The sequence below is a fragment of the Streptomyces sp. NBC_01275 genome, from assembly GCF_026340655.1.
Lineage (GTDB): Bacteria > Actinomycetota > Actinomycetes > Streptomycetales > Streptomycetaceae > Streptomyces.
Genome location: NZ_JAPEOZ010000001.1, coordinates 286,158 through 401,500, shown reverse-complemented (window position 1 = coordinate 401,500; position 115,343 = coordinate 286,158). Strand labels below are relative to the sequence as shown.

Annotated in this window: 96 protein-coding genes and 5 pseudogenes (2 of these 101 cut by a window edge); 46 read left to right on the top strand and 55 right to left on the bottom strand. The window is 68.9% G+C overall.

What is annotated here, in order from left to right; all coding sequences use genetic code 11:
* The 4 genes in view from OG562_RS01730 to OG562_RS01715 are tightly spaced (at most 44 nt apart) and all read right to left on the bottom strand, a layout consistent with a single transcriptional unit that may run on beyond the window.
* On the bottom strand, window positions 1-479 hold the beginning of the coding sequence (locus OG562_RS01730) for a beta-galactosidase (protein ID WP_266392747.1). The gene continues 1,537 nt to the left of window position 1, outside the view; 479 of the gene's 2,016 nt are visible here — the first part of the coding sequence; it begins with the start codon at window positions 477-479; the stop codon falls past the left edge of the window.
* 44 nt (window positions 480-523) lie between these two features.
* Window positions 524-1,411: a carbohydrate ABC transporter permease gene (locus tag OG562_RS01725; RefSeq protein WP_266392745.1), complete on the bottom strand. Its 888-nt coding sequence runs from the start codon at window positions 1,409-1,411 to the stop codon at window positions 524-526.
* Window positions 1,408-2,388, bottom strand: coding sequence for a carbohydrate ABC transporter permease (locus OG562_RS01720; RefSeq protein ID WP_266392742.1), 981 nt, complete (start codon window positions 2,386-2,388; stop codon window positions 1,408-1,410). Before OG562_RS01720 ends, OG562_RS01725 begins: the two co-directional genes overlap by 4 nt.
* Window positions 2,389-2,428: 40 nt before the next feature.
* Window positions 2,429-3,739 carry an ABC transporter substrate-binding protein gene (locus OG562_RS01715; protein WP_266392739.1) on the bottom strand — a complete coding sequence of 437 codons (1,311 nt, stop codon included), beginning with the start codon at window positions 3,737-3,739 and terminating at the stop codon, window positions 2,429-2,431.
* Between the two features lie 527 nt (window positions 3,740-4,266).
* Between OG562_RS01715 and OG562_RS01710 the strand changes: the two genes are divergently transcribed.
* The 9 genes from OG562_RS01710 (at window position 4,267) to OG562_RS01670 (ending at window position 12,395) form a co-directional block, all read left to right on the top strand.
* Window positions 4,267-5,304, top strand: a complete 1,038-nt coding sequence (locus tag OG562_RS01710; RefSeq protein ID WP_266392736.1) for a LacI family DNA-binding transcriptional regulator — start codon at window positions 4,267-4,269, stop codon at window positions 5,302-5,304.
* A gap of 220 nt (window positions 5,305-5,524) precedes the next feature.
* Complete coding sequence (locus OG562_RS01705) at window positions 5,525-7,579, top strand: RICIN domain-containing protein (protein WP_266392733.1); 2,055 nt, start codon at window positions 5,525-5,527, stop codon at window positions 7,577-7,579.
* Window positions 7,580-7,949: 370 nt separating this feature from the next.
* Entirely contained in the window at window positions 7,950-8,558 is a 609-nt protein-coding gene (locus tag OG562_RS01700; protein ID WP_266392730.1) for a DsbA family protein, read from the top strand.
* Between the two features lie 46 nt (window positions 8,559-8,604).
* Window positions 8,605-9,411 (top strand): MBL fold metallo-hydrolase, encoded by an 807-nt coding sequence (locus tag OG562_RS01695; protein ID WP_266392727.1) that lies wholly within the window; start codon window positions 8,605-8,607, stop codon window positions 9,409-9,411.
* The gene (locus OG562_RS01690) at window positions 9,402-9,824 is read left to right on the top strand and encodes a nuclear transport factor 2 family protein (protein ID WP_266392724.1); all 423 of its coding nucleotides are present in this window, start codon (window positions 9,402-9,404) and stop codon (window positions 9,822-9,824) included. Before OG562_RS01695 ends, OG562_RS01690 begins: the two co-directional genes overlap by 10 nt.
* A gap of 34 nt (window positions 9,825-9,858) precedes the next feature.
* Complete coding sequence (locus OG562_RS01685; protein WP_266392721.1) at window positions 9,859-10,239, top strand: nuclear transport factor 2 family protein; 381 nt, start codon at window positions 9,859-9,861, stop codon at window positions 10,237-10,239.
* Window positions 10,240-10,280: 41 nt separating this feature from the next.
* Window positions 10,281-10,934 (top strand): alpha/beta hydrolase, encoded by a 654-nt coding sequence (locus OG562_RS01680; RefSeq protein ID WP_266392718.1) that lies wholly within the window; start codon window positions 10,281-10,283, stop codon window positions 10,932-10,934.
* Window positions 10,935-11,279: 345 nt separating this feature from the next.
* Window positions 11,280-11,714 (top strand): hypothetical protein, encoded by a 435-nt coding sequence (locus tag OG562_RS01675; RefSeq protein ID WP_266392715.1) that lies wholly within the window; start codon window positions 11,280-11,282, stop codon window positions 11,712-11,714.
* Window positions 11,715-11,798: 84 nt separating this feature from the next.
* Window positions 11,799-12,395 carry a hypothetical protein gene (locus OG562_RS01670; RefSeq protein WP_266392708.1) on the top strand — a complete coding sequence of 199 codons (597 nt, stop codon included), beginning with the start codon at window positions 11,799-11,801 and terminating at the stop codon, window positions 12,393-12,395.
* 56 nt (window positions 12,396-12,451) lie between these two features.
* Here the strand turns inward: OG562_RS01670 and OG562_RS01665 are convergent, their stop codons facing one another.
* The 5 genes and pseudogenes from OG562_RS01665 to OG562_RS01645 all read right to left on the bottom strand — a co-directional run bounded on the left by OG562_RS01665 (window position 12,452) and on the right by OG562_RS01645 (window position 15,729).
* On the bottom strand, window positions 12,452-13,930 hold the full coding sequence (locus tag OG562_RS01665) for a UvrD-helicase domain-containing protein (protein ID WP_266392705.1): 1,479 nt from the start codon (window positions 13,928-13,930) through the stop codon (window positions 12,452-12,454).
* A 9-nt stretch (window positions 13,931-13,939) separates the two neighbouring features.
* Window positions 13,940-14,425 carry a hypothetical protein gene (locus OG562_RS01660; protein WP_266392702.1) on the bottom strand — a complete coding sequence of 162 codons (486 nt, stop codon included), beginning with the start codon at window positions 14,423-14,425 and terminating at the stop codon, window positions 13,940-13,942.
* The gene (locus OG562_RS01655) at window positions 14,422-14,646 is read right to left on the bottom strand and encodes a hypothetical protein (RefSeq protein WP_266409871.1); all 225 of its coding nucleotides are present in this window, start codon (window positions 14,644-14,646) and stop codon (window positions 14,422-14,424) included. The genes OG562_RS01660 and OG562_RS01655 overlap by 4 nt, the downstream gene beginning before the upstream one ends.
* A 276-nt stretch (window positions 14,647-14,922) precedes the next feature.
* A pseudogene (locus OG562_RS01650) lies at window positions 14,923-15,306 on the bottom strand (DUF6083 domain-containing protein); the annotation flags it as partial.
* Window positions 15,307-15,465: 159 nt separating this feature from the next.
* Window positions 15,466-15,729: a helix-turn-helix transcriptional regulator gene (locus OG562_RS01645; protein ID WP_266392699.1), complete on the bottom strand. Its 264-nt coding sequence runs from the start codon at window positions 15,727-15,729 to the stop codon at window positions 15,466-15,468.
* Window positions 15,730-17,151: 1,422 nt separating this feature from the next.
* Between OG562_RS01645 and OG562_RS01640 the strand changes: the two genes are divergently transcribed.
* Entirely contained in the window at window positions 17,152-17,658 is a 507-nt protein-coding gene (locus OG562_RS01640; RefSeq protein WP_266392696.1) for a hypothetical protein, read from the top strand.
* Between the two features lie 872 nt (window positions 17,659-18,530).
* Here OG562_RS01640 and OG562_RS01635 read toward each other — a convergent pair.
* From OG562_RS01635 to OG562_RS01585, 11 genes are all read right to left on the bottom strand, one after another.
* Window positions 18,531-19,433, bottom strand: a complete 903-nt coding sequence (locus OG562_RS01635; RefSeq protein ID WP_266392693.1) for a 3-hydroxybutyryl-CoA dehydrogenase — start codon at window positions 19,431-19,433, stop codon at window positions 18,531-18,533.
* Window positions 19,430-20,620 carry an acyl-CoA dehydrogenase family protein gene (locus OG562_RS01630; protein WP_266392690.1) on the bottom strand — a complete coding sequence of 397 codons (1,191 nt, stop codon included), beginning with the start codon at window positions 20,618-20,620 and terminating at the stop codon, window positions 19,430-19,432. The genes OG562_RS01635 and OG562_RS01630 overlap by 4 nt, the downstream gene beginning before the upstream one ends.
* Window positions 20,621-20,648: 28 nt before the next feature.
* Window positions 20,649-21,761, bottom strand: coding sequence for an alcohol dehydrogenase catalytic domain-containing protein (locus OG562_RS01625; RefSeq protein WP_266392687.1), 1,113 nt, complete (start codon window positions 21,759-21,761; stop codon window positions 20,649-20,651).
* Window positions 21,762-21,846: 85 nt separating this feature from the next.
* A complete protein-coding gene (locus OG562_RS01620; RefSeq protein WP_266392684.1) occupies window positions 21,847-23,304 on the bottom strand; it encodes a class I adenylate-forming enzyme family protein in 1,458 nt (485 codons plus the stop codon).
* A complete protein-coding gene (locus tag OG562_RS01615) occupies window positions 23,301-24,554 on the bottom strand; it encodes an NAD(P)/FAD-dependent oxidoreductase (protein WP_266392682.1) in 1,254 nt (417 codons plus the stop codon). Before OG562_RS01615 ends, OG562_RS01620 begins: the two co-directional genes overlap by 4 nt.
* On the bottom strand, window positions 24,551-24,874 hold the full coding sequence (locus OG562_RS01610; RefSeq protein ID WP_266392679.1) for a 2Fe-2S iron-sulfur cluster-binding protein: 324 nt from the start codon (window positions 24,872-24,874) through the stop codon (window positions 24,551-24,553). The genes OG562_RS01615 and OG562_RS01610 overlap by 4 nt, the downstream gene beginning before the upstream one ends.
* Window positions 24,875-24,897: 23 nt before the next feature.
* Window positions 24,898-26,130, bottom strand: a complete 1,233-nt coding sequence (locus OG562_RS01605; RefSeq protein WP_266392676.1) for a cytochrome P450 — start codon at window positions 26,128-26,130, stop codon at window positions 24,898-24,900.
* On the bottom strand, window positions 26,127-26,657 hold the full coding sequence (locus tag OG562_RS01600) for a cupin domain-containing protein (protein WP_266392673.1): 531 nt from the start codon (window positions 26,655-26,657) through the stop codon (window positions 26,127-26,129). The genes OG562_RS01605 and OG562_RS01600 overlap by 4 nt, the downstream gene beginning before the upstream one ends.
* Window positions 26,658-26,785: 128 nt before the next feature.
* Window positions 26,786-27,328: a MarR family winged helix-turn-helix transcriptional regulator gene (locus OG562_RS01595; RefSeq protein WP_266392671.1), complete on the bottom strand. Its 543-nt coding sequence runs from the start codon at window positions 27,326-27,328 to the stop codon at window positions 26,786-26,788.
* A gap of 34 nt (window positions 27,329-27,362) precedes the next feature.
* Entirely contained in the window at window positions 27,363-28,211 is an 849-nt protein-coding gene (locus OG562_RS01590; RefSeq protein ID WP_266392668.1) for a fumarylacetoacetate hydrolase family protein, read from the bottom strand.
* The gene (locus OG562_RS01585) at window positions 28,208-28,798 is read right to left on the bottom strand and encodes a carboxymuconolactone decarboxylase family protein (RefSeq protein ID WP_266392665.1); all 591 of its coding nucleotides are present in this window, start codon (window positions 28,796-28,798) and stop codon (window positions 28,208-28,210) included. The genes OG562_RS01590 and OG562_RS01585 overlap by 4 nt, the downstream gene beginning before the upstream one ends.
* A gap of 82 nt (window positions 28,799-28,880) precedes the next feature.
* Between OG562_RS01585 and OG562_RS01580 the strand changes: the two genes are divergently transcribed.
* The 3 genes from OG562_RS01580 to OG562_RS01570 all read left to right on the top strand — a co-directional run bounded on the left by OG562_RS01580 (window position 28,881) and on the right by OG562_RS01570 (window position 33,303).
* On the top strand, window positions 28,881-29,765 hold the full coding sequence (locus OG562_RS01580; RefSeq protein ID WP_266392661.1) for a VOC family protein: 885 nt from the start codon (window positions 28,881-28,883) through the stop codon (window positions 29,763-29,765).
* 49 nt (window positions 29,766-29,814) lie between these two features.
* A complete protein-coding gene (paaZ, locus tag OG562_RS01575; protein WP_266392655.1) occupies window positions 29,815-31,395 on the top strand; it encodes a phenylacetic acid degradation bifunctional protein PaaZ in 1,581 nt (526 codons plus the stop codon).
* Between the two features lie 309 nt (window positions 31,396-31,704).
* A complete protein-coding gene (locus OG562_RS01570) occupies window positions 31,705-33,303 on the top strand; it encodes a bifunctional 3-(3-hydroxy-phenyl)propionate/3-hydroxycinnamic acid hydroxylase (RefSeq protein WP_266392652.1) in 1,599 nt (532 codons plus the stop codon).
* A gap of 306 nt (window positions 33,304-33,609) precedes the next feature.
* Here OG562_RS01570 and OG562_RS01565 read toward each other — a convergent pair whose 3' ends face one another.
* Genes OG562_RS01565 through OG562_RS01535 form a run of 7 tightly spaced genes read right to left on the bottom strand, consistent with a single transcriptional unit; the run spans window position 33,610 to window position 42,870 of the window.
* Window positions 33,610-34,476, bottom strand: a complete 867-nt coding sequence (locus OG562_RS01565) for an HAD-IIA family hydrolase (protein ID WP_266392649.1) — start codon at window positions 34,474-34,476, stop codon at window positions 33,610-33,612.
* The gene (locus OG562_RS01560; RefSeq protein ID WP_266392645.1) at window positions 34,457-35,932 is read right to left on the bottom strand and encodes a biotin carboxyl carrier protein; all 1,476 of its coding nucleotides are present in this window, start codon (window positions 35,930-35,932) and stop codon (window positions 34,457-34,459) included. The genes OG562_RS01565 and OG562_RS01560 overlap by 20 nt, the downstream gene beginning before the upstream one ends.
* A complete protein-coding gene (locus tag OG562_RS01555) occupies window positions 35,925-37,325 on the bottom strand; it encodes an acetyl/propionyl/methylcrotonyl-CoA carboxylase subunit alpha (protein WP_266392642.1) in 1,401 nt (466 codons plus the stop codon). The genes OG562_RS01560 and OG562_RS01555 overlap by 8 nt, the downstream gene beginning before the upstream one ends.
* Window positions 37,322-37,825 (bottom strand): biotin/lipoyl-containing protein, encoded by a 504-nt coding sequence (locus OG562_RS01550; RefSeq protein WP_266392639.1) that lies wholly within the window; start codon window positions 37,823-37,825, stop codon window positions 37,322-37,324. The genes OG562_RS01555 and OG562_RS01550 overlap by 4 nt, the downstream gene beginning before the upstream one ends.
* Complete coding sequence (locus OG562_RS01545) at window positions 37,822-38,916, bottom strand: PEP/pyruvate-binding domain-containing protein (RefSeq protein ID WP_266392636.1); 1,095 nt, start codon at window positions 38,914-38,916, stop codon at window positions 37,822-37,824. The genes OG562_RS01550 and OG562_RS01545 overlap by 4 nt, the downstream gene beginning before the upstream one ends.
* A gap of 27 nt (window positions 38,917-38,943) precedes the next feature.
* Complete coding sequence (locus tag OG562_RS01540) at window positions 38,944-40,764, bottom strand: PEP-utilizing enzyme (RefSeq protein ID WP_266392633.1); 1,821 nt, start codon at window positions 40,762-40,764, stop codon at window positions 38,944-38,946.
* A 21-nt stretch (window positions 40,765-40,785) separates the two neighbouring features.
* Window positions 40,786-42,870, bottom strand: coding sequence for an acetoacetate--CoA ligase (locus OG562_RS01535; protein WP_266392630.1), 2,085 nt, complete (start codon window positions 42,868-42,870; stop codon window positions 40,786-40,788).
* A 154-nt stretch (window positions 42,871-43,024) separates the two neighbouring features.
* Between OG562_RS01535 and OG562_RS01530 the strand changes: the two genes are divergently transcribed.
* Window positions 43,025-43,804: an IclR family transcriptional regulator C-terminal domain-containing protein gene (locus tag OG562_RS01530; protein ID WP_266392628.1), complete on the top strand. Its 780-nt coding sequence runs from the start codon at window positions 43,025-43,027 to the stop codon at window positions 43,802-43,804.
* 28 nt (window positions 43,805-43,832) lie between these two features.
* On the opposite strand, the gene OG562_RS01525 is transcribed toward OG562_RS01530, so the two are convergent.
* Window positions 43,833-44,210: a MerR family transcriptional regulator gene (locus tag OG562_RS01525; protein ID WP_266392625.1), complete on the bottom strand. Its 378-nt coding sequence runs from the start codon at window positions 44,208-44,210 to the stop codon at window positions 43,833-43,835.
* Between the two features lie 120 nt (window positions 44,211-44,330).
* Here OG562_RS01525 and OG562_RS01520 point away from each other — a divergent pair, with 120 nt between their 5' ends.
* Window positions 44,331-45,254 (top strand): NADP-dependent oxidoreductase, encoded by a 924-nt coding sequence (locus OG562_RS01520; protein WP_266392623.1) that lies wholly within the window; start codon window positions 44,331-44,333, stop codon window positions 45,252-45,254.
* Between the two features lie 172 nt (window positions 45,255-45,426).
* Here OG562_RS01520 and OG562_RS01515 read toward each other — a convergent pair whose 3' ends face one another.
* Complete coding sequence (locus OG562_RS01515; RefSeq protein WP_266392620.1) at window positions 45,427-47,919, bottom strand: family 78 glycoside hydrolase catalytic domain; 2,493 nt, start codon at window positions 47,917-47,919, stop codon at window positions 45,427-45,429.
* Window positions 47,920-48,685: 766 nt separating this feature from the next.
* Here OG562_RS01515 and OG562_RS01510 point away from each other — a divergent pair.
* The 7 genes and pseudogenes from OG562_RS01510 (at window position 48,686) to OG562_RS01475 (ending at window position 56,431) form a co-directional block, all read left to right on the top strand.
* A complete protein-coding gene (locus tag OG562_RS01510; protein ID WP_266392613.1) occupies window positions 48,686-50,242 on the top strand; it encodes an ABC transporter substrate-binding protein in 1,557 nt (518 codons plus the stop codon).
* Window positions 50,243-50,290: 48 nt separating this feature from the next.
* Complete coding sequence (locus OG562_RS01505; protein WP_266392610.1) at window positions 50,291-51,232, top strand: ABC transporter permease; 942 nt, start codon at window positions 50,291-50,293, stop codon at window positions 51,230-51,232.
* Window positions 51,229-52,980, top strand: a complete 1,752-nt coding sequence (locus OG562_RS01500; RefSeq protein ID WP_266392607.1) for a dipeptide/oligopeptide/nickel ABC transporter permease/ATP-binding protein — start codon at window positions 51,229-51,231, stop codon at window positions 52,978-52,980. Before OG562_RS01505 ends, OG562_RS01500 begins: the two co-directional genes overlap by 4 nt.
* Before the next feature lie 41 nt (window positions 52,981-53,021).
* Window positions 53,022-53,858: an ATP-binding cassette domain-containing protein gene (locus OG562_RS01495; protein ID WP_266408937.1), complete on the top strand. Its 837-nt coding sequence runs from the start codon at window positions 53,022-53,024 to the stop codon at window positions 53,856-53,858.
* Between the two features lie 77 nt (window positions 53,859-53,935).
* Window positions 53,936-54,532: a TetR/AcrR family transcriptional regulator gene (locus tag OG562_RS01490; RefSeq protein WP_266392604.1), complete on the top strand. Its 597-nt coding sequence runs from the start codon at window positions 53,936-53,938 to the stop codon at window positions 54,530-54,532.
* 292 nt (window positions 54,533-54,824) lie between these two features.
* Window positions 54,825-55,492: pseudogene (locus OG562_RS45940) on the top strand (transposase domain-containing protein); the annotation flags it as partial.
* A 111-nt stretch (window positions 55,493-55,603) separates the two neighbouring features.
* Entirely contained in the window at window positions 55,604-56,431 is an 828-nt protein-coding gene (locus OG562_RS01475; RefSeq protein ID WP_266408935.1) for an NADP-dependent oxidoreductase, read from the top strand.
* Between the two features lie 330 nt (window positions 56,432-56,761).
* Here the strand turns inward: OG562_RS01475 and OG562_RS01470 are convergent, their stop codons facing one another.
* The 3 genes from OG562_RS01470 to OG562_RS01460 form a co-directional block, all read right to left on the bottom strand.
* Window positions 56,762-58,327, bottom strand: a complete 1,566-nt coding sequence (locus tag OG562_RS01470; RefSeq protein WP_266392601.1) for a LamG domain-containing protein — start codon at window positions 58,325-58,327, stop codon at window positions 56,762-56,764.
* A gap of 218 nt (window positions 58,328-58,545) precedes the next feature.
* Window positions 58,546-59,547, bottom strand: a complete 1,002-nt coding sequence (locus tag OG562_RS01465) for a ribosome-inactivating family protein (protein WP_266392598.1) — start codon at window positions 59,545-59,547, stop codon at window positions 58,546-58,548.
* A 244-nt stretch (window positions 59,548-59,791) separates the two neighbouring features.
* On the bottom strand, window positions 59,792-62,038 hold the full coding sequence (locus OG562_RS01460; RefSeq protein WP_323187641.1) for a LuxR C-terminal-related transcriptional regulator: 2,247 nt from the start codon (window positions 62,036-62,038) through the stop codon (window positions 59,792-59,794).
* 605 nt (window positions 62,039-62,643) lie between these two features.
* On the opposite strand from OG562_RS01460, the gene OG562_RS01455 reads away from it, so the two are divergent.
* From OG562_RS01455 to OG562_RS01400, 12 genes are all read left to right on the top strand, one after another.
* Window positions 62,644-63,291 carry a GntR family transcriptional regulator gene (locus OG562_RS01455; RefSeq protein WP_266392592.1) on the top strand — a complete coding sequence of 216 codons (648 nt, stop codon included), beginning with the start codon at window positions 62,644-62,646 and terminating at the stop codon, window positions 63,289-63,291.
* A gap of 108 nt (window positions 63,292-63,399) precedes the next feature.
* Window positions 63,400-64,641, top strand: coding sequence for a cytochrome P450 (locus tag OG562_RS01450; protein ID WP_266392589.1), 1,242 nt, complete (start codon window positions 63,400-63,402; stop codon window positions 64,639-64,641).
* Complete coding sequence (locus tag OG562_RS01445) at window positions 64,638-65,498, top strand: SDR family oxidoreductase (protein ID WP_266392585.1); 861 nt, start codon at window positions 64,638-64,640, stop codon at window positions 65,496-65,498. The genes OG562_RS01450 and OG562_RS01445 overlap by 4 nt, the downstream gene beginning before the upstream one ends.
* 169 nt (window positions 65,499-65,667) lie before the next feature.
* Entirely contained in the window at window positions 65,668-66,804 is a 1,137-nt protein-coding gene (locus OG562_RS01440) for a thiolase family protein (RefSeq protein ID WP_266392581.1), read from the top strand.
* A gap of 8 nt (window positions 66,805-66,812) precedes the next feature.
* Window positions 66,813-67,226 (top strand): Zn-ribbon domain-containing OB-fold protein, encoded by a 414-nt coding sequence (locus OG562_RS01435; RefSeq protein WP_266392575.1) that lies wholly within the window; start codon window positions 66,813-66,815, stop codon window positions 67,224-67,226.
* Complete coding sequence (locus tag OG562_RS01430) at window positions 67,223-68,029, top strand: enoyl-CoA hydratase/isomerase family protein (RefSeq protein WP_266392572.1); 807 nt, start codon at window positions 67,223-67,225, stop codon at window positions 68,027-68,029. Before OG562_RS01435 ends, OG562_RS01430 begins: the two co-directional genes overlap by 4 nt.
* Window positions 68,029-70,338, top strand: coding sequence for a CoA transferase (locus OG562_RS01425; protein ID WP_266392568.1), 2,310 nt, complete (start codon window positions 68,029-68,031; stop codon window positions 70,336-70,338). Before OG562_RS01430 ends, OG562_RS01425 begins: the two co-directional genes overlap by 1 nt.
* A gap of 47 nt (window positions 70,339-70,385) precedes the next feature.
* Complete coding sequence (locus OG562_RS01420) at window positions 70,386-70,709, top strand: 2Fe-2S iron-sulfur cluster-binding protein (RefSeq protein WP_266392565.1); 324 nt, start codon at window positions 70,386-70,388, stop codon at window positions 70,707-70,709.
* Window positions 70,710-70,727: 18 nt separating this feature from the next.
* Window positions 70,728-71,972 carry an NAD(P)/FAD-dependent oxidoreductase gene (locus OG562_RS01415; protein ID WP_266392562.1) on the top strand — a complete coding sequence of 415 codons (1,245 nt, stop codon included), beginning with the start codon at window positions 70,728-70,730 and terminating at the stop codon, window positions 71,970-71,972.
* 36 nt (window positions 71,973-72,008) lie between these two features.
* Complete coding sequence (locus OG562_RS01410) at window positions 72,009-73,544, top strand: aldehyde dehydrogenase (RefSeq protein WP_266392560.1); 1,536 nt, start codon at window positions 72,009-72,011, stop codon at window positions 73,542-73,544.
* Between the two features lie 34 nt (window positions 73,545-73,578).
* The gene (locus OG562_RS01405) at window positions 73,579-75,030 is read left to right on the top strand and encodes an aldehyde dehydrogenase family protein (RefSeq protein ID WP_266392558.1); all 1,452 of its coding nucleotides are present in this window, start codon (window positions 73,579-73,581) and stop codon (window positions 75,028-75,030) included.
* A complete protein-coding gene (locus OG562_RS01400; RefSeq protein WP_266392555.1) occupies window positions 75,027-76,493 on the top strand; it encodes a CoA transferase in 1,467 nt (488 codons plus the stop codon). Before OG562_RS01405 ends, OG562_RS01400 begins: the two co-directional genes overlap by 4 nt.
* A 111-nt stretch (window positions 76,494-76,604) precedes the next feature.
* Here OG562_RS01400 and OG562_RS01395 read toward each other — a convergent pair whose 3' ends face one another.
* Window positions 76,605-77,246 carry a TetR family transcriptional regulator gene (locus OG562_RS01395; protein WP_266392552.1) on the bottom strand — a complete coding sequence of 214 codons (642 nt, stop codon included), beginning with the start codon at window positions 77,244-77,246 and terminating at the stop codon, window positions 76,605-76,607.
* 119 nt (window positions 77,247-77,365) lie between these two features.
* On the opposite strand from OG562_RS01395, the gene OG562_RS01390 reads away from it, so the two are divergent.
* Window positions 77,366-78,358 (top strand): aldo/keto reductase, encoded by a 993-nt coding sequence (locus OG562_RS01390; RefSeq protein ID WP_266392549.1) that lies wholly within the window; start codon window positions 77,366-77,368, stop codon window positions 78,356-78,358.
* Between the two features lie 419 nt (window positions 78,359-78,777).
* Here OG562_RS01390 and OG562_RS01385 read toward each other — a convergent pair whose 3' ends face one another.
* From OG562_RS01385 to OG562_RS01360, 6 genes and pseudogenes are all read right to left on the bottom strand, one after another.
* Entirely contained in the window at window positions 78,778-79,533 is a 756-nt protein-coding gene (locus tag OG562_RS01385; RefSeq protein WP_266392547.1) for an SDR family NAD(P)-dependent oxidoreductase, read from the bottom strand.
* 149 nt (window positions 79,534-79,682) lie between these two features.
* Window positions 79,683-80,315, bottom strand: a complete 633-nt coding sequence (locus tag OG562_RS01380) for a TetR/AcrR family transcriptional regulator (RefSeq protein WP_266392545.1) — start codon at window positions 80,313-80,315, stop codon at window positions 79,683-79,685.
* Between the two features lie 78 nt (window positions 80,316-80,393).
* Window positions 80,394-80,669, bottom strand: a pseudogene (locus OG562_RS01375) (FAD-binding protein); the annotation flags it as partial.
* Between the two features lie 159 nt (window positions 80,670-80,828).
* On the bottom strand, window positions 80,829-81,578 hold the full coding sequence (locus OG562_RS01370) for a sulfite exporter TauE/SafE family protein (RefSeq protein WP_266392543.1): 750 nt from the start codon (window positions 81,576-81,578) through the stop codon (window positions 80,829-80,831).
* 142 nt (window positions 81,579-81,720) lie between these two features.
* Window positions 81,721-83,004, bottom strand: coding sequence for an amidohydrolase family protein (locus tag OG562_RS01365; RefSeq protein ID WP_266392541.1), 1,284 nt, complete (start codon window positions 83,002-83,004; stop codon window positions 81,721-81,723).
* Between the two features lie 36 nt (window positions 83,005-83,040).
* Entirely contained in the window at window positions 83,041-84,699 is a 1,659-nt protein-coding gene (locus OG562_RS01360) for an alpha/beta fold hydrolase (protein ID WP_266392538.1), read from the bottom strand.
* Window positions 84,700-84,849: 150 nt separating this feature from the next.
* Between OG562_RS01360 and OG562_RS01355 the strand changes: the two genes are divergently transcribed.
* Window positions 84,850-85,521 carry a FadR/GntR family transcriptional regulator gene (locus OG562_RS01355; RefSeq protein ID WP_266392535.1) on the top strand — a complete coding sequence of 224 codons (672 nt, stop codon included), beginning with the start codon at window positions 84,850-84,852 and terminating at the stop codon, window positions 85,519-85,521.
* Window positions 85,522-86,218: 697 nt separating this feature from the next.
* On the opposite strand, the gene OG562_RS01350 is transcribed toward OG562_RS01355, so the two are convergent.
* Both OG562_RS01350 and OG562_RS01345 read right to left on the bottom strand, forming a co-directional pair.
* Window positions 86,219-88,705: a SpoIIE family protein phosphatase gene (locus OG562_RS01350; protein ID WP_266392532.1), complete on the bottom strand. Its 2,487-nt coding sequence runs from the start codon at window positions 88,703-88,705 to the stop codon at window positions 86,219-86,221.
* Between the two features lie 309 nt (window positions 88,706-89,014).
* A complete protein-coding gene (locus tag OG562_RS01345; protein WP_266392526.1) occupies window positions 89,015-89,614 on the bottom strand; it encodes a TetR/AcrR family transcriptional regulator in 600 nt (199 codons plus the stop codon).
* 519 nt (window positions 89,615-90,133) lie between these two features.
* Between OG562_RS01345 and OG562_RS01340 the strand changes: the two genes are divergently transcribed.
* Together OG562_RS01340 and OG562_RS01335 are read left to right on the top strand one after the other, a co-directional pair.
* Complete coding sequence (locus OG562_RS01340; protein WP_266392522.1) at window positions 90,134-90,301, top strand: hypothetical protein; 168 nt, start codon at window positions 90,134-90,136, stop codon at window positions 90,299-90,301.
* Window positions 90,302-90,365: 64 nt separating this feature from the next.
* Complete coding sequence (locus OG562_RS01335) at window positions 90,366-91,118, top strand: NADPH-dependent F420 reductase (protein ID WP_266392519.1); 753 nt, start codon at window positions 90,366-90,368, stop codon at window positions 91,116-91,118.
* A 636-nt stretch (window positions 91,119-91,754) separates the two neighbouring features.
* Here the strand turns inward: OG562_RS01335 and OG562_RS01330 are convergent.
* The 5 genes from OG562_RS01330 to OG562_RS01310 all read right to left on the bottom strand — a co-directional run bounded on the left by OG562_RS01330 (window position 91,755) and on the right by OG562_RS01310 (window position 97,683).
* Window positions 91,755-92,966: a cytochrome P450 gene (locus OG562_RS01330; RefSeq protein WP_266392516.1), complete on the bottom strand. Its 1,212-nt coding sequence runs from the start codon at window positions 92,964-92,966 to the stop codon at window positions 91,755-91,757.
* Between the two features lie 38 nt (window positions 92,967-93,004).
* Entirely contained in the window at window positions 93,005-93,457 is a 453-nt protein-coding gene (locus OG562_RS01325) for a flavodoxin domain-containing protein (protein WP_266392512.1), read from the bottom strand.
* A complete protein-coding gene (locus OG562_RS01320; protein ID WP_266392509.1) occupies window positions 93,454-94,761 on the bottom strand; it encodes an FAD-dependent oxidoreductase in 1,308 nt (435 codons plus the stop codon). Before OG562_RS01320 ends, OG562_RS01325 begins: the two co-directional genes overlap by 4 nt.
* Before the next feature lie 278 nt (window positions 94,762-95,039).
* Window positions 95,040-96,467, bottom strand: a complete 1,428-nt coding sequence (locus tag OG562_RS01315) for an APC family permease (protein WP_266392506.1) — start codon at window positions 96,465-96,467, stop codon at window positions 95,040-95,042.
* Window positions 96,468-96,699: 232 nt separating this feature from the next.
* Window positions 96,700-97,683, bottom strand: a complete 984-nt coding sequence (locus tag OG562_RS01310) for a C-terminal binding protein (protein WP_266392502.1) — start codon at window positions 97,681-97,683, stop codon at window positions 96,700-96,702.
* 330 nt (window positions 97,684-98,013) lie between these two features.
* Between OG562_RS01310 and OG562_RS01305 the strand changes: the two genes are divergently transcribed.
* From OG562_RS01305 to OG562_RS01290, 4 genes are all read left to right on the top strand, one after another.
* Complete coding sequence (locus OG562_RS01305) at window positions 98,014-98,934, top strand: LysR substrate-binding domain-containing protein (protein ID WP_266392500.1); 921 nt, start codon at window positions 98,014-98,016, stop codon at window positions 98,932-98,934.
* Window positions 98,935-99,164: 230 nt separating this feature from the next.
* Window positions 99,165-100,787, top strand: a complete 1,623-nt coding sequence (locus OG562_RS01300; protein WP_266392497.1) for an NAD(P)/FAD-dependent oxidoreductase — start codon at window positions 99,165-99,167, stop codon at window positions 100,785-100,787.
* 38 nt (window positions 100,788-100,825) lie between these two features.
* Complete coding sequence (locus OG562_RS01295; protein WP_266392494.1) at window positions 100,826-102,196, top strand: NAD-dependent succinate-semialdehyde dehydrogenase; 1,371 nt, start codon at window positions 100,826-100,828, stop codon at window positions 102,194-102,196.
* A 101-nt stretch (window positions 102,197-102,297) separates the two neighbouring features.
* Window positions 102,298-103,182, top strand: a complete 885-nt coding sequence (locus OG562_RS01290; RefSeq protein WP_266392491.1) for a fumarylacetoacetate hydrolase family protein — start codon at window positions 102,298-102,300, stop codon at window positions 103,180-103,182.
* A gap of 110 nt (window positions 103,183-103,292) precedes the next feature.
* Here the strand turns inward: OG562_RS01290 and OG562_RS01285 are convergent, their stop codons facing one another.
* Window positions 103,293-106,010 (bottom strand): FAD-binding and (Fe-S)-binding domain-containing protein, encoded by a 2,718-nt coding sequence (locus tag OG562_RS01285; RefSeq protein WP_266392488.1) that lies wholly within the window; start codon window positions 106,008-106,010, stop codon window positions 103,293-103,295.
* A 285-nt stretch (window positions 106,011-106,295) separates the two neighbouring features.
* On the opposite strand from OG562_RS01285, the gene OG562_RS01280 reads away from it, so the two are divergent.
* Both OG562_RS01280 and OG562_RS01275 read left to right on the top strand, forming a co-directional pair.
* Window positions 106,296-106,946, top strand: a complete 651-nt coding sequence (locus OG562_RS01280; RefSeq protein ID WP_266392486.1) for a TetR/AcrR family transcriptional regulator — start codon at window positions 106,296-106,298, stop codon at window positions 106,944-106,946.
* Window positions 106,947-107,010: 64 nt separating this feature from the next.
* The gene (locus tag OG562_RS01275; protein ID WP_266392483.1) at window positions 107,011-107,409 is read left to right on the top strand and encodes a cupin domain-containing protein; all 399 of its coding nucleotides are present in this window, start codon (window positions 107,011-107,013) and stop codon (window positions 107,407-107,409) included.
* Between the two features lie 206 nt (window positions 107,410-107,615).
* On the opposite strand, the gene OG562_RS45935 is transcribed toward OG562_RS01275, so the two are convergent.
* The 3 genes and pseudogenes from OG562_RS45935 to OG562_RS01265 form a co-directional block, all read right to left on the bottom strand.
* Window positions 107,616-107,897, bottom strand: coding sequence for a hypothetical protein (locus tag OG562_RS45935; protein WP_323187640.1), 282 nt, complete (start codon window positions 107,895-107,897; stop codon window positions 107,616-107,618).
* Window positions 107,892-108,206: pseudogene (locus OG562_RS45930) on the bottom strand (TSUP family transporter); the annotation flags it as partial. The pseudogene OG562_RS45930 and the gene OG562_RS45935, both read right to left, overlap by 6 nt.
* 17 nt (window positions 108,207-108,223) lie before the next feature.
* Window positions 108,224-108,514, bottom strand: a complete 291-nt coding sequence (locus tag OG562_RS01265; RefSeq protein WP_266392480.1) for a hypothetical protein — start codon at window positions 108,512-108,514, stop codon at window positions 108,224-108,226.
* Between OG562_RS01265 and OG562_RS45925 the strand changes: the two are divergent.
* A pseudogene (locus OG562_RS45925) lies at window positions 108,485-108,613 on the top strand (LysR family transcriptional regulator); the annotation flags it as partial. The gene OG562_RS01265 and the pseudogene OG562_RS45925 overlap by 30 nt on opposite strands.
* Window positions 108,614-108,657: 44 nt before the next feature.
* Complete coding sequence (locus tag OG562_RS01255) at window positions 108,658-109,479, top strand: LysR substrate-binding domain-containing protein (protein ID WP_266392472.1); 822 nt, start codon at window positions 108,658-108,660, stop codon at window positions 109,477-109,479.
* On the opposite strand, the gene OG562_RS01250 is transcribed toward OG562_RS01255, so the two are convergent.
* The 5 genes from OG562_RS01250 to OG562_RS01230 all read right to left on the bottom strand — a co-directional run.
* Complete coding sequence (locus OG562_RS01250; protein ID WP_266392469.1) at window positions 109,422-111,068, bottom strand: tannase/feruloyl esterase family alpha/beta hydrolase; 1,647 nt, start codon at window positions 111,066-111,068, stop codon at window positions 109,422-109,424. The genes OG562_RS01255 and OG562_RS01250 overlap by 58 nt on opposite strands.
* Before the next feature lie 208 nt (window positions 111,069-111,276).
* Window positions 111,277-112,299, bottom strand: coding sequence for a PHB depolymerase family esterase (locus tag OG562_RS01245; protein WP_266392466.1), 1,023 nt, complete (start codon window positions 112,297-112,299; stop codon window positions 111,277-111,279).
* 149 nt (window positions 112,300-112,448) lie between these two features.
* Entirely contained in the window at window positions 112,449-113,600 is a 1,152-nt protein-coding gene (locus OG562_RS01240; RefSeq protein ID WP_266392463.1) for a serine hydrolase, read from the bottom strand.
* A gap of 251 nt (window positions 113,601-113,851) precedes the next feature.
* The gene (locus OG562_RS01235) at window positions 113,852-114,955 is read right to left on the bottom strand and encodes a Gfo/Idh/MocA family protein (RefSeq protein ID WP_266392460.1); all 1,104 of its coding nucleotides are present in this window, start codon (window positions 114,953-114,955) and stop codon (window positions 113,852-113,854) included.
* On the bottom strand, window positions 114,952-115,343 hold the 3' portion of the coding sequence (locus OG562_RS01230; protein ID WP_266392458.1) for a sugar phosphate isomerase/epimerase. 418 nt of this gene lie beyond the right edge of the window; 392 of the gene's 810 nt are visible here — the last part of the coding sequence; its start codon lies off the right edge, out of view; the stop codon is at window positions 114,952-114,954. The genes OG562_RS01235 and OG562_RS01230 overlap by 4 nt, the downstream gene beginning before the upstream one ends.

Below are 115,343 nucleotides of genomic sequence, written 5' to 3'. Positions count from 1 at the left end.
GCGGGGTTGTGGCATCCGTATTCGTTGTGGATGTGCCACATGGCGACGGCCGGGTGGTCGGCGTAGCGCTCGGCGAGGGCTCCGGCGATCCGCAGCGCCGCTCGGCGGTAGGCGGGGCTGGACGGGCAGAAGGTCTGGCGGCTGCCGTACGACAGGGTGCGGCCGTCCCGGTCGACGGGCAGTGCCTCCGGGTGCGCCTTGAAGAACCATGCTGGTGGGCAGGCGGTCGGTGTCGCCAGGTCGGCGGCGATGCCGTTCTCGTGGAGCAGGTCGAGGATCTTGTCCATGCGGGTGAAGTCGTAGACGCCCTCGGCCGGTTCGAGCAGGGCCCAGGAGAAGATGCCGACACTGACCATGGTCACCCCGGCCTCGCGCATCAGGCGCATGTCCTCGGCCCAGACCTCCTCGGGCCACTGCTCGGGGTTGTAGTCACCTCCGTAGGCGATTCCAGGTATGCGGAGACGGCGTGCGGTACTCACTGGTGGTGCTCCGGGAAGGTGTAGGGGAGGGGGAAGTGGGGGTGTCAGCCCTTGTTGGCGCCGAGGGTGAGGCCGCTGACGAACTGCCGCTGCAGCGCGAAGTACACGATGAGGGTGGGGATCGCGGTGAGCAGGGCGCCGGCGGCGACCAGGTTGGGGTCGGTGAAGTACTGGCCGGAGAGGTTGTTCAGGGCCGAGGTGATGGGCATGTCGTCGCCGGTGGAGATCAGGACCAGCGCCCAGAAGAAGTCGTTGTAGATCCAGATGGAGAGCAGGGTGGCCAGGGCGGCCATCGCGGGTTTGCACAGCGGCAGCACGATCTGCCAGTACAGGCGCCAGACGGAGGCGCCGTCGACGAGGGCGGCCTCGGTCAGTTCGTGGGGCAGGGAGCGCATGTAGTTGGCGAGCACGAAGGCGCAGAAGCCGGACTGGAAGGCGACGTGGATGAGGACCAGGCCGAGTGCGGAGTCGTAGAGCTTGCCGCTCGTCGTGATGCCGGGCAGGTCGATGAGCAGGTACATGCGGTACAGCGGGGTGATGATGACCTGCTGGGGCAGTAGGTTGCCGGCGGTGAAGACGAGCAGCAGGAAGAGGTTGAGCCGGAAGTCGAAGCGGCTGACGTAGAAGGCGACCATCGAGGACAGCAACAGGGTGACCAGCACGGCCGGGACCGCGATGAGCAGCGTGTTCCCGAAGTAGTGGAGCATGTCGGACTGCTCGAAGGCGTTGGTGAAGTTGTCGAGGCTCAGTTTGTCGGGCCAGGACACGTAGCCCTTCTCGCTGGTCTCGGAGTAGGGCCTCAGTGCTGAGAAGGCAGCCCACAGAAGAGGGGCCAGCCAGGCCAGGGCGGTGACGACGAGGAAGGTGTGCAGCAGGATCCGGGCGGGGCGCACGGGCGTGCGCTGCTTCAGGGACACGGTGGTGGTGCTCACGCGCTCCGCTCCTTCCGGAAGGTCGAGATCAGGTAGGGGATGATCACGGCGAGGGAGATCACCAGCAGGACGACGGCGATGGCGGAGCCGTATCCGATGCGGCTGGACTCGCCGATGATGTTGTTGGTGACCAGGATCGACAGCAGCTCGGTGCCCTGGGCGCCCTTGTTGAAGACGAAGACGAGGTCGAAGGCGCGCAGGGCCTCGATGATCGTGACGACGAGGACGACGGTGTTGGTGGGGCGCAGGGTGGGGAAGATGACGTTCTTGAACGTCTGCCACTCGTTCGCGCCGTCCAGCGAGGACGCCTCCCTCAGCGAGGGGTCGACGCCCTTGAGGCCGGCCAGGTAGAGGATCATCATGTAGCCGGTGTGCCGCCAGCAGGCAGCGACGAGGATGGCCCACAGGTTGAGGTGCGGGTCGCCGATCCAGTCGATGTAGTGGCCGGGCTTGTTGGCCCCGATCAGGCTGTTGATCAGGCCGGTGTCGGGGTTGTAGACCAGCTGCCAGACGAAGCCGGTGACCGCGAGCGAGACCACCACCGGCAGGAAGAGCGCGGTCTGGTAGACCCGGGAGAAACGGATCTTCTTGTCCAGCTGGACGGCCAGGAACAGGCCGAACGGCGTCGGGATCAGGATGAGCACGACGAACCAGATGACGTTGTGCTCGACGGCGGGCCAGAACTGCGGGTTGTCGCTGAACAGTTGCTTGAAGTTGTCCAGCCCGACCCACTTGATGGAGTCGAAGCCGATGCCGTCCCAGCTGGTGAAGGCGAGGGCGATCGAGGCCAGCGCGGTGACCCAGACCAGGGCCACGTGCAGGACCGTGGGCACGCCGGCCATGAGGCCGAGCGTGATGCGGTCACGGCGGGTCAGCAGGCGCCGGTGGCCCTGCGGGACGCGCTTGTTGACAGGTGCGGGGCCCGGAGACGGCACGGCGGCCGCCTCCGGGCTCTTGGTGGTCGTTTCGGAGCTCATGGTGTGGGTGTTCATCCGCTTCAGAGGGGGGGGGTCGGTCTCAGCCGGATGCGAAGATCGTCTTCTTCTGGCGCTCGATCGAGGACAGCAGGCTGTCGATCCCCTTGGGGTCGCGGATGAACTTCTGGAGCGCGGGCTGCATCACCGTCGAGGTGAAGTCCGGCCGGCTGTCGCGGTCCATGAACTGTGTGAGGTGCTTCGCGCCGCTGATCATCTCGTACGCCTTCTTCTGAAGGGCGCTGTAGGCGGAGGTGTCGGCCTTCGAGGAGGCGGCGATGAGGCTCGGGTCGGCCTTGAGGTAGGTCTCCTCGGCCTGGGGGGTGCCCAGGAATTCGAGCAGTTTGACGGAACCGGCGTGGTTCTTGGGCTTCTTGCTGAGCATGATGCCGTCGGTCGGCGCCTCGACGGTGTCCTGCCCGTACGCCGGGTCGATCTCGGGGAAGGCGAAGAAGTCGAGGTCGTCCAGGTCCGCCTGGTTGGTGAACTGCTGGGCCACGAACATGCCGAGCATATACATGCCGGCCTTCTTCGCCACCAGCGTCTGGGCGGCGTCCTGCCAGGTACGGCCCACCGCGCCCTCCTGGTGGTAGGGGAGGGTCTCGGCCCAGGTGTCGAAGACCTTGCGGACCTTCGCGTCGGTCCACGAAGCCTTGCCCGCCATCAACTCGACATGGAAGTCGTAGCCGTTGAGGCGGAAGTTGATCTGGTCGAAGGAGCCCATCGCCGGCCAGGCGTCCTTGTCGCCGTACGCGATCGGGACGAGGCCGTCCTTCTTCATCTGCCTGCACAGGGCGACGTACGCGTCCCATGTGGTGGGGACCTCGTAGCCGTACTTCTGGAAGACGCTCTTGCGGTAGAAGATCGCCCACGGCGACGTGGTCAGCGGCACCAGGTAGTACTTGCCGTCCTGACCCTTGCTCAGGTCGTGCATCGCGCTGGGGAAGTTGCCGCCGATCGTCTTCCACACGTCGTCGATGGGGGTGGCCAGTCCCTTGGACGCGAAGAACTGCATCCGGTAGCCGGCGAACCACTGGAACACGTCGTCCGGCGTGCCCTGCAGGTAGGAGTTGATCTGCTCCTGGAACGTGTTGTGGTCCTTGGTGTTGATGGCGACCTTGATCCCGGACTGCTTCGTGAAGGCCGCGTAGACGTCGCCGTACGCCTTCTTCGGGACGGCGTCGGACGCGTTGGAGCCGACGGTGACGGTCTTGGAGTCCGACGCGGCGGAACTGCTGGCGCAGGCACTCAGCAGCGGGATGCCGGCACCCAGTACCGCGGCTCCGCCGAGTCCGCGGAGCACGGTGCGGCGGCTGGTGGCAGGCATGGGCTGACCGAGGGAGGAACGGTGCATTTCGGCTCCTACGGGGCTGGTGGTGTCCAGGTGATGGCACGTCAGCCGGACGGGGGTGTGACGGAGAGTGGGTCGTCGAGGGACCGCTGAGGCCAGTCGAGAACCAGAATCCAACACGATCGAACAAAGGCGATCGTCGGACGCCAGGAAGCGTGAACGCTGTGTGGACTCGCTGTCAAGACTTTCCGTCCGGGAATCCATGACGGACCAGGTCCGGTCACGAGCCTCACGTGCCGGCAGTCGGACCGGACGGACGGGGCCGGGACGGCTGGCCGTCGAACCGTCCCGTGTCCACTAATGGCCGCTTGAGCTGCAGGGATACTTGCCGGCAGGCCTCCCTCGGAAGCTTCTGGCGCCTAGCTCCGCCAGGCCGCGAGCCTCGATGCCCGTCACGCCGGAGGCAAGTGGCGTTGCGGGAACTCTTGACGTGCGCTCGGCGGATGCGTACACATTGACCGCGCGGTCAGACCGCGCGGTCATGTAATTGACCTCGTTCGATGGGGAACACACGGCCATGGGGAGACTTCATGACAACAGGGCTGGAGCGCGGTGCGGGCTCCTCCGCGCCGCGTAGTGAGGACGTGGCCAGGCTGGCTGGTGTCTCACGCAAGACGGTCTCCCGGGTCCTCAACAACGAGCCGTACGTCTCCGACGAGTCCCGCCGACGCGTCCTGGCGGCCGCCGAGGAGCTCGGCTACCGGCTGAACCACGCGGCCAGGGCACTGGCCTCGGGCCGTAGCCGGTCCATCGGTGTGGTCGCTCTGGGAACAGCCGGGTATGGAACCGCCTCCCTGCTCGTGGGCATTGAACAGGCCGTACGGGACGCCGGTTACGCGCTTCGCGTGGTCAACACGCCGGACGGCGACCCGCAGGGCATCGCGGGCGCGCTGGAATCACTCCTGGAGCAGGGCGTGGACGGCATCGTCGTCTCCGAACCCATTGTCGAGGGTGAAGTCCCGCTCGGCGTCGACGTGCCGGTCCTCTTCCTCGGCGCCCCGCCCGCCTTCAGCGCGGCCCGGACGCTGACCGTCGGCGTGGGCGCCCATCAGCTGGCACGCGCGGCCACCGATCACCTCCTGGACCTGGGGCATTCGACCGTCCATCATCTCGCCGGGCCGCGGCGGTGGTACGCCACCAAGGACCGCATCGAGGGATGGCGGGCGGCGCTTGCGGCCAGGGACGCGCATGAACCGCCCGTGCTGAACGGTGACTGGTCGGCGGCCTCCGGGTACACCGCGGGTCGTGGGCTGGCCTCGGACCGCCTGGTGACCGCAGTGTTCGCCGCGGGCGACGAGATGGCCATCGGACTGATCCACGGTCTGCGGGAAAGCGGTCGTCGGGTGCCGGAGGACATCAGTGTCGTCGGTTTCGACGGAAACCCCGTCTTCGCCTACGTCTCCCCGCCTCTGACCACCGTCCGTCAGCCGTTCGACGCCGCGTCACGGGAAGGAATCCGGCTCCTCCTCCACGCCATGGAGAACCCTGACGCCGAACTGCCGCCGGCGAACGACCCACCCATCGAACTGATCGTCCGCGGGTCGACCGCGCCTCCGCCCTCCCTCTGACCCACCCCCTGGGGTCACCGCCCCGGCGCACCCACACGCCGGGGCACCCCACCTCCGTCGTTCCGCGTTTGTCGCACCGCGCCCCCGCGCTGGTGAGCCGCGCCCGGCAGCACCCGCCCGGCCGTCCCCCGGGCGCCGTGTCCCACGAACTCCGCCGCGTCACTCTGGGCCGTTCCAGGCACCGGCGGACCCCGAAACACCCCTTCCCCTGGGAGCCGCAATGTCCCCTGCGCAGACAGGCGCCAGACCCGGCGCCGCTCCGCGTTCCCGTCCCGTCTCCTTCTTGTCCCTGGCCTTCATCCTGCTCGTCTCGGTGATGACCACGGCCCTGCCTGCCGGCCGGGCGGACGCCCTGGCCCGTCCCTCACAGACGATGTACACCCCTCCGTCGGGTGCGCCCTCGCCCGGGTCGCTCTACCCGCGGGCGATGCGTATGCAGCACAACGGCTCTGCCAACGGCACCCTCCTCGCGACGTTCGAGCAGTACACCACCGGCACGCCGGTCCTCCCGATCTACCGCAGCACGGACAACGGCAACTCCTGGTCGAAGATCTCCGAGGTCGCCGACACGCAGAACGGCTGGGGAATGCGCTGGGAGCCCGAGCTGTTCGAACTGCCCACGGCGGTGGGCGCCTTCCCGGCCGGTACCATCCTGGCCGCCGGCGCTTCGGTCCCCGCCGACCGCTCGGCCATCAAGATCGATGTCTATGCCAGCACCGACCGCGGACAGAGCTGGACCTTCGTCAGCAACATCGCCACCGGCGGCCCGGCGTTCGACACGAACGGCAACACCCCCGTATGGGAGCCGTTCTTCCTCTACGCCAACGGCAAGCTGATCGTCTACTACTCCGACCAGCGCGACCCCGACCACGGCCAGAAGGTCGTGCACCAGGTCACCACCGACCTCCACACCTGGGGTCCGGTCGTGGACGACGTGGCGATGCCCACCTACAGCCAGCGCCCGGGCATGCCCACCGTCGCGAAACTGCCCAACGGCAACTACGTCATGACGTACGAGTACGGCGGTTCCCCCTCGGGCAACTTCGCCGTCTACTACAAGATCTCCGCCGACCCGGAGGCCTTCAACTCCGTCACGGGCATTCCCCTGCGGTCGACGGACGGAGTGGTCCCCACCAGCACCCCGTACATCACGTGGCTGCCCACCGGCGGTCCGAACGGCACGCTGGTCGTCGGCGCCTACAGCACCAGCGACCTGTTCCTGAACACCCAGAACGGCGCCGCGGACACCTGGACGCGCATCAGCTCCAACGTCGCCGGTGGCTACAGCCGCGGCATGGTGCCCCTGGCCGACGGCCACAGCCTGCTCGTGCTCAGTGGCGGCAACGGAGGCAGCAACCTTTCCAACCCGGTCACCTACGGCACCATCGACCTGGGCGGCGGCATCTCGGACGGCGCCACCTACACCGTGTCGAACGCGGGCAGCAACCTCATGCTGAGCATCGCGGGCGTCTCCACCGCCAACGGCACGAACGCCACCCAGCAGAACGCCGACAACGCCACCGACCAGCAGTGGCGCTTCGTGCAGCAGAGCTCCGGCTACTTCAAGATCCTCAACGTCGCCAGCGGCAAGGTCCTCGGCGTGGAGAACCAGTCCACCGCCGACGGAGCCAAGATCCTCCAGTGGGACGACAACGGCACCCTGGACCACGAGTGGGCCGTCGCCCCGAACCCGGCCGGCGGCTACACCCTCACCAACCGTGTCACCGGCAAGTACCTGGAGATCCCGAACGCCTCCACCACCACCGGTACCGCCGCCGGCCAGTGGAGCGGCACCAGTTGCGCCTGCCAGCGCTGGAACCTCACCCAGACCGCTCTGCCGGCGTTGGGCACCGGGCAGTACGTCCTCGTCAACAAGAACAGCGGGAAGTACCTGGACATCCCGCAGGGCTCGACCGCCACCAACACGGCAGCCCAGCAGTGGCAGAACTCGGCCTGTTTCTGCCAGCTGTTCACCTTCCAGTCCGCCGGCGGCGGAGCCTGGACCATCAGGAACGCCAACAGCAACCTGAACCTGGACATCCGTAACGGCTCCACCACCGCCGGAGCCGCCGTCGTCCAGAACACGCCGTCCACCGCGAACTCGCAGAAATGGACCCTCACCGACGCGGGCAACGGCTACTACGAACTCAAGAACGTGGGCAGCGGCTTCAACGCCGCCGTCGCCCAGTCCTCCACCGCCAACGGCGCGGCAGTCGTGCAGTGGAACGACCTGAACATCGACGACCAGTTCTGGAAGATCGTCCGCATCAACTGAACAGCTCGACGAAGGGCCTCCTGCCGGCTCGGCATCGCGATGGGAACCGAGCGGCAGGAGGCCACGTCCCGACGGCATGCCGCCGGGGAAGGGATGGGACTGCTGCCGTTCGACCGGGGTGGCCGATCTCGCTGCGCCGGCTGTCCCCTACGTGATCGGTACGGTGGTGCGCATCCTCAGCCACACAGCCCGGGACGTACTGCCTCGACTTCCCTGATCTGCGGACCGGCGGCGGCGCAGGCCTGATTGGCATGGGCCGCTTTCGCGTGTTCCAGATCACAGGGGTCAGGAAATATCTGACGAGTCAGCTACTGTTTGATCAGGTGAATCGCTCGCAGTCGGCGGGCGCCCCTCTCTGCCGAGGTCTTCGATGAAGCTCGTCTACGTCTTCGACGCCTATTGCGGCTGGTCGCACGGATTCACCGCGACCCTGCGCGAGATCACCTCGCGCCACCCCGACCTGTCGGTCGAGGTGGTCTCCGGCGGTCTGTTCACCGGCTCGCGCCGGGTGCCGATCCGCGAGTTCGGCTACGTCCAGGGTGCGAACGCCAAGATCGCCGAACTGACCGGTGCCACGTTCGGCCAGGCGTACGAGGAGCTGATCGCCGACGGTTCGTTCGTGATGGACTCCGAGGCCGCCGCCCGTGGCGTCGCAGCCGTGCGCCAGGTGGCCCCCGACCGCGTGGCGGAGCAGGCCGCGGCCTTGCAGCACGCCTTCTACGTCGACGGCCTGAGCCTGTCGGAGGCGGCGACGTACCGGACGGTCGCTCAGGCGGCCGGGCTCGACGCGGATGCCGTCGTCGCCGCCTTCGAAGCGCCCGAGGCGCAGACTGCAGCCCGCGCCGACTTCCGCCGGGCGGCCCAGTTCGGGGTCACCGGGTTCCCCACTCTGCTGGCCGTCGACGGCGACTCCGTCACCCCGCTCGCCTACGGCCACGCCACCGCCGACGAGGTCGACGAACGCCTCGTCGCTCACTGAGCTTCCCCCGCCCCGCCCCCATCCCTTGCGAAAAGGAGCGCCTCGCATGAGCACCCTCGACTTCAAGGTCCTCGACCTGGACTTCCCGGCCGGCAGCAAGAACAAGACCGCCACCCTCGTCACCGGCGAGAACGAGGCGCTGCTGGTCGACGCCGGCTTCACCCGCGCCGACGGCCACCGCCTGGCCGCCGAGATTCTCGACTCCGGCAAGAAGCTCACCACGGTCTTCGTCTCCCACGGCGACCCGGACTTCTACTTCGGCGCCGAGGTCATCGCCGACGCCTTCCCCGAGGCGAAGTTCGTCGCCACCCCGATCGTCATCGAGCACATCAAGCACTCCTACGAGGGCAAGCTGAAGGCCTGGGCGGCGCTCGGCCCGAACCTCCCCACCCGCCTCGTCGATCTGGGGCCGCTGACCGGCGACCTCACCCTGGAGGGCCACCGCTTCGAGCTCAAGGGCGGCTCCGAGGAGCTGTCCGACCGGCACTACCTCTGGCAGGCCGAGTCCCGCGCCGTGCTCGGCGGTGTCCTGATCTTCCAGCAGGAGCACGTCTGGGTCGCCGACACCGCCACCCCCGAGTCCCGCGCCGCCTGGATCAAGCTGCTGGACGAGATGGCCGCCCTCGACCCGGAGCTGGTCGTCCCCGGCCACCGTCTCCCCGGCGCCGCGGCCGACGTCTCCGCCATCACCGCCACCCGCGACTACCTCGTCGCGTTCGAGGAGGAGCTCGGCAAGGCGGCCGACGGTGCCGCGCTGACCGAGGGGCTCGTCCAGCGCTACCCCGACAACGGCATGTTGATCGCCGCGCAGATCGGTGCGAAGGTCGCCAAGGGCGAGATGAAGTGGGGCTGACCGTGAGCGAGTTCGCCACTTCTACGGCCCCCGCCGACGTCGTCCGCCGCCAGTACCTGGCCTCCTCCGCGGGCGACCTGGAGGCCCTGCGCGCCACTCTCGCGCCCGATGTGGAGTGGACGGAGATGGCCGGCTTCCCCCTCTCGGGCACCTACCGCACCCCCGACGGCGTCACGTCGAACGTGATGGAGAAGCTCGGCCAGGACTGGGAGGGCTGGACCGCCCATGACGACACCTACGTCGTCGACGGCGAGAACGTCGTCGTCCTGGCCCGCTACACCGCGGCCAACAAGGCCACCGGCAAGCCGGTCGACGTCCGCGTCGCCCACCACTTCGTCGTCCGCGGCGGACTCATCGTGCGCTTCGAACAGTTCGTCGACACGGCGCTGGTGCGCGAGGCCATGACCGACTGACGTGTTGCGTACCACTACAACGCAGGAGATCCGCATGTCGGCTGACGACAACAAGGCTCTGGTGATCGCCTTCTATGAGCAGGCGTTCAACGACTACCAGCCGGACCAGGCCGCCGAAGCCCACCTCGGCGACAGCTACACCCAGCACAACCCCGAGGCGCAGGACGGTCCGCAGGCGTTCGTCGGCTATGTCCACTGGCTGCGCGGGCAGTTCCCCGACCTGCGGCTGGACATCAAGAGGGCCGTCGCCGAAGGGGACCTGGTGGTCACCCACAGCAACCTGCACCTCAAGCCCGGCGACCGCGGCATGGCCGTCGCGGACTTCTGGCGCGTCGTCGACGGGAAGATCGTCGAGCACTGGGACGTGATCCAGGAGGTGCCGGAGAAGAGCGCCAACGACAACACCATGTTCTGAGGTCCGCGGTGGCATCCGCACCGGGACCGGGTGCGGATGCCATGCCGTGCGACGACCTGCCGTTCAACCGATCGGCCCCCACTCGAGGACCGGACAGCGCCGCGACGCGAGGGCTGACCGAGGACGTCGCGACCGTACGCGCCGAGATCGACTCCGTCGACGGGCGCGTCGTTCTGGCTGCCCACTCCTACGGCGGCGTTCCCGCGACGTGGGCCGCCGCTGATGCCGGCCAGGTCACCGAACTCGTCTACATCGCTGCCTTCGTGTTGGTCCCGGGCGTCTCCATGATGAAGTGGATGGGCGGAGACTTCCCGCCCACCTGGATTCACTCGTCCGACGGCCTTGCGGTCAAGGCCGGAGACGCGAGAGAGTCGATTTTCAGCGGCGTCGATCCCCAGCTGGCCGGCGAAGCCGTTGAACGACTCGACTGGCAGGGGATGGGCGCCTTTACCCAGACGCTCGGCGCCGCCCCCACGGGCCTCCCTCTCACCTACATCGTGGCCACCGAGGATCCGGCGCTGCCGCCGGCCGTTCAGGAGGAGTGGGCCGCCCAGGCTGCGCGCAGCGTCCGTATCCCTTCGGGGCACTCACCGCATCTGTCCCATATGGCGACTCAGCATCGCGAGGCACCTAAGGATCACAAAGGATCGACAAGAGGTAGTTGCGGATCCGCGGATCCTACAAAAGGAGTGTAGGGTGCGCGATTTCGTGCGCAACGCCGGAGCTGTGGCCTGCGGTTCCAGCAGACGTGCGCAACGGTTCCGGACCGGTTGTCCGAGGCAAATGCGCAACCAGTGAAGGGCACGCATTTTGGATCGTCACGCTGCGTGAGACCGGCAGTCTGCGGGTGCCAGGGCGGTCTGGCTGCAATCGCCCGCATCATGCGTTTTTTGGGAGAAGTAGTGGCTCGTGGCGGCAAGCCGCTGCTGGAGAGTCTGGGTAACTCACCGGTCTCGCCGTCCACGTCGTGAGGGAGATCCAGCCTGCGGCTCACTGCAGAGCGTCCTGGCCTGTTCGCCTCCGACCCGTCCGCAATCACTGTGGAAGCAGGCGCAATCCAGGTCGCGCTGACCCGGCGGGTGGTCGTGGATACGAGCGCGGTGGTGTCTCTCGCCCTGTTGGGGCCGGGCGCCGCCGAACGGCTCATCGGCTCCTGCCAGAGCATCGTGACAACCGACCAGATCGCCGGCGACGTTTTCCACGCCGTCGACTCTTTCGCCCTGCGGTCCGATGTCACGCTGGTCTGGAACGAGGACGAATCGCGGCCGACTCTTCACGTTGTTCCGGACGGGCAGGTGCGTGCCTTGCGTCGCACCCTTGAGCGTGCCGCCGACATCGTGCGCTCACTGCCCCGAGTGGCTCGACCAGAGCTGCGTGCACTGCCGGGGTTGCGTGCCGGCCGCGGCACGGAGGTATGGCTCACGGCCTTGGATCATGCCAAGGAGCACGGCCTGGTGTTGTGGTGCGACGACTGAGCTCTGCGCACGTTCGCCCGGTCGGCGGGTGTACCCGCATTCGGAACGCTCGCCCTGATCGACGCATGCCAACGCCAGCAGACCATGACACCGCAGGAGGCAATGGCCCTGAGAGCGGAACTCCTGCGGCATTTCTACATGGACATCCCCTTCTCTAGCGACCTGTACGGTTTCGCAGCGCAAGCCGACGGCTGGCACGCACGAGGGGTTGCTGCCGCGATCGCACGACCGACGGCCTGGAGCGATCCGCAGGGCGTGGTGCGGTTGGTCCTCGATGCAGTTGCACAGGTCATCGATTCTGAACCGGACCATGCTTCGGCCTGGCTGGCAGTTGCTTACGCGGGCCTCTGGCGGGCAACGCTGCCTTCCCACAGGTCTAGCAACCTGCAGAAACTCTCCGTCCAAGCCCTGACGCAGCCTTGGGTCTCCGACTCATCACTGCCCTTCCTACTGGCCGGCCTGCACAACGGAGCCGCGGAGGTTGATAGCGGTGACGGTCCACAGATGGCCGCCCTGGCTCGCTACTACGAGGTGCTATTTCAGCAAATGGGTCATCCTTGGGCAGGAACGGCGCTCATGAACCTGTTCAGCCATGCTGCCGGGGTGGACAAGTCCGCAGCTGCACGCATCGTGCTCACTCACCGCGACGAGGAGCACAGGGCGAGCGGAAGGGGCGTCTGATCCTGTGTCGACCAGTCCAGCAAGGGGCTGTTAAGAGTGAGGGCCGTATTCGATCGCTATACCTCGCTGGCAATCAGTTGTCGAGCTCGATGGTCGTCGATCCATGACAGACCGCCGAGGTCAAGCCTGCGGCGCGCACGCGTAACCGCAACGTATGCGAGGCGGGCGTCGGTGTCGTTGACAGCTTCCGGGATTGGGCGGCCCTCGGCGTCACTTTGATCGGTGTCCTTGGGAGGTGGGAAGTCGTCCCCGATCCGGACGGTCGACCATTCACGCCCCTTGGCCTTGTGAGCCGTGGACACGGTCACGTCGGCGTGCTCCTCGTCGGTGAGCTCGTCGACTGCGGCCAGGATGGCGTCGGGACCGTGCGTGTCGACGAGGTCGACGAACGGCTGGAGGTCGCCGCCGGCCGGGTCGTAGACCGCGTAGTCCTGTACGTCGCCCCAGGAGGCGAAGAGAACGAGTTCGGGGTGGGTTGTGCGGCGGCCTTCTTTGAGGTCGCGAGCTGCCAGCGCCAGGGAGGCGAGCGTGTGTCCGCCGCGAGCAAGGGCGACGCGGCGTCCTTCGGAGAGAAGTTGCATGACTTCGGCCATGGCACCGATGTTGGTGCGGCACAGCACGGCGTCCGGGTGCGCGACGTCTCCGATCTCGGTGGGGATCATGTCGCTTCCGGTCAGGCGAATGGGCGACTCGGCGAGTTCGAGCCAGCGGTTGGCCTCTTCGGCGAGGAGAGGGCCGAAGCGGAAGGAACGGGTCAGGGTGAGCGCGTCGGCGTCGAAGTCGGTCATCACGTCGCAGGCGCCGCGCCAGCCGTAAATGGCTTGGGCCGAGTCGCCGACCATGACGAGTTGGGCGTGGTCGCGTTGGGCGGTGAAGACCTGTTCCAGGACGGGGTTGGTGTCCTGGGCTTCGTCGAGGAAGAGGAAGTCCGTTTCGATCTTGGGTTGGGTCAGGGCCCACATCTTCAAGTAGTGGTCGTGTTCGAAGCGGACCATGCCCTGGTCTGGGTTCTGCAGGTCGGCCCAGGCCTTGGCCGCGAACGGCAGGACCACTTCAGCGAGTTGCGCGTGTTCGGCGGGTGTTGCCAGGCGGCGAAGATGCGGCACATGCTGGCGGGCCAGAGTGCGATCGGCGGAGTAGCAGAAGCGCGTCACGGCGCGTAGCACCGTGTGCGAGAGGGTCTTGTGGCTGATCTCGTGATCGCCGATGCGGATGGGCCGGGTGACACCGAGGGCCTGGCCCGTCTTCCAGGCAGGCTGGCGAGGGCCGTTGAGTCGGCCGGCATAACGGTGGCCCAGTGCTGCGTACGCGGTCGCATGGGCCGTCTTGCAGATCACGGTGCGAGGAAAACGATTGGCGGCATCGCGAGCGATGTCCTTGTTGAAGGCCAGGTAACGACCGCGTTTTTTGTTGCTGGCAGCGAGCATCGCGAGGGTGGTGGTCTTGCCGGTACCGGCTCCCGCTTGCAGGACGAGGTGGCGCCCTGATCGAAAGGTGTCGGAGGCTTGGATCTGCTCGTCGGTGGGTGCGGGCACGAAGGCTCCTCAGGAGGGGGCGGAGGAGGGCTTGCCTCCTGGCCGGCGGTTGTGATGGCTGAGGAGAGAGTCGGCTGCGCAGAGCATTAGCTCTTCCGGGGTGTGCTGAGTCAGCAGCTCTTCCATCTGTGTCGTCAATCGGCGGGCGCGATCCTCCTTGTGCCGGGCAACGGCATCGAAGTCCCGAGGCCGTTGACCACAGGCTGCCGCAGCCTGGCGGATGGTAGTTCGGGCGGCGTGGCTGAGAGCGAAGTTCAGCCGGACACAGCCCTGTCGGTCCGGATAATGGGTGGTCAGGACATCGATGGGCAGTAGGCCGTCGAGTCGGCGCCGAAGTGTTTGCAGCGCACGCCCCGGAGTCTTTGCGCGCTGCACAGTCAGCAGTCGGGTGCGGTCGGTGCTGCTGGCCAGAGCCGCAACACGACGCGCACGATGCAGCTCAGAATTGGTGGCAGGCCGGGTCAGGGTGATCTTAATCGCGTGGTGTGCGGTCACGGTTGCGTCGGCTTCCTGCTCGGGCCGACCGGCCCTTGGCGTCGGGTGAGTGTCGGGAGCCGGGTGTGGATGTGCTCGTGGTGGACGAGAGGGTCGAAGGGCTCCCACTCGGCCACCGCCACGTCGGCGACGGCGGGAATGGCGGCATGCTCGGGACAGCGCTGGGCCCTCCAGCGCAGTTGCTCGGCATAGGGCAGACCGGTGAGCGCGTAGATAGCCATGACCGCGCCAGACAAAGGAAGCTGGCCGTGCCTCGCGACGGTGGGCACGAGAGTCCAGACGCCTGCCTGAGTCGCAGACGTGAGCAGCGGACTTGTGCAGCGGTGACGGCGTCGGGTCTGGGCGACGCACTGGATCTCGTTCACCGGACGGTTGGCGAGGTAACGGACGTACAGGAGCTGTACGACAGGACGGGCCGGACGGCAGGTAGTTGTCGTCAAGGGTTCCGTCTGCGACGTGGCAGAAGGGGGAACGAATGCGCCGCTGTCGATCAGGCGGCGGGTGTTGAACGCCAGAGCACGGCGCAGTCCTGCCAACTGGGGCACTGCCGGAAGGCCGTCGCGGGCAGGACACAGCATGGCGTGCGGCAGGCGGCACCAGTCACTGCCGTCGCCCGCCGGATGAGCGACACCTGAACTGACGTGCCAATGGCAAGTGGCAGGCACCTTCGCCGCAGGCAGCTCGTGAGGATGCAGGCGGACGGGCCGCTCGTTGGTGCGGTGGTACCACTCGATGCGGTTGCCGCAATCACGGCAGCGGTCACTCTGACCGCATCGCAACAGACGACTGGCGCTGTCGCCGCTTACGCGTAGGGAACGCCTCACGCGGACATGGGCGAGACTGCCATCCCAACGACGTGGAGAAGGGGGTGTGGAGCGCATGCGGGCGAACCTGCCAGCCAACGCGCCGTTGCAGTGGCGTCGCTACCGCAGGTGTCCCCCGGACTGGCGCATACGGTGAGACTGACTTTCGAGAATGCGATCGCGCGTTCGTGTTGGGTCACCGGATCGGGCGGTTGGCGATTGCCCTCCCGGGAGCTGTCAGCCGTCGGTCTTTTCGGGGTGCTCGTGCCCGTTGCACAAGGCTGCGAAGAGCTCGTCGAGCGGGGTGCTCAGGGCGTGTGCGAGAGCGTGCCAGGTTTTCACCGTCCCGATCGTGCGGCCCTGCTCAATCTCGATGAGAGTCCGTCTGGCGAGGCCACTACGGGCGGCGAGCTCGTCATAGCTCCACCCTCGGGCCGCCCGCAGGCGCGCGAGCTCCAGGCGGAGTGCCTCGAAGTCCGGGTCGGGCGGAAAGATCGTCACCTGACCATCCGAAGGTGCAGACCCCTGCCCTGTCAGTGCAGACCTCTGCCCTATTTCCCCAGGCGGTGGCGCGGGCAAGGGGGCAGAGGTCTGCACTACCGTGTGCGGCCGTCGCTCTCTCCTGAGCGGACAACGGTGCGGGATGGGATGGGGAGGAGCGCGCGCCTTATGAGGCTCCGCACAACATGCCCAACAGTGCGGCGGGCCTGGACTGTGGAGCTGCAGCCCGGCTCTGGCGGACCGCAGCTCGTGTGTCAGCAGTGCGACCATCGGGGCGTGCTGCTCGCTGCCGTATCCGCGCGCACCGCGGCGCTCGAGCATCTGGCCGGACATGCCCGGCGCGACGTTCTGCCGTCGTATATGCGCACCTGTCAGTGTCATGAGCGAGGCTGTCGCTGGCACCCTCGCCACCGCGGCTGTGCTGGTCCTATTCGTCTGCTTCTCGCTCGAGAGCGGGGCGGACGACTCTGGCGACTTGCCGATGCCTGCGCGGCTTGTGCATCGGTGACGGCGCAGGCCGCCGTGGTTCCGGAAACCTTCCTGCGTGCGGTCGTGACACCGTCGGGCAGCGCCTCGCGGCGTCGCAGGCGACGACCCAAAGGGCCGGGCGACCAGGTTCGGGTGCGGGAGATGCTCAGCTACCTGGCCTCAGCCCTGCCGGACTACACCGGGGCTGCAGCCCGGCTGCTCGCCGTGCAGTGTGCACTGCGTATGGACTCCCGAGGGGAGGTCCGGGTGCCGACTGGGGTTCTGCGCAGTCTTCGCCTCGGGCGCGATTCGCGCCCGTGGCGTGAGCTGGAGCAGGCGCGGTGGCTCTGCCGAACGCCGGCTGCCTCGGGCCTTGCCGACAGGGTGGTGGTCGCCCAGATCCTCGACGGCGGGTTGTTTGCTCAGAGTCCCGCACGTCCAGACCGCAGGAGCGCTGCTGACTGGGCGCTGCGTGCGACGAGGGGTGATTGTGCGGGCGCTGGTGACCACGCTCTGCGGCTGGCAGTCCTCTGCCTTGAGGCGCATACGGACCTTTCGTCCGGTCGCGGGTGTGCTGAGACGGACCGAATCGTGCGTGAGTGTGGACTCGTTCCTGCGGCTTTGTTCCCAGTGCTCGACCGGTTGGCGGCATCTCTCGTCTCCTGGAGCGTGGTCCTTGCCTCAGGCGATCTGTGCTGGGAGCTGCACCGAAAGGCGATCGGTGTCAGCGGGCGGTCGATCGATTTGACGCTGACGTGAAACCCGAGAGCTGAGCGACCGACCTGAGACTCGACCCGTTACGGAACGCGTCGTTCGTACTGCAAGCCGTTGCCGTTCACCGTGAGTCGCTGAATGCGTGGGGCGGGAAGCGTCATGGTTGTATTTTCCCCCAACTGCTCCCTGATTGGGGAGGTGGCAGGGGGCCGTCTGTTTCGGCGGCGCTCACTTCGCCCCTTGCAGCGGCTCATCAAGCGCGGCTGTTGGTCGAGCGTGCGGCCACGATCCCCGTCCGGTCGTCTCCGCGGAACCGGCGGCAGCGCATATCTGATTGCCGACGTCGTGCTGGAGCGGGACTGCTTCGACCCGGCACAGCATCATCGTGCAGTTCTGGAACTTGCCGACCAGATCGGCGAGCGCCTGCGCGGCGAAAGCCAGATCGCGAGCCGACTCTCCCTCACAGTGCGGTACGCCGACCGCAGCTCCACCACGCGTACCAGCACCCTGCTGGAGCCCACGAACCACTCGCCCGCCCTCGCCACGGCTGCGCTGAGCCCGCGAGCCGGTCTCGGATTGCGGCGAGGTACGCGCCTTCATGATCCGCGCAGACCCTGCTGCCAACTGGCGGGGCCTATCGCCAGCTCCTCTCTGGACCCCGGCGATGCCCGCGCCCGCGCGGCTGAGCCGCCGCAGACCGTGCCCGTCGGCGCTTCGGGCCGGAGGCTATACGTCCAGCCGCTCTGACGAACTGACCGCTTGTGCCAAGAACCACTGGTTCCTGGCACAAGCGGTGATGTGCGGCATGGCAGTTCCCGTCCCTGTCGGCGGGGCGTCGTCGCTCCGCGTGCCGTGGTTGGAATCAGGGTCGTGAGACTTGTGTCGGCTCGGCAAGGCTGCTTCCTTCAGGCGGAAGGACTTCTGTAAAGAGGCTGGTCAGAGCTCTGTTCTGTCAGCCCCTAGTCGCCAGAGTGGAGTGCCGCGTGGTGCGGCCATTCGGTTCGCGCTCGGGGGAGCCGGAGAGGGCGACGGCGAGTGCGACTACTCACTGCGTGGCGTTAATCGCCCAAAAATGTCCACTTAGTTTCAATTGCGGGACTCCTCTGCCGGCGGATGCTCGGTACAGCGGCAAGAATCAGCATCACTGCAGGTCAACTACGGTTCGTTTTGGATTCTGGGGCCCTCGGGTCGAATCCGGGTCGAATCCGTACCCTTTCAGGCTGTTGAGCGTGTTGCCGCTGGTCCGGATGGTGTGAAGTCACGCGCTGGATCGCATCGCGGATGAGGGCGGCGCGGCTAGCAGTCAGACCGACGAGCCGCTGAACAGATGCTGAGTGGCTGTAGTCGGCTGCCGAAGGGAGGCAACTCACCAGCAGATTCTTCGCTGCTGGTGGTGCACGCCTTTCGCGATCATGTTCTGCGGAAACAACTTCAGGCGGGGCGGTTGATGCGCGACGGCCCGGGGCTGGCGGTTCCTGGCCGAGGCCGACCTGCCGGGCGTCAGGGGCCATCCAGGAGATGCGCGGAAGGCGGGCTACGGGGGCGAGGCCCCACCGCCTCGCACGGCAGCCGGCGCTCTCCTAACATCCTGTACACCTCGAACTTCCTGTGCCATGAGGTCAGTTGCCCTTCATGGAAGAGTCGTTCTCGAAGTAGTCGTGGAAGCCGCGCCCGGACTTCCGGCCCAGCAGTCCGGCCTCCACCATCCGCAGCAACAGGGGCGGCGGGGCATGCAACGGGTCCTTGAAGTCCGCGTACATCGCCTCGGCGATGGCGGTGAGGGTGTCCAGGCCGATCAGGTCGGCCAGGCTCAGCGGCCCCATCGGGTGGGCGCAGCCGAGGACCATGCCGGTGTCGATGTCCTCCGCGCAGGCGTGGCCGGACTCCAGCATCCGGATCGCGGAGAGCAGGTAGGGCACGAGCAGGGCGTTGACCACGAAGCCGGCCCGGTCCTGGGCACGGATCACCTTCTTGGCCAGGACCTGGGTGACGAACTCCTCCGCCCGGACCTGTGTCTGAGGTGCCGTCAGCAACGACGGCACGATCTCCACGAGCTCCAGCACCGGCACCGGGTTGAAGAAGTGCACGCCGATCACCTGGTGCGGGCGGGCGGTGGCCATGCCCAGTTTCATGATGGGCAGGGAGGAGGTGTTCGACGCCAGCAGCGCGTCCTCCCGGACGACGATCCGGTCGAGCTCGGCGAACAGCGCCGCCTTCACCTTCTCGTCCTCCGTCGCCGCCTCCACCACCAGGTCCCGGTCGGCCAGGTCCGTCAGGTCGGTCGAGACCCGCACCCGGCCGAGCGCGGCGTCACGGTCCGCCCCGGAGAGCTTGCCGCGCCGTACGCCGCGGTCGAGCGAGGCGGTGATCCGGGCCCGGCCGGCCTCGGCGGCACCCGGGTTCACCTCGTGGACGACGACGTCCAGGCCGGCCCGGGCGCAGACCTCGGCGATGCCCGCGCCCATCAGCCCGCAGCCGACGACCCCGACCCTGCGGATGTCCGCGCCCGGCCCGGCGCTCACCGGAACGCCGCCTGGCCCGTCAGCGCCTGGCCGATCATCAGGGTGTGCATCTCGACCGTGCCCTCGTAGGTGAGGATCGACTCCAGGTTGTTGGCGTGCCGGATGACCGGGTACTCCAGCGAGATGCCGTTGGCGCCGAGCACCGTGCGCGCGGTGCGGCAGATCTCCAGTGCCGTCCGGGTGTTGTTGAGCTTGCCGTAGCTGACCTGTTCGGGCCGCAGCCCGCGGTCGTCCTTGATCCGGCCGAGGTGCAGGGCCAGCAGAAAGCCCTTGTTCAGCTCCAGGGACATGTCGGTCAACTTGGCCTGGGTCAGCTGGAATCCGCTGATCGGGCGGCCGAACTGGACGCGGTCGCCGGCATAGTTCAGCGCCGCCCGGAAGGCGGAGCGTGCGGCGCCCATCGCACCCCAGGCGATGCCGTACCGGGCCTCGCTCAGGCAGGACAGCGGACCGCGCAGCCCTCGCACCTCCGGCAGGACGGCCGATGCCGGGAGCCGTACGGAGTCCAGGACCAGCTCGCTGGTCACCGACGCCCGCAGGGACATCTTGTGCTTGATCGCCGGAGCCGAGAAGCCGGGGGTGTCGGTGGGGACGACGAAGCCGCGGATGCCGTCCTCCGTGCGGGCCCAGACCACGGCGACGTCGGCGACCGAACCGTTCGTGATCCACATCTTGCGGCCGTCGAGGACCCAGTCGGCGCCGTCCCGGCGGGCGGCGGTGCGCATGCTGCCCGGGTCGGAGCCGGAGTCGGGCTCGGTGAGCCCGAAGCAGCCGATGGCCGTGCCCGCCGCCATCCGCGGCAGCCACCCCTCCTTCTGCTCCTCGGAACCGAAGGCGTGGATCGCGTACATGGCCAGCGAGCCCTGCACCGAGACCAGGGAACGCAGTCCGGAGTCGCTCGCCTCCAGTTCCAGGCAGGCGAGGCCGTAGTCGACGGCGCTCATCCCCGCGCAGCCGTAGCCCTCCAGGTGCATGCCCAGCAGGCCGAGTTCGCCGAGTTCCTTGGTGAGGCCGCGGATGTCCTCGATCTCGCCCTGCTCGAACCACTCGGCGATGAACGGGTCGACGCGCCGGTCGCAGAACGTGCGCACCGCGTCGCGTACGGCGCGCTCGTCCGGGGTGAGCAGGCTGTCGAGTTCCAGGAGGTCGAGGGGGTCGGCCGGGCGCCCGGCGTGCGGTGCGTGCATCGTCAGTCTCCTTGAGTCTTCGCCGGCGTCAGGCCGTCGGGCTGATGATGAAGTTGCTGAAGCCGCCGTTGCGCACGGCGATGCCGCTGATGGCGTCGTTGACCTGCTCCAGCGGGAACACCTGGTGCTCCAGCGGGCTCAGGTCCAGCAGGCCGGCCCCCGCCATGTCGGCCATGGCCTGCCCCTCGCCGGAGGTGAACCAGGCCGAGCCGATCAGCCGCAGCTGCTGGTCCATCATCCGGTGGATGTCGATCGGCAGATCACCGGCGACGGCGCCGATGTTGACGGCGATGCCGCCGCGTGCCATCGCCCGCATGCCGGCCCGGAAGGTCTCGTGCGGGGCGCCCGGGCCGAGGGCGTCGATGTAGATGTCGGCGCCGTAGCCGTCGGTCTGCTCGTGGATCCACTCGTCGACCGGGCCGTCGTCGAGGGAGTGCAGGTTCAGACGGCCGCCCGCCAGCTTGCCGACCTGGTCCAGGAGGCCCTTGTCCCGGCCGGTGCCGTACACGTGGGTGAGGCCCATGGCCGGCGCGAGGAGCGCGGCGGCGATGCCCAGGGTGCCGCTGATGCCGTTGATGAGGATCGTCTTGCCCGGACCGGCCTCGGCCTTGCGCAGCGCCGAGTACATGGTGCCGATGTAGCCGAAGCGGGCGGCGGCCTCGAAGGACAGCGAGTCCGGCAGCTTCACCAGGCTGTACGCCGGGGCCACCATGTACTCGGCGAGGCCGCCCTGGTAGCGGTCGAGGAGGTTCAGGGCGGTCGGGGAGAAGCCGAAGTACCCGGCGAAGGCGTAGCTGGCGCAGTTGATCGAGTCGCCGCTCCGGCACGAGCGACAGGAGCCGCAGGAGCGGCCCGGGTTGACGTACACCCGGTCGCCCGGCTTGAAGGCCTGGACGCCTTCGCCGACGGCCTCGACCACGCCTGCCGGGTCCAGGCCGAAGATCGCCGGGAGGGTCGGCAGGGGGCTGTGCGGGAACCAGGTCGTCCACATGTTCAGGATGTTGGCGAGGTTCGGAACGATGTTGACGGCGTGGACGGCCACGCGGACGTCACCGGGGCCGGGCTCGGGAACGGGGAGTTCCTCGATCCTCATCGGCTCGCCGACGGCGTGCATCCGCGCGGCTCGCATGGTCGCACTCATGGCGTCTCCTCGGGTTCGGCTTCGGGTACGGCTGGGGGAGACGGCACCAACTGCGGTGCGGTCTCTGGGAGTTGTGGAGGATGGGTCAGTTGTCCAGCAGCGTCGTCAGCCGCGCGCGCTGCAGCTTTCCGGTGGCCCCGCGGGGCAGTGCGGGCACGACGCACAGGCGCCGGGGCCATTTGTGCCGGGCGAGCCGGCCGTCGAGATGACCGCGGACGTCCTCCAGGGCCGGCGTGCCGGAGTCCGTGACGAGGAAGGCGGTCACGACCTCGCCCCAGACCGGGTCAGGCGCCCCGGACACCGCGACCTCGACGACGCCGGGGAAGTCGGCGAGGGCGTTCTCGACCTCGGCGGGGTCGACGTTCTCCCCGCCGGTGATGATGGTCTCCTTGAGCCGGCCGACGACCGTGAGGCGGCCCTCGGCGTCGAACAGCCCGCGGTCCCCGGAGTGGAACCAGCCCTCGCGATCGGCCACGGGCACCGATCCGGTGGCGGTCCAGTACGCGTCCGCCACCGACGGCCCGCGCACCCAGATCTCGCCGGGTGTGCCGACCGGCGCGGGAGCCCCAGTCGCGTCCACCACCGTCAACTCCGCCTCCGGGACGGGGGAGCCCGTGGAGGTCGCCGGCTCCTCGGGCGCGGAGTACGTGACGCCCGCGCTGGTCTCGGTCAGACCGTAGGAGTTGACCACGCCGATCCCGCGGGCCCGGAACTGCTCGCGGGTGGCGGTCTGGGCCGGTGAGCCACCCGACAGGATCCACCGCAGGGTGTCCAGCTCGCCGCCGGTGAAGCGGGGGTGGCGGGCCAGCAGGGCGGACATGGCGGGGACGGCGAAGGCGCAGGTGACCCGGTGGTCGCGGACCAGGTCGACGAACAGGTCCGGGTCGAAGCGGGGCGCCAGGACGACCGTCCCGCGCCGCGCCCAGGTGCACTGCGGCAGCCCGCCGAGGACGGCGACATGCGCCAGCGGGGTGGAGACCAGCGCGGTGTCGTCCTCGCCGAAGGGCAGCCGCGCCAGCGCGCCCGCCATGCTCCGGTACAGGTTGTCGTGGGTGAGTGCGACGCCCTTGGGGCGGCCGGAGGTCCCGGACGTGAACGCGATCACCGCGACGTCCGAGCCGGCCGGGGGATCGCAGACCGGCGCCTCGGGACCCTCGTCCTCGGGATGCAGGTCCTCCCACGTCAGCCGCAGGCCCGGGCCCGCCGGGAAGCGCTCGCCAGCGACCACGGCCGTCGGGGCGGTCTCCTCGCACACGACCGCGAGCTCGCCGCCCGTCACCTGCGGGTGCAGCGGGACGAGGACGGCGCCCATCCGCGTCACCGCGAACAGCGTGATCAGCGCCTCGGGCCGGGCCGCGCCCTGCATCACCACCCGGTCGCCCCCGCGCACCCCGTGCTTGTCGAGCCGGGCGACCGTGCGCCGGACCGCCCGGTCCAGCTCGGCGTAGGTCCAGGAGCGGTCCTGGAAGACGAGGGCGGGCCGGGAGCCGGCCTCGGCCGCACTGGTCACGAGGTGGGCGCCGAACCAGGAGCTCGTGGTCATGCCCGCACCTCCGCGGCCCGTCTCGCGCGGGCGAGCCCGCCCAGCGTCGTGCCCGTCAGCTCGTCGGCCAGGACCGGCGTCCGCCGCTCGAGCAGCCGACGGGCGGCCAGGTGCTCGGCGGGCCAGTCCAGTGTCTCGACGGCCACCAGCCGGCCGTCGCGGAAGGCGTACGCGGCCAGTCGTCCAGGGGTGTCGCCCGGCACCAGCCGGACCTCGTCCGAGGGCGCCCGCAGGCCGGCGATCTGCAGCTTGACTGCACCCTGGTCGCTCCAGAACCACGGCAGGTTCTCGTACCGGGCGGGCTGTCCCGCGAGGCGGCGGCCGACGAGCGCGCCCTGGTCGGTGGCGTTCTGCACGGACTCCAGCCGGACCGGGCCCACCGCGTGCGGGTGGGGGTGGCGGGCGCAGTCGCCGACGGCGGAGACCCGCGGGTCGGTGACCGAGCGGAGCTGCTCGTCGACGAGCACACCGTCGTCCACGGCCAGGCCGGCGTCCCGCGCCAGCTCGTCCCGGGGGACGGCTCCGATGCCGTACACGACGAGGTCGGCGGGGAGGATCCCGGCCGACGTCACGACCTGCCGGACCCGGTCCGTGCCCTCGATCCGCTGCACGGCCGTCCCGGTGAGGACGCGGACGCCGGACTCCTCGTGCCGCTGCCGCAGGTGTTCCTGGAGCTGCGGGGAGACGGCCCGGCTCAGCAGCCGGTCGGCCAGCTCGACGACGGTCACCCGCGCGCCGCGGGCCCGGGCCACCTGGGCGAGTTCGAGCCCGATGAAGCCGCCGCCGACGACGACCACGTCACGGGCCGTCGCCAGAGCCCGGCCGACGGCCAGCGCGTCGTCGAGCGAGCGCAGGGCGTGCACGCCGGCCAGGTCGGCTCCGGGGACCGGCAGGGGCCGGTTGCGCGCACCGGTCGCCAGCACCAGGTGGGCGTAGGGGACGCGTCTGCCGGCGCGGGTGCGGACCGTGCGGGCCGCCGGGTCGAGGGCGACCACGTCGTCACCGAGCCGCAGCTCGATGTCCCGCTCGGCGTAGAAGGACTCCGGGACCAGCGAGACCCGCAGCTCGTCCGGCTCGGTGTGGGCCTTCTTGGACAACGGCGGCCGCTGGTACGGCAGATGGGGCTCGGCGGCGAACACGGTGACCGGACCGTCGTAGCCACAGGCGCGCAGGGTCGAGGCGACGCTGAACCCGGCCTGCCCGCCGCCGACCACGACCACACCCGCGGTGCGCGTCGTACCTGTGCTCATACCTGCTCCTCGGGCACGTGGACCACCAGGCCGTCGAGGGCGTCGGAGAGCTCGACCTGACAGCTGAGCCGGCTGGTCGGCCGGCGTTCGGCGGCGGTGAAGTCCAGCATCTCGTCCTCGACGTCGTTCGGGCCTCCCACCAGCTCGGACCGGTCGGCGTCCACGTAGACGTGGCAGGTGGCGCAGGAGGCGTTGCCCCCGCACTCGGCGACGATGCCCTGGACGCCGTTCGAGACGGCCGCCTGCATGAGCACGGTCCCCGACGCGGCGGTGACCTTGCGTTCGGTCCCGTCGGGCAACTGGAAGATGACGGTGGGCATGAAGTCCTCCCGATGGGGACGGCTCAGGCGGCTTGCGCTGCGTGCCAGGTGACGTTCAGCGAGGTCGGCCCGCGGAACACCCAGCCGTCCATGCGGCCCGCGGCGGAGTCGCTGTCGGATGCTGTCGCGCCGTCGGCGAGGCGGAGTCCCTTGAGGCGGTCGAAGATCAGGGGCCAGGCGATCGCGCTGACCTCGTGGCGCGCGACCCACGCGCCCATGCAGAAGTGCGGTCCGCCGCCGAAGGCGAGATGCGGACGGTGCGGCCGGTCCAGGTCGAACTCGTCGGCCCGCTCGAACACCGACTCGTCCCGGTTGCCCGAGGCGATGACGAGGGCCACGCGGCTGCCGGCGGGGAGGGTCAGCCCGGCGATCTCGTAGTCCTGCGTGAGCTGGCGCGGGTACATGCCGATCGGCGAGACCCAGCGGGCCGTCTCCTCGAAGACCCGCTTCCAGGAGGAGGGCTCGGCGAGCACCCGGTCCAGCACCTCGGGGCGGTTGAGCAGCGCCCAGGCGCCGACGCCGAAGACGTCACGCGGCTCGTTGACGCCTCCGCCGATGATGACCTTGACGTTGTTCTGGATCTCGGTGAGCTCCACCGGCTCGGCCGCGTGGACCATGGAGGAGATCACCGAGCCGTCGGGCTCGCGCCGGGCGGCCTCGGCGGCCCGGGCCACCGCGTCCTCGATGGCGCCGGTGGCCTGTTCGGCGCGCAGCCAGATGTCGGGATCGTCGGCGTAGTTGCTGTTGCCGGCCATCATCGCCCGCGACCAGCCGGCGATGTCCTCGGCGCTCGCGTCACGCAGGCCCAGCACCAGGGCCAGGTTGGCGGCGACGAGCGGTTCGGCGAAGTCGGCTATCAGGTCGGCCTCGCCGCGGTCGGCGATTTTGTCGAGCAGCTCGTGCGCGGTGCGCTCGAAGGCGCCTGCCCACAGGTCGCGGACCTGGCGCGGACGGGTCGGCGGCTCGGCCGCGGACCGCAGGCGCCGGTGGTCTGGGTCGTCCTCGCGGAGCATGTTCCGGCCGACCGTACGCAGCAGCAGCGAGCCCTCCTCGCGCGAGCTGAACACCTCGGGGAGCTTCTCCGCGTGGACGATGTCCTCGTACCGGGTGAGCAGGTGCCGGCCGACCGAGGGGACCCAGGCGAGCGGGGCGGTGCGGCGCAGCTCGGCGTAGGCGGGGTAGGGGTCGCGGCGCAGGTCGGCGAGGTCGAGGTCGACGACCGGAGCGCCGGGCGCCGCCGTCGTCAGGGGGCTCATGAGGTGCCGCCCGCGCCGATCAGGACGAAGAACGCCGTGGCGGGCTCGGTGCCGTTGTTGCGCCAGGCGTGGCGTGTGGCGTTCTGCACGATGATGTCGCCGGGCCCCAGGACCGCGGTCTCGCCGCCGTCGAGGTCGAGGACCAGCTCGCCGGTGAGGACGACGCCGTAGTCGACGGTGGGCGTGGTGTGCATGCCCGGGTTGTCGGGCTCGAAGAGCTCGGCGAGACCGGGGCTGAACTCCAGCTGCTCCGCCGCCGCGGCGGCGGGGTCCCAGCTGGGGTCGGCGTAGACACTGGCCGGCGCGAAGGTGACGGTCAGCGCGACCGTCTCGCCCGGCCCGGGCACGAAGGACTTCAGGGACGCCGTCGGGTCGGCCGACGGGACGGCGGGAGCCGCCGTGTTCCACACAAGGGAGCGGGCGAAGCCGGGGGTGTGCACGGACTGATTGGTGCGCGGCGGCTCGCCGTCACTGACGATCACGGGCTTCCCGCTCGGGCTGACACCGGTGACGACACGACGGACCATGATTCTCTCCCTTGAGAAACCAACCTACTGTTAGATGCTTGACGGTAAAGGTTCTAACTGTTTTTCGACGGTCGTGCCGCGGCGGCTCCGAGCACGACTCCTGTGGTGGGCCGGTTCCCCGGGCCCGCTCACTCCGCGGGCGGGGTCTCCTGGTTCACCAGCGTACGCAGCAGATGCACCAGTTCACTGAGCTGGTCGTCCCGCAGGACGCCCGTCCAGGCCCGCTCGCGTTTCGTCTGGGCCTCGATGGCCAGCCGCAGCGTCTCGCGGCCCTCCGCGGTGAGCTCGACGACCAGCTGACGGCGGTCGGTCTCGACCCGCTCGCGGGTGACGAGGCCGCGGCTCTCCAGGGTCGCGAGGGCGCTGGAGATGCTGGCCCGGGTGGATCCGGAGACTCGGCCGATGTCCTGCTGGCCGAGCGGTCCGTAGACCCACAGGGCGTTCAGGATCCGGAAGCCCGCCCAGGTCAGGCCCAGCGGCCGGTGGACGTGCTTCTCGAAGTCCTTGGTCAGCCGGGCTTCGAGGCGGGTGAGGTCGGTGACCATCTCGATCGCGTCGAGGTCGCGGGGATCGGTCGTGCCCAGCTCGCGATGCTGGTGGCGCAGCAGCTCCGAGAACTCCCGGGTCCGGCTCGTCCCTGAGGTCTCCGGTTCGCGCGCGGTGTCCGTCACGTCTCCCACCCTTCCTTCTCCGGCCTCGCCGGTGTCAGCCGCCGACGACCGGATTGACCATAGTGCCCACACCCGTGACCTCGGTCCGCAGGACCTTGCCCTCGGTGAGGTACAGCCGCGGGGTGCGGCGGACGCCGCAGCCGGCCGGGGTGCCGGTGAAGATCAGGTCGCCGGGTTCGAACGTCACCCGCTTCGACAGCCAGGCGATCAGCTCGGGCACGCTGAAGATCAGGTCGGAGGTGCGGCCCCGCTGGACTTCCAGGTCGTCGACCCAGCCGGCCACCTCGATGTCGTCGGGGTCGGCGAACTCGTCGAGCGTCACCAGGTACGGGCCGATCGGGCTGAAGGTGTCGTACGACTTCGGCAGCGTGAACTGGTTGATCGGCTTGCGCCACTGTTCCTTGCGGTCGCTGATGTCCTGACCCGCGGTGACGCCGGCCACGTGGGACCAGGCGTCGGCCTCGGAGATGTTCTTGCCCTCCTTGCCCATGACGACCACGAGCTCCGCCTCGAAGTCGACCTTGTCGTAGCGCGCCTCCACCACGATCGCGTCGTACGGGCCGACCACCGACGAGGCGAACTTGGCGAACACCGAGGGTTCGTCCGGCACCGGAAGGTTGGACTCCTCGGCGTGCGCGCGGTAGTTCAGGGCGACGCCGATGGCCTTGTACGGCTTGGCGACACGGCCCAGGTCACCCGGCGCGAACGGCTTCCAGTGCGCGTCGGCGGCCCGCTCGGCGAGCGCGCGCAGCTCGTCGTGGAGGGCGAGGTCGGACAGCACCTCCAGGCGCGGCTCGATCGCTCCCTTGCTGGCGTCCGCGATGTCGAGGGCGCGGTCGTCGCGGACGACGACGGGGCGCCCGGCGAGGTTGGCGAGCTTCATGCGGCTTCTTCCTTCTGCTCGTGAACAGGCAGGGGCAGGGCGAGCTCGCCCTCCACCCGGACGCCGAGTGTGTTGATGACGGTGGCGATGGTGAGGTACTGGCCGACGGTGTAGAGGACATCGATGACCTGCTCGACGCTCAGGTGGTCGGTCAGCCGGCCCCACAGCTTGTCGTCCACGCCCTGGCGGTCCAGGAGGGAGTCGGTGGCGGTGAGCAGCACCTGGTCGAGGTCGTCGAGTCCGTCCCAGGTGCCGGTCGCGGCGGCCAGGATCGTGTCGTCGGTGAGCCCGGCGCGGCGGGCGATGCGGACGTGCTGGTCCCACTCGTAGGCGGCCTGCGCCCGGGCCGCGATCCGGAGGATCATCAGCTCGCGGGACGGCAGCGGCAGGGTGTTCTTCCCCAGTACGTGGTTGCCGAAGACGATGAAGCGGCGCAGGGCGTCCTCGTGGTGCGCGAGGGTCGCCCAGATCGTGTAGATCCGGCCGTCCTGGTCGCGGTACGACGCCAGCGACGCCAGTGTCTTCTCGTGCAGCTCGCTCTCGTCGACGGGCTGCAGGCGGGCCTTCTCGGGCACTACTCCCGACATCGTCGGACCTCCTCGGCTCGATGGCGTCAACGTATTCGTATGGCCCTTGACCGTCAAGGGTCTAACAAATACGGTCTTGGACATGACGATCCAGAGCCTTGGTTACGTAGGGATCGGCGCGCCCGACCCGACAGCATGGGCGGAGTACGCCCGCACAGTGATAGGCCTCGCGGTCGAGCCAGAGGCCGCATCCGACAGCGGCTCTGCCGCGGGCGAGGGGCCCGTGCACTACCGCCTGCGGATGGACCAGCATCCGTTCCGCATGTGGCTGACGGAGGCGGAGGCCGGTGGTGTGACGGTCATCGGCTGGGAGGTCCGTGACGGGGCGGCGATCGACGCGATGACGGTGCGGCTCAAGGAGGCCGGCGTCGACGTCACGGCGGGCACCGAGGAGGAGTGCCTGGACCGCCAGGTGACGCGCATGGTGCACTTCGGCGGCCCGCTCGGCATCCGCACCGAGCTGTTCTGCGGCCGACGCCTGGCCCCCAGCCAGTTCGTGTCGCCGCTCGGCGTCGACTTCGTGACCGGCGAGCAGGGGCTCGGGCACGTCGTGATGAAGACGCCGCACGTCCAGGAGGCGGTCGACTTCTACTGCGACGTCCTGGGCTTCCGGCTCAGCGACACAGCTGACTACCCCTGGGGCACGTTCTACTTCCTCGGCTGCAACCCGAGGCACCACAGCGTCGCCTTCATCCGTTCGTACAAGAACGAGGGCACCCACCACATCCTGTGCGAGGTGACCACCCCGGAGGAGGTCGGCCGGGCCCTCGACCGCACGCGCGAGCACGACGTCGAGCTCATGGCCACGCTCGGCAAGCACGCCAACGACGGAATGTTCTCGTTCTACATGACCTCGCCCGCCGGCTTCGGCATCGAGATCGGCGCGGGCGGCGTACAGGTCGACGAGAGCACCTGGGTCAGCCGTACGTACACGGCCGACGTCTGGGGTCATCACCCGGTCCCGTAGTCCGACTTCGCGTTCCTCGACCCCTCCGAAAGAAAGCGGGCCGTATCCCATGCTTCTCGAGAGCTATCTGCAGGACATCTGGGTCGCGCCATCCGCCGCCGGTTCGAATGCGGTTGACGTGCACGACGCCGTCACCGGCGGGACAGTCTGCCGCGTCTCCTCCCAAGGCCTCGACCTCGCGGGCGCGTTCGACCACGCGCGCCGCGCAGGCGGCCCCACGCTGCGCGCGCTGAGCTTCCACCGACGGGCCGACCTCCTGGACGCGCTCGCCACGGCCGTCCGCGCCCGCCGCGACGAGCTGTACGCCCTCTCCGCCCGCGCGGGAGCCACTCTCAACGACGCCCGCTACGACGTCGACGGCGGCATCCGCGTCCTGCGCGACTACGCGGCCCGCGCCCGCACCGAACTGCCGGACGCGCCCCACCTCGTGGAAGGCCCCGCCGAACGCCTCGCCCGGGGCGACGACTTCCTGGGTGTCCACCTCGTCAGCCCCTCCCCCGGCCTGATGCTTCAGGTGAACGCCTTCAACTTCCCGGTGTGGGCGCCACTGGAGAAGCTCGCCCAGGCGCTGCTGGCGGGCATGCCCAGCGTGGTGAAGCCGGCCACCCCGACCGCGTACCTCACCGAGCACCTGGTCCGGATCGTCACCGACGCCGGCGCCCTGCCGCCCGGAGCCCTGCAGATGGTCGCCGGCTCGGTGCGCCCGGCACTCGGCCTGCTCGGCGAGCAGGACGTCCTGTCCTTCACCGGCTCCGCCGCCACGGCTGCGACGCTGCGCACCCACCCCGACCTGGTGGCCCGTTCCGTCCGCTTCAACGCCGAGGCCGACTCCGTCAACGCCATCGTGCTGGCCCCGGACGTCACCCCGGGTTCCCCGCTGTTCGAGGCGTTCGTGCGCGAGGTGGTGACCGAGATGACCGTCAAGGCGGGCCAGAAGTGCACCGCGATCCGCCGCGTCCTCGTCCCCCGCGAGCACGAGGCAGCGGCGCTCGACGCGATCGCCTCCGAGCTCGCCGGCATCACCATAGGGGACCCCACCGCAGAAGGCGTGCGGATGGGGCCTGTCGTCAGCCTCGCCCAGCGCGACGACATACGACAGGCGGTGCGGAAGATCGCCCGGTCCGGACGCTTCGTGCACGGCGATCCCGAGAAGGTGCGCCTGATCGACGCCGACCCCGATCGGGGGGCGTTCCTCGACACCCTCCTCGTCTCCGCCGACCCGGACGCCGCCGCACCTCACGAGGTGGAGCCGTTCGGACCGGCCGCGACCGTGCTGGCGTACCGCGACACGGCCCACGCGACCGACCTGGTAGCGCGCGGCCGGGGCAGCCTCGCCGCCTCCGTCGTCGGCGACGACCTCTCCTGGACGACCGCCTTCCTCCAGGACGTGGCCCCCTGGCATGGACGGCTCCACCTGCTGGACTCGACGAACATGGCGCAGACCACCGGCCACGGATCACCGCTGCCCGCCCTGAGACACGGCGGACCCGGTCGCGCCGGCGCAGGATCGGAGATGGCAGGCACCCGCGGCGTCGTCGATCTGATGCAGCGAACGGCACTCCAGGCCTCGCCACGGCTGCTCGACACGCTGTACGCCGCGCCGCCCTCTCCGGCGGTCGAGTCCCTGTGATCGTCGCGATCGGCTCCCGCAGGCGTCGCTCTTCGAGAGCCTGCGGCGCTCTGCTCATTTTGCGCGACGCGCTACGCCTGACCGCAGCCGCCAGGGAATCGAGCTGGGCGAGGCTGGTTTGCGTGTATCTCGCACCGACGCTGCGGGCGCGCACACACGACGGCCCACGGGTGACTCCGACCGGCCAAACGCCGGTCCGCTTCGGGCCGTGCCATCGCGCAGGCTGGATGGGGGGAAGCGGCTCCCCGGCAGGCCGACACACAGTTCAACGCCCTGCCAGAGCTGGTTTCGATCCGGAAAGGTCTGCACGTGACCGACGTACTTGACGCTGACGTGGTGATCGTGGGCCTTGGCCCTGTCGGTGCCACGGCCGCGAACCTGGCTCACGACCTTGGTCTCCGGGTCGAGGCATTCGATCGAGCCGCACACATCGAAACCCGGCCCCGTGCCATTGGATTCGATCACGAAGCCATGCGTGTCTTCGCCGGCTTCGGACTGGCCGACGCGATAGCGGATCACATCATGCCCTACCGGCCGTCCGAGTATCACAACGGCAACGGGAAGGTCATCAAGCGCATCGGCACCGCACCACCACCTCACCCCCTCGGATGGGCACCCAACTACGTCTTCCTCCAGCCGCAACTGGAAGGCGCGCTGCGTCAGCGCCTCGATCGGTCGGACAACGTCAAGCTGCACCTCGGCACTGAGGTGACGGACGTGCAACTCGGCGACGACAGCGCCACCGTGGAGGTGGTCGACGCAACTGGGCGCCGGCGCACGCTGCGCGCGCGGTACGTGCTGGCCTGCGACGGCGGCAGCAGTCCATTGCGTAGGCGGTTCGGCCTGAGCATGGACGACCTGGAGTTCGACCAGCCGTGGCTGGTCGTGGACCTGTTGCTGCGCCCCGGCACGGGAGCACGGCTGCCACGGACGAACGTCCAGTACTGCGAGACAGCGCGTCCGAGCACGTTCATCGTGGGCCCGGGGAACCACCGCCGGTGGGAATTCATGATCAACCCTGATGAACGTCCCGAGGACGTGTCCCACCCGGACTTCATTCGCACTCTCCTGTCGCGATGGCTGGCTCCCGGGGACTATGACCTGTGGCGAGCGGCCACCTACCGCTTCCATGCCCTGGTCCTCGAACAGTGGCGCACGCAGGGCCTGTTCTTCCTGGGCGATGCCGCACACATGACACCACCGTTCCTGGCGCAGGGCATGTGCCAAGGGATCCGCGACGCGTCCAACCTGATGTGGAAGCTGGCCCTTCACTTGCGTGGCGACACCTCCGAACGTCTCTTGGACACGTATCAGCGTGAGCGCGCCCCGCACGTACGACACGTGACGCTCGTCGCCAAAAAGTTCGGCCATGTGATCTGCGAGCGCGACGAGGCCACCGCCGCCAAGCGCGACGCAGACCTGCTGGCAGAACTGAAGGCCACTCCGGAAGGAACCCTCCGCCAGTCCCTGATCCCCGGACTGCTGGCGGGCTTCCTCGCACCGGAACGTTTCCCCGCGCGCGGCGACATCCTCCCTCAACCGACGGTGACCGACAGCCGTGGCAGGACAGGGTTGCTCGACGAGTACACCGGGAGCACCTTCAGGCTGGTGATCCGGCACAGCACGGACGCGGCCGCAGCCGAGTCGGCCGTGTGCGCGCACCGGGCAGGGGGTGGATTTCCGATTCGCGTCGTCCGTCTGGTCGCCGAGACGCCGGCCGGCCAGGACGAATACCGCGAGGAAGGACACCTCCTGGACGCGTGGATGCGTCGACACGCGTGCGAAACGGTGCTCGCTCGTCCTGACCACTACGTATTCGGTGGCGTTCATTCAACGAGCGACACCGGCCTCCTGCTCGCAGCTGCTCGTGAGCAGCTGCACGGCACCGGTCGGTCACTGTTGTCCTGACATCGGTCGATTGCGCGGTTCGCCATCCGTGCCGGACCCACAGAGCGAGGTCGGCATCTTCCCTGACCGTGCTGCTGTGATCCGGCAGGTCGGCGCGATGCCGGCCGAGCAGAACGACGCATGGACCGAGGCGCGCCGCTGGATGGGACTGGCCCCGCCGGCCAAGGCCGAGTGGCCATCGGTACCCACCTCGGCGGACGTGAACGTGATCTCGATCAAGGCATACGGAACTGATACCCCCTGGCGCATATCCCACGGTCGGTTCTTGAGGCGACTCCAGGACGGTTCCGGGCTGGCGATCGGATGTCAGGTAGACAGAGGCAGGAGGCCAAGGAGCTTGCCCAGCCCGTCAATGGTGAGATGCGGGCTCTGCTCCGGCGGCAGCGAGGTGTAGCGGTCCGCCGGGTGGATGCCGGTGGTCACCGCGATGGCGAGGGCGTCGGCGTCACGGGCCATCGCCATCTCCAGTTCCGGGTCGTCTCCGACGACGGCGAGTTCCTGCGGGGCGGCGCCCAGCCGTTGTGCGGCGCAGTGCAGCCCGATCAGCGACGGTTTACCCACGACCCGTTCGGTGACGCCCGTGATGCTGCTGAGCATGGCGCAGATGGCCCGGGAGGTGCCCAGAGCCCTGCCGTCGGCAGTGGCGAAGAACACCGACTGTGAGCAGCTGTACAGGGTGGCGCCGCCGAAGACGGCATGGCAGGCCGCTTCAAGGTCGTCCATGGTGAACTCGCGATACCAGCCGGCCAGTACGGCGTCGGCTTCCGGCTTCCCCTTTGGCTCGACGATCTCTATGCCGGCCTGGCGCAGCGGCTCCTTGAGGCCTTCGCCGCCCAGTACCAGGACGCTTCGGTGGCCCTTGGCCAGGAAGTGGTCGACGGCGCTGGTGGCGGGGGTGAGCATGGCGTCGTCGGACAGGTCGAAGCCGATCCCGCGCAGTGTCTGCGCGTAGGCCTCGGGTGTGCGGGTGGTTCCGTTGGTGAAGGTGAGCCAGGGAAGGCCGCGTGCGGTGAGCGCGGCGGTGAGCTCCAGGGCTCCGGGGAGGGGCGTGAGCCCGTGGTTGCGCCGGTCGCCCAGCACGAGGGTGCCGTCGAGATCGAACACGATGCCGCGGACGCTTTGCAGACGATCGGTCAGGGAGACGGCGCCTTCGTCAGTCGGCTCGGCGGTCACGGTGCAGCTCCAGTCGGAAGTCGGGGCGTTCCAGGATCAGTTCGGGTGTCGCCGGGCGCGTCCGCATGCCGTTGAGCAGGTCGAGCACGGGCTTCAGCCGGGGGTTGTAGTGCTGCCGGGCGGGGCCGGCGGCCACCATGGCGTCCACCTGCTCGGCGGGCATCGTGGCCCGCAGGAGCAGTTCCTCGTCGCTGATGCCGCGGGGGAACCGGCCCCGTAGCTCGGCGACGGTGGGCGGTGGAGGTTCCTCGGCGAGTTCCCTGGCGCGCGGCCGGGCCAGGATGCGGTCGGTGACGTCCGGGTCTACGGGGCCGGTCGGCCTGCCGAAGTTGCCGAGTACGTATCGGATCACCGGGTCGGAGACGTTCTCGTAGCGTTCGGCGCCGATCACGTTGTACAGCGCCTGGGTGCAGACCATCTGCGGGAAGGGGGTGACCATGATGGGGTGGCCCAGTTCGGCGCGGACCCGGGTCACCTCCTCGATGACCGCGTCGAAGCGGTCGCTGAAGCCCAGTTCGTCGAGCTGGCGGCGCAGGGTGGTCATCACGCCACCCGCCACCTGGTGGCGCATGAACGCGGCGTCGAAGTCCCGGGGACCGCCCACGGGCAGCCCCTCAGCCGCGGCCATGTGGTGGAAGTAGTCCGCCGCCACGCCGAGCAGCCGGTCGTCGACGTCCACGGTGTGGCCGAGCTCGCGCAGGTTGGCTACCACCTGCTGGGCGTTGGGCAGAGAGGTGCCGCCCGCCAGGGCTCCGCAGGCCACCTGGAGCGCCTGCACCCCCAGGTCGGCGGCCTTGAGGTAGGTCAGGCCGGGCAGTCCGACGGTGCAGTGGGAGTGCAGCTCCAACGGTTTGCCGGCGAGGTTGTCGAGGACGACCGGGATCAGCGTGGTGGCGCGTTCTGTTGTCAGTAGTCCGCCGGGGTCCTTGATGTAGACGCGGTCGATGTCCGGGCAGGCCGCCATCTGGGAGGCCAGCGAGCCGTAGTGGGCGTCGTCGTGCACGTCGCTGACGGTGTAGGTCAACGCTCCGACGATCTCCGTGGCACCGGCCGCCCGGATCATCCGCGCGGACTCGCGCACGGCGTCCATGTCGTGCATGGGGTCGAGTACGACGTACCGGGTGACGCCGTTGGCCACCAGCCGGTCGTATACCAGCTGCATGAACTCGGGGTGGGCGACCTCCCAGGAGATGAAGCGCAGCCCGGTGCCGATGAACTGCAGGGGGGTGTTGGGCATGGCACGGTGCGTGAGCCGGATACGTTCCCAGGGGTCCTCACGTTGGGTCCGCACCGCCATGCCCATGTGGGTGCTGGAGGTGTAGTCGAGGGCCCGGAAGCCCACGCGGTCCAGAACGGGGGCGATCTGGAGGATCTTGCCCGTGTCCAGTCCGGTGGCGCTCCACAGACTCTGGTTGCCGTCGCGCAGCGACACGTCGACGAGCTGGATGTCAGCCACGGCTGCCTCCTCCGGCCGCCGATCCGGCGGTGTCGGTCGATGGGGTCGCCGGATGGTCGCGAAGGAACCGGGTGAACCAGGCGGTGTCCACACCGCCTTCGACGAAGTCGGCTTCCTCCAGCACCGCTTGGTGCAGGGCGGTGTTGGTGCTGACCCCGTCGATCGCGCAGCGCGCGAGGGCGCCGCGCAACCGGGCCAGTGCCTCATCCCGGTCCCGTCCGTGGACGATCAGCTTCGCCAGCAGGGAGTCGTAGTACGGCGGCACAGTGGCGCCTGCCTGGAGATGGGTGTCGATCCGGATGCCCTCACCGAGCGGCCAGACCGCCTCGGTGACCGTGCCGGGGCTCGGCTGGAAGTCACGGGCCCAGTCCTCGGCGTTGATCCGGCACTCGATGGCGTGGCCGGAGAAGGAGACGTCCGCCTGACCGAAGGAGAGTGATCGGCCTTCGGCGACGGCCAGTTGCTCGGCGACGAGGTCCAGCCCGGTGATGGCCTCGGTGACCGGGTGCTCGACCTGGATTCGTGCGTTCATCTCCAGGAAGTAGAAGGTGCCCCGGTCGACGTCGACGAGGAACTCGACCGTGCCCAGGCCCCGGTACTCCAGGTGCTTGCCGAGGGCCACCGCGGCGCGGTGCATCTCCTCGCGCAGGGCCGGGGCGATGACGGGCGCGGGTGCCTCCTCGATGAGTTTCTGGTAGCGGCGCTGCACGGAACAGTCCCGGGTGCCGAGGTGGACGACGTTCTCGCCGTCGGCGAGGAGCTGGACCTCGACGTGACGTCCGGTCGCGACGAAGCGTTCGAGGTAGACACGGGGGTCACCGAAGGCGGCGCCCGCCTCTGCCATGGCCAGGTCGATGGTGGCGGCCAGCGCGGCCGGGTCGTGCACCTGCTTCATGCCCCGGCCACCGCCACCGCCGACCGCCTTGATCAGGAGGGGAAAGCCGATCTCCGCGGCGAGTCGCGCGGCGTCCCCGGGGTTGTCGAGCGGTCCGCCGGGTACCACCGGGAGCCCTGCCGCGATGGCGTGCCGACGGGCTTCCAACTTGTCGCCGACGGCCGCGAGCTGCTCGACGGTGGGGCCGATGAACACGATGCCCGCCTCGGCGCATGCCTGGGCCAGCCGCTGGTTCTCGGAGAGGAAGCCGTAGCCGGGGTGGATGGCGTCGGCTCCCGCGGTCTTCGCCGCCGCGAGCACGGCGTCCACATCCAGATAACTGGCCGACGGCGGGGGAGGGCCGAGGCGGACCACCCGGTCGGCCAGCCGGGCGGGTACGGAGGCGAGATCGGCGTCGGAGGCGGCGAGCACCGTCTCGATGCCGAGCCGTCGGCAGGTACGCAGGATCCGCAGGGCGATCTCGCCCCGGTTGGCGATCAGGACACGTCGCAGGATCACGGCGTCGCCGCCCCTGCGGACGTCGTGTCGATGTGCATCAGCACGGCGCCCTGCTCGACGAAGTCACCGTCGGCGAGAGCGACTTCTGCCACCACGCCGGTCACCCCGGCGTACACGGAGTTCATCAACTTCATCGTCTCGACGATCCCGACCACCGTGGTCTCGGTGACCTCGTCCCCGATCCGGACGAAGGGCGGCGCCCCGGGCTTCGGCGCGCGGTAGAAGGCTCCCGGCAACGGCGTACGTACCTCGGTCAGGCCTTCGCGGGTGGACACCGCCTGCTTGGCCGGTGGGGTTCCGCCCCCGTCCGCCGGCTGCTCCCGCGCTTCACGATCGACCAGCACCGGCTCGGCAGTCGTACGGGCGGACTGTGTCCACTCGCCGTCGGTTGCACGGCGCAGCGACAGTTCGAACCGGCCGGTGCGCAGTTGGAGGCGATCGACGTCCATGTCGTCGATGATCCGCAGGATGTCCTGGACGTCCTCGCCGGTCAGGCTCACGGGGTGCCTCCGCCTTTGCCGGCTCCGCCCAGCAGTGACAGCACGTGGTCGAATGCCCTGGCCTTGGGGGCGGCTGTCGGCGCCTTCTCACGATTCGCCCATACCGTCTCGGGGCGGCTCTGGAGCAGGAAGATGTTGTGGCCGGGCACGAGGTTGCGGGAGATCGCCCACTCGATGTCCTGCGGGGTCCCGTAGTGGGATTCGACCTGTCGGCCGATCCGTACCAGTTCGTGGATCTCCGTGTCGGACAGACAGGGCTCGCTTCGCAGGTACTCCGGTACGTCCTCCTCGACGACTCCGGCCCCGCTGGGGTCCATCCGGTGCTGGCGCAGCTTCGCCGAGACCGTACGGGAGCAGATGTCCCCGGTGACCTTGCCGACCACGTACTTGTCGGGCGTCACATCGCCGCTGACGAGTGCCGATCCCAGGCCCCAGGACCCTTCGAGAGCCACGACGGATCGGTCTCCGGTGAGTGGGCTGCGGGTGAACATGACACCGGCGCAGCGCGGGTCGATCATGCGCTGGACGACGACGGCCATCGCGAGGTCCTGCTCCGGCAGGCCCAGCCGCCGCCGGTAGCTGACCGACTCCACGCTGTAGAGGCTGGCCCAGCAACGCCGGACGTGCTCCACCAGGGAGTCCTCACCACGCACCCACAGGTAGGTGTCCTGGAGCCCGGCGAAGCTGGCGTCCTCCGCGTCCTCGCTGGTGGCACTGGAGCGTACGGCGACGGGGGCGGGCTCACCGGGGGTGTCGGACTCGCTGTCCAGGTCCCGGTAGTGGTCCCGGATCGCTGCCGCGATCTCCTCCGGCAGCTCGGCCGCTTCGATGCGCTCCCTGACGGGTGCGGTCGCGTGGGCGATCGCCTCAATGTCCTCGGCCTCCAGAGCCTCGACGCGGGCGCGGATCTCGCCACCCGGGTCGAGGACGTGGAGGAAGGCCTCGAAGGCGGCGGTGGTCACGACGTATCCGGGCGGTACCGGGGCGCCGGCGAAGGTGAGTTCGCCCAGGCTGGCGCCCTTGCCGCCGACGGTGGGCCGGTCGGTGAGCCGGAGATCTCCGAACCGGCGGACGAGGGGTGAGGTGTCCATCGTGGTGCTCCCTGCGTGGTGGAGGAGTCAGTCGAGAATGGTGACGATGCCGCGGTCGCCGTCCACCCGCAGCCGCTGCCCCGTGGTGATCCGCTTGGTGGCGTGTCCCGTGCCGACGACGGCGGGCAGCCCGTACTCGCGGGCCACGATCGCCGCGTGCGACATGGTGCCGCCGATGTCCGAGACGGCGGCCGCGATCTTGCCGAAGACGGGCCCCCAGCTGGGCGCGGTCACCGGACAGACCAGCACCTCGCCCTCCCGCACCTGACCGATGTCGTTGGCGCTCATCAGCACCCGGGCGGTGCCCTCGACCACGCCCGGCGAGGCGGCGAACCCGCGCACCTCGTGGTCGCCCGCCTCGGCCGGTGTCGACCAGGCCTGGATGGTCTCCGCGGTGATGCCCCACAGCATGCGCACCGCCGGGTCGTTGAGCGCCTCGGGGACGGGGCCCAGCGCCGGCGGCGGGGACCAGCCCGCGAGGGTCTCCAGCATCCCCCTCCGCTCGGTGACCATTCTCTGGACCCTGGCCGACCCGACGGGCTTGGTTCCTGCCGCCCAGGCGAGCATCACATCGGTCAGGGCCTGGCCGACCTCGGTGTGGCTCAGCTGGAAGACGTCCTCGGTGTCGGCCAGGACACCCTGGTCGCGCAGCAGCTCACCGAACTCGCGGACCTTCCCGTAGAACTTCGTGGTGAAGTAGTGCTCGCAGTAGAAGTTGTGGTCCTCGATGAAGGGGAACACGGCTCTGGCCAGACCGAGCATCTGGTCGAAGGCCGCCTGCTCGTCCTCGCCGGACAGCAGGGAGCGGTATTCCTGGGCGATGCGTTCGCGCTCCGTCCTGAGCTGTTCCGTGGGGCGGTCGAGCAGCTCGCCGCGCCGTGCCTGGTCGACGTAGCCGGGCAACGCCGCGAACGGCACCGTGAGGTCGTCGTTCCAGCTGCGGTGGTGATGGTAGAAACCGGCGCCGGTCGACATGTTGAACCACGGCTCCCGCGCGTCGTCCAGGGCCGTCAGCCACCTCCGGCCGTCGTCCCCGCGGGCTGCGAGGGCGGCCAGTACCTTGTCCGGGTCGCAGCCCTCGACGAACAGATCGTCGACGCCGTACTCGACGGCAAGCTTCGCCAGCTTCTTCAGCTCGTCGTCGGGGCGATAGAGGATCACGTCGATCCCCGCGACCATCCGGGCGACGTCCTGGTCGGGGATCTCGGGGAACGACGTCTTGCAGAACTCGAAGAACACCACGTAGGCGCCGTACCCCAGCATCAGGAACTCCGAGTGGTGGTGCCACATCTTGGAGTACAGGTCCATGAGCCGGTTGTAGTTCTCGCGCAGGTAGTGGTTCTGTGCCACGCCCTTCGCCTGGAAGATCACGTCCGCGTCCTCGAACTCGGACAGCCGTGGCACCTCGATCCGCTGCACTTCGTCGATCAGGCCGGTGATGCGGGTGACCCAGCCCTGGTAGAGCTCGTCCCAGTTCTCGTAGTAGTGGCCCGCCCGCTCGCTGAACAGCGCGAGCCTGCGCTGGATCTCCTCCGGGTCGGTCACCGGGTTGGCGGTGATGTACACCCGGCCGTTGACGATGCGGTGCTCAATGCCGAGCGTGGTGGGGAAGACGAACATGCGCGCCGTATTGGCGCCGAGAGCGGTGTAGGGCGCCTCCGCCGTGACGGCGTCGAACGCGGGCATCGGCTCGGGGAAGTGCATCGCGTTGTAGAACCAGAACCGCTGGTCGTCCTCGGGCTGGAAGCGGGTGTAATAGGGGTACATCGACGCCCAGTCCTCGGCGCCCGCGACGTCGGTGAGCTCGGAGGGAAGAGGGAAGGAAGAGACGGGTCTGGCATCGTTCACGGTGCTCTCCAAGGGTGCGGCTCAGCCTGCGGTGGTGGCGGCAACGGTCAGGGGATAGTCGCGCTGGGTACGGGCGTACCGGGCGAGGGCGTCGAGTGCGCGGGAGTCGGCCACCGTGCTGCGGTCGGCCGCCTGCTCGACGGGTGTGCCGAGCAGGATCCTGCGCGCCGGCACCTCGAGCTTCTTGCCGGTCAGGGTGGTCGGGACGGCCGGGACCTGGATGATCCTGTCCGGTACGTGCCGGGGGCTGTACTCCTGGCGGAGCCGGGTGCGGATCGCGTCCTCGAGACCGGGGTCGAGGGCCACGCCCTCATCGAGGGCGACGAACAGCGGCATGAAGAACTTCTCGTCCGGCAGGTCGAGACTCACGACCAAGGCCGCGGAGACCTGGTCCAGGGCTTCGACCACGCGGTAGATCTCCGCGGTGCCGATACGCACACCCTGCCGGTTGAGCGTGGCGTCGGACCGGCCCAGCACGAAGCAGCCACCGCGCGTGTTGACCTTGAAGAAGTCTCCGTGCCGCCAGACACCGGGGAAGTCCTCGAAGTACGAGCGGCGGTACCGCTCGTCCCCGTCCGGACCCCAGAACGTCACCGGCATGGACGGCATGGGCTCGGTGATGACCAACTCGCCGACCCCGTCGACGATTTCGTGACCGTTCTCGTCGTACGCGTACGCCGCGACACCGAGGGACCGTGCCTGCATCTCACCGGCGTACACGGGGAGGGTGGGCACCCCGCCGACGAAGCCGGTGCAGCAGTCGGTGCCGCCGCTACCGGTCGTGACCCACAGATCCGCCTTGACGTTGCGGTAGAACCAGGCGGTGCACTGCGGTGACACCGGTGAACCGGCCGGCATGACCGTGCGCAGGGCCGACAGGTCGTAGCGCTCGCCGGGCACGATGCCGGACTTGCTCATGAGGTCGACATAGGCCGGACTGGCGCCGAAGAAGGTGGTCCTGGCGTCCTGCGCGATCCGCCACAGCACGTCCGGCTCCGGATGGGCCGGGTTCCCGTCGTACAGCACCGGGCAGGCCCCGACCAGCAGGGAGCTGATCAGGAAGTTCCACATCATCCAGCCGGTGGTGGTGAAGAACAGCGGCCGGTCGCCCTCGCGCAGGTCCATATGGAAGGTCTGCAGCTTCAGCTGCTCCAGCAGGATGCCGCCGTGGCCGTGCACGATCGCTTTGGGCAGCCCTGTCGTCCCGGAGGAGAAGAGCACCCACAGCGGGTGGTCGAAGGGAACATGCTCGAACGCGAAGTCCTCGGCCGACACGGGCGGGTGGTCGAGAACCTCCTCCCACCGCAGGCCACCGTCGACGACCGGCCGGGTGTCCCCGTCGCCGGGTCCGGGCAGGTGGATGACGTGCTCCAGGCCCGGCAGGGCCTCGGCGATGAGGCGTGCCTCCTCCCGGCGGTCGAAGGTCTTCCCGCCGTAGCGGTAGCCGTCGACGCAGAACAGGACCTTCGGACGCAGCTGGCCGAACCGGTCGACCACGCCTCGCGATCCGAAGTCCGGGGAGACACTCGCCCAGACCGCGCCCACGGCCGTCGTCGCGAGCATCGCGATCGCGGCCTGCGGCACGTTCGGCAGATAGCCGCAGACGCGGTCGCCAGGACGTACCCCGAGCGAGCGCAGCCGGGTCGCCAGGATGCGCACCTGGCCCGCGAGATCCTCCCACGGCAACCCGGCCGGAGCAGCGCCCTCCGAGCAGAACAGCAAGGCGTCGGTCCCGGGGCGTTCGTGGCGCAGGACGTGCTCGGCATAGTTCAGCCGGGCCCCGGGAAACCACTGCGCACCCGGCATGTCCCGGCTGCCGAGCACCGCGGAGTACGGCGTCACTGACCGGATGCCGAAGTAGTCCCACAGCGCACCCCAGAAACCCTCCAGGTCGGTGACGGACCAGCGCCACAGCTCGTCGTAATCGTCGAACCGAAGCCCGCGCTCGCGGACCAGCCAGTCCAGGAAGCCCGTCATGTTCGCCTCGGCAAGCAGCTGCGGGCCGGGCGTCCACAGCAGCTCGCCTTCCGCCACCATCACGGGCTCGTCGGCCGTGCCGGGCCTCGAATCAGGGACCGGTGAGCTCGCTGCTGCCTTGACGGCCATGTCGCCTCCTTGCGTCACGGGACGAACGGTCCACGACAGGCCATAGCCCAGGCAATCATCGCCTGCTAACTTTTCACCCAGTGAAATCGATATGGCATCTCCGCAGGTGAGAGCAGGTCCCATGCGGAACTACCAGGTGAAAACGATCAGCTCCTTGGAACGCGGGCTTCAGGTGCTGCGGGTCCTTCAGGAGATGCGTGCCGCGAGCCTGCACGATCTGCACCAGGCAACCGGCATCCCCAAGGCCACGCTGCTCCGGATCCTTCACACATGCAACCAGCAGGACCTGGTGTGGCAGCGGCTGGCCGACGGGGCGTTCATCGCGAGCCTCAGACCTCAGCGCGCCCCGTACGACGACGCCGAGTGGCTCGGCGAACTGGCGTCGCAGGTTCTGGAAGAGCTGTGCGAACGCGTGATGTGGCCCTCCGTACTGACCGTGCCACGCCTCGATTACATGGAGACGATCGACACGAACAGCCCGAAGGCCTACTTCGACGAGGTCGTACCCGTCGCTCCCATCGGCTTCCGCTCGCACATGCTGCTCGGGGCCTCGGGCCGGGCCTACATCGCCTTCTCTCCCGAGCGGGAGCGGGAAGCGGTCCTGCGCCGCCTCCGCGAGCACGACGCCCCCGGGAACGAGTACGCCCACGACGCTGGATGGCTGCGCCGTCTGCTGGCGACCACTCGGTCACGTGGGTACAGCGTGCGGGCACCGGAGTACGACTTCGACGGCCGCAACTCGATCGCCGTTCCGATCCGTGTGCATGGAGAGGTGCTGGGGTGCGTCAACGTGACCTGGCGCAGGACGGTCATGTCCGCACAGGAAGTGGCGCGTCGTCACCTGGATGACCTGCAGGAAGCGGTGCGCCGGATCGAGGAAGGGGTCGCGGCTGAGGCCCCACGACGACTGGGCGGCCCCGCCGCGGGCGCGTGAGGCCCGATGGCGCGTCCGGCGCCGCAGATCAGTCGACCGCTGCCACCCGCAGCGCCTCACGATGGGTTCGGGCAGTGGTCATCAGCGCGTCGAGGGCGTCCCGCGTACGGACGAGGTCGGCGATGTGCCGGGTCAACCGGTCGTGCTCCTGCTCCATGCGCTCCAGCGCGGCGTCGGAGTTGCTCTCACTGGGTGCGTCGACGCACGGCAGCAGTTCCGTGATCGTACGGCTGGACAGCCCGCCGGCGAACAACCGTTGGACGAATTCGACCCGCTCCACGTCGATGTCCGTGTAGTGCCGCTGCCCGCTGGCACTACGGGTGCTGGTGAGCAGACCCTGCTCCTCGTAGTAACGCAGGGAGCGGACGCTGACGCCGGAACGGGATGCCAGCTCGCCGATCCGCATGTCGCCCCCACCTTGTGACCCTCGACACGGGTCTTGCCTCTGACACCAATGTGAGGTTCTAGCGTAGCGGTCGTGCCCGAGCCCCGGGCGTCATGGACCAAGAGGAACGGTGAGAGGCATATGCGAGCGGTTGTCGCCCGGCGCTACGGCGGCCCCGAGGCCCTGGAACTGATGGAGATCGACAAGCCGGAGCCCGGTGCCGGATCGGTGCTGATACGGGTGAAGGCCGCGGGGGTCAACCCGGTCGACTGGCACGTCGTCGCCGGCCACCTCGACTCGATCCTGGAGGTGAGTCTTCCGTTGGTGCCGGGCTTCGACGTCGCGGGCGTGATTGAGGCCGTCGGCCCGGGTGTCACGGAGTTCTCCGCCGGTGACGAGGTTTTCGGCTATGTCCGGACGGAGCAGGTGCAGCACGGCACCTACGCGGAGTTCGTCGCCGCGCCCGTGCACACCCTCGCGGGCAGGCCCGCGTCGCTGACCTGGCAGCAGGCGGCCGGCCTTCCGCTCGTCGGGCTCACCGCGTTGCAGTCGCTGTCCCGGGTGGGTGTCCGGTCGGGGGAGACGGTCCTGGTGCACGCGGCGGCCGGCGGTGTCGGTTCCGTGGCCGTGCAGATCGCCGTGGCCAGGGGCGCCCGGGTCATCGGTACGGCCAGCGAAGGCAACCACGAGTTCCTGCGCTCCCTGGGCGCCGAACCCGTCGTCTACGGCGATGGCCTGGCCGAGCGCGTGCGGGAGCTGGCTCCCGAGGGTGTGGACGCTGCCGTGGACTGCGTGGGTGGTGACGCCGTGGCTGTCTCCCAGGAACTGCTGAAGGACCCCTCCCGGGTCGCCTCGATCGTCGATCCCGAGGTGACTCAGCGCGGCGGACACCAGGTATGGACGCAGCCCGTTCCCTCGGACCTCGCCGCCCTCGCGAGCCTCGCGGACGCCGGCGAGCTCACCGTCCACATCGACCGTGTGCTGCCCTTGGCGGAGGCCGCCGACGCCTTCCGCCTCAGCGAGACCGGCCGGGTCCGGGGCAAGATCGTGCTTGAGATCGGCTGACCATGGGGGTGGTGCGACGAAAGGGGTGGTTCGTAAGCGCGGTCTCTTCCGCGAGGGAATCCTGGACCGGCTGACCGTCGGCAGTAACTTCACCGAGACCGGAACCGACTCGTACCGCCTTTCTCACACCTGTGCGCAGCAGGCAGCGACCAACACAGGGTGACCTGAGGTTTCACACTGTGAAGGCCAGCCGGAGGTGCCCGGCGCCGTGCCGCTGCTCCTGCCCGTCGGGCAGCACCAGTACGTACGGCAACGGGCTGTCCACCTCGATGCCCGTGGCGTCGAATGCGACCGACAGCAGGCCCACCGGAGTCGGCGCCGCACCCTCGACCCGTTCCAGCAGGCCGTAGGCGGGGGCCACACGGGCACGGCCGAATCCCGGCTCGCCGGGGGTGACGCCGAGGACGTGGGTGACCAGGTCGCGGGTGGGGGTCGAACTCCAGCCGTGGACCGGTGATCCCCAGTCCCAGCACTCACCGAAGGTGTCGTAGCCGTCGCGGAGGAAGGCGCTCCAGTCACGCATCGCACCGATCAGCTCGGCGGTTCTTCCGGCGACGGCCGCCGCGTCGTGGACCAGGTAGCTGAGGAAGGGCTGGGCCCGGACGACTTCTTCCTCGGCGTCCCAGTCGACGCGCCGGACACCGCGCAGTTCGTCCCCGATCTTCCGGTCGTCGTAGCCGCCGTCGCCACCGATCCAGGACCGGGTGACCAGACGCGTGGGGTCCATGACGCGGTCGATGATCCGCTGGTGGCGGTGTGTGGGAGCGAGACCCGAGACGACGGCGGCGGCGCCGGCCGCCTGGGAGGTCGCGGGCTGAGGTGTGCCTTGCACGATGTGGTCCAGGTAGGTTCCGCGCCGCTCGTCCCAGAACATCTCGAAGCCGTCGCGGACCCGCTCCCACAGGCCGTTCGCCCAGGCCGCGTCGCCGTGGTTGCCGAGCAGGACGCTGATGTCGGCGTATTCGCGCAGGCCCCGCGCCCACAGGGCGGTGACGACGGAACTCGCGCCGGTGGCGAACACGCTCGACCAGTCCACCAGGTTCCACTCGGGTACGTCGCTGAGTACGCCGTCGCCGGTGAGATGGGGCAGATACCAGGCCAGAATCCGCCGTGCGGTGGGGGCGAGTTCCGCCAGCAGGTCGCGGTCGGCGGTGTAGCGGTAGAGGTTGTGGACGCCGTGCAGCCAGTGCAGGGACCAGTCCGGGATGGTCGTACCACCGCTCTGCTCGATCTCGCCGACCACACTCATCGGCAGGATGCCGTCCGGGCGCGGTGAGTTGCCCAGTTCCACGTACCGGCGGGCGAGCCGCCAGTCGGTGGAGGTGGTCAGGTGCACCATCTGATGCACCACGCCATCCCCGACCCAGGCGCGCTGCTCGCGGGTCGGACAGTCGGTGAAGGCGTCGTGGGAGTTGAGCTCCACGGTGCGCACCCCGGCCGTGTAGAGGGCGTCCAGTTCGGGATCGCTGCTGCGGAAATACGCGTTCCCGGCGCGGGGGTAGAGGTGTTCCCGCACCTCGATCCCGTTGACGCGGACCGGGCCGTCGCCGCTGATCAGGGCGTGCAGATAGCGGAAGCCATTGACCTCCAGGGCCTCGAAACGGTCCGCGTGGCCACGGGCGGTGTATCGGGCACCGGTGTTCGGGGACGACATCGGCTCCGGCACACCGGGTCTGTGCGGTGACTCCCGGTACATCAGGTCGACCCGTGTGCCCCGAGGCGCGTCCAGGTCAACCGTCAGGAAGCCGCAGACGATCCGCCCCATGTCGACGACCAGGTGCTGGTCTTTGCCCGGGCCGGGAGCCAGTTCCACCGGGAACACGGCCGTGGTGGGAGCCGGACACGACGGATCGCCGAGGTGGGCGCGGACTCGGGCGACCGGATGAGGATGGTCCGCCGCGGCCTCGGCCGACAGGGCCGCCGCGACCATGGCCGGGGTGAGCCGGGCACCGCCGAGCGGTCCGATCGGGCGGGGGAGGAGCGGCCCGTAGGGGTCGGTGGGCGGCCGACTTCGGGCCAGGGCGCCCATGTGGAGGGCGGGGGTGATGTGCGCGGGGCGCCAAGCGGCGTCGGGCGCTCCGGTCTTCCAGTCGTGGGGGAGCATGCGCGCGTCGAGGCATTCGACGGGGAGGCCGTCGATTCCTTCGGCGGCGGCGATGTGCCAGGCGCCGGGGTCCAGCACCTGCCAGGTGTCGTCCGTCACCAGCAGCCGGTCACCGAGATCCGCTTCGAGGACGAGCACCGCGTCCCGGCCGAGGGTCGCGTTCGCGACGGCCGGCTGCCAGAAGGAGTTGGCCTGGCCGTAGTAGGTGACCAGGACGACCAGGGTGTTCTCGCCCTGCCGTGCGAGCGGCGCCAGATCCAGATCGTCGTAGTGCAGCCGCCGGGGCTGCGAACGTACGGGGCCGCGCCCGGCCTCCGCTCCGTTGAGGTGGACGACGTAGCGGGCGTCGGCGGTGATCCGGGCCGGTATGAAGCCCGGCACGGCAGTCAGGGTGAAGGACGTGCGGAACAGATACCGGCCGAACGGGGCGCGGGAGACCGGGTGGCCAAAGCCCGCCAGTTCGGGTTGTTGCGCCTTCGGCCCGATCCAGTGCCCCTGCCAGGACGGGTCCCGCAGGACCACGGGGGAGGTGCGCGAGGGAGACGGGACGGCAGCGTGCATGGCGCACCTTTCAGGACAGCCTCGTCAGGACAGGTGAAGCAGGCACAGTAGAGCACACCTCCCAACTAGTTGGTAGGGGACGCGGCAGGGCTTTACAGGGAGGAAGGCCGAACGGAGTCCAGACTTATGAATCGATTCACACTCTCCCGTCGGCCTGACGGAGGGTGTGGAGGTATGCCCAGACCCCCACCCCGTCGACGTGTCGACGATTGCCCTCGTGGCGCGGCTTTTGGGGGCCTGCTGCAGGCTCATGTGGCTGGAAAACGCCTACTTTGGCGCGCTCCATTCGGTGCCTGAACGGTGGCCGCATTGCAGTCTGAGAGGTTAAAACGTTTCACGCAGAAGGCTTGCCTGTGTCCGCTGGGGCAGCTACGTTACGGCCACATCTCGCACCGGCAGGATCGGCTGAGCGCGAGCTGTCGGTGGGGTCGACAGGTCCGCGAGCGGCACGTCCGCCCGTCCGGGTCGCCCACGCTTCGCTATCGCGTTTCGCCGCATCAGGGGACCCCTCATGTCCGAACGTCAAGAAGCCTGAACCCGAACCGGCACCCTCCACGGGTTGCTGTGGAGTCCGGCCGGCAGGCCGGAGCGCCGCCCTGTCCTGCCGCCGGTCCCGCCTTTCGCATCGGGTGTCTCCCGGCCCTTTCGCTTCGGGTGTCTCCCGGCACCCGTCGGGTGGGCCGCCGTCGGCGGTTTCGATCCGCACCCGTCCGACCCGACCTCGTCAACCTTCCTCTATACGTTTACCAATGCAAAGGAGCATCTCATGGTGGGCATGGATCGCCGCTCGTTCGGCAAGGGCATGCTGGGACTCGGCTTCGGGGCCCTCGTGGCAGGATCGGCGGTCGGCTGCACCAGCGCGACCGGTGCCGCCGGCAGCGGTGCCGGCGGCACCGCCGGATCGAAGACGCTGAGCCTGGCGCTCGACATGGCCTACGGCTCATTCGACCCGGCCAAGCAGCAGAGCGCCTTCTCCCTCGTCCTGCCCTGGCAGGCATGCTTCGACACGCTGCTCAGATACGAGCCCGACGGCACCGTCTCCCCGAACGCGGCCGAGAGCTACACGTTCAACGACGACAAGACGGAACTGACCCTCGTGATCCGCTCCGGGATGCGGTTCACCGACGGCACGGCAGTCGACGCGGCCGCGGTCAAGGCTTCGCTTGAGCACATGAAGAATGGTGGGGGTTCCGACGCCGGCCGTCTGGCCGACGTCACCGTCACCGTCAAGGACGCCTCGACGGTGGTGCTGACCACACCGAAGCCGAAGGGTCTGCTGCCGACGTTTCTCTGCCTGGCCCCGGGCATCATCTCCAGCCCGAAGTCGCACACCGCCAAGAATCGCGACACCACTCCCGTCGGCTCCGGTCCGTACAAGCTGGACGCGGCGGCCACCACCACGGGCTCCACCTACACCTTCGTGCGCAACGAGGACTACTGGAACAAGGCCGCGTACGCCTACGACAAGATCGTCATGCGGCAGATGACCGACATCACCGCCCGGGTCAACGCCCTCAAGTCCGGTCAGATCAATGCCGCTCCGATCAGCTCGCAGACCACGACCGAGGTCCAGTCGTCCGGCCTGACCCTGCTGAAGAACGAGGTGAACTGGGCGGGGCTCTTCCTCGGCGACCCGGAGGGCAAGGTCATCCCCGCGCTGAAGCACGTCGAGGTGCGCCGGGCCATCAACATGGTCTTCGACCGCCAGGCGATCCTGAAGGCGCTCTTCCAGGGCCAGGGCAAGGTCACCAACCAGATCTTCCACAACGGCAGCCCGGCCTATCTGGCCGGCATGGTCGACCACTACGCGTACGACGTGGCGAAGGCCAAGAAGCTGATGAAGAAGGCCGGCTACGCGGACGGCTTCAGCTTCGAGCTCCCCGCCATCCCCGGCCTGGAGTTCGCCACGCCGCTGATCACCCAGCAGCTGGGACTGCTGGGCATCAAGGCCAAGCAGGCGAAGATAGCCGCCAACCAGGTCCTCCCCGCGCTGTTCAGCGGCAAGTACCCGATCTTCTTCACCTTCATGGAGTCGCGCACCCCGCTGTGGGACCTCGTCCAGACCGTGGCGCCCGAGGCGGTCTGGAACGTCACCCACACGGCCGACGCCCGGCTGCAGCCGCTGCTGGACAAGGCCCAGGTGCTCGACGGCGCCGCGGCCGCCGAGAACGCACAGGCGGCCAACGAGTTCCTCGTCGAGCAGGCCTGGTTCTGCCCGTGGGTGCTGCCGACCAACTTCTACGCGACGGACAAGACGACGTCCGCGCGGCCGTACCTGGGCAGCGTCGTCCCGTATCTGCGGAGCTTCAAGCCGGCCGCCTGACAGGCGGCCGGCGGAAGAACGAGGAAGTACAGCGAGGAAAGGGAAACCATGCTGAGGTTCGCGGTGCGGCAGCTGCTGTCGGGCATCGTCCTCACGATCGTCGTCACAGCCGTCACCTACGCGCTGGTGTTCAGCGACGGCACGGGGATCGCCCGGCGCGTGCTGGGCCAGAGCGCCACCCAGGCACAAGTCACCGCCAAGATCACGGAGCTAGGTCTCGACCAGCCTGTAGCCGCCCAGTACCTCAAGTGGCTCGGGGGGCTGGTCCGGGGAGATCTGGGCGCCAGCTACTTCACCGGCGAGCCGGTGACGAACATGCTGGCCACCCGGGTCCCCGTGACGCTGGCGGTCATCGTGCCCGCGCTGCTGTTCACCATGATCCTCAGCGTGCTCGTCGGGGTCACCGCCGCCGTGCGCGGCGGCGGGCTGGACCGCTTCCTTCAGGTGGCAGGCGTCGTCGGGGCCGCGATCCCGAACTTCGTGGTCGCGATCGTGCTGGTTTTCGCCTTCGCGATCGCCCTTCGGGCCTTCCCGGCTACCGGGTACGTCTCGCCGGACGTGGATCCGGTCGGCTGGGCCCGTTCGCTGGCCCTGCCGGTGCTGGCCGTACTGATCGGTTCGGTCGCCGGGGCCGCCCAGCAGTTCCGCGGAGCCGTCATCGACGTCCTGGAACAGGACTTCGTCCGCACGCTCCGGTCCAGGGGCATCAGTGAGCGGGCCGTGATCTTCCGCCATGTGCTGCGCAACGCGGCCGGACCGGGCCTGACGATCCTCTCGCTCCAGACGGTCGCCGTGATGGGCGGCGTCGTGATCATCGAGCGGGTTTTCGCCCTGCCGGGCATGGGGCTGCTCGCCAACGATTCCGCGGTTCAGGGCGACATCCCGGCCGTCATGGGATCGGTGCTGTTCAGCATCGTCGTCGTCCTCATCGTCAACATCGCCGTCGACCTGCTGGTCGGCTGGCTCAATCCGAAGGCGCGCGTGTCATGACGGTCAAACGACTATTGCGCAATCCCCTGGGCCTGGTCGGTTCCGTGGCACTCCTGCTGATCGTGCTGTTCGGCCTCTGCTCCTCCTTCCTCGCTCCGCACGACCCGAACGAGGCACGGCTGGAGCTGACCAACGCTCCCCCCTTGACCAGCGGCTTCCTGCTCGGCGGTGACCAGTCCGGACGGGACGTCCTGTCCCGGCTGATGCACGCCACGCTCGGAACCCTGACCGCCTCCTCGGTCATGTTGCTGGTGGCGCTGGTGCTCGGAGTCACCTCCGGCCTGGCCGCCGGCTACTTCGGTGGCCGTCTCGACACCGTGGCCTCCTGGGTGTCCAACACGGTCATGGCACTTCCGGGCCTGGTGCTGCTGATCGCGCTGTACTCGGTGATCGGGCCGTCGACCCTGACCGCGATGGCGGTGTTCGGTGTGCTGATCGCCCCCTCCTACCACCGGCTGGTCCGCACGCTGGTGCTCGGCGTACGGCGGGAGCTGTACGTGGACGCCGCCAAGGTGGCGGGCCTGACCGACGCACGGATCATCTTCCGGCACGTGCTCCGCGCCGTCCGGGCGCCGGTCGTCGTGCAGAGCTCGTTCGTCCTGAGTGCGGGCATCGCCATCCAGGCCGGACTGGAGTTCCTGGGACTCGGCGACCCGACGGCGCCCTCTTGGGGCGGAATGCTCCAGGACGCGTTCAACAACATCTACGTGGCTCGGCTCAACGTGCTCTGGCCCGCGCTCCTGATCACCGCGACCACCCTGTGCCTGGTGCTCGTCGGCAACGCGCTGCGGGACGTCCTGCAGACCGCGCACACCCAGGCCCGGCCGCTGCACCCCAAAGCGGTCGCGCGGCTGCGTGCCGGCCACCGTCTCTCCGCCGGGAGTACCGAGTCCGAAGCCGCTGTGAGGTCCATAGCCTCCGACTCGGCGTCGACGGACGTGCTGCTGAGCGTGCGGGACCTGGTTGTCGGATATCCCACCACCGACGCGCGGCTGAAGACCGTCGTCCACGGCGTCAGCCTGGAGCTGCGCCGCGGCGAGGTCCTCGGCCTCGTCGGCGAGTCGGGCTCGGGCAAGTCGCAGACGGCCTTCTCCGTCCTCGGCATCCTGCCGCGCCAGGCGGTCGTCCTCGGTGGTGCCGTCACCTTCGACGGCCTGGACCTGCGCGACGGCAAGGTCCTGCGCGAGGTGCGAGGCAAACGCATCGGCTATGTGCCACAGGAGCCGATGTCGAACCTCGACCCGTCGTTCACCGTCGGCGCGCAGCTCAGCCACGGCCTGCGAGCAGTCAAAGACATCAGCAGGGCCCAGGCACGCCGGGAACTCACGGAACTGCTCGGCCGGGTCGGCATCAAGGACCCGCGACGCACCTTCGACGCCTATCCCCACCAGATCTCCGGCGGTATGGCGCAGCGCGTCCTGATCGCCGGTGCCGTGGCAACGGAACCGGACCTGATCATCGCGGACGAACCCACCACCGCCCTGGACGTCACCGTGCAGGCCGAGGTGCTCGACCTGATACGCGTCCTCCAGCAGGAACGTGGGATGGCAGTCCTCCTGGTGACGCACAACTTCGGTGTCGTCGCCGACATCTGTGACCGCGTCAGTGTGATGAGACAGGGAGCCGTCGTGGAGACCAACGACACCGAGGGCCTGTTCCGCGCGCCGCAGGAGGCGTACACGCGAACGCTGCTCGATTCGATGCTGGACGGCTCCGTCGTCCGCGAGCCCTGGACGAGGTCGGCATGAACGAGCACGGCGTGAACGAGCACGGCGTGAACGCGTGCCGGATGGACGAACCCGGCATGAACGACGACGCGCTGCTGAGCGTCTCGGATCTGCGGGTCGCCTATCCGGTGCGGGGATGGCGGTCCCGACCCGTCGAGGTGTTGAAGGGCGTCTCTCTGAACATCCGGCCCGGTGAGACCCTCGGTCTGGTGGGCGAGTCCGGCTCCGGTAAGACCACGGTCGGCAGGGCCGTTCTGGGCCTCGCGCCGGTGACCGGCGGATCGATCAGGCTGGGCGGGGTCGAGTTGACCACACTGAGTACGAAGGAGCGCCGCCGCACCGCTCAGAACGTCCAGGTCGTCTTTCAGGACCCCTACTCCTCGCTCAACCCGTCCATGACCATCGAGGAGATCCTGACCGAACCCCTGCTCCGGCAGGGCCGGGAGACGGGCCGTGACCGGGTGCGCCGACTGCTGGACCGGGTCGGGCTGCCCGCCGACGCCGGACAGCGGCTCGCGAGGGAGTTCTCAGGCGGCCAGCGGCAGCGCATCGCCATCGCCCGGGCGCTGGCCCTCAGGCCCGGACTGATCGTCTGCGACGAACCCACCAGCGCGCTCGACCTGTCCACCCAGACGACGGTGCTGGACCTGTTCCTCGAGATCCAGCAGGACACGGCGTGCGCCTACCTCTTCATCAGCCACGACCTGGCCGTGGTGCGCCGGATGAGTCATCGGGTCGCGGTGCTGCTGCACGGCGAGATCGTCGAGGAGGGAGACGCCGACCAGGTGTGCGATCGGCCACAACACCCGTACACCCAACGCCTGCAGTTGGCCGCACCCGTGGCCGATCCCGTACGTCAACGTGAGCGCCGACTGGCCCGGCAGCCATTCCGACAGTGAGCGGCACGGCCGGGGAGCCCGGACCGGCGTGGAACCCTGCACAGCTGTGATTGATCAGGCCCATATCATGGAGCGACATGGACAGAAACGGCCGCTCCGGCGGTGGATCCGGCGCCGGGCGCGAGCGCATCCTGAAGGCGGCGCTGGACGTGTTCTCCGCACGCGGTTTCCGTGCCGGGAGCCTCAATGACATCGCCGAGGCAGCAGGCCTGACAAGGGCCGGACTGCTCCACTACTACCCGAACAAGCAGGCCGTCCTGCTGGCTCTGCTGGAGCAGCGGGACGCCGAGCTGCACGTCGTGCAGCCTGACCTCGGCCTGACGTTGCTGGAAATCCTGGAGAACCTGGACGCGTTCACCGCTCAGGTGGTCGGCGACCGGGCGCTTGTCCAGCTCGCGCACATCCTCACGGCGGAAGCCTCGGGTGAGGAACACCCGGCCAGGGAGTGGGTGGCCAGGCGGTACGCGACCCTGCGCGGGGTACTGGCGGATGCGGTACGGCGCTCCATCGAGGCCGGCGAGCTGCGTGCGGACGTGGACCCCGAGGTTTTCGCCGCACTCGTCCTGGCTGTCGGCGAGGGAGCGGAGAACCAGTGGCTGGTGAACCCGGAGACCGTGGATCCAGTGATGGTCACCCGCCAACTGCGGCTGCTGTGCGAAGCAGCCCGACCCTGACCCCGCGCCACCGGCGCCGCGCGCCGGACAAGCCAGGCGAGCCCTGAGGAATGCGCCTGGCTTCAGAAGCCGTACCTCAACCAATCATGGAACGTGCGGGTCGAACAGGTTTCTCGCTGGGGCGATCTTCCCGTTGTGCGTGCTGGACCAATGCCACGAAGTCAAGAGCCCAGCGGCGGTGTCAGGCGTGGCGGGCGGCAGAAGGGGCCTCTGCTATCCAGGGGATCGACCAAGATCTTGCTGAGAAAGCGGCGCCCCAGTGGCTCAGTCTGTCACGGGCGGAACCGATGACGTGTTCGCGCCTGGTCATATCGGTGAGTTAACGCAGGTCATCCTGCCCGAGTTGGTGAATGCGGTACTGGACGAGAGCGGGGCTCGCGAGCGACGACTTCGGAGCCTCCCCTCTCGCGTCGGGGTGTACTTCGTGCTCGCGCTCGGGCTGTTCGAGCATCTGGGCACAGAACTGGTGTGGAGCAAACTCGGGGCCCGACTGGCCGCCCGGGTGCCGCAGCACTCGGAGAAGGCACCTCGCGATCTGCGTCGGCGGGTCGGGGTGGCCCCTCTCGAGCGGCTGTTCGACGTGTTGGCCGCCCGCTGGCCCAGCCGTCAACACCCGGAGTGCGCTGCCGCACGGTGGCCTTCGACGGCTGCGGGAACCTGTCCGTCCCCCGCGAGCGGATCACCTCCGGCAATCTCGCCGAGCCGATCGCCAACCGGTACGTCGTCGGTGTCGCCACGTCCCCTGCCATCTTCCAGGAGGTAATCCCGAGCGGCAGCGATTATGAGGACCAGATGGCCGACCTCGCCACCCGAGGTGAGGAAGCTGTGCGCAAGATGACCACCGCCGACATCCGCGATGCCGCCGACATCCTGCGCCCGGTCCACGACCGCACCGGAGGTCGCGACGGCTGGGTGTCCATCGAGGTCGACCCGCGCTTCGCTGACAGCACCGAGGCAACCCCTCACTAGTCCTGTGACTGGTGAGAACTCAGTCACAGCCCGCGCCTGGGGCCTATGGACCACTGGATACTGTTCAGTGGCATAGACGCGACCGTGTCCGATCCGCCGCGGATGGGCACGGCTGCGGGGGTCAACCCGGTCGACTGGCACGTCGTCGCCGGCCACCTCGACTCGATCCTGGAGGTGAGTCTTCCGTTGGTGCCGGGCTTCGACGTCGCGGGCGTGATTGAGGCCGTCGGCCCGGGTGTCACGGAGTTCTCCGCCGGTGACGAGGTTTTCGGCTATGTCCGGACGGAGCAGGTGCAGCACGGCACCTACGCGGAGTTCGTCGCCGCGCCCGTGCACACCCTCGCGGGCAGGCCCGCGTCGCTGACCTGGCAGCAGGCGGCCGGCCTTCCGCTCGTCGGGCTCACCGCGTTGCAGTCGCTGTCCCGGGTGGGTGTCCGGTCGGGGGAGACGGTCCTGGTGCACGCGGCGGCCGGCGGTGTCGGTTCCGTGGCCGTGCAGATCGCCGTGGCCAGGGGCGCCCGGGTCATCGGTACGGCCAGCGAAGGCAACCACGAGTTCCTGCGCTCCCTGGGCGCCGAACCCGTCGTCTACGGCGATGGCCTGGCCGAGCGCGTGCGGGAGCTGGCTCCCGAGGGTGTGGACGCTGCCGTGGACTGCGTGGGTGGTGACGCCGTGGCTGTCTCCCAGGAACTGCTGAAGGACCCCTCCCGGGTCGCCTCGATCGTCGATCCCGAGGTGACTCAGCGCGGCGGACACCAGGTATGGACGCAGCCCGTTCCCTCGGACCTCGCCGCCCTCGCGAGCCTCGCGGACGCCGGCGAGCTCACCGTCCACATCGACCGTGTGCTGCCCTTGGCGGAGGCCGCCGACGCCTTCCGCCTCAGCGAGACCGGCCGGGTCCGGGGCAAGATCGTGCTTGAGATCGGCTGACCAGCGGAGGCTCCCTCTCCGGTCGCACGGAGAAGCCTTCTCGTGGACCAGGCCGTGGTCGGCGAAGTCAGTTGCTGTTGCTGTTGTTCCTGGTGGCCGCGATCGAGATGTCGTCGAGGGCGACGCGCACGCCCGCGATCCGGGACCGGCTGGACCTCTCCATTGCGCAGATGGCGCTGGTGCTGTTCGGGCTGTCGCTCGGTTCGATGCTGGGGATCCGACGTGCGCTTCCAGTGGCGCGCATCAGTTCCCAGCCGTGGTCGTCACGCTCACGCGCCCTCGGGAGTAAGGGGGCCGGGTGGCTCCGGCCCCCTTACTCGATGTGCGTTCCTAGTTGTCAGCGAGGGGCGGCGTGGACGGGGTGGCGATCACGACCTTGTTCGGGTATGTGGTCAGCAGCGGGCCGGTCACTGAGGCCGGGGCGTCGGTCTCGACCACCACTCGGTCGCTGGGGCCGTCGTAGTGGACGGTCACGCTGTAGTTGGTGGTGTCACTGCTCGCTCCCGCGATCTGGTTGACGGCCGAGGTCTGGATGTCCTGGATCTGGGCGACGGTGAACTGGGGGCTCTTCGCGGTCGTGGGGGCAGGCCAGTCGGCCGGAACCTGCCCGTACTGGTCGGTCCAGCCGGGCGGCTTCTGAAGGTTGTTGATGTCGCCGGTGTAGTCGGAGGGGAAGATGATGACAGGCCCGATGTTGGGGTCGTCGAAGGCGGTGAGCGCGCAGTTGTAGTCGGCCAGCGCCTGGACCTGCTTCCACTGCAGTTCCGTGGTGACATCGCCGGTACCGCCGGCCGGCGTCGCGATCGTGGCGAGCGAATTGGCCACGCTGGTCTGGTCCGGCCTGCACTTGCCCGACGGCGTGGTGTCGGACTCGATCACTAGCCGGCCGACGTATTGGGTGGCCAGCGGATCGGTGACCGACGCCGGGGCGTTGGTCCTCGCCACCACCCGGTCCTGAGTTCCGTCGTAGGTGATGTCCAGCCGGTAGGTGAGGTCACCGTTCGGCTGCACCTGGGCGGTGACCGCGTCCTCGACGGTGGCGATCTGCTCGACCGTGAACAGCGGGCTCTTCGCAGTCGTGAAGGCGGGCCAGGAAGTGGGGACGTTCCCGTAGGCGTCGGTCCAGTCGGTCGGGACCGACAGGTTGTCGATGTCGCCGGTGTAGTCCGACGGGAAGATGATGACGGGCCCGACGGTGGAGTCCTGGAAGACGTCGAGCGCGCCGTTGTACGAAGCCAGCTCCTGCGCCTGCTCCCAGTGCTCCTCGGTCTCGTTGGCGACAGATTGCACCTCGGCGGAGGACAGCGCCCGGTTGTAGACGCGGAAGTCCCGCATCCGGCCCTTGAAGTACAGATCGTTGGCATACAGTGACCGGCCGACGTAGTCCGCGGTCGTCGTTCCGCCGCCGATCGCGCCCGGGGTGATGGTCACGTTGGTCTTGCGTGCCTTCTCGACGCCGTTCTCGTACAGGACGCCCGTGTTGCCCGTCTGGGTGTACGTCACGTGCTTCCACATGCCGCGCGCCAGCTGGTAGGAGGTGTTCGACGGGATGGTGTCCTGCTTGGCGGTGTAGTCGGTCATCGAGATCGACGTCCGGAACGAGTTCCCGGTGGTGAACAGGTAGCCGTTGCCGTTGCTGCCGTTGGTGTTACCGAAGCCGTAGAAGGCGTACGGCTTGCCCATGGTGGGGTCGATCCAGACGTCGAAGTCGACGGTGATCGAGCTGAGCCCGGCCATGATGTTGTCCGGGACCTTGACGTAGGTGTTTGAGCCGTTGAAACGCAGCCCGTCCGCGCCCTTCCAGTCGGCGGTGCCGTTGACCGTACCGTCGCGGCCGTTGCCGGACGAGTCGTGCGCGACCGTGCCGGAGGTCTCGTCCAGCTTGTAGCGCAGCACCAGGCCGTCAGTGACGTCGGCTTGTGCCGGGGCTGCGGTTATCAGTGCCCCTCCGGCGACCAGCGTCAGGGAGAGAGCGGCGACGAGACCGGCGGACTTCCGTCGTCGCGTCGAGGCCGGGACAGAGGCCGCTGCACGTACAGCCCCGACCGGATTCCATCTTCGCATCGTGTTCCTCTAAAAGTGTGGCGTACTGTCGGATACATGCAGGCGCGCGGTCAGCGGCCCTTCGATGTCTCGAGGACGTACTGGGCGTACTGGATCGCGGTGTAGAGAACGATCGCTACGGCCTCGTTGAAGGCTCCTCGACGCCAAGCTGTGACAGGGTGTTGGTCCCTGGTGCCCCGGGGCAGCATGTTGAGAGCGTTGAAGCGGCTGCTCAGGGTGCCCCAGTTGTTTTCCTGCGCGGCGAATTGCGCGGGGATGAACCAGGCGCCGTTTGTCCCGATCACGGCTTGTATGCTGTCGCGGATAGGACGGAAACGGGCCGCTTCCGCGATGAACTGGGTCATCCTCAGGACTCCGCGCGCCATGTTCGTGTTGTTGTCGGAGTCGTAGAGGTACCAGGCCGCCGAGCTGATGGCTGAGCGATTGATCCCCATGCCCGCGCGCCTCTCGTGGGCATAGCTCTCGAGGCTGCCGTAGTTCTCGGCGAATGGGGTGCGTATGGTCTTGTTGGCGGGGCGCCAGACGCCGCTCTCCGCCCGCCCGCTCTCGGCGGCCGGGACTGTGCGGTTGCCCATGTAGCGGTAGTTGTTGTTCTTGTCCCACCAGCCGAGGATGTACAGGTCCGATCGGCGTATCTGCAGGCGCACGAAGTTCGAGTTGCCCCACATGTGGATGTCGACCTGAAGATACGAGGTGGTGGCCGACGGATTGGTGTGGTCCACGAGTTGGTTCGAGGCACCCGCTACCGAGTTTGACCCGCCGTCGTGGACCCTTGCGCGGATCGAGTTGATGAAGTGGAAGTAGTCGAGCCCGTCGTCATCCCCGACATGGAACGTGGGGTTGCCGTCTTCGGCGACCGCGGGCTGCACCACCCCCAGGGGACCGATCAGACTGGCGACCAGCGCCAGCACAACGGCGGCCAGGACGGAAGCGACCGTCCTGGGCCTGGTGATGATGCCGGGGACACGGCTCTTGTGCCGGCTCGGTGGCGCGGCCGTCGGTTGACCGCCTGAGGCCGGTTCAGAGACCTCGATGGTGACCGGTTCGTTCATGGTCCTTGCACTCTCCAGGTACGCGATGTGCCGGATTGTGGCTACCCGGCTGCGCGGGACATGAGGGATGGCCAGGTCAGGACGGTGGCACCGGCACTGCATGGGGCCGGTACTGCTGGCGTCTCCGGGCCGGCGGGACTGTGGCGCTGCCGCATGCCGGGTTCCGGGGCGCCCGCTGTGACTCTGGCGTGGCACAAGCTTCGGCCCCGGGGTGTGTTCCGGACCATGGGTGTTCTTACGGGTATTACGAAGTGGGTGGTTCCTGCCCGGCCCACCAGGCAGCCAACTGCGCCCGGCTGCCGAACCCGAGCTTGGCCCGGATGTTCTCCACGTGACCGTCTACCGTGCGCGGCGACAGCACCAGCTCGGCGGCGATCTTCCGGTTGCTCAGGCCCTTGGCGACCAGCGCCGCCACTTCCCGCTCCCTGCGGGTCAACGGGGTGGTCGGCGTGGCCGAGGCGACCGCTTGCGCCCCGGTGCCGAGGGCGTAGTCGATCGCCTCGGCCGGCGTCGCCCGGTGGACGCCGCCTGCCATCGCCTTCTCGTACGCGGTCCGCCCCAGAGACCGGATGATCTCCTCTTCGCAGCGCGTATGGTGGCCGAACAGGAACGGGGCGGTCACCAGCAGCGAGCTGCCGCTGCGCTCCAGAAGGGCGTGCACCGTGCCGACCAGCCCCGCCGCCCGCTCGTGCATGCCGCGGGAGGCAGCCACACAGGCGAGCAGCTCCAGCACCAGGGCGGTCCAGGTGTAGTCGACAAGCCCTCGTCCCGCCTTCAGCGTGTCCCGGAGTAGCTCGGTGCTCGTCTCCAGGTCATGGCGCAGGAAGGCATGCAGGGCGAGGACCCACAGCGCGTGCGCCAGACCCCACCGGTCGCCGTGCCCCCGCGCGGCATCCATCGCCTGTCGGGCGGTGTCCTCGGCTTCCGGATCCCCGAGAACCGTCTGGATCACGGCCAGCTCGAAGAGCCCGACGATGAGCGTGAAGTCGTCCCCCGAGGCCCTTTGCCATCTCAGCGCGTCCCGGATCAGCCGCAGGGCTCGGTCCAACCGTCCCCGGCGGAACTCCACCGCGCCGCGCATACCCTGAACGTGGCCGCGCACCACCGCGTTGTCCAGGGCCTCGCCGAGGGGTTCGGCCTGGTCGAGCCACCGTTCGACCGCCGCCAGGTCTCCCTGGAGCAGGGCCACCCAGGCGGCCACCCACAGCGCGTGGGCACGGGCCGCGGTGGGCTCGGGCACGGCCGCGAGTGCTCGTTCGAGCTGGTGGCGTCCTTCGGTGAGGAACCCTCCGACGCACCAGTGGAAACGCAAGGCGGCTGCGAGCCGCAGTCTGGTCTGCGGATCGCCGGGGCAGTCCAGGACCGCGAGCAGATTGGCATGATCGGCCCGCAGTAGGACGAGGGCTTCCTGCTGCCCTGGGCCGCACCAGCCGTCGGCGAGGGGTTCTGCCAGCGCGAGGAAGAAGTCCCGGTGCCGCCGCAGTACACGCTGTTCATCACCCGATGCCTCGAGCCGGGCCCTGCCGTACTGGCGGACGGTCTCCAGCATCCGGTACGAGAACCGGTCCTCGCGTTCGCCAGTGAGCACGATGGACTGGACGATCAGCCGGTCGAGCAGGTCCAGCACCTCGTGCCGGGCGATGCCTTCGCCCGAGCACACCTCCTCCGCCGCTTCAAGGGTGAAGCCACCGACGAAGACCGAGAGCCGGGTCCACAGCAGCTGCTCGGCCGACGTGCACAGTTCGAAGCTCCAGTCGAGCGTCGCACGCAGTGTCCGCTGCTGCGGCCGCGCTGTCCGGCTGCTGGCGGTGAGCAGCGCGAAACGGTCCTCCAGGCGGGCCGCCACCTGCTCGGGCGTGAGGACCCGCAGCCTGGCCGCGGCCAGCTCGATCGCCAGCGGCACTCCGTCGAGGTCGGCGCACAGCCGCGCCACCGCATCCCGGTTCCTCTCGTCGATCTCGAATCCGGGCCGGACCGCGACCGCCCGCTCCCGCAGGAGTTCCACGGCCTCGTCCGGCACCGACAGCGGGACCACATTGAAGACGTACTCCCCCGGCGCGCCGAGCACATGGCGGCTGGTCGCGAGGACGCGCAAACCGTCAGCGGTCGACAGGAGCACCTGCGCCACCTGAGCGCAGGCGTCGACCAGATGCTCGCAGTTGTCCAGGACGATCAGGGCCCGGCGGGTAGAAAGGTGCTCCGAGAGCTGGTCCAGGACCGGTTTCGATCCCTGGTCCGGCAGCCGCAGCGCCGCTGCGACGGCGCCGGCCACCGCCGACGGCTGCTGGACCGGGGCGAGATCCACCAGCCACACGCCGTCGGCGAACGCCTTCCGGGACGCGGCCGCCACCTCCGTCGCCAGCCGAGTCTTGCCCACACCTCCCATGCCCGTGAGCGTGACCAGCCGCGCCCTGCCCAGCAGACGACGGACCTCGGAATGTTCTTGCTGCCGACCGACGAAACTTGTCAGAGCAACAGGCAGGTTGCCCACGATCCCGGTCACGCCTGCTGCTCCTCCTGCCACGCGACCAGTCTCCGAGTTACCCGCACGTAGAGCACCTCGGCCCTCAGGCGGGCCTTGACCCGGATCTTGGACACGGGCTATGCGGCTGCGGCCAGAGTAGTTGATGTCGTATCCAGTGCCGTCTCGTAGGCGCTCGCGCGACGCGTGCCAGCAGAGCTGATCGCCGTGCGCGGGGGAAGGCATGGGGCCGGACGTGCGCCGACAGGACGGCCCGCGGCACGGAGCACCGGGGTTCGAGCCTCCTGTTTGGTTCTGCGTGCGGGCGACCAAGCGTGGACTGGCGCGGCGACACACTCCAACCGCTGATGCCCCCAAAGGGCTGCCCCTCTGGCCGGTTCCACTCACGGCGTCGATCGATTGGCCGAAGGGGCGCCTGGCCTGCGGAGTCGTCGCCCGCACTTGTGCATCTGGATCTCGGCGGCGCAGCTCATTCGCTCAGTGCCGTGTACAAGAAGGTCCCCTCTGCCCCATTGACGATGGCTCCTGGTACACGGCACTCTGTATTCCGTCATACAAAGTTCATCCCTGGGAAGCAGAGGTGTGACGTGGCCGGGTCTGGACTCGATCTTCGGGTGACGCAGGACAAGCTCGTACGGGACAAGGTGGTCGACGCGCTGCGTCAGGCCATCCTGGACGGGGCCTTGCAGCCTGGTCGCAGACTCACCGAGCGCGAGTTGACCGAGCTCACCGGAGTGAGTCGCACATCCGTGCGGGAGGCGCTGAGGCGTCTCCAGGCCGAAGGGCTGGTCGAAGAGTCGCCCAGCCGAGGACTGCGGGTGACCACTCCGACCGCGGAGGAGATCGAACAGATCTATGAGATCCGCGCCGAACTCGAACCGCTCGCGGTGCGCTTGTTCGTCGAGCGTGCGACCCAGGAGGAGGTCGACGAACTCGCCTCCGTCACCCAAGAGTTGAACCCGGGGGGCGACGCCAACAAGGACGTGCTGGACCGCTTCGACGGGATCTTGCTCGCCGGCTGCCGCAACCCCATGCTGGCGGAACTGCTCGGCGGCCTGTACAGCCGGATCCACGCCCTGCGCCGCGTCTCGGCCGCCACCCCTGGCCGTATGACCGTCACCAAGCAGGAGTACGCCGATCTCATCGAGGCGATCCGGCGCCGTTCCGCCGTCGACGCGGCGGAGGTGGCCCGTCGGCACGTTGCCGCGGCCCGAGCGTCCGCCGAGGTCGCGATGGGCCTGCTCAAGGGGGAAGCCGACTGACGCGGTCGAGGACGGCTGCCCGCGGACGGCTCACGGACCAGGAACCCGAAGACACGGAAGAAGCCGAGGAAGTCGGCAAGAACACCAAGAGCACAAGGAAGTGCGGAAATGAGTACGGACACCATCGCCCCGGCGATACCAGACCTGTCGGACCCGGCGACCTTCGCCTCCGGGGTACCCCATCAGACCTTCGATGCGGTCAGGCAGATGCCCGGGTTGTACTGGCAGCCGGCGAAGGCAGGCACGCTCAACGGCGGTTTCTGGTGCATCACCCGGCACGCCGACATCGTCGAGATCGAACGGAACCCTGAGGTCTTCAGTTCCCAGTGGGGTCCGTTCTTCCCGACCCTGCCCGCGCCGCATCCCGAGTTCAGCCACAACATCATGTACAACGACCCGCCGGTCCACAGCCGGCTGCGCCGGGCCGCTGCCCGTTCCTTCGGACCGCGGGTCATCGCCAACTTCGACACCTGGGTCCGAGAGATCGTCGTGGAGGTGCTGGAGGACATCACCGCCCGCGGCGAGGTCAACTGGGTGGGCGACGTAGCGGCCATCGTCCCGTCCCGCGTCATCGCACGGGTGATCGGCGTGCCGCACCAGGACCGCCAGCGCATCGTGGACTGGACCTTGACGATCTTCGATGCCGCGGAGCAGCCCAACGGCGGCGAGTCGATACTGGCGCTGCTTCCGGACGTCCACGCGTACCTGGAACAGCTGCGAACGGATAAGCTGCGAGACCCCCAGGACGACTTCGCCACCGTGCTCGCCCAGTGCGCCGAGCGCGGTGAGATCACTGATCCGGAGTACCTGCACTACCTCACCCTGCTCCTCATCGCCGGATTCGAGACGACTCACACGGTCATAGCCCAGTCGATGCGGTTGATCCTGGAGGACCCGCAGATCGCCGATGCCACCGACCGGGCCGTCGCCGCCGGCAACCTGGACGGGCTGGTCGACGAGTTCCTGCGGTACGTCACCCCGGCCATGAACATGGCTCGCACGGTGACCCGTGACATCGACTTCCACGGCACGCAGATGCGCAAGGGCGACCTGGTGCAGATGTTCTTCACCGCCGCCAACCGAGACCCGGCCGTCTTCGCCGACCCGCACCGCTTCGAGCCGCTGCGGACCGCGAACGAGCACATGGCGTTCGGCAACGGTCCGCACCACTGCATCGGCAAGAACCTTGCCAAGCTCGAACTCAAGATCCTCTTTGAGGAGATGCACCGTCGCGGTGTCTCCATCGCCCTGAACGGTGAGCCCAGGCGGGGTTGGAGCACCTTCATCAACAAGCTGCTGTCGCTGCCCATCGTCGTCACCACGGCCGACCGGCGGGAGGTCCGCTCATGACCACTCTGACGGATGCCGTCGTCGTTGTGACCGGCGGTGCCACCGGCATCGGACTGGCCCTCGCCCGCGAAGCCGCAGCACGCGGCGCCCGGGTGATGATCGCCGATGTGGAGGACGCGGGCGCGGCGGTGGAGAGCCTGCGGGCCGACGGTGCCACAGCGGACTGGCTGCGGACCGACACCTCGGACTACTCGCAGGTCAAAAGGTTGACTGAGGCCACCGTCGAGCGGTTCGGCACCGTCAACGTGGTGTGCAACAACGCCGGCATCGGTGTGGCCGGTGCACTCCAGGACGTGGACCCGGGCGAGGCGAAACGTCTCTTCGACGTCAACGTGCTGGGCATGTTCCACGTCGTCCACGCCTTCGCACCGCTGCTGAAGGACGCCGCCGCGCGAGGCGGATCGGCGTACATCCTGAACACCGGTTCCGAGCACTCTCTCGGCGTGCCGCCCCACGTGATGCCCATGAGTACGTACACCGCGTCGAAGTACGCCGCGCTCGGCCTCACCGACACGGCACGCCGCGACCTGAAGGACTTCGGCGTCGGCGTCTCCCTCCTCGCCCCCGGCTGGGTCCGCACCGAGAGGGTCAGCGCGCTCGTCGCCGCCGATTCGCATGCGGCCGCCGCCATCGAGCCGTTCGCCCAGGAGTCCGCCGAGGTGGCCGGCATGGCCTTCGACGGCCTGCTGAAGGGCACGGCGGTCATCGCCACCAATCCGCACAGCCGTGCCTTCGCCATGGAGCACGCGCGCGATCTCATGGCCGACATCCAGGCTCTTCCCCTCCTGGACAGTCCGGACGAACACGCTCACGACGGCACGGGCGACGCGTCCCAGTGCCCCTTCTCCCAGGGCTGAGCAGAACCCTTCGCCGTGCGCGCCACCCCACGCGTGGCAGTCGGCTCCAGGGTCACCCGCCCCCTCAGATTCTCCGTTTCACTCCTCACCTTTCCGCGATCGGCGGCCGCGCAGCGGCCCATCGCGTTCATCCGTCATTCCCCCAATGACCACGACCCGGGACTGAACCATGCCTGAACGAAGGCAAGTTGCGATCGTCGGCGTCGGCCAGACCGACTTCGGCGCCCTCTACGCCAACAAGGACGCGCACCGCGACGCCTACGCCCTCGGCGCGCAGGCCCTGCGCCTCGCGCTCGACGACGCCGGCCTGCGCAAGGACGAGGTCGACGGTCTCCTCACCGCCAGAATCCACTACGAGCACGGCGCCCATGTGCTCGGCGTCCCCAATCCCCGTGTCATCAACGCCCTCGAGGGATCCGGCCGCATGAGCGGCGTCGCAGTCCAGCACGCCGTCTCGCTGATCGAGACCGGCCAGGCCGACGTCGTGGCCTGTGTGTACGGCAACAACGGCCGTTCGGTGAAGATGACCTACGGCGGCGCCTACACCGACAGCCCCACCACCCGCTACGACGCGATGTACGGCATGACCTCCCCGGGCGCGTACGTCGGCATGATGTACCGCCGCTACGCGTACGACTACGGCGTGCCCGACGGCGCCCTCGCCCCGATCGCGATCAACAACCGCCGCAACGCCGCCCTCAACCCGGTCGCCGTGATGCGCGAGGAGATCACCGAGGAGCAGTACCTCGCCTCCCGCTACATCGCCGACCCGCTGCGCCTGTACGACTACTGCATCATCAACGACGGCGGCGTCGCGCTGATCCTCACCACTCTGGAGAAGGCCCGCGACCTGGCCAAGCGGCCGGTACGGGTGGCGGCCACCGCCGCGCGCGCCAGCGTCAGCAACTACTACACCAGCACGGACTTCTTCCACTCCGCCTCCCAGGACGTCGCCCGGCGGGTGTATGCGGCCTCGGGCTACGGCCCTCAAGACATGGACTGCCTGCAGATCTACGACAACTTCACCCCCACCGTCCTGTTCAGCCTGGAGGGCTTCGACCACGCGCCGCGCGGCGAGGCCTGGAAGTGGGCGACCGGGGACCGCATCGCGCGCGACGGCGAGATGCCGGTGAACACCGCCGGCGGGCACACCGGCGAGAGCTACATGCAGGGCTGGGGGCACCACGTGGAGGCCGTGCGCCAGATCCGAGGCGAGGCCGGCCCTCGCCAGGTGACGGACTGCAACGTCGCCCAGTACATCTGCGCCTCGCCCATCACCACTTCGCACGTCCTGGTCGGGGAGTGAGCAAGCACATGGACAACCAGAAACTCATCGCGATGCTACCGCCGGTCACGGACGCCAACCGTGACTTCTGGGAGGGCACCCTCGCCGGTGAACTCCGCCTCCAGTACGGTAACTCCGGCATCCCCCGCTTCCCCGAGTCACCGGTAGACCCAGTGACCCTCGACGCGGACTTCGCATGGCGAGCCGCCAGCGGCAGGGCCACGTTGTGGTCCTGGATCGTCATGCACCAGAAGTACTTCCCCGCCTTCGCCGACGAGGTCCCCTACCTGGTGGCCTTCGTCCAACTGGAGGAGGGGCCGTACCTGATGACCACCCTTGTGGATCCGCCGGAGCACCTGGAGTGCGGCATGCCGCTGGAGGTCGTCTTCGAGCAGATCTCCGATGACCGGGCCATCCCGAAGTTCAAGGTGGTGTCCGGATGAGCGCCATCACGACCTCCCCGGCGGAGACGGAACAGGTCGTCCTCGTCGAGCACTTGGACAACGGGATCTCCCGTATCACTTTCAATCGCCCCCGCAAGCGCAACGCCATGAACCGTGCGGCCCGGGTCGGGATCGTGCGCGCCCTCGACGAGTGCCGGGGGCGCTCCAAGGTGATCGTCATGACCGGCAACGGCTCCGCCTTCTGCGCCGGCGTCGACCTCAAGGAGGGCGACGTCAGCACCGGGGACGCGGAACTCGACCGGCGCAGCGAGTGGGCGGCCGTGCAGGAGGAGATCCGCAACCACCCCGCCGTCGTCATCGCCGCCGTCAACGGCACTGCCCTCGGCGGCGGTTCCACCCTGATCAACGTTGCCGACCTGGCCGTAGCGGCCGACGAGGCCCAGATAGGCATGCCAGAGATCGGCTTCGGCCTTTACCCGACCCTCGCGGGCCCGGCCGCCCAACTGCGGCTCAAGCCCAAGCACGCGGCGTGGCTGGTGCTCACCGCCGAGCGCATCGACGGCACCACGGCGGCCGAGTGGGGGCTGGTCAACCGCGCTGTTCCCCTGGAGGAACTCGACGCCGCGGCCACCGCCCTCGCCGAACGCGTCGCCTCCTTCGACGCCACCGCGCTGGAATGGTCGAAGAAGGCACTGTGGAAGATCCCCGGCGAGATCTCCGAGTGGACCGAGGCCATCGCCTACGGCCATGAGATCGCCGATGAACTCCGCGCCCGCAGCACCGCTCTGGCCGAGGGCCTCGACCGCTTCCGGTCGGGCGCGCGCAACCCGGGGCAGGGCTGATGTCCGGGCAGCGCACCTTCCGGGTGGTCGAGGTCACCGAGTCGGTCGCGGGAGCGGCGTGCGGACGCCTGTTCGCCGCCCTCGGTCACGACGTGCTGCTGTGTGAGCCGCCCACCGGCACGCCGCTGAGGGCCAGGGAGTTCACGTTCGCGGCCCTGGGCGCAGGCAAGCGCAGCACCGTCCTCCGCCCCGAGCAACTGGCTGCCGACGAGACGAGCCCACTGGCCACGGCCGACGTCCTGATCACCGATCTAACGCCGGCCGCGGCCGCCGCCGAAGGCCTGGACCTCGACCAGCTCCGGCATCGGTTCCCCCGACTGGTCACGGTCTCGCTCACCGCGTTCGGACTGACCGGAGCGTACGCCGAGAGCGTCGGCGACAGTCTCCTGGCGGAGGCGTACGGCGGACTGGCCACCATGGTCGGTGAGCCGGACCGGCGCCCGCTGAGCCTGGGCGGCGAGCAGAGTGCGCACTCGGCCGCCTTCGTCGGCCTGTACGGCGCCATGCTCGCCCTGCGCCATCGCGACCGCACGGGTTGCGGTGACCTCGTCGAGGTCGCCCTGAGCGACGTCGCCGCGTATATGGACTGGAAGAGCGACGTCCTTCACGACCTCGGCGGTGGTGTCCCGAAGCGTGCGGGCTCCTCGCAGGGTGGCTGGCGTGTGGTGCGGGCCAAGGACGGCTGGGTCGGAGTGATCTTCTCCGCACACCAGTGGCCCGCTGTCGTCGAGTTGTTCGGCGACCCGCGCCTGAGTGCGCCCGGCCTCGACGACGCCGAGCAGCGTGCCCGGCGTTCGGACGAGTGGTGGGCCGTGATCGCGGAGGCGGCGGCAAGCCGTGAGGCCGTGGAGCTGTACACCGAGGCGCAACGCCTCGGACTGCCCTTCGGCCATGCCGCCGACGCCGAGAGCCTGATGGCCGACGAACAGCTCCGCACCCGGGGCTTCGTCCTTCCGCCCGGTATGCGTCGCAGGGACGCGCCTGTGGTCGGCCCTCCGTGGACCGTGCCTGGAGCGCCGTCATCCACGGTCGCGGCACCCCGGTTGGGCGACGGCGGTGGCAGTTTCACGGCCGGGCCACGACCGGCGGCGGCCCGCACGCCGCGCGCGAGCGTGGCCGTGCAGCACAGGGACGCGGCGCCCCTGGACGGTCTGGTCGTCCTCGACTTCGGCACCATCACCGCCGGGGCGGCCACCAGCAGGCTGCTCGCCGACTACGGCGCGACCGTGATCAAGATCGAGTCGCAGGGCCGCCCGGATCCCTTCCGGGCGTGGGTGATGCCGGGCAGCGCCGGCAAGGCGGACGGGGCACAGACACCGGCTTCCCCGATGTTCGCCTCCAACAACGCCGGCAAGCGCCGTCTGAGCCTCGACCTGAAGACCGACCATGGCCGGGCTATCGCCCACCGACTCATCCGCAGGGCGGATGTCCTGGTCGAGAACTTCCGGGTAGGCGTCACCGCCCGCATGGGCATCGACTACGCCACCGCCCACCGGCTCAACCCCGACCTGGTCTACCTGTCCCTGTCGAGTCAGGGCGTCTTCGGACCGGAGGCCTCGTACGGCTCCTTCGGTTCGACCCTGGACCTGCTCTCCGGCCTCGCCGCCGTCACGGGTTACCCGGGTGAGCGGCCCATGTGGTCGGGCGGCGACGTCAACTATCCGGACCAGGTGGTGTCGTTCGTCGGTGCCGCGCTGGTCGCGGACGCCGTCACCAGCGGCCGGCGCGGCATCCACCTGGACGTCTCGCAGCGGGAGGCCGTCGCCTGGACCCTGGCCGATCAGCTCGGCGAGTACGTCTGGACTGGGCGCATGCCTGCACCGGACGGCAACCACCGCCCCGGCGCGGCCCCGCACGACACCTACCCCACCGCGGAGCCCGACAGCTGGCTGGCGATCGCCTGTACCAGCGCCGGGCACCGCCGGGCGCTGGCCGAGGTGATCACCGCACTGCCCGGCCACGAGCCGGAGGACTGGTGGCTGAACCATCAGGACACGGTCGACGCAACCATCTCTGAGTGGACGGCCCGACACCCCCGTGACAGGGCCGTGGCTAAACTGCGCCGCGCCGGTGTCCCGGCCGTACCCGTGAACACGGCCGCCGACCGCGCCCGGGACCCCCGTTACCGCGAGCGCCGTGCTGCACTGCGCGTCCCCGAGTGGCTGAAGGGATTCCCCATGATCCTGCACGGCCACACGCCGCCCGACCCCGCTCCCGCACCCACCCTCGGCGACAACGCCGAGCACCTGGACGACGACGCCCTCGACGCGCTCCTCGGCGGCGCTGACCGACCGTCGTTCCTCCGCTGACCCCTCTCCCGCACCCCGTACCCGCGCAACCTGATCAGGAGACCGCCATGCCCCGTGTCGTATTCGTCCGTCCGGACGGGACCAAGCAGGAGGCCGACGCCGCCGACGGAGCCTCTGTCATGCAGGCCGCCACCGCCAATCTGGTACCCGGAATCGTCGCCGAGTGCGGTGGCGAGCTGTCCTGCGCCACCTGCCACGTCTTCGTGGACGAGCAGTGGCTCGCGGCGCTGCCCGCGCGGTCGGAGGACGAGGAGGAGATGCTGGAGGCGACCTCCGAGGAACCCACCGACGCCAGCCGGCTGTGCTGCCAGATCACGTTGGACGCCTCGCTCGACGGCATCGTCGTGCACATCCCGAAGACCCAGAAGTAGGACGGGCGGGAGCACACCATGCACATCGAACCCACTGTGACCGACCGTATCGTCGTGGTCGGCGGCGGTCAGGCCGGCGCGGACTTCGTCGCCGCCCTGCGCATGGCCGGCCGCCAGGGCCCCGTGACCCTCGTCGGCGAAGAACCCGGTTACCCCTACGCCCGCCCGCCGCTGTCCAAGGCGTACCTTTCCGGCAAGGCCACGGCCGAGGACCTGCACATCCGGCCGCCCGCCATGTATGAGCAGCAGGGCATCGACCTGCGCACCGGCACCCGGGTGACCGCGATCGACCGGACCGCGCGCCACGTGGTCCTCGCGGACGGTGAGCGGCTGCCGTACGCACACCTGGTGCTCGCCACCGGCGGTCGGGCGCGCAGACTGCCTGCCCCGGGACTGGACGACGCGCCCAACGTTCACTACCTCAGGACCCTCGCTGACGTGGCCGCAATGCGGCACCGCTTCGTGCCGGGCGCCCGGCTGGTCGTCGTCGGCGGTGGCTACGTCGGGCTCGAGGTGGCCGCGGTCGCCCGGCAGCTCGGGCTGGACGTGACGGTCCTCGAGGCGCTGCCCCGTGTCCTGGCCCGGGTGACCGCGCCGCAGGTCTCCGCGTTCTACCAGCGGGTGCACACCGAGGAAGGCGTGGACATCCGCGTCGACACCGCGGTGACCGGCTTCGCCTTCGCCCCCGATGGCTCGGTGGCCGCCGTGGAGCTCAAGAGCGGCGAGCGGATCGACACCGACATCGTCCTCGTCGGCATCGGACTGGTCCCCAACACCGAGCTCGCCGAGCAGGCCGGGCTCGCCGTCGACAACGGCATCGTCGTCGACGAGTACTGCCGTACCGAGGACCCCGCCGTCCTCGCCATCGGCGACTGCACCAGCCACCCCTGCGGCGAGCATGGCGGACGCCGCCGCCTGGAGTCGGTGCCCAACGCCTCCGAACAAGCGCGGGTTGCCGCGGCCACCGCGACCGGGAGCCTTCAGCCGTACACCGCCATCCCGTGGTTCTGGTCCGACCAGTACGACGTCAAGCTCCAGACCACAGGGCTGTCCACCGGCTACGACGAGGTCGTCATCCGTGGCACCACCGGGACCGGGAGGTCGTTCGCGGCCTTCTACCTCAAGGACGGCCTGGTCCGCGCCGCGGACGTGGTCAACAGCCCCCGGGACTTCACCGCCGCCAGAAAGCTGGTCGCGGCACGGGCCCGGGTCGCCCCCGAAGCACTCCAGGACCTGTCGGTCCCCCTCAAGCAACTGCTCTGAGCCACGCAGAGAACCACTCAGATGGGAAAACGAGAAATGACGGACCACACGGCGGCCCCGGCGGCCTCCTCGCGCTCGGAGCGCTTTCCGGCCGGGACGGACCGCGACTACTTGATGCTCATCGACGGCGAGTGGGTCCCCGCCTCCGACGGCGAGACCTTCTCCTGCCTCGACCCGTACGAGAACCGTTCCTGGGGCCGCGTCCCCGCCGCCACCGCGCAGGACGTCGACCGGGCCGTGCGTGCGGCCCGGCGGGCCTTCGACGAGGACGGCTGGTCCCGCACCCCCGCAGCCCTGCGCGCCGGCCTGCTGCGCAAGCTCGCCGACCTCATCGAGGAGCACGCCGAGGAACTGGCCTTCATCCAGATCCACGAGAACGGCAAGCTCATCAGCGAGATGCTGCCCGGAGCGCGGGCGATGGCGGCCCACGCCCGCTACGTGGCGGGGCTCGCGGAGAACCACCACGGCTCCACCCTCCCCGCCCACCCCGGCTTCACCGCATACACCGTGCCCGAACCGGTCGGCGTCGTCGCGGCGATCACTCCGTGGAACTCACCGCTGACCCTGCTGTCGTGGAAGCTGTTCCCCGCGCTCGCGGCCGGGTGCACGCTCGTCATCAAGCCGTCGGAGGTGACCCCCACCTCCACCCTGCGCCTGGCCGAACTCTGCGAGCAGGCCGGCTTCCCCAAGGGCGTCGTCAACGTCGTCACCGGCTTCGGGCAGCCGACCGGCTCCGCGCTGACGGCCCACCCCGGCGTCGACAAGATCGCATTCACCGGCTCCACCGCGGCGGGCAAGGCCATGCTCAATGCCGCCGCACCCCGCATCGGGCGGGTCACCCTGGAACTCGGCGGAAAGTCCCCCAACATCGTCTTCGCCGACGCCGATCTCGACAACGCCGTGCACGGAGTCATGGGCGGCATCTTCGCGGCGACCGGTCAGACCTGCATGGCAGGCTCCCGGGTCCTGGTCGAGGACAGCGTGTACGACGAGTTCGTCGACGCCCTGTCGGCGGCCGCGGACAAGCTGGTCCTCGGCGACCCGCTCGACCCGGCGACCGACGTGGGCCCGCTCTCCTGCCGCAACCAGTTCGACAAGGTCCTCGACTACATCGACATCGGACAGTCCGAAGGGGCGCGCCTGGCCGCGGGCGGTGTCCGGGACACCTCCACCACGGAGCTGGCCCGCGGCCTCTTCGTCCGGCCCACCGTCTTCTCCGGCGTCGACAACTCCTCACGGCTCGCCCAGGAGGAGATCTTCGGGCCCGTGGCCAGTGTCGTGCGGTTCAGCGGCGAGGACGACGCGGCCCGGCTCGCCAACGACATCGATTTCGGTCTCGCCGCTGCCGTGTGGACGCGGGACATCGGCCGCGCCCACCGCATGGTCAAGCGGCTGCGCGCTGGCACGGTCTGGGTCAACGCCTACCGCGTCGTCCACTACGCCGTGCCGTTCGGCGGGTTCAAGCAGAGCGGCATCGGCCGCGAACTGGGCCCCGACGCGCTCGACGACTACACCGAGACCAAGTCCGTCTGGATCGACGAGGGCAACCCGCAGATGTTCGGCCGCCACTGACATGCGCCACCACGAAGAGGGAGTTCCGGACATCGTGCTCGAACACAAGAACTTCTACATCGACGGCGCCTGGTGGCAGGCCTCCGGCGACGAGACGACCGAGGTGGTCAACCCGGCCACCGAGCAGGTCATCGCCACCGTGCCGGCCGCCTCCGCGAAGGACGTCGACGCGGCCGTCGCCGCCGCCCGCGCGGCGCTGCCCGGCTGGTCCCGCACCACCCCCGCCGAACGCAAGGCCTTCCTGGACCGGCTCCACCAGGGCCTGGTGGAGCGCGCCGACGAGATCGCCGCGACCGTCACCGCGGAGATGGGCGCGCCGCGGCAGCTCTCGGCGAGGGTTCAGGCAGGGCTGCCGATCGCGGTCGCCGAGTCGTACGCCCGGCTGCTGGAGACGTACGAGTTCGAGGAGTGCATCGCCACCTCGCTCGTCGTCAAGGAGCCGGTCGGCGTGGTCGCCGCCATCACCCCGTGGAACTACCCGCTGCACCAGGTCGTCGCCAAGGTGGCGGCCGCCCTGGCCGCGGGATGCACCGTCGTGCTGAAGCCGTCCGAGGTGACCCCGCTCAACGCCTACCTGCTCGCCGAGATCGTCGACGCCATCGAACTCCCCGCCGGCGTCTTCAACCTCGTGCCGGGCATCGGGTCCGTCGCCGGTGAGGCGCTGGTCGTCCATCCGGACGTCGACATGGTTTCCTTCACCGGATCGACCCGAGCCGGAAAGCGCATCGGCGAACTCGCGGCGGCCACCGTCAAGAAGGTCGCACTCGAACTCGGCGGCAAGTCCGCCAACATCATCCTCCCCGACGCCGACCTGGACTCCGCGGTCCGCGACGGGGTGGCCAACGTCCTGAGCAACTCGGGCCAGACCTGCACGGCGTGGACCCGGATGCTCGTGCACCGCGATGCCTACGAGCGTGCGGTGGAACTGGCCAAAGAGGCGGCCGAGAACACGGTGGTGGGTGATCCCGCCGACGAGCGGACCCAGGTCGGCCCGGTCGCCTCGGCGGCCCATCGGAACCGGGTGCGCGCGTACATCGTCGACGCCGTCGGCCAGGGTGCCCGGCTGGTGACCGGCGGTGTCGAGCCCCCGGCCGGCCTGCCCATCGGCTACTACGTACGCCCCACCGTCTTCGCCGATGTCACCGAGGACATGACCATCGCCCAGGAAGAGATCTTCGGCCCGGTCATCGTCCTCATGCCGTACGCGGACGAGGAGGACGCCCTGCGGATCGCGAACAACTCCCTGTACGGCCTGTCCGGCGCGGTGTTCTCGGCCAGCGAGGAACGCGCCGTCGCCTTCGCCCGCCGCCTGGACACCGGCATGGTCCACATCAACGGCGCACGGTTGAACCTGCTCGCGCCCTTCGGCGGGTACAAGCAGTCCGGCAACGGCCGTGAACTGGGCGTCCACGGGCTGGAGGAGTTCCTCCAGCCGAAGGCACTGCAGCTCCCCGCACCGGCGCCCACAGGAAGGACGGCGCCATGACCGACTCCGCTCACCCCGCCGCGCGGGGTTTCCTCTCCGAGATCTGGGACTCCCTGGGAGGGGAGAAGGAAGCACTGGACCGAGTGCGGTTCGAAGGACACGGGGCATTGCGGTCGCCGTTCGCGGTGACCGACCTGGCCGCGGCGTCGTTCGCCGCAGCAGGGCTGGCCCTCAGCGACCTCCTCGCCACGGTCGGCGGCGAGGGACCGCGGGTACGGGTGGACCGGATTCTTGCCAGCGGATGGTTCGATCTGCCGGTCGGCCCTTCTCAGCCCCTCGACCCCTCGGCGCGGCAGCCCGTCTCGCACACCTGGATGTGCGAGTTCCAGACGGCCGACGACCGATGGCTTCGCATGCAGGCGACGTTTCCGACGCTGCGTTCCCGCATCGCGCGCGCACTCGGAACGAGGGAGGACCGGGGCGAGTTCGAGTCCGAGATCCGCAGGCATCCCGCGGAGGACGCCGAGCGGCTCCTGGTGGACGCGGGCGCGGCCGTCGCGGTCAGTCGCTCGGTCGAGGAATGGCGACGACACCCTCAGGGCCGGGCCGTGGCCACGGAACCCATCGTGCACATCGAGACCGGTGAAGCGGGCGGCGACGCCTGGCAGCCGACACCGGGACGTCCGCTGGCCGGCATCCGCGTACTCGACCTCACCCGGGTCATCTCCGGACCGATGGCGACTCGGTTCCTGGCGGCCTGCGGTGCCGAGGTGCTGCGCCTCGACCGACCCGGCTCCGACGAGAGCAGCGTCTTCGGGCGGGGCAGCGACATCATGCTGGGCAAGCGGTGGGCGTTTCTCGATCTGCGGACCGAGGACGGCCGAGACCGGTTCCTTAAGCTGCTGTCCGATGCGGACGTGCTCGTCCACGGATACCGCCCCGGGGGCCTGGACAGCCTCGTCGCCCCGGAGGTCCGGGCCGCCGTACGACCCGGCCTGGTGGAAGTGGCGCTCAACGCCTACGGCTGGACGGGGCCCTGGAAGGACCGCAGAGGCTTCGACACCCTCGTCCAGTTCAGCAGCGGCCTCGCCGAGGCGACGACGGCCTGGGCCCTCGCCGACCCGGAGAACAGGACACCGATCAACGCGCTCGGCAGGCTCGTCGGTGCCGACCGGCCCCGGCACCTGCCCGTCGAGGCACTCGATTTCGCGACCGGATACCAGATCGCCGCAGCCGCGATCCGGGGGCTGACGCACCGAGTGACGACAGGCGAAGGCTCTGTCTCCCGTCTCTCGCTCGCCCGAACCGCCGCGACGCTGATCAGTGCGGGCCACGTCGCCGAGGAACCGGAGATCCGCCTGCCACTCGACGGACCGTACGAGGACCGCGTCTTCGTCAGCGGTGACGGCCGCCCGGTGAAGCGGCTCCAGTTCCCCGTCGCGATCGAGGAGACCCCGCTCTTCTGGGAACGGCCCTTCGAGGCGGCAGGCTCCTCTGCCCCGATGTGGTCCGCCTCGGGCTGACGGCGACCGGACTGGCCCCGGCCGTAGAACAAGTGCCGCGGTCAGGGCACTGCCGTCCCCGGGCGTCGTGGCGGTGAGTGCACAGCGTCGAGTAGCCGATCCCCGAAACGGTCAGCCGGGTTGTGACCGCTTCACGCGTGGGAAGAGACGTTCGACCGCGGCCACCACTGCGGCACGGCGAGCGGCGACGGACGGGTCCGCGGCCTGTTCGGCGGCGGCGCCGATCTCGGTCTGAGCCGCCCACGTCGTGGCGATCTGGTTGACCAGGGCGAGGACATCGACCGGGTCCCATGCGGGGTCGAGCTGTCCGGCCTGCTGTGCCTGCCGGAGCTGGTCGAGCTTGCGGGCGATGGCCGCCCTTGTGGGATCGGCGCCGGTGTCGACGACGGCCGAGTCGGCCAGTTCGAGGCGTCCCCAGGTGATCAGGCGGTGGTGATCGGGGCGGGCCGTGAAGTGGTCGAAGAGACGGCCCGCGTAGCCGGGCAGGTCGCCCGGATCCATTTTGGTGGCCTCCGCGAGCTCGGTCAGTTCCTTGGCTGCGATGTGGCCGTAGAGCGCCTCCTTGCCGCGGAAGTACGCGTAGACGCGTTCTTTGCTGGTCCTGGCCTGCTTGGCGATGCGGTCCACCCGGGCGCCGGCGATTCCGTGACGGGCGAACTCGTCCGTGGCGGCGGTGACGATTCGTTCACGGGTTGAGTCGGCGCCTTCCGGGGCAGCGGGCTCGGTGGTCGGGTCGGTGGTTGGGCGAGGCATACGACCAGGATAAGCGGCCGAACTGTTTGGTTTGGCATTGTGGACGGCTGACGTCTACACTCAAACCGAACAGTCTGGTTTGACGATGCCTGGCTGACAGCTACGTATGGAGCAAACTCATGCACCACCGCAACCTGGGCTCCCAAGGTCTTCGTGTCTCCGCGCTCGGACTCGGCACCATGGGGATGACCCTCGCCTACGGCTCCTCGAACGAGGAGGAGAGCATCGCCACCATCCGTCGTGCGCACGAACTCGGGATCGACTTCTTCGACACCGCCGAGCTGTACGGCGTCGGCACGGGCAGCAATGAGATCCTGCTCGGCAAGGCTGTGAAGGACTTCCGTGACGAGGTGGTCCTGGCCACCAAGTTCGGTTACGACATGACCGCGCAGCAGATCGGTGCCGGGTTCGACAGCCGCCCGGAGAACATCCGCAAGGTCGCCGAGAACAGCCTGCGCTACCTGCAGACCGACTACATCGACCTCTTCTACCAGCACGTCTCCGACCCCGAGGTGCCGGTCGAGGAGGTCGCGGGTGTCGTCGGCGAACTGATCGCCGAGGGGAAGGTGAAGTACTTCGGCCTGAGCAACGTCGGCCCGCAGTACATCCGCCGCGCCCACGCCGTCACCCCGGTCACGGCTCTGCAGTTCGAGTACTCGATCTTCGAACGTGAGGTGGAGGAGAAGACCCTGCCGGTCCTGCGCGAGCTGGGTATCGGCCTGGTGCCCTACTCCCCGCTGGGCCGCGGCTTCCTGACCGGCGTGGTCAAGCCCGCCGCCGAGTACCCGGCGGACGACATGCGCAGCTGGGACGAGCGCTGGCAGGGCGAGAACTACACGTACAACCTGCGCGCCACCGAGCAGCTCAAGAAGCTCGCCGCCGCCAAGGGCATCACCACCGCCCAGCTCGCACTGGCCTGGCTGCTCGCCCAGGGCGACGACGTGGTCCCGATCCCCGGCACCCGCAACGCCGACCGCCTGGCGGAGAACACCGGCGCCGTCGATGTCGAACTCACCGACGCCGACCTCGAGCACATCACGACGATCCTGCCCCAGGGTTCCGCGGGCAGCCGCTACCCGGCCGCCATGCTGGCCGCCATGTCGACCGACTGACGCTCCAGCATTCGGACTTGTCGCTGGCCCAGTACCCGCCCTGTCGGATACGCGACCAGCGACTTCCGGGCCGCCGCACTGGCTGCCGAGGTGGGCCGCCCCGGCCGGCTCGGTCACCTCATGGAGGCGGTTGGTCCGCCAAGTTCATCGGCGAGGACCTGGCCGACTTGGCCACCGGCGTCGACCGCCCGGCCTGCCACGCTTCTCGCCGCGCACCGTGATCGCCGGAGGCTTCCAATGCCCCCGCTGTCACGGGAGGACCTGACGGACGGTGACCGGGGTCGACCTCGGTCACGGCCACCCTGGCTCGATCGTCATCGGTGGTGTGCCCGGCGTGGTGATGAGTTCGCTCCCTGTCGCTCGGGCATCATGGCGCGTCCTCGATGACGGGTTGGACTGTGCACATCGCCTGACGCCGGTCAGGCCAGGCCCGCGCCTCCGTCCACACTCAGGAACGCGCCGTGAACGAAGGCGGCGTCATCGGAGGCGAGGTAGGCGACGGCCGCGCCGATCTCGCGGGGGAGACCGAACCGACGTGCGGGAAGGGCGTCCAGGACGGCGGAGGCACGGGGGTCACCGGCGATCGCGGCCTGTACCTCTTCGGGCAGTACGGGGCCGGGAGCGACAGAGTTCACCCGCACGCCTGACGGGCCGTACTGCTTGGCCCATGCCTTGGTGAGGTTGTTCAGTGCGGCCTTGCTGGAGGAGTAGGCGGCCCGGTCCGGTGCCGCTTTGTCGGCGGCGAAGGAGCTGATGTTCACGACCGCGCCGGAGCCCCGCTCGATCATGGCCGGAACGAGCGCGGCGACCAGGAAGAACGGCGCCTTGACGTTGGTGTTGTAGACCGTGTCGAAGACGTCCTCCGCCGTGTCGACGGTGAAGCCCTCGGGGAAGACGCCCGCGTTGTTGACAAGGATGTCGATCTGGCCGGTGACCGCTCGGGCCTGCTCGGCCAGGGCTCGGGCGCTGTCCGCGGACGCCAGGTCGGCCGCTATGAAGTCGGCCTTTCCGCCGGCTTCGCGTATTCCGGCGACGGCTTGTTCGCCGCGCTCGGCGTTGCGGCCGGAGACGATGACATGGGCGCCGCGCTCGGCCAGTGCGTCGGCGATGGCGCGGCCGATACCGCTGGTGGATCCGGTGACGAGTGCGGTCTTGCCGTTCAACGGGGTGGACATCGGTACTCCAAGCTGTTGGGAAACCGGCGGTCAATTGTGGAACTGAGTGTCACAGTAGCAATGATTAGTCGATTATGAAAATGAGAGTCGGATATGAAAAAAGCAGCGTCCAGGCGAACTGGCGCTGCTGTGGGTCGGTTTTCTGCGGCCTAGTTGGCCTGGGTTCCGTCACCTTGTCGTGGGCTGAGTGCGGCGAAGGCCTGGTCCAGCAGATCGACGAGGTCGAGGTCGCCGTCGGAGGTGGTCCAGTAGTCGAGCGCGATGTTGAGACAGGCCAGCGCCGCGGCTGCCTTCACCGAGATGTCGAGCGTCACGAGCTGCGGTGAATCGGTCCGCTCGGCAAGGGCATTCGCGAGAGCGGGCAGCCAGCCGCGCTGCTTCTCCAGCTGGCGGGCGCACAGGGCGGGGGTGTCGAGGACGAGCCGGGTCGTCGTCAGGGCCCGGTTCGGGTCCTGACGGTAGTGCTCGATGGCGGTGTCCAGCCCATTACGCAGCGCCGTCCAGTCGTCTTCGTCGGCCGGGCGGGCGCGAACGGCGTCGGCGACCTGTTCGCCATGAGCCTCGAAGACGCTGAGGACCGCTTCTTCCTTGCTGCCGAAGTACCGCAGGAAGGTGCTGCGGGAGACCCCGGCCGCAGTGGCGAGGTCATCGAGAGTGACCTTCTCGAACCCTTCGCGCAGGAACAGGTCGAATGCCATCTGGGCCAGTTCGGCCCGTACAGCGGCGCGCGCGATGTCCCGGGTCTTCGTGCGTACGCCTGGCACGCCCACTCGCGCAGTCATCTCTCACTCCCAGCATCGCGTGTCGGTTGCCAGTATGACACTCAGTTTCATGGCTTATCTGTGCGGACTCGAGGCATCCATGCCGATGCGGTGCTGGACGGCGGCGGGATGCCGATAGCGACGCACCGCTGCGGTGGCACGCTCTGGCCGGTCTGGCCGGTCCGGATTGGTGCGGGAGAACCAGCCGGTGTCCACTTCGGTACGGGAGGCGCCGACCCCGCCCGAGACCACGATCGCGGCCTCGGTTGGCTCGGGGCGGTTGGCCAACTCGCGCAGAGTGCGGCCAGAAGTCCTGGTGCCGATCGTCTCGTCGGAGAAGACCACCGCGAGGGGCTCTACCGCACCGGCGGGCGGGCGGTTCGAGGCCAGTTCGTGAAGATCCGTCACGGACTCCAGAACCCGGCGTGTTCCCGCAGATCGATGATGGCGTCATCGGCCCCGTCGCGTTGCGTCCCGGCATGCACAGCAAGCTCTGTCGACGCTGGGCGACGGCAGTTGTCTGTCGAGTCACCGTCACCGGAGCATGACGGCGGATGCGGTGACACCGACGACGATGATGAGTGTTCGCAGCCCGGCGGGTGGCAGGCGGCGGCCCGTGCGGGCACCGATCAGTCCTCCGAGCGTCGATCCGAGCGCGATGAACGCGGCAACGGACCAGTCGACTGTGGTGGCGGCGACGAAGGCCAGTGCCGCAACCGTGTTGACGATCGCGGCCAGGACGTTCTTGGCGGCGTTGAGGCGGTGCAGGCTCTCCTGTACGGAGCAGCCCAGCAAGCCGATCAGGAGGATGCCCTGTGCGGCTCCGAAGTAGCCGCCGTACACGCCCGCTGCGCAGACTGCCGCCCACAGTCCCGGCGGCCCGTGCCCGGGCGTCCGCGTGCGCCGGTCCAGGCGGCGGCGCAGGTAGGGCTGGGCGAGGGTGAGTGCACAGGTGGTCAGGATCAGTACGGGCACCGCTGCCTGGAACGTCCGGGTCGGCAGCCTGAGCAGGAGCAGTGCTCCTGCACACCCGCCCAGGGCGGAGGCTGTGGCGAGGTGGGCCAGGCGGCGGGCCTGCCCGCGCAGTTCACGCCGGTAGCCCCACACGCCGCCGAGCACTCCGGGCACGAGTCCGATGTTGTTCGACACATTGGCGAGGACGGGCGGATAGCCCAGAGCGAGCAGAGTGGGGAAGGTGATCAGGGTTCCGGAGCCGACCACCGCGTTGATCGCCCCGGCTGCCGCGCCGGCTGCGGTGATGGCCGTAGCCGCAAGGAAGTCCACTACTGCCTCTCCGTGTTTCACCGGCCCACGGCCTGCGGGCCGCGCACACGGCTTGCCCGCGCCTGCCGTTTTTGGCCGGCGCGGTGTGGACGTGCCGGCGCCCCCGGTCAGGGCGACCGGGGGCGCCGGATTGCCGGACGGTTCAGGAAACGATGACGGGCTGCTCGGTCAGGGAGGAGGTCCTGCCGAGGCGACTGTCGTCAGGGTCTTTGTGGAAGGAGCCGCCCTTCATGATCGCGGAGATGTTGTCGCGGTTCTGCAGCACGGTGATGTCCTGCAGGGGGTCCCCGTCGACGAGGATCATGTCGGCGAGGAAGCCGGGCCCGATCTGCCCGAGTTCTTCGGGCATCCGCATGATCTCGCCACCGAGCTTCGTGGCGGCCAGCAGCGTTTCCATCGGTGTGTAGCCGAGCAGGTCGACGAAGTGCTGCAGGTCCCGGGCGTAGGTGCCGTGCGGTGTCCAGGCGAAGCCGTAGTCGCCGCCGGGCAGAACCCGGATGCCCCGCCTGCGCATCTCTTGCAGCCCCGCGATGGCGCACTCCAGCTCGTGCTTGTAGCCGGCCGCCTCGGCCGCTTCCGGCGGGTAGCCGAAGCCGGCGGCGTCATGGAGGGTGGCCACCAGCCAGTTCAGGCCCGGGGCGACGAAGACCTCGTCCTTCTTCGCCTCCAGCATGTCCATGCCCTCGTCGTCGATGAAGCTGGCGTGGTAGATGATGTCGACGTTGTTGCGCAGCGACATTTTCACGCTCTCGGCGGAGCGGGCGTGCGTGCACACCCGCAGGCCGCGGCGGTGGGCTTCGGTGGTCACGGCCAGGACCTCTTCGTCGGAGAAGTAGTTGTCCTCGGCGTGCTTGTTGCCGGTGATCTCCTCGCCCGACATGCTCAGCTTGACCAGGTCGGCGCCGTAGGCGACGTTGCGGCGGACCTGCTTGCGCATTTCCTCCGGGCCGTCGGCGAAGGCGGTGATCCCGTCGACGAGCTCGCCGCCGGTGACGGCGATCTCCTGACAGTTGGCCAGGTATCTGGGACCGGGAATCAGCCCGTCATTGATCGCGTTGCGGATGACGACGTCCAGCCGCGGCTTGGCCGCTGCCGCGCCGACGCACATCGTGTAACCGCAGTTGAGGTAGGTCAGGGCCGACTTGGCCGAGAGCAGGGTGTGTTCCTCGACACCCAGGCGGCCCAGGCCGGGAAGATCCGCAGAGTCGATCCAGGAGAAGTGCGTGTGGGCGTCGCACAGGCCGGACATGAGGAACTGCCCGCGCCCGTCGACGACGCGCACACCGTCCCGGGGCAGGTCACCGCTGCCGCGGCGCACCTCCGCGATGCGCTCGCCGCGGACGAGGACCTCTCCTTCGAACGGCTCGCTGCCGGTCGAGTCGAAGACACGGACGTTCGTGAACAGGATCGAGGTGTTGGGTGACATCCTCGTCACCTTCCTTTCAAGCGGCTCATGCCATTGTCAGCGGGTGAGGAATTCCTGCAGTGCGTGAGTGACCTGGTCGGCGGCTTCGACTGTGTGCCAGTGGCCGACCCCGTCGAGGACCTTCAGGCGTGCCTTGGGCAGCAGGGAGAAGATCGCGTCATTGACGGCGACGGGGCTGGTCTTGTCCTCGCTGCCCGTCAGCAGCAACACCGGCGCCTTGATGCCGGCGAAATCCGGCTCCTCGGCGGATGCGAGGGCCTCGCAGGCCAGGGCGTAGCCCTCGGGGTCCTGTCCCAGCAGCAGCTCCCTCACCATGGCGGCGGCCAGCGGCCGCTCGGTGCGGGTCGTCTCAGAGGTGGCCACGGACACGATGGCGTCGGCCACGGCCGACATGCCGCCTTCCCGCACCGTGCGGGCCCGGGCCAAGGTGGCCTGCCGCGCCTGCTCGCTCTGGGCGCGCACCGGCCCGAGCAGGGCCAGCCGGGTGACCCGGCCGGGGTGCGCGGCCGCGAAGTGGGACGCCACCAGGGTCCCCATGGAGTGGGCCACCACTGCCGTCTCCTGGATGCCCTCGGCGTCCAGCAGTGCCACCAGCTCCTCCACCCAGTCCGCAATGCTGGGGACACCGGCGCGCGGGGAGCGTCCGTGCCCGGACAGGTCGTACCGCAGCACCGTGTGGGTCTCGGCGAGCGCGGAGGCCTGCTGGTCGTAGACGGTCGTGGCACCGCCCAGGCCGTGGATGAACACGACGGGCGTTCCCTGCCCGATCTTCTCCACGAACAGCCGCGCCGCACCCGCCGACTGCAGGCGGTCGCGGCCCGGTACCGGGCCGATGACGTTGGTCAGCTCGCCGAGGCCCGGCGCGGACACCACGACGCGGTCTCCGGTGGTGAGGTACTTGGGCGGGTCGAAGCCGATCCCGACACCCACCGGGGTGCCGGTGGCGATCACGTCGCCGGGCTCCAGCGTGATGCCGGCCGACAGCGTTTCGATGATGGTAGGCACATCGAAGATCAGCTGAGAGGTGTTGGCGTCCTGGCGCAGCTCGTCGTTGACCCGGGTCTGCAGCTGCAGATCCTCGATGTCGATCTCGTCCGCGCTCACCGCCCACGGGCCCATCGGGCAGAACGTGTCCAGGGACTTGCCGATGAACCACTGCTTGTGATCACGCTGCAGATCCCGTGCGGTCACGTCGTTGATCAAGGTGTAGCCCCACACGTACTGCAGAGCCTCTTCGCGCGAGACCTTCGAGCAGCGGCGCCCGATGATGATGCCGATCTCACCTTCGTAATCCAGTGCGGAGGTGATGTCGGTGTGGGGATCGACCACATCGCCGGAGGCGATGACCGACGCGGCGGGTTTGGTGAACACCACCGGGTGCTGGGGGATGTGCTGCCCGTCGGCCGACCCGGTGGCATCGAACCCGCTGCGGGCGAACTCGGCGGCGTGTTCGGAGTAGTTGCGTCCCACGCAGAAGACGTTGCGGTGCGGCACCAGAGGCGCAAGCAGTTTGCCGTCCGCGGCCTGGCCGTCGACCTGCACACGTTTCCCGGCCGTCGGCCCGGCGGCGATGATCTGCTGCAACTCCGTGATCCACTCGCCGGTGTCGGCGAAGCGGATCGCTCGTGTGGTCCCCTGCTCGTCCACCGCGCACACGCGCACGCCGTCGGTGGTGTGAATCCGTGCGTACCGCACCGGCCCTCCAACCAATTGGAACCAATCTTGGCTATCGGTTCGTATCGGTGACCTTAAGTACGCGTTTCGCGTCGGTCAATGACCTACCGGCCGGTAATTGGTTTGGGGTGGTGCTAGTATTGGTCCGCATTGGTTTGGTGAGGAGGGGGCATGAGCCATCCGGTCGGCCCAACGGCCAGCGTTCTCAGGCACATTCAGCGGCACATTGTCGACGCCGGACTCAAGCCCGGTGACCGTCTGCCCACTGAACGTGACCTGGCCACTGCCGTCGGTGTGGGGCGCGCAGCGGTACGGACCGCTCTGGAGGACCTCGAAAGTCGCGGCATCGTCCTGCGTCACGTCGGGCGGGGCACCTTCCTCGCCCTCGACGGGACCGCAACCCCCGAAGGCCACGATCACCCCAGCCCGTCGGAGATCATGGCCGCCCGCATGGCCCTCGAACCCGAACTCATGCCGCTCGCCGTCCTGTCGGCAACCGGCCCCGACGTCGCCGAGATGGAGCGCTGCCTGCGCGGCGGAGAGCAGGCTGCCACCTCGGAGGAGTTCGAACGATGGGACACCTCGCTGCATCACAGCTTCGCCCTGGCCACACACAACGCGGTCCTGATCAACGTCAGCTCGCTGCTCGTGGCAGCGCGACGCCAGCCCGTGTGGGGCGGCCTGAAGAAGCGGACCTTCGACGCCCAGCGTCACCGCTGCTACTGCGACGAGCACGAGCAGATCGTCGCCGCCGTCAAGGAACGGGACGCGGAAGCCGCACGCGAGGCGATGAAAAGTCACCTACGGCACGTCCGCCGCACTCTCCTCGGCGACGCCGAGTGACTCGACCGTGCCCGTTGCGTTCTGCTCCAATGCGTCGCCTCGTGGCTCAGGTCTGTATTGCGGGCGAAGGGACGAGGTCACGGACAGGAGTTGCTTGATTCGGGTCTGGGCGTATCCGTTGGGTCGCAGTACAACTGCGCTGCGACCCAACGACGTTCGCGCCCCGGGCGCTGCTACTCCAGCACCGGGGACGTCGCCCCAGGTCCTGCTGCCGTCGCGCATCGGCACCCGCACCGTCGACTGGACGCTCTCGTACCGGGCCGGACGGTCATGGGCGAGCCAGTCGTGGTTGACAAGGGGAGGTAGTCATGCCAACTCCGAAGGCCGGTAGCCCCGTTGCGGGGTTGCGAAGACGGTAATGGGGGGGGCGGGCTGCTCCCCGCCGTGCGGGGCGGTGCGCATGTGGGGAGTCCAGGACGGCCAGCTCTCCGACCAACCGCCCGCTGCGGCAACGGCCGCAGCATCGTGGGGGCCGATGGCGTGATGACGCTGGGTGATGCGGTTACCTACCTGGCGGGACCAATACGGCCGGCCATGGACATGCGCCTCGACCCGCAACAGGCCATTGCCATGGTGTCGCCCTGGTGGCAGGACTGCCTCCGCTCGTCAGGCAGGCGAGGCGCACATGCCTCGCTCATATCTGGCGTGCCGGTACGTGGGCTGATGCAACAGCTCGCGTCTGTGCATTGAATCCCGTTCATACGGGGGAGGGCACGAGGCGCTGCTCGGCCCAGATGATCTTGCCGTCGCGGGTGTGGCGAGTGCCCCAGCGTTCGGTGCACTCGGCGACGAGGAAAAGGCCCCGGCCGCCCTCGTCGGACAGGCGTGCCCGGCGCAGATGCGGGCTCGTACTGCTGCCGTCGGAGACTTCGCAGATCAGCGACTGGTCCTTGATCAGCCGGAGCCGTATCGGGTCGGCGGCGTGACGGATGGCGTTGGTGACCAGTTCGCTGACCACCAGCTCGGTCACGAAGGCGGACTCCTGAAGCCCCCATGCCGTGAGGCAGTCGGAGGCATGCTTGCGAGCCTCGGCCACGGCAGCCGGATCACCGGGGATCTCCCAGGAGGCGACATGGTCCTGGTGGAGGGCCCGGGTGCGAGCGATGAGCAGTGCTATGTCATCGGCCTGGGACTCGGTCCGCAGTGTCTCCAGGACCGTGTCGCAAAGAGCTTCCAGCGTGGGAACGCGACGGGCCAGGACGCGGCAGAGCGTATCGAGCCGTTCATCGATGTCGTGCTCGCGCGTCTCGAGGAGCCCGTCGGTGAACACGGCCAGCAGGCTGCCTTCGGGCACCGTGATGTCGGTTGCCTCGAAGGGAAGGCTGCCCAGGCCGAGCGGCGGGCCGGCAGGCAGGTCGAGGACGCGTGGGGTGCCGTCCGGATGGACCAGGATCGGGGCGGGATGGCCCGCCCGACTCATGGAGAAGGTGCGGGAGACTGGATCGTAGATCGCGTACAGGCAGCTCGCCCCGACGTCCCCGGAAGACTCGCCCATGTCGCCGACGCTCTTGGAGCTCTCCGCCTCACGCTCATACGCGGCGTGGGTCACCATGTCGTCGAGGTGGGTGAGGAGCTCGTCCGGAGGCAGGTCGACGTCCGCCAGCGTCCGCACGGCGGTGCGCAGGCGCCCCATGGTGGCGGCGGCGTTGATGCCGTGCCCGACGACGTCGCCGACTGCGAGGCCGATCCGTGCGCCGGGCAACGGAATCACGTCGAACCAGTCGCCGCCCACCTCGGCATCGCCGCCCGCCGGCAGGTAGCGGGCGGCCATCTCCACCGCGGCATGGGGGATCGGGCTCGGGGGCAGCAGGGCGCGCTGAAGCGCCAGCGCGATGCCACGTTCGCGCGTGTACCGGCGGGCGTTGTCCACGTGGAGCGCGACCCTGGCGACCAGGTCCTCCGCGAACGCCAGATCCTCGAGGCTGAAGGGCTCCGGACATGCGGCATGGCGCAGGAACAGGACCGTACCCAGGGTCGTGCCCCGGGCGCGGATCGGCACTGTGATCAGCGAATGCGCCCCATACCTGCGGCACAGGTCCGCGCGTACCGGATCATCGGCGAGCCAACCGACGATCTCCGGGTCGGTGATGCCATGCAGTTCGGCACGGCCAGTGATGACGGAGCGGGTGACAGGAGAAGACGATAGATGGACCTGGCTCTGGCCGACGGAAAGTGCGGCCTCCCCCGCCCACTCGTAAACAGACCGGTTCGCGGCCCGGCGCAGCGCCGCACCACGGCCGGCGAGAACGGGACCGGGCTGCTCACCCTGGAAAACGGCGTCGAACAGGTCGACGGTGACGAAGTCGGCGAAGCGGGGAACGGCGACCTCGGCCAGTTCCCGGGCCGTCCCGGCCACGTCAAGGGTGGTGCCGATGCGGGTCCTGGCCTCGCTCAGCAGTTGTAGCCGTTGCCGTGAGTAATGCTGCTGGGTGTAGTCGTACACCGCCAGGCTCACCGCACTCACCTCGCCGGCCGCGTCCTTGAGCGGGAAGAATTGGGCGACCCAAGGGTGCGCCTTGCTTCCGGGCGGTGTACTGACCTCGTGCTCCATGTAGTCCGGCTCACCGGTCTTTGCCACCCGTAGGACCCGCCGCTCGGCTTCCTCGAACGTCGGCCCTTGCAGGAATTCGGTCAGGTGCAGGCCGCGGACTTCGTCCTCGGGACGGCCGATCACTTCCGCCATCTTCTCGTTGATCCGCAGCAGCCGACCATCCCGATCGTAGATCACCAGAGCGGTGGGGTACTGGTCGAACTCCCGCCGCATGAGGGCTTCTTCCTTGCGGGCATCAGCATTCTCCGTCACCACGCCGGTTCGCTCGGTGGTCACGGCTGTGAGTGCAAAACCGACCTCCCGCTCACCGTCCTGCAGCAAACCCAGACGCGCCTCCGCACTGAGCCCCCGTCCCTCCCGGTCACGAAATCGCGTGCCGTCCTCGGAGAGCAACTCGGCCACGGGCCTGCCGATGACTTCCGCAGGGGCGTATCCGAGCAGTCGCTGCGCCGCGGGGCTGCAACAGGTCACGCGGCCGCTCGGGTCCGTCATGACGACGACGGCGGACGTGTTTTTGTCGGCGCCAGGCGGTCCAGGAACGAGCCGATCGAATGTGACACCCATGATGATCATCCTGACCGTTTTGCCGTAAGTGTCATAGCCTACGATGGCCCCGAACGCGTCTGCCGACAAGGCGGGCTCCGGCTATGGCCCGTGCGCTGTCGGTGCAGGCGGGTCGGTGCCCGCCGGGATGTGGCGTGCGAGGGTCCTACCTCCGAACTGCGGGGCGGTTGCTGCGGCGCCCGCTGCCGCGGTCCGCACGCGCGTCGGTCGTGGGTCCGGAAGGCCCGTCGACGGCCGCCCGCATCGACCGTTTTTGCCAACCTCGAGCCCGCCCGCTGTCATCCGCCGGCTGATCGACCAACGGCGGCGCGCCCCGCGGCATCGAGTGGGGCGCCGTCCGTGCGTGCGACTCGAGTCCTCCGATCCGATCCGTCTTGTTCAGCGCGGGGCGAGTGCGGCGAAGGCTTCGTCGAGCAGGTCGTCGAGGTCGCAGCGGCCGTCGGAGGCGGTCCAGTGGTTGACCGCGATGTTCAGACAATCCACCGCGGCGGCGGCTCGCACCAGAGGGCCCAGGGTGGGAGGCCGGGCCGGGTCGTCGCGTTCGGCGAGCGCCTGCGCGATGGCGGGGCGCCAGCCGCTCTGTTTCTCCTGGCTGCGGGCACATAGAGCGGGCGTCTGCATGATGAGCTGGGACATTGCGAGTGCGCCGTCCGTGTCCTGGCGGTGGGGCCTTATGACGGTGTCCAGTGCGCGCCGCAATGCCGTCCAGTCGTCCTCGTCGGCGGGCCGGGCCCGTACGGCATCGGCGATCTGCTCGCCCTGAGCGTCAACGGCGCCGAGGACGGCATCCTCCTTGCTGCCGAAGTAGCGCAGGAAAGTGCTGCGGGACACTCCGGCGGCCGCGGCCGCGGCCAGGTCGTTGACGGTGACCTTCTCGAAGCCCTCACGGCGGAACAGGTCGAAGGCCACGTGGGCCAGTTCCGACCGGATGGCGGCCCGCGCGATGTCTCGCGTGCTCGTACGTACTGCTCCAGTCACCCCGCGATCCTACCTCACCCTTGAACTCGACCCACAATAATGAGCTACAGTTTTCGATGTGACACCAAGTGTCATTAAGAAGCCAATGGTCCAAAAATGGCGCTTCAGTGCAGCGAGGGAGAGAACCATGGGGCGTCTGCAGGCCGAGAGGAGCGTCATTGCTGACGGCGTGCCTGGTATCGGCCGGCCACGGCCGAGCGGCTCGCCGAGGAGGGCGCCGCGGTCGTTGTCGCGACACCAACGTCGCGCCAGCGGCGACCGTCAGCGGGGCTGACAGGAGACTGTCGTCCGCGATCGCCGTCGAGTTCGACATCAGTGACGAGGCTCGGTCCAGGCGTCGGCCGAGCAGCAGTGACGCCGGAGTCGATCTCTGCGCATCACCCCTCGGTCGCGACAGCGACCTGCGGGCGCTGGACCTGGCGGGGCGGCAGCGGTCCTCACGACGCGAACCCTGCCGCGCCGGTTGAGGCAGGACGGTGGTGTCATCGTCAACACGTCCGACCGCAAGCAGACCTGACCGTGGCCGAGACCCAGCCACAGCACGACCGTCGGCAGTTGCAGGCCATGCCACTGCAGTACACCCGCAGACACACCAGGGGGAAACCCGCCGACCTCGCCGTCGCCGTCCTCTTCACCGACGGTGCCGCCTGGATCAGTTGTCAGCCGTGGCGCACGACAGAGGCGTGAGCCCGCGCAGCCGAAATCTCACATCGCGATCCCACTCCTACCCACCGAAATGGAGACATGACCCATGGCCAAGACCCTCGGACTCATCGGCGCCGGCAACATCGGCAGCGCACTGGCCCGTCTCGCCGTCGCCGCCGGCCTGAATGTCGTACTGAGCAACTCCCGCGGCCCCGAGACCCTCACCGACCTTGTCGCCGAACTCGGCGAGCGCGCACGCGCGGCCACACCCACGGAGGCTGCAGAGGCCGGCGACCTGGTCGTGGCGACCGTCCCGCTGAACACCTACCAGCAGCTCCCCGCCGCAGCCCTGGCCGGCAAGACCGTCATCGACACCATGAACTACTACCCCGAGCGTGACGACCGGATCGCCGAGCTCGACGCCGGCGAGCAGACCTCCAGCGCCCTGGTCCAGTGGCACCTGGCCGACTCCCAGGTGGTCAAAGCCTTCAACAACATCGACTTCGTCCGCCTGTTCAGCTCCGCCCGGCCGGTCGGCGCCGACGACCGCAGTGCGCTGCCCGTCGCAGGCGACGACGCGGCCGCCAAGGCGCAGGTGGCTGAGCTTCTGGACGCGCTGGGTTACGACGCCGTGGACACCGGACGCCTCGCCGACAGCTGGCGCAGCGAGCCGGGCACCCCCGTCTACGTTCAGCCGTACCTGCCCGCACAGCCCGCGGGGCTGACCGACGCGGAGATGTGGCGCTGGTTCTCCGAGACCCCGGGCCTCCCGGTACCCGCAGACAGGGTGAAGGAACTGACCGACACCGCAGTACGGCGCTCCGCGGGCGATGCCCGCGCGACTCTTGCTCAGGACTGAACCAGAAGGCGGGGATCAGACATGGGGTGGAAGCGGGGCCTATCGCTGCCGCAGGCCTGTCTCCTGGCTTAAGAAAGCACATCCTCATAAAGGCTGATTGCTGGTGTGTTACGTCATGGTCGACTGCCGTCTGCCGAAGACGCCATGCCGGCCAGGCGGAGACCACGCAGCTCCGTTCCGGCTGCTGCCGGGTGAGGCCCGCCAGCCGGAGCCGCGTCCCGGGGACGCCGTCCCGGAGTCAGGCGCTGCGCGTCGCCTCCGTGAGCTGCCAGCCGAGTCAGGCCGAAGCCCCGCCTGCCGAAGCACCTGGTGCTGTGGTTGGCCCCGTACTTGCCTTGTCGTGTATGGGGCCAACGGGCAGTCAGGGCTGGTCATGAAGCTTGGTGCAGCGAGAGGGCTTCGTGCAAAACCTGCCCCCAGCCCCCAGCTCCTACCGGGGCCGGGGGCGGAGGTGTTCACCACACGGGGAGTCGGTGGTTCACCCCGCCGTTTCTGGCGTCGCTTCGCACTCTCGATCTGTCAGTTGCCGGTCATACGTGGGTAGACCGGGGCGACGTCGGCAGGGTTGGTTGCCCGAGATGTGCATGGTCGGTAGTGATTCAACCGCTCCTCGAAGTAAGGGACCGGCAGTCCGGCTCACGAGAGTCGGACAGGCAGCTTGTCGAACGCGACCAGACGGTCGGTGCGGACCTCCAGCGGCTCACCGGCGAGCTCGACCGATGAGTACCGCTCGGCGATGAGGCCGAGAATCACGCTGGTCTCGGCCCGAGCCAACAGCTGCCCGGCACACGCGTGGGTACCGAGCCCGAACGTCAGGTTCCGGCTCGCCTCCGGCGGGCGGTTGTGGTCGAAATTGTTCGGGTTTTCGAACACCGCCGGGTCCCGGTTCGCGGCGCCGATCGGGTACTTGATGCACGACCCCGCAGGGATGTGCACGTCCTGGATCTCGATGTCCTCGTTCGGGAACCGTGTGATGATGAGTTCGACCGGATTCAGCCGCGCCAGTTCATTGACGAACGCCTCCCGGATCTCCGGCTTCTCCCTGAACTCGGCCATCAGGTCCGGTCGTTCGGCGAACAACTTGAATCCGGCACCGATGAGGTAGGCGGGGTTCGGGCCGCCCGACATGTACAGCAGCACCGTGGTCTCCAGGACCTCGCGCCAGGTGAGCTCGCCGCGCCCGTGGGCTGCGAGCAGTTCATCGACCAGCCCGTTTCCAGGCTCCTCGGCGCTCTGCTTCTCCCGTACGTACCGCTCGGTCTCGGCAAACATGAAGTTCATCCCGGCCAGTGACCTCGCGTGGATGCCCTCACCCGGTGCGGTCGCGTTGATGAGCATCGCGTCCCACAGGGCCCAGAACATCCCTTCCACGTCGCCCACGGGCATGTCGAGGATGCGGCACATCGTCAGATGGGTCGGCATCACGCCCAGGTCGAAGTGGGCGTCCACCACCTCGCCCGGGGCGAGCCTGCCGAGCGCCTCGACGGTGAAGTCATGCGTCAACCGCGCCCAGGTGCCGATCATCTTCGGTGTCAGCCAACGGTTCGTCAGCCGCCGCATCCGGGTGTGCTCCGGCGCGTCCTTCGACAGGACCGTGTTGTCGAACGCGGTCCATGGATGAGGGTGTTCGCCGGCGGTAGCGAACGACGGCGGCTCCGCTATGCGCATGCACGGCAGTTTCGCGTTGTGCGTGGTGTCCGCGTGGTTCAGTACCACGTACGTGTTCTCCGTCGTCCGGTGCACGGGCGCGATCGCACGGGCCCGCTCGTACGCCGGGTACGGGTCGGCCCGGAATTTCTCGTCGTTCCACGGGAACAGCGCCGAGGCTTCCTCGATGGTCAAGCTCATCTCCGTCACTCCTTCGGGTCTGGTCAGGCCGAAGCCGGTCAGGCGGGCATCAGGGTCAGGAGCTCCCGGGCCCATGCGTCGGCGAGCTCCGTGGCAGGGGTCGTCGACGCGGCGTCGTGCTTGGCCGTGGTTCCGATCTGCTCCGCGCCGAGCTCCAGCAGCGCCGTACGGATGGTCTCGATGGCGTTGTTGAACGTCTCGTAGATGCTGTCGCCGAGCCCGAACGCCGCGAACCGCACCCCGGACAGGTCTGGGCGCTCCGTCAGGAGCGCGTCGTGGAACGGCGCCGCAGTCTCGGGCAGACCGCCCTCCCCGTAGGTGGAACTCACGAACACCGCGATCTGCATGGCCGCCAGGTCGGACACCTCGACATCGGTCAGTTCCGCGGTCACCGTCTCGTACCCCTGGTCGCCGAACGCGGCGGCGATGTCGTCGGCGACCATCTCCGCGTTGCCCGACTCGGTCCCGTACAGGACATGGACGACAGTCATTTCACTTCTCCTGTGGTGTCGATGGCCTCAGGCGTGGCCGTCGGGATGGAAACCAGGGCACCGGAGCCCGCCGCCGCAGCGAGGAGTTCGTCCCTGGTCGTGAACTTGGTTCGGCACCTGTCGGGCCGGGCGCGTCGCACCTCGGCACCGTCTATGCGCTGCCACGCCTCGAAACTCACCACCGAGGCCGGCAGGCGGTCGCGGAGCCCGACCAGGCCCGTACGGTGCAGCGGTTCCTGACCACGCAGGAACTCAAGGACGCCCTTCGCCGCGTCTGCGGCGAGCTTCCGGTTCTCCGCCAGATTTCCCAGTCGGCCGGTAGCCGGACCACCCACCCGGAACACGTTCGACGCCTCGACGCCACCGAACTGCGCCGACTGCGCCGGAGAGGGGTCGAAGCCGATCGCCGTGATCACGGTGTCGGCGTCGAGGTGGTCGACCAGCGCACTGTCCCCCGCACGACGTGTCGTCACACGGACCCGGCCGTCGAGCCGCCGAACAGAGACCGGAACGTGCTGGAACCGCACGTTCACCGTCGTACGCGCAGAGGCCGTGGGCTCGCCGAGCAGCGGTACGCCGTCAACGTTGAGATGAACACCGACGATCTCGGCGAGTTCCTTGACCATCGACGCATCCCACTTCGCCGCATGCGGCTCACACCTCCCCAGGATGTGGATGGTTCGCACCGGGTTGGGCGCCACTGCGCGCAGTGCGTCGTCGTCGACGTCCGACGCGATGAAGTCGAGGTCGGACTTGGACAGCAGCCGTGCGACATCCGCCGAGACGTTTCCGGTACCGAGGATGACGACCTCGGACCCCAGGCTCTCCGGACCGGCGTGCCGGTGGCGCAGGCGGGCGTCCGGATCGGAGTTCAGCAACCGGATCAGGTCACCGGCGCCGATGACGCGAGCGTCCGGGTCCTGGTCGACGCCCAGTCGCCTGTCCGTCCCCAGCCCGGTGGCCAGCACGACGGCGTGGAAGTTCTCCAGGAGCGCTTCGAGGCTCACGTCGGTCCCCACGGACACGTTGCCGACGAACGCCACACCTGGCTGCCCGAAGAGCCGCTCGAACTGGCGCGACACCGCCTTGGCGCCCTGGTGGTCCGGCGCGATGCCGTACCGGACCAGTCCGAACGGCGTCGGCAGCGCGTCGAAGACCGCGATCTCGATGTCCGGCTGTCCCTTGCGCAGAGCCTGGGCCGCATAGCACCCGCTGGGGCCGGCACCGATGACCGCGACCTGGAGCGGAAGCCCGTTGACGGCGGCGGCCGGTCGGTTCGGGGCTGTCTCTGCCGGAGTTCTCATGGCTACCTCGGTTACCGCGAAGGAATGCGAAGACGGGATGAACGCTAACTAACTAACGGTCGTTAGTACAGTGGATGGAGGGGAATCCCGGTCCGGACTCGATGCCGGGTCAGGAACGTCGATGCCGTCCGGCGCCGCTGGTGCCCGAGTTCGTGGATGTCCTCGACGTAGGACGTCGGTGCATCCCGCCCCGGTCGGCAGCGGCGCCGGACGGTGTTCCGGCCCTTCCTGGTCGTGTGGTCGAACTGCCTACCGTTTCGGTCGCAGGTAACACGAAGTCACAGCTCTTGGCGGCCGATGCGCTGGTACACCTCGGGACGCCGGCCCCGCAGGACTCGCGCGACGAAAAGCCCGATCGGGAACAGCGCGAAGGTGAAGACCAGGAAGAACGACGTGACGAAGCCCGAACCACCGAGCAGATCCGCGTAGTTCGTCACCGCGAGATACGCCACCACGCCGATCCCGATGGCCGCCAGGAGCGGTGAGGCGGCGGTCTTCCACGCGGGTTCCTGTGACGGGTTGCGGCGGAAGTAGACGAACACCGCCACGCTCGCCGCGAACAGGAGCAGCACGATCGCGAAGGAACCGATGCCGGACGCCCGGGCGTACAGCACGTTCGGGTCGGTGCCCAGCGCCATGAAGAGGACCACACCGACGGCCCACAGTGCGCCGATGATGGACGCCGACACGTACGGCGACCCGTGCTTGGGGTGCACCTTGCCCAGGGCCGTCGGCAACACACCGTCGGTACCGAGGGAGTACATGTAGCGCGCTGTGACGTTGTGGATGGACAGCATCGACGCCAGGATCGAGGTCAGCAGCAGAACGGTGACGATGTCGACCACGGTCTTGCCGACCAGTACGGTCAGCGCGTCGGTGAACATCCCGCCGGTGTTGGCCGTCGCGGCCGCCTGCGCCTTGTTCGCGCCTGTGTAGGCGATGTAGGCCCACGCGGCCAGGGCGTAGAAGACGCCGATGCCCGCCACGGACAGGTAGGTGGCCCGAGGGATGGTCTTGTCGGGGTCCTTCACCTCCTCGCGGAAGATGACGGTCGCCTCGAACCCGAAGAAGTTGCCGACCACGAACAGGAGCGCGAGACCGATGTTGGGGTCGGTGACCCACGGCATGCTCAGGGCGGCACCCCCGGTGCCGGATGGGGCTCCATGGACGAACGACGCGATGTCGAAGACGATCACGACGATTACTTCGAGCACCATCACCGCGGTCAGCACCTTCGCGGAGAGGTCGATGCGCCGGTAGGCCAGCGCGGTGGTCATCGCGACGATCGCCAGCGCGTACCAGCCCCACGCGATGTGCGGACCGTGGAGGTTCTTCTCCACGTAGCTCTGGACGGTGATGGCGAAGAACGGCGGGGCGAAGAACCCGATCATGAAGTAGCCGAACGTCGCCAGGAACGCGCCGCCCAGTCCGGCCGGGCGTCCGAGACCCTGGGTCACGAAGGCGTAGAAGCCGCCCGGGTTCGGCACGGTGCGGCCCATGAGGGTGAAGCCGACACAGAAGACCATGAGTATGACCGTCGCCACGATGTAGATCGCCGGCCCCGTCCTGCCGCCGAACATCAGCAGCACCGGGATGAAGCCCGCCACCGTGGTCAGGGGTGCAGAGAACGCGAGCACGCTCATGGCGAGCTCACCGACGCCCATGTTGCCCTGCAGACGCCGCGGCTCCTCCACGACTTCAGCCATTCGTCTTTCACCACTCACGGTGGGGACCTGCTCGTGTCTTGCCATGAGTTTCTCTTCCTGGTGGGGCCCACCCGAGCTACCGCGGGGCCGGTGGGGTGTTCGTGTCGCGTCCCCGTGTGATGCCGTCCTGTTCAGGTACGTGATCACCTCGTGGACCTCGCTGCGCCGGCACCCGTGCCCGCGCAGACGTTCTGGTGTGTGGTGACGCTGTCGGGGTGGGATCCCCGTCCGGTCAGGTCACCAGGTCTGACAGCGGCCGGCCCGTCAGCGCCTGCCGGGCGCGCAGCACGACGGCCTCCTGGAGCGCGTCCATCGCCAGGTCGGACCGCCACGCGACGTGCGGGGTCATCACCAGGTTCGGCACGCCGCGCAGTACGTGGTCCGCCGGCAGCGGCTCGGTCGTGAAGGTGTCCAGACCCGCGCCTGCCAGGTGGCCGGAGCGCAGCGCGTCCGCCAGCGCGGCCTCGTCGACGAGCCCGCCGCGGGATACGTTGACGAGGACCGAGCGCGGCCGCATACGGCGGATGACCTCGGTCGACACCAGGTTTCGGGTCTCGGCCGACAACGGCAGGTGCAGCGACACCACGTCGGACTGCTCGAGCAGCTCCCTCAGCGGCGCGGCCGGTACCGAGTCGAAGGTCGCGAACGGGTCGTAGCCGCGGACGTTCGTGCCCAGGGCCGCGTACCACCGGGCGACCTGGCGGCCGATCCGGCCCATGCCCACGACCGCGACGTCCAACTGGGAGAACCGTGGCGTGTCCATCCCGACGCTGCCTGCCCACTGGCCGGCCGCGATGGCCGACTGCCCCGCGGGGATGCGCCGCGCCAGCAGCAGCCCCATGGTGAGGGCGTGCGACGCGACCTCCTCGGTCGCGGCACCCGGCACGATGGCGACAGGGACACCCTTCGTCCGGGCGGCCGCCACGTCGATGTTGTCGTAGCCGATGCCGTACCTCACCACAGCGATGCACTTCTTCATCGCGGCGAAGTCCTGGGCCTCCACGGGCGCGTACGGGGTCACCATCACCACGGTCGCTTCCGGGATCGACGCACGGAACGCCTGCCGGTCCGGCGCCACCAGGAACTCCAGCCCGAACTCCTCGGCCAGTGCCCGCTCCCGCTCCAGGCTCGGGTACTGCTGAGGACCGACAAGGAGCAGACCACCGGCATGAGCGGGGGTGCGGGCCGGTATTTCGGTGCTGCTTGCAAGTGACATTTCAACCCTCTCGGATCAGGGCGAAGGTGTTCGGCAGCCGTGATCTCAAGGCGCCTAAACGTGTTCGTGTGGAAAGTGAAATGAAACGTAAGGACGGCCGAATGATCCGTCAACGACTCCGCCCGTACGGGATCGGAATAGGACTCGATTGGGAACAGTGTGTTGTCGAAACTGGATCAGTCTCCGCGAGGCTCAAGCCATGGGCGCGGGATCCCTCAAGATCGCTGGTGCGGTGTTCCGCAACCGGGTCCTTTCGAACTCTAGCGAACTAACGGTCGTAAGCCTAGGGTAGGTGTCGAGCATCGCAACCGGAGGTGTACGACCGTGAACGTGCGACAACTTCAGGCTTTCCTCGCGGTCGCCGAACACCTGCACTTCGGCCGCGCCGCGGAGCAGCTCTTCATGGCCCAGGCGCCCCTCAGTCGCACCATCCAGGCCCTCGAGGGAGACCTCGGCGCCCGCCTGTTCGAGCGGAACACCCGTTCGGTCTCCCTCACGCCGGCCGGCCAGGCCCTCATCCAGCCTGCTCGCGCCGTACTGGAGGCGGTGTCCTGCGCCGAGTCCGCCGTCAGTGCCGCAGTCTCCGGCGAGTCCGGCACCGTCCGTGTCGAGTTCTGCGGTGTCGCGGCACATCCCCTGGTGGCGGCGCTCTCCCGGGGCATGCGCGCGGACCACTCGGGCATCCGCCTTGATCTGACCTCGCAGGCCGTGTCCAGGCCGACGATCCGCCGCCTGCTGGACGAGGAGGTGGACGTCGGCCTCGGCCGCTTCGACAACCTGCCGCCCGGCCTCGACAGCGAGGTCCTCATCAGCGACTCCCTCGTCGTCGCGGTGCCCCGGACCCACCGGCTCGCCGGTGCCCAGGTCGTCGGTTTCCGGGACGTGGCCGCCGAGCCGTTCGTCTCCCTGCCCTACGCCACCGGCTCGGTCACCACCGACCGGCTCTGGCGCCTCGGCTACGCCCACGGCGCCGGCGGTGTCAACAACGTCCAGTTCGCCCCCGACACCCCCTCCTGTCTGGCGCTGGTCGGAGCCGAGGTCGGCTGCCACCTCGCCCTGCGGTCCGTCGCCCGGTCGACGACCAACCCCAACGTCGTCTTCGTTCCGCTCGCCCAACGCGAATGCGAACTCGTGCCCGATGTGCACCTGCGTGCGGCGTGGCGATCCGGGGCGGTCACCCCGCCCGTCGCGGCCGCGCTCGGCCACCTGCGCCGCTGTCTGCACCTCGACCGGCCGACGGTCGCCGCCTGAATCGCCTCTTGGCCGCACTGATTATTCCGGTTCCGGAAACAATCTCCCGTGGCCTTCGCATCAATTCCGTCTGGTGCTGAACATTTCCGAGAAGTAACGTCGCGTTGTCGAAATCGTACTCGACTCTCCCCGGCGATATCAGGGAAACGAACGGCCGTGCAGATCAATGCGGTACTCGCCCCGCCGGTCGAGTCGTTTTTCTGTGCGCGAAATCCCGCAAAGGAGCATCCATGGGCAGCGAAGAAACCGTGCGCGAGATCGACGCACTCGTCGTCGGAACCGGCATGGGTGGTGTCATGGCCCTGCGCACACTCACCGCCGACGCCGGCCTCGACGCGATCGCGATCGACAAGGCGCCGAAGGTCGGGGGAACTTGGTACTGGAACCGTTACCCGGGTGCCCTTTCCGACACGCAGAGCTTCATGTACCAGCTGCCCTACGACAAGGAACTCTTCCAGCAGACCGACTGGCGCACCCGCTACGTCCCAGGTCCTGAGATCCGCCAGTACGTCGAGGACGCCGTCGACTTCTGGAACCTGCGCTCCCGCATCCAGCTCGAAACCACCCTGGTCAGCGCGGCCTTCGACGAGGCGAACGCCCACTGGCACGTCGTCACCGACAAGGGCGCGTTCCGTGCACGCTTCCTGATCACCGCAGCCGGCCTGCTCTCCCAGATCAACGTTCCCGACTTCCCAGGCATCGACCGGTTCGAGGGCCGCATCGTCCACACCGCCGCCTGGCCCGAGGACCTCGACATCGCCGGCCTGCGCATCGGTGTCATCGGCAACGGCTCCACCGGCATCCAGTTCATGACCGAGGCCGCCAAGACCGTGGCGCACCTGACCTCGTTCCAGCGCACCGCCCAGTACACCGTCCCGGCCGGTAACCGCGAGTGGTCCGAAGCGGAGCTGGAGCAGTTCAAGGCCACGTGTGAGGACCGCTGGGAGGAGTTCCGCACCTCCAAGATCGGCTTCGGCGTCGACGAGACCAAGCGCAGCATCTGGAGCGTCTCGGCGGAGGAGCGCGAGGCCGTCTTCGAGTGGGCCTGGCGCAAGGGCGGCAACTACACCTTCGCCAACGAGACCTTCTGCGACGTCACCAGCGACCGCGCCGCCAACGAGCTCGCCGCCGACTTCATCAAGCGGAAGATCAGGGAGATCGTCCAGGACCCGGAGACGGCGCGCAGGCTCACCCCGACCGAGCTGTTCGCCCGTCGCCCCATCTGCGATTCCGGTTACTTCGAGATCTTCAACCAGCCCAACGTCACTCTTGTCAGCACCAGGGAGCACCCCATCCGGGAGTTCGAGGCGGGCGGCATCGTCACGGAGGACGGTGTCCGCCACGAGCTCGACGTCCTGGTCCTGGCCACCGGGTTCGACGCCGTCGAGGGCAGCTACCGGAACATGGACGTCCGCGGCATCGGCGGCAAGAGCCTCAAGGAGCACTGGGCCGACGCGCCCCGCACCCACATGGGCATGACCGTGTCCGGCTTCCCGAACCTGTTCATGGTCCTCGGCCCGAACGGCCCGTTCGTCAACAATCCCTCCGCCATCGGCGTTCAGGCCAAGTGGATCGCCCAGGCTGTCCAGAGCATCAAGGACACTCCCGGCGCCTCCATCCGGCTGCGCGAGGAGGCCGAGGAGAACTGGCTCCAGACCTGCCTCGACGAACTCAAGGGCTCCCTGTTCCTGGAGACCGGCTCCTGGATCTTCGGCAACAACATCCCCGGAAAGCGAAAGGCCCGCACCGCCAACTTCTACGTCGGCGGCCTCGACAAGTTCATCGCCATCTCCGAGGCCGAAGCAGCCCAGGGATACCCCAGCTACGAGGTCCGCGTCCCGTCCGTGGTCTGACCACCCACCCCCCCGCAAGCGGTTTGGAGAAGCAAGCCATGCACACGTACAAGACCATCTCACCGCTGAACGGCGAGGTGCTCGCCGAGTACACGATGATGACCGACACCGAGGTCACCGCAGCGCTCACCCGCGCCACCGACGCCTACCGCGACTGGGCCGGCGTCGGCGTCGACGACCGGGTCGCCGTCCTGGCCCGCATCGCCGAACTCCACCGCGAGCGAAGCGCCGAACTCGCCGAGGCCATGGCGACCGAGATGGGCAAGCCGCTCGCCCAGGCCGAGGGCGAGGTCGTCCTCTCGGCGTCGATCTACGACTACTACGCCCGCGCGGGCGCCCGGCTGCTGGCCGACGAGGTCATCGAGATCAAGGTCGGCGGACGGGCCGTCGTCCGCACAGCCCCCACGGGCCCGGTGCTCGGGATCATGCCGTGGAACTTCCCGCTGTACCAGGTGGCGCGCTTCGTCGCCCCCAACCTGCTGCTCGGGAACACGGTCCTCCTCAAGCACGCCCGCTCCTGCACCCGCACGGCGCTCCTCATCGATGCCATCGTCGCCGACGCGAACACCCCGAAGGGCGTCTACGAGAACCTCATCGTGTCGTCCTCGCAGATCGGCGACCTCATCGCCGACGACCGTCTGCGGGGCGTCTCGCTGACCGGCTCGGAGGAGGCCGGCCGGATCGTCGCCACCCAGGCCGGCCGGCATCTCAAGAAGTGCGTCCTCGAACTCGGCGGCTCGGACCCGTTCATCGTCCTGCCCGACGCCGACCTCGACCTCGCACTCGACCTGGCCGCGACGGGCCGGTTCAGCAACGCCGGCCAGTCCTGCACTTCCTCCAAGCGGATGATCGTCCACAGCGACGTCTACGACCGGTTCCTCGAGGGATTCGTCGCCCGCGCACGACAGTGGAACACCGGCGATCCGCTGAACCCGGAGACCCGCATCGGCCCGATGGCGTCCGAGTCCGGTCGGCAGGAGATCGCTGAGCAGGTCGAGGACGCCGTGTCCAAGGGCGCCGGGCTGCACCTCGGCGGCGTGGTCCCCGACGGCCCCGGCGCCTTCTACCCGGCCACCGTCCTGACGGACGTCACCCCGGACATGCGCGCCTACGCAGAGGAGCTCTTCGGTCCCGTCGCGGTCCTGTACAAGGTCGACTCCGTCGAGGAGGCCGTCGCGCTGGCGAACGACTCCCGGTTCGGGCTCGGTTCCGCCGTCTTCACCCGCGACGAGGACCTCGCCGCCGACATCGCCGAGCGGCTCGAGGTCGGCATGGTCGGCCTCAACACCCTCATCCGCAGCCAGCCCGACATGCCGTTCGGCGGCGTCAAGGCGTCCGGTATCGGCCGAGAGCTCGGCCGCCTCGGCCTTGACGAGTTCGCCAACAAGAAGACCGTCCGCCTCTCCTGACGGCTCCGGTCCTCATGCCGCGCCCTGCCCGTCGACCTCCCCGCGGGCAGGGCGCATCCGTCGACGGCACACCCCAACGACTCCCACCCGAAGGACCTGACGTGAAACTCGTCTCCTACGACTCCGGTGCCGGCCGGCAGCCGGGCCTCCTCCACGACGACCAGGTGTTCAGCCTCAACAGCGCGCTCCACGCCGCCGGTCTGATCTCTCGCGACCTGCCGTCCGTCCGTGCCTTTCTCCGACAGCACGGCGGCCAACTGCCGACGATCGCCGCAGCCCTCGGGCCGCTCCTCGCCGACGGCACCGTGAAGTCCGTCGGCGGCGTCGCCACGGTGCGCCTCGGCCCGCCGGTCACCGACCCGCTCAAGGTGCTCTGCGTCGGCCTGAACTACTCCGACCACGTCGGCGAGACCGGCCGCGCCATGCCGACCCACCCCGACCTGTTCGCCAAGTTCGCCAGCAGCCTCATCGGCCCCTACGACACCATCGACCGGTCCGACGTGACCGACAACCTCGACTTCGAGGGTGAACTCGCCGTCGTCATCGGCAGAGAGTGCAGCCGCGTCGACGAGAGCGACGCGCTGTCGTACGTGGCCGGTCTGTCGGTTCTCAACGACATCACCGCCCGCGACCTCCAGTACCGCGGCACGCAGTGGCTCGCGGGCAAGGCCGTGGACCGGGCCACTCCGTTCGGGCCGGCGATCGTCACGCTGGACGAGATCGGCGACCCACAGAGCCTGGACATCGAGACGTTCGTCAACGGCAGCCGGGTCCAGGGCTCCAACACGAAGTACATGATCTTCCCGATCGCCGAGATCATCTCCTACGTCAGCCAGTTCCTCACCCTCAGCCCCGGCGACGTCATCGCCACCGGTACCCCCGAGGGCATCGGCGCGAAGCGGAATCCGCCCCTGTGGCTGCGACCCGGTGACACGGTCGAGGTACGCCTGGAGAAGATCGGGATCCTGAGCAATCAGGTCATCTGAACATTCCCTCTCATGTCTGCGGAGCCGGCCCCAGGGCCGGCTCCGCAGACGTTTCCGTCAAGACCTGTCGGTCGTTGCGGACGGCGGCGCGAGCGGCCGCCGTCCGGGTCTCAGACACGCGACGCGAACAGCTCCGCCAGATGCCGGGTCGACACCCCGGCCAGATCACCGAGCTGGACGCGACAGGACATGCCGTCCGCCAGAACCACCGCGTCCGAGTGAGCCCGCACCGCCGGCAGGAGGTGCGACTCGGCCACCGCGACGCTGACCTCGTAGTGCCCCTTCTCCACACCGAAGTTGCCTGCCAGGCCGCAGCACCCCGGCACCTTGGTGACGGTCGCCCCCGCCCGCTCCAGCAGACGCTGGTCGGTGTCCCAGCCGATGACCGCGCTGTGGTGGCAGTGCGGCTGCGCGACCACCTCCACACCGCTCAGGTCGGGCAGCGGCAGGTCGAGGCGCTCGACGAGCTCGGCGAAACTCAGCACCCCCGACGCCACCACGTCGGTCTCCTCGGCGTCGCACAGCTCCCGCGCGTCGCTGCGCAGTGTGGCGAGGCAGGACGGTTCCAGCGCCATCACCGGAATCCCACTGCGGACGTGGTGCGCGAGCGTCCGCACGGTCCGCGCGACGAGGGTCCGCGCGCGGTCGAGCTGGCCGGTCGTGATCCAGGTCAGGCCGCAGCAGGCGTCCTCCTGGATGACGCGGACCACGAGGCCGTGTGACTCGAGGAACCGGATCGCCGCCAGGCCCGACTCCGGGAAGAAGTGGTCGGTGAAGGAGTCGGCCCAGATCAGCACGTCGGCCGGCGCCTCCGCCAACCGGGAGGTGTCCGTCGCCCGCCGCAGCGTGGGAGAGGCGAACCGCGGCAGGGACCGTCGGCGGTCGACCCCGGCGACCCACTTGGCCAGGCCGGCGAGCGGCTTGACGCGCAGCAGCAGGTTGGTCAGCGGCGCCAGCGGCGCGGTGAGGCGGGCCCACCTGGGGAGCTGCCCGAGGAACACATGCGACCTCGGCCGCCTCATCCCGGCGACGTCGTGCCGTTGGTGCAGCACCTCACTCTTGTAGGTGGCCATGTCGACGCCGCTGGGGCAGTCGCTCGAACATCCCTTGCAGGCCAGGCACAGGTCGAGTGCCTCGGCCACGGCCGGGTCGTTCAGGCCGCCGCGCAGCAACCCGCCGTCGAGCGCTTCCTGCAGTACCCGGGCACGGCCGCGGGTCGAGTCGCGCTCGTCCTTGGTGGCGAGATAGGACGGGCACATCACTCCGGCGGTCCTCGGCGCCACGCACTTCCCGACACCCGTGCAACGGTGCACCGCGGCACCGAGGTCTCCGCCGTCGTGCACCAGCCGCAGACCGGGGCGCACCGGTGCCTGAGGGCGCACCGGGCGCAGATCGTCGGTGATCGGAACCGGGTCGGCGATGATACCCGGGTTGAGGATGCCGTCGGGGTCGCAGACCGCCTTGACCTGCCGGAACAGGGCGAGCGAGGCCTCGTTGTACATGAGTGGCAGCAACTCGCCGCGGACCCGGCCGTCACCGTGCTCTCCCGACAAGGTGCCGCGGTAGTCGCGCAGCCGTTTCGCACAGGCGGTCATGAAGTCGCGGAACACTCCGGCCGAAGCCGGGTCGCCGGGCCGGAACGGGAAGTCGATGCGGCAGTGGATGCAGCCGTCGCCGAAATGGCCGTACGGAATGCCCTGAAGGCGGTGCTCCCGCAGCAGTTCCTCGAAGTCGCGCAGCCATGCGCCCAGGTTCTCGGGCGGGACGGCGGCGTCCTCCCAACCTCCGTACGCCGGTGTCGGCAGCGACCGGCCCGCGAGCCCGGCGCCGTCCTCACGGATGCGCCACAGGGCAGCCGCCTCACGAGGGTCGTCCACGAGCTTGGTGTCCAGTGCGGCGCCGACGGCGACGAGCCGTCGCACCGCGTCCATCGCGTCCTTGCCCGCGACCTCCGCGAACAGCCAGCCACTTCCCCGTGGCAGGTCGGGGACGGGTGAGCCCTTCGCGCGCACCAGACCGACGATGCGTGAGTCCATGCCCTCGCACGCGACCAGACGCCCCGGCGCCACGGCAAGCAGCGCCGGCACGGCATCGGCCGCGTCGGCCATCGTCGGGTATCCGAGCACCAGCATCCTGCGATCGACTCGGTCGTCGACAAGCCGGACCGTCGCCTCGAGGACCGTGGCGAGGGACCCCTCGCTGCCGACGAGGAACCGGTCGACACGGCGCCGCTCAGGCAACAGGTGTTCGAGGCTGTAGCCGCTGATCTGGCGGCCGAAGCGGCCGAACTCGGTCCGCAGATGGGCCAGGTTCGTGTCCCCGACGGCCGCCAGCCGCGCCGCGGTGACGCCGCCGGCCCGACCGCCCTGCTCCAGGGCCAGTTCGCCGTTGCCGTAGAGCACGCGCAGCGACTCGACGTTGTCCACCGTCCGCCCGTAGCCCAGCGCCCGCGACCCGCAGGCGTTGTTCCCTATCATCCCGCCGACCGTGCAGCGGCTGTGCGAGGACGGATCCGGCCCGAACCGCAGTCCGTGCGGCGCCGCCGCGCGCTGCAGGTCCGCGTGGACCACGCCGGGTTCCACGCGTGCCGTACGCCCGTCCCGGTCGATGTCGAGTATCCGGTTGAACCGGCGGGTGTCGATGACGATGCCGCTGCCGACCGCGTTGCCGGCGATGCTCGTACCCGCACCGCGCATCGTGACCGGAACCCGCAACTCACGCGCCACCCCATGAGCGGCGATCACGTCCTCGGCGTTCCGCGCCTTCACGACCGCAGACGGGACGACGCGGTACAAGCTTGCGTCGGAGGAGTACAGCGCTCGGGTCACCGACGAGTCATCGAACTCGACTCCAGCCACGCGGAGAGCGGCGGCGAGGTCATCAGGCTGTGCTGGGATCGGCATGCTTCAGACTAACTAACGTAAGGTAGTTTTGCTAGTTGAAACAGGGTGCTCTCCGACGTACGAGTCGACGGGGCGTGAAGAGGCGAGACTGGTTGAGCCTGACTAACGTAAGGTAGTTTCCGACGTCACGCATCGCTGTGCCGGCCTCGATCGCACGCACGGTCGAGGCCGGACACCCTCGGGTCTTGGACGTCGGCGAAGGAGGAGTCGGTGGGCAACGAACGGTGGCCCGGCGCTGTCGAGGAGTTCGGCCAGCACCTGGGCAAGCTCGACTGGAGCAGCCAGAGCGCGTCCCGGCGGGCGATCCTCGAGGCGTTCCTTCGGCTGGCCACCGAGAACGGGTTCAACTCGGTCACCATGCGCATGATCGCCAAGGAGATGGCGATCAAGGCCCCGAGCCTGTACAACCACTTCCCGGACGGCCGCGACGAGATCGTCGCCGAGTCCCTCCGCTGGCACTTCTACAAGTTCGGCATCGCCGTACTCGACGAGGTGCGTGGTGTGTCCGACCCCAGGGAGGGCTGGCGCCGGATGGTGCATGTCCACCTGACCCGGCAGATCCAGCTTCCCGAAAGCAACCTCTGGGACCTGCTGGTCGCGACCGACCAGGTCGTCCACTTCCTCCCGGCGGAACTCCGAGAGGAAGTCGACGCCTGGGTCGACCTGTACGAAGCTCTTTATCGTGCCGCGGCCGAGGATATGGGCTTCGGGCCATCGGTTCAGCAGGTCAAGCTCGTCATGACCATCCTTGAGGGCGCGAATCGCTGGGTCACGTGGGACGGCAAGCCGCGGTCACTCGCGGCGCTGGTCGAGAAGGCGAACACTGCGACTCTGGCTCTGCTGGAACTCCCGAAGGAGTAGGGCCCATCGGGGCCCCGAACACGGCTGATGTCTCCGTACGCACGCCATGGGGAAGGGACAGACGATGGCGCCGCAGAAATACCCCTCCAGCCCCCTCGTTCGCCGGGAGGAGGGATGGCCCAAAGGTCACGTCTTCGTGCCGCCGGGCGAGGGCCACCGACCGGGCGTCGCCCTCATCGAGTGGGAACTGCGTGGCGAGTCATGGACGGACGAGCATCCGCACGACGAGTTCAACTACGTCCTGGAAGGCCACCTGTTCGTCGCGTGCGACGGAGAGACCGTTGAGGCTGCCCCAGGCGACGTGGTCCGGGTCTCGGCCGGAAGCATCGGTCGCTACTGGGCACCGGAGTACGCCCGCATGATTGCCGTCTACGGCCCCAACCCGCAGGGGATGGAAAGCCGCGTCCACGCCTACACGCGGCTGGAGTCGTCGGCGGAGCGCTCCAGCGGATCGCCCTCGTAGCTCGGCCAGGCAAGCCCGGCCCACCGATCGTGGAGAAGGTGGGCCGGTTGCGTACGACCTGAGGGTCCGGGCGCAGATCGAGCAGCAGAGTCCGCATTTGTCGGGACGGTATACCGAGTGCTCGTCATCGCGCGTCGCTGCTCGTGCCTGCGAAGACACTCGGCTGCCACGCGAGGAGAGAGCGCATGCCGTCGGCGCGCCGCGTCTCACTGGCGCGGCCATGTGCCGTTGTGGCGTTCCGCGACGGTCCGCACGATCGCGGCGACGTCGGCACGGCTGGTGGGGGCGGGGTCGAAGTGGTTGTGCAGAGCGAAGCCCTCGACGAGGGCGTCCAGTGCGCGGGCGGTGAGCGGGTCGAAGTGCCGTGCCAGGGCGTCCCTGCTGGCCTGCAGCCAGTTGCTCATGACGGCGCGCAGCCGGGCGTCCCGGGCCGCGAAGGCGTACAGCTCATAAGTGAGGAGAAGATCCCGCTCGCTGCTCCCGGGCACCGCTGCCTGGAACGTCCGGGTCGGCAGCCTGAGCAGGAGCAGTGCTCCTGCACACCCGCCCAGGGCGGAGGCTGTGGCGAGGTGGGCCAGGCGGCGGGCCTGCCCGCGCAGTTCACGCCGGTAGCCCCAGACGCCGCCGAGCACTCCGGGCACGAGTCCGATGTTGTTCGACACATTGGCGAGGACGGGCGGATAGCCCAGAGCGAGCAGAGTGGGGAAGGTGATCAGGGTTCCGGAGCCGACCACCGCGTTGATCGCCCCGGCTGCCGCGCCGGCTGCGGTGATGGCCGTAGCCGCAAGGAAGTCCACTACTGCCTCTCCGTGTTTCACCGGCCACGGCCTGCGGGCCCCGCACACGGCTTGCCCGCGCCTGCCGTTTTTGGCCGACGCGGTGTGGACGTGCCGGCGCCCCCGGTCAGCGCGCACCGGGCGCTCTCGGGGTCCTGCCCCAGCAGAAGTTCCCTGACCATGGCGGCGGCCAGCGGCCGCTCGTTGCGGGTGGCCTCAGAGGTGGCCACGGACACGATGGCGTCGGGCACGGCCGACATGCCGCCGTCCCGCACCGTGCGGGCCCGGGCCAGGGCGGCCTGCCGCGCCTGCTCGCTCTGGGCGCGCACCGGCCCGACCTGGAGGTCGCACGCAGCGGCCGGTTCAGCAGGGCCGCCGAGTCCCTGCGTGTCAACCAGGTCACCGTCTCGCGGCGGATCGCCGCGCTGGAGCGTGCGGTCGGTGGCAAGCTGCTCGTCCGTGCGGCTTCCGGATGGGAACTCACCGACTCACCGACCTCGGCCGCCGTGCGCTGGCGGCAGCGGAGCAAGTCGACGGTGTGCTGCAGAAGTTGGAGTCCGGCTCCGAGGTCAGCGCGGAGATCGAGGACTTCGTCCGGCTCTCGGCGGCCGACGGCTTCACCACGTTCGTCGCCGCCCCCGCGGCGTCCCGTCTGCACCAGGACCACCCGGGAATCAGCGTGGAAATAGTCTCCGCGACCAGGCGCGCGGCGCAGCACCGCTCCGGCCTGGACATCGAGATCGTCGTCGGCGAGCCGCGCGTGCTGCGGGCCCGCGCGCTCCGGCTCGGCGGATACGTCCTCGGCCTGTACGCCAGCCCGGATTATCTGGCGCGCCATTGCAAGCCGACGGGATTCGACGATCTGGCACAGCACCGCCTGATCTACTTCATCTCGTCCATGCTGCAGGTCGACGACCTGGACGTGGGACGCCGCTATCTCCCCGAGATGCGCGACGCGGTGACGTCCACGAACGTCTTTGACCACATCGAGGCCACATGCGCGGGTGGCGGCATCGGGCTGCTGCCCACCTTCATGATCGCTCCGCACCGTGACTTCGTCAGGCTGCTGCCCGACGAGGTCACGGTCGAGATGGCCTACTGGCTCGTCGCCCGCGAGGACACGCTGCGACGCCCCGCGGTCTCCGCCATGGTGAAGCAACTCAGGCGGACGATGCAGGAGATGGGTGACGTGCTGTCACCGCCGCCCCGGGAGCGTGAAGTCTCCGGGATAGCCGCTCACGAGCGCACGCAGGTGAAGTTCTCGGCCCGGTCGGGGTCGCCAAGACCGTTGTAACGGGGCCATTTCGGGTACTCGCACAACGGCCGGGTACGCCCGGAGGCAGCCGGGTTGAGGTCGGAGACGACCGGCTCGCGCGGCGCGATTTCCTTCTCGCTCCACCGCTGTACGGCGCTCAGCGAGTCCCAGCTGGCCGTGAACGCGGCGGGGCCCCCATGGCCCATGCCAGGGATGGCGTACATCCGCAGGAACTTCGACGTGGCTCGTGCCCCCATCGTCGAGCGGACCCGCTGGTAGTAATCGGCAGTCGAGCGGTGACTGACGGTCGGATCCGCCGTCCCGTGCACGAGCAGGAGTTTTCCGCCGGCCTTGGCGAACTCGCTGAGGTCCGGATTGTTGATGTCCTGCAGTGCGGTCAGTTCGCTGATGCGCTTCTTCCACTTCCCCGGCGCGCGCGGGTCCAGTTTCAGTCCGTCGAAGTCGGGATCGCGCGTGATGAAGTACTTCGCCCACTGGTCCCAGAACAGGGCGGCGAAGGCGGCCGTGAAATCCAGGGGGTGGGCCGGAGCCCTGCTGCCGATCCCGAGCCCCGGAATGCTCAGATCCGCCCCCGACAGGAAGGGAGTGCCAGGATAGCCGCGTTCACCGCTGGCCGGCTTGTAGCCCCACTCGACGGGTGAGGACAGGTCCCGGACCGCCTTGATCTGCGGGTCGGACAGGCAGGTGGGGCCGCGGTCCTCGCCGCCGGTGCAGCGCAGGACCTTCGGATCGAAGTCGCATCCGGCCTCGTCGGAGATGACGCCGTCGCGTACTCCGTCGTCGCCGTCGCAGCTCTGCATGACCCGGTTGTAGATCAACTGCTGTTTCTCGCGGCTAGGGAAGGCGCCGGAACGCTGCAGTATCTGCGTCATGTGGCCGAACCACAGGTCGAGCGTGGCGGCGTTCCAGGCCGGAGCGCCGGAGATCACTCCGTCGAAGTCACGGGGCCAGCGCTGCGCCACGGCCAGAGCCTCGCGGCCGCCGCTGGATGCGCCCGCGAAGTAGGAGCGGCGGGGCTGGGTGCCGTAGCGCTCGGCGATGAGGAACATCGCAGCGTCGCGCGTTTTCTTGAGCGCGTCCGCGGCGAAGTTGCGCAGTGCCTCGTCGTTCATCGCGAAGGCGCCCGCGTGGTTCCAGTCGTTCGGGGCGAGCTGGTGGCCGGAGTCGCTGGCGAAGACGGCGAATCCGCGTGCGAGTGGAACACCCTCGTCGGCGTCACCGAAGGGGACGTTTTGGGAGAGTGAAGGAATGGCGCCGTCGTAACCTCCGCCACCGAACATCATCGCCTTACCATTCCACTCGGCCGGGAGCGCGACGCGCATCTCGATGTTCGGGGCTTCGGGGTCGACGGGGAACAGTTCCGCGTCGACCTGGCAGTACTCGCCGATGGCCCCGGAACCCGTTCCGGAGGCGGGGACGGTCCTCGTCTCGGTGACGCGGCCTCCCGATGTCGCGAGGCCCAGGACATCGGCGGGGATTGCCAGTTCGGCGAGCCGTTCGCACCTGGCGGGCGGCCCCGTCGTGGCCCCTGACGTCGCCGGGAGCGAGACCATCGTGAGCACCGCGATGACGGGTGCTGTCAGTGCACGCACAAGGGTGGATCTCATGATCTCTCCTCGAAATCAGGCAGGACGGTGCCGGCCCCAGCACCTGAGACCATCCAGCACACCTCCGAACGGCGGAACTGCGGCGGCCGCAACGCCAGGGAGCGAGCTCTGCGCTTGGAATGCGCCGACAGTGCACAGTTGCGCATGCGGGAACTGCACTTCTGTCGATGCGGCACGTGCGTCCCGAGCGCGCTGCGGCGCCGCAGGGTCACTTGCAGCAGGTGGTGTTGCCGCCGCTGAGCGTGAACTGCTCGAAGAAGCGCCACGAGGCCTCCGAAGCGCTGGGCCCCTTGGGGTCGTTGAAGGTGCCCGCGTACCCCGGGTCCGTGGTACCGCCGGGCCAGTAGTGCGACATGCCGGCCACGATCCAGCGCTCGGCGATCTGACAGCCGTCCCGGCCCCGTGCCACCTTGCTGGTCCACGCGTGGCCGTCGGGGACCTGACCGGTCCGGGACGAGGTCGGGTCGTCCCGGAAGGTGTCACCGTCCGTCCCCGGCTTCAGGAGATTGTTGACAGCGAGCCACTCGAGGTAGGCCTGTCGGGCGCACCCGCCGAGCACGGGCTGTTCGCCGAGCGGGTCACTGGTTCCGCCGATCGAGAAGATGGGCATCACGTGCGCCCGCGGCCCCATCTGCTCGACGGCCTGGGGTGCGTAGAGCGGGGCAGCGGCATCGGGCAGGACCATGCAGGAAAGGAAGTCCATGCCGTAGCCGCCTCCCGCCGACACGCCGGCCGCTGCGTACAGCTCGGGGTAGGCAGCGGCTGTCGCGCTGGTCTGGAAGGCACCCGAGGACATGCCCATGAGGTACACGCGGTCGGTGTCGGCCTTGTAGGCGGAACTCGTCTGCCGGGTGATCCCGGCGACGATGTCCGCGTCGCCGCCTCCGCCTCGGGTGGTGCTTGCCTTGTCGTTGCTGACCGCGCGCCAGCACTGCCCGCCGTTGTCGGGGTAGGCGACGAGGAAGCGCTCGCGGTCCGCGAGCGGGTTGAGCAGGTTGGCGTGCATCTGCTGTTCGGCTGTGGTACCGCAGCCATGCACCATCACATACACGGGGAGCCTTTCGGACGGCTTCCAGCCCTCGGGGACGTAGACCAGGTAGTTGTTGACGCCTGTGGACGCTTCGTAGGTGCGATGGTCGACGCGCCCCGCGCCGCCCGCGGTGTCCGAACGTTCGGCGGCGAGAACGGGAGGGGCGAAGACGAGCGCCAGGCAACTCGCCGCGACGCTCACGGCGAGCCTGGTGCGCAGCCGTATCCGGTCGACTCTGCGGCTGGCGGATTTCCGGGAAGACCTGCTTGCGCTGACACTGCGATGCAGAGCGGGGTGCATCACGTAATCACCTGTCCATGCGGAGGAAGGGGAGCGGTGGTGCGGAAGTGTCACGCCCACTGTGACACCAACGACTCGATCTCGATGTGCCGTTCGTAATCGGCCAGAACGTCACGGTTGAGCCCGCTGGTGAGCAGGCAGAACGAGAGGCCGGTCTCCGGGTCCGCCCAAGCGGACTGCCCGCCGGCCCCGCCGTGCCCGAAGCCCCGCGGGGATGTGCAGCCGCCGAACGGCAGCATCGGTATCGCGGCATCGCGCGACGCCACCCGCAGTACTGCGCCGTCGTCCGGCCCGGCGATGACCAGGCCGATGCTTCGGTTGGCGCTCGCGCCCACCCGGTCCGGGTCGGGGAAGGTGTTACGGACATGGCCCGTGGCGTCCGCCAACACGTCAGGCGGCCACAGCTCCGTCGAGTTCCATATGAGCTCTTGGTAGAAGAGCGCCACACTCGCCGCGTCCGAGAAGACCCCGCCGCCAGGCGCACCCACCGCGATGAGTTCCGGGTCGTTCGCGAGCGCCAGCACCACCGACTCGTTCGCTTCCAGGGCCGCTTCGTCGACGCGGTGTCCGGACAGCGCTTCGAGCGTTGCGATCGGATGCTTGCCGATTGCGGTGACCGGCTTGAGGTCGCCCTGCCGCTCCTTGGGCACGCCCAGTTCGAGACGCTCCAACTCCAGCGGGTCGAGCACGCGGGCGCGCAGCGCCTCCCGGTAGTCCAGTCCGGTCACCCGTTGGGCCACTTCCGCCAGCACCCAGTGCGCCGCGAGGGGGTGGTACTCATAGCGGCTGCCGGGCGGCCACTCCAATCGCCAGTCCGCCATACGTGCGGATCGCCCCTCGCGTGTGACGACGGTCCCCCGTTCGATGGCGGCGTTGGGGAACCCGCAAGTGTGCAGCAGCACTTGCTCGACAGTGACGACGTCCTTTCCGTGCGCGCCGAATTCGGGCCATACCTCGGCCACCCGGGTCTCCAGGCCGATCAGGTCCTCCCCGATCAACTGCCACACCAGGGAGGCCACGATCGGCTTGGTGGCCGAGAACAGGCAGAACCGGTCGGATTCCCGGGCGTCCCCGAACGACTCGAACGCCACGGTCTCGTTGTGCCGGGCCACGGCGAACTGCGCCGCAGGCCAGACGCCTTCGTCGACCGCGGCCTGGATACGTTCACGCATGGCGGCCAAGGGCTGGCTCGTCGAGCTCATCGTCGGTTGTCTCCTTGTGGGTCAGATGGGGCACGAAGTGAGGCATCAGCTCAGGTCAGCGAGCGCAGATCGCCTGGCCTCGCTGATCAGCGGCGGTGGTGAATGCCAGCGGCGCCGATCGAGGCCGTAGCCATGCGCCGCGTCAGGCAGGCCAGATGAGCGGGCGGTGCCGATCGCTGCTGCTACCTGGCCACCCGGCATGCGGCCCCGGCGTGGACGCCCAGGGTTCCTCGCGCAAGATCAGACGGAGGTTACAAAGTTGCCTCACCCGGCGACCAGGCCTCCGGAAGCGGACTGGAGGCCGGTGCCGAGCTGGCGACGTCGATGAACGAGCCCGTGTCGATCGACTCGGAGACGGACACCATCGTGTCCAGGACGTGGTGGGCCAACTGTCCGGTGGCGCGGTGCGGTTCACCGCCTCGCAGGGAGCGTGCCATGTCGAGCACGCCCAGGCCGCGACCGTCCGCCGGGCCGGTGGTCTCGACGGTGGTCCACTCGCTGTCGCCCGTACCCCAGATCTTCAGCTCGCCGTCGAAGGTGTTCGGGTCGGGCAGCGAGAGTGTCGCCTCGGTGCCGGTGATCTCGACGAAGCCGACCCGGATGTGCGGGGACTCGAAGCTGAAGGTGCTGCTCGCGGAGCCACCGGAGTCGAACTGGATCAGAGCGCTCACATGCGTGGGCACCTCGACCTCGAACTCCTCGCCCGCTCGCGGGCCCGAGCCGATGGTGCGGGTGGCCATGGCCATGGAGCCGACCGCCGAGACCCGGCGGACACTGCCGAAGGCCTGCACCAGTGCGGTGAGGTAGTACGGGCCCATGTCGAACAGCGGCCCCGCGCCACGCTGGAACAGGAATGCCGGGCTGGGGTGCCACGACTCCGGCCCCGGGGTCTGGAAGATGGTCTGGGCCGTGAGCGGGACCCCGATGCCGCCGCGCTCGATGATCCGGCGGGCCGTCTGCAGACCAGCTCCGAGGAAGGTGTCCGGCGCGCACCCGAGTCGCAGGCCGGCGTCGGCCGCCTCCTTCAGCAGCCGGAGCCCGCTCTCCCGGTCCAGCGAGAAGGGCTTCTCGCTCCACACGTGCTTACCCGCCCGCACCGCCGCGGTCGCGATCTCGACGTGGGCCGCCGGTGTCGTGAGGTTGACGATGATCTCCACGTCCGGGTGGTCCAGGGCGAGCTCAGGAGTGCCGTGCTCAGGGATGCCGTGGTCCCGTGCGCGGACCTTCGCGACTTCAGGGAGAAGATCGGTGACGGCGTGGACCTTCAGGTCCGGGAACGTCGTGAGGTTGTTCAGGTACTCCTTGCTGATCACGCCGGCGCCGATGACGGCAACCCCGACCGGCCCGCGGCTCATCGGGCACCGCCCTTGGTGCGGTCGGCGCCGGGGCCGGCCTCGAGGTAGCGCAGCGAGGAGGCGACGCCTTCGAAGATGTCACCGGCGTAGTCGTCGAACTCGACGATCCCCACCTCGAGGTGCTTCGCCGCTTCGATGATGCCCCACACGTCGATCTCGCCCTGTCCCGCGGGGAGTTGCGCGGCCGTGTCCTTCGTGGCCGGACCGTCCTTGATGTGGATGGCGATCACGCGCTCGCCGAGGCGTTCCAGGAGCCTGGCGGGGTCTTCGCCGCCCACGGCGGCCCAGTAGGTGTCGACCTCGAGGACGAGTTCGGGGTCGAGCAGGTCCGCCAGGACCTCCAGGGCGGTGGCACCCCTGATCTTTGAGGAGATCTCCCAGTCGTGGT

Excerpts from the sequence above, each read along its gene's own strand:
- OG562_RS01505 (WP_266392610.1), top strand. The coding sequence starts at position 50,291 with ATGCTGAGGTTCGCGGTGCGGCAGCTGCTGTCGGGCATCGTCCTCACG.
- OG562_RS01250 (WP_266392469.1), bottom strand. The coding sequence starts at position 111,068 with ATGAGATCCACCCTTGTGCGTGCACTGACAGCACCCGTCATCGCGGTG.
- paaZ (WP_266392655.1), top strand. The coding sequence starts at position 29,815 with ATGCTTCTCGAGAGCTATCTGCAGGACATCTGGGTCGCGCCATCCGCC.
- OG562_RS01335 (WP_266392519.1), top strand. The coding sequence starts at position 90,366 with ATGGCCAAGACCCTCGGACTCATCGGCGCCGGCAACATCGGCAGCGCA.
- OG562_RS01400 (WP_266392555.1), top strand. The coding sequence starts at position 75,027 with ATGACCGACTCCGCTCACCCCGCCGCGCGGGGTTTCCTCTCCGAGATC.
- OG562_RS01415 (WP_266392562.1), top strand. The coding sequence starts at position 70,728 with ATGCACATCGAACCCACTGTGACCGACCGTATCGTCGTGGTCGGCGGC.
- OG562_RS01475 (WP_266408935.1), top strand. The coding sequence starts at position 55,604 with ATGGGCACGGCTGCGGGGGTCAACCCGGTCGACTGGCACGTCGTCGCC.
- OG562_RS01495 (WP_266408937.1), top strand. The coding sequence starts at position 53,022 with ATGGACGAACCCGGCATGAACGACGACGCGCTGCTGAGCGTCTCGGAT.
- OG562_RS01330 (WP_266392516.1), bottom strand. The coding sequence starts at position 92,966 with ATGAGCTTGACCATCGAGGAAGCCTCGGCGCTGTTCCCGTGGAACGAC.
- OG562_RS01710 (WP_266392736.1), top strand. The coding sequence starts at position 4,267 with ATGACAACAGGGCTGGAGCGCGGTGCGGGCTCCTCCGCGCCGCGTAGT.
- OG562_RS01450 (WP_266392589.1), top strand. The coding sequence starts at position 63,400 with ATGAGTACGGACACCATCGCCCCGGCGATACCAGACCTGTCGGACCCG.
- OG562_RS01435 (WP_266392575.1), top strand. The coding sequence starts at position 66,813 with ATGGACAACCAGAAACTCATCGCGATGCTACCGCCGGTCACGGACGCC.
- OG562_RS01255 (WP_266392472.1), top strand. The coding sequence starts at position 108,658 with ATGGGAACTCACCGACTCACCGACCTCGGCCGCCGTGCGCTGGCGGCA.
- OG562_RS01300 (WP_266392497.1), top strand. The coding sequence starts at position 99,165 with ATGGGCAGCGAAGAAACCGTGCGCGAGATCGACGCACTCGTCGTCGGA.
- OG562_RS01720 (WP_266392742.1), bottom strand. The coding sequence starts at position 2,388 with ATGAGCTCCGAAACGACCACCAAGAGCCCGGAGGCGGCCGCCGTGCCG.
- OG562_RS01295 (WP_266392494.1), top strand. The coding sequence starts at position 100,826 with ATGCACACGTACAAGACCATCTCACCGCTGAACGGCGAGGTGCTCGCC.
- OG562_RS01685 (WP_266392721.1), top strand. The coding sequence starts at position 9,859 with ATGTCGGCTGACGACAACAAGGCTCTGGTGATCGCCTTCTATGAGCAG.
- OG562_RS01655 (WP_266409871.1), bottom strand. The coding sequence starts at position 14,646 with ATGGCTATCTACGCGCTCACCGGTCTGCCCTATGCCGAGCAACTGCGC.
- OG562_RS01410 (WP_266392560.1), top strand. The coding sequence starts at position 72,009 with ATGACGGACCACACGGCGGCCCCGGCGGCCTCCTCGCGCTCGGAGCGC.
- OG562_RS01315 (WP_266392506.1), bottom strand. The coding sequence starts at position 96,467 with ATGGCTGAAGTCGTGGAGGAGCCGCGGCGTCTGCAGGGCAACATGGGC.
- OG562_RS01465 (WP_266392598.1), bottom strand. The coding sequence starts at position 59,547 with ATGAACGAACCGGTCACCATCGAGGTCTCTGAACCGGCCTCAGGCGGT.
- OG562_RS01515 (WP_266392620.1), bottom strand. The coding sequence starts at position 47,919 with ATGCACGCTGCCGTCCCGTCTCCCTCGCGCACCTCCCCCGTGGTCCTG.
- OG562_RS01590 (WP_266392668.1), bottom strand. The coding sequence starts at position 28,211 with ATGAAGCTCGCCAACCTCGCCGGGCGCCCCGTCGTCGTCCGCGACGAC.
- OG562_RS01390 (WP_266392549.1), top strand. The coding sequence starts at position 77,366 with ATGCACCACCGCAACCTGGGCTCCCAAGGTCTTCGTGTCTCCGCGCTC.
- OG562_RS01630 (WP_266392690.1), bottom strand. The coding sequence starts at position 20,620 with ATGCACGCACCGCACGCCGGGCGCCCGGCCGACCCCCTCGACCTCCTG.
- OG562_RS01585 (WP_266392665.1), bottom strand. The coding sequence starts at position 28,798 with ATGTCGGGAGTAGTGCCCGAGAAGGCCCGCCTGCAGCCCGTCGACGAG.
- OG562_RS01700 (WP_266392730.1), top strand. The coding sequence starts at position 7,950 with ATGAAGCTCGTCTACGTCTTCGACGCCTATTGCGGCTGGTCGCACGGA.
- OG562_RS01580 (WP_266392661.1), top strand. The coding sequence starts at position 28,881 with ATGACGATCCAGAGCCTTGGTTACGTAGGGATCGGCGCGCCCGACCCG.
- OG562_RS01680 (WP_266392718.1), top strand. The coding sequence starts at position 10,281 with ATGCCGTGCGACGACCTGCCGTTCAACCGATCGGCCCCCACTCGAGGA.
- OG562_RS01385 (WP_266392547.1), bottom strand. The coding sequence starts at position 79,533 with ATGTCCACCCCGTTGAACGGCAAGACCGCACTCGTCACCGGATCCACC.
- OG562_RS01695 (WP_266392727.1), top strand. The coding sequence starts at position 8,605 with ATGAGCACCCTCGACTTCAAGGTCCTCGACCTGGACTTCCCGGCCGGC.
- OG562_RS01380 (WP_266392545.1), bottom strand. The coding sequence starts at position 80,315 with ATGACTGCGCGAGTGGGCGTGCCAGGCGTACGCACGAAGACCCGGGAC.
- OG562_RS01425 (WP_266392568.1), top strand. The coding sequence starts at position 68,029 with ATGTCCGGGCAGCGCACCTTCCGGGTGGTCGAGGTCACCGAGTCGGTC.
- OG562_RS01670 (WP_266392708.1), top strand. The coding sequence starts at position 11,799 with ATGACACCGCAGGAGGCAATGGCCCTGAGAGCGGAACTCCTGCGGCAT.
- OG562_RS01355 (WP_266392535.1), top strand. The coding sequence starts at position 84,850 with ATGAGCCATCCGGTCGGCCCAACGGCCAGCGTTCTCAGGCACATTCAG.
- OG562_RS01625 (WP_266392687.1), bottom strand. The coding sequence starts at position 21,761 with ATGAGTGCGACCATGCGAGCCGCGCGGATGCACGCCGTCGGCGAGCCG.
- OG562_RS01535 (WP_266392630.1), bottom strand. The coding sequence starts at position 42,870 with ATGGCCGTCAAGGCAGCAGCGAGCTCACCGGTCCCTGATTCGAGGCCC.
- OG562_RS01320 (WP_266392509.1), bottom strand. The coding sequence starts at position 94,761 with ATGAGAACTCCGGCAGAGACAGCCCCGAACCGACCGGCCGCCGCCGTC.
- OG562_RS01605 (WP_266392676.1), bottom strand. The coding sequence starts at position 26,130 with ATGAGCCCCCTGACGACGGCGGCGCCCGGCGCTCCGGTCGTCGACCTC.
- OG562_RS01325 (WP_266392512.1), bottom strand. The coding sequence starts at position 93,457 with ATGACTGTCGTCCATGTCCTGTACGGGACCGAGTCGGGCAACGCGGAG.
- OG562_RS01430 (WP_266392572.1), top strand. The coding sequence starts at position 67,223 with ATGAGCGCCATCACGACCTCCCCGGCGGAGACGGAACAGGTCGTCCTC.
- OG562_RS01545 (WP_266392636.1), bottom strand. The coding sequence starts at position 38,916 with ATGGACACCTCACCCCTCGTCCGCCGGTTCGGAGATCTCCGGCTCACC.
- OG562_RS01715 (WP_266392739.1), bottom strand. The coding sequence starts at position 3,739 with ATGCACCGTTCCTCCCTCGGTCAGCCCATGCCTGCCACCAGCCGCCGC.
- OG562_RS01235 (WP_266392460.1), bottom strand. The coding sequence starts at position 114,955 with ATGAGCCGCGGGCCGGTCGGGGTTGCCGTCATCGGCGCCGGCGTGATC.
- OG562_RS01310 (WP_266392502.1), bottom strand. The coding sequence starts at position 97,683 with ATGTCACTTGCAAGCAGCACCGAAATACCGGCCCGCACCCCCGCTCAT.
- OG562_RS01620 (WP_266392684.1), bottom strand. The coding sequence starts at position 23,304 with ATGACCACGAGCTCCTGGTTCGGCGCCCACCTCGTGACCAGTGCGGCC.
- OG562_RS01615 (WP_266392682.1), bottom strand. The coding sequence starts at position 24,554 with ATGAGCACAGGTACGACGCGCACCGCGGGTGTGGTCGTGGTCGGCGGC.
- OG562_RS01600 (WP_266392673.1), bottom strand. The coding sequence starts at position 26,657 with ATGGTCCGTCGTGTCGTCACCGGTGTCAGCCCGAGCGGGAAGCCCGTG.
- OG562_RS01520 (WP_266392623.1), top strand. The coding sequence starts at position 44,331 with ATGCGAGCGGTTGTCGCCCGGCGCTACGGCGGCCCCGAGGCCCTGGAA.
- OG562_RS01705 (WP_266392733.1), top strand. The coding sequence starts at position 5,525 with ATGTCCCCTGCGCAGACAGGCGCCAGACCCGGCGCCGCTCCGCGTTCC.
- OG562_RS01365 (WP_266392541.1), bottom strand. The coding sequence starts at position 83,004 with ATGTCACCCAACACCTCGATCCTGTTCACGAACGTCCGTGTCTTCGAC.
- OG562_RS01510 (WP_266392613.1), top strand. The coding sequence starts at position 48,686 with ATGGTGGGCATGGATCGCCGCTCGTTCGGCAAGGGCATGCTGGGACTC.
- OG562_RS01490 (WP_266392604.1), top strand. The coding sequence starts at position 53,936 with ATGGACAGAAACGGCCGCTCCGGCGGTGGATCCGGCGCCGGGCGCGAG.
- OG562_RS01445 (WP_266392585.1), top strand. The coding sequence starts at position 64,638 with ATGACCACTCTGACGGATGCCGTCGTCGTTGTGACCGGCGGTGCCACC.
- OG562_RS01500 (WP_266392607.1), top strand. The coding sequence starts at position 51,229 with ATGACGGTCAAACGACTATTGCGCAATCCCCTGGGCCTGGTCGGTTCC.
- OG562_RS01275 (WP_266392483.1), top strand. The coding sequence starts at position 107,011 with ATGGCGCCGCAGAAATACCCCTCCAGCCCCCTCGTTCGCCGGGAGGAG.
- OG562_RS01395 (WP_266392552.1), bottom strand. The coding sequence starts at position 77,246 with ATGCCTCGCCCAACCACCGACCCGACCACCGAGCCCGCTGCCCCGGAA.
- OG562_RS01525 (WP_266392625.1), bottom strand. The coding sequence starts at position 44,210 with ATGCGGATCGGCGAGCTGGCATCCCGTTCCGGCGTCAGCGTCCGCTCC.
- OG562_RS01420 (WP_266392565.1), top strand. The coding sequence starts at position 70,386 with ATGCCCCGTGTCGTATTCGTCCGTCCGGACGGGACCAAGCAGGAGGCC.
- OG562_RS01440 (WP_266392581.1), top strand. The coding sequence starts at position 65,668 with ATGCCTGAACGAAGGCAAGTTGCGATCGTCGGCGTCGGCCAGACCGAC.
- OG562_RS01610 (WP_266392679.1), bottom strand. The coding sequence starts at position 24,874 with ATGCCCACCGTCATCTTCCAGTTGCCCGACGGGACCGAACGCAAGGTC.
- OG562_RS01240 (WP_266392463.1), bottom strand. The coding sequence starts at position 113,600 with ATGAGCTCGACGAGCCAGCCCTTGGCCGCCATGCGTGAACGTATCCAG.